Annotated in this window: 109 protein-coding genes and 1 other annotated feature; of the genes, 77 read left to right on the top strand and 32 right to left on the bottom strand. The window is 45.9% G+C overall.

Annotation, left to right across the window (positions count from 1 at the left end):
* Positions 1-2,217 (top strand): DNA translocase FtsK (locus tag MMY95_RS04310; protein ID WP_241277516.1); only part of this gene is annotated, 2,217 nt, incomplete at its 5' end.
* 62 nt (positions 2,218-2,279) lie between these two features.
* Entirely contained in the window at positions 2,280-3,590 is a 1,311-nt protein-coding gene (gene murC / locus MMY95_RS04305; RefSeq protein ID WP_202861350.1) for a UDP-N-acetylmuramate--L-alanine ligase, read from the top strand.
* A gap of 288 nt (positions 3,591-3,878) precedes the next feature.
* Here murC and MMY95_RS04300 read toward each other — a convergent pair whose 3' ends face one another.
* From MMY95_RS04300 to MMY95_RS04290, 3 genes are read right to left on the bottom strand one after another with little or no spacing between them, the layout of a single operon-like run.
* Complete coding sequence (locus MMY95_RS04300; RefSeq protein WP_003640260.1) at positions 3,879-4,043, bottom strand: FeoB-associated Cys-rich membrane protein; 165 nt, start codon at positions 4,041-4,043, stop codon at positions 3,879-3,881.
* A gap of 16 nt (positions 4,044-4,059) precedes the next feature.
* The gene (gene feoB / locus MMY95_RS04295) at positions 4,060-6,048 is read right to left on the bottom strand and encodes a ferrous iron transport protein B (RefSeq protein ID WP_104795667.1); all 1,989 of its coding nucleotides are present in this window, start codon (positions 6,046-6,048) and stop codon (positions 4,060-4,062) included.
* Between the two features lies 1 nt (position 6,049).
* Positions 6,050-6,274, bottom strand: coding sequence for a FeoA family protein (locus tag MMY95_RS04290; protein ID WP_003640262.1), 225 nt, complete (start codon positions 6,272-6,274; stop codon positions 6,050-6,052).
* A 255-nt stretch (positions 6,275-6,529) separates the two neighbouring features.
* Between MMY95_RS04290 and sufC the strand changes: the two genes are divergently transcribed.
* The 6 genes from sufC to MMY95_RS04260 are packed head-to-tail and all read left to right on the top strand — an operon-like array spanning position 6,530 to position 12,807.
* A complete protein-coding gene (gene sufC / locus MMY95_RS04285; protein ID WP_003640263.1) occupies positions 6,530-7,327 on the top strand; it encodes a Fe-S cluster assembly ATPase SufC in 798 nt (265 codons plus the stop codon).
* Positions 7,328-7,339: 12 nt separating this feature from the next.
* On the top strand, positions 7,340-8,641 hold the full coding sequence (gene sufD / locus MMY95_RS04280) for a Fe-S cluster assembly protein SufD (RefSeq protein WP_241277515.1): 1,302 nt from the start codon (positions 7,340-7,342) through the stop codon (positions 8,639-8,641).
* Positions 8,625-9,863: a cysteine desulfurase gene (locus tag MMY95_RS04275; RefSeq protein WP_053267641.1), complete on the top strand. Its 1,239-nt coding sequence runs from the start codon at positions 8,625-8,627 to the stop codon at positions 9,861-9,863. The genes sufD and MMY95_RS04275 overlap by 17 nt, the downstream gene beginning before the upstream one ends.
* The gene (gene sufU / locus MMY95_RS04270; RefSeq protein ID WP_003640266.1) at positions 9,850-10,317 is read left to right on the top strand and encodes a Fe-S cluster assembly sulfur transfer protein SufU; all 468 of its coding nucleotides are present in this window, start codon (positions 9,850-9,852) and stop codon (positions 10,315-10,317) included. The genes MMY95_RS04275 and sufU overlap by 14 nt, the downstream gene beginning before the upstream one ends.
* Positions 10,314-11,720: a Fe-S cluster assembly protein SufB gene (sufB, locus tag MMY95_RS04265; protein ID WP_003640267.1), complete on the top strand. Its 1,407-nt coding sequence runs from the start codon at positions 10,314-10,316 to the stop codon at positions 11,718-11,720. The genes sufU and sufB overlap by 4 nt, the downstream gene beginning before the upstream one ends.
* 16 nt (positions 11,721-11,736) lie before the next feature.
* Positions 11,737-12,807 (top strand): ABC transporter substrate-binding protein, encoded by a 1,071-nt coding sequence (locus MMY95_RS04260; RefSeq protein WP_104795670.1) that lies wholly within the window; start codon positions 11,737-11,739, stop codon positions 12,805-12,807.
* A 116-nt stretch (positions 12,808-12,923) separates the two neighbouring features.
* Here MMY95_RS04260 and MMY95_RS04255 read toward each other — a convergent pair whose 3' ends face one another.
* From MMY95_RS04255 to MMY95_RS04245, 3 genes are read right to left on the bottom strand one after another with little or no spacing between them, the layout of a single operon-like run.
* Complete coding sequence (locus MMY95_RS04255; protein WP_015825473.1) at positions 12,924-13,694, bottom strand: ABC transporter ATP-binding protein; 771 nt, start codon at positions 13,692-13,694, stop codon at positions 12,924-12,926.
* Positions 13,691-14,692 carry an iron ABC transporter permease gene (locus MMY95_RS04250; protein WP_015825474.1) on the bottom strand — a complete coding sequence of 334 codons (1,002 nt, stop codon included), beginning with the start codon at positions 14,690-14,692 and terminating at the stop codon, positions 13,691-13,693. The genes MMY95_RS04255 and MMY95_RS04250 overlap by 4 nt, the downstream gene beginning before the upstream one ends.
* 3 nt (positions 14,693-14,695) lie before the next feature.
* The gene (locus tag MMY95_RS04245; RefSeq protein ID WP_053267643.1) at positions 14,696-15,151 is read right to left on the bottom strand and encodes a flavodoxin; all 456 of its coding nucleotides are present in this window, start codon (positions 15,149-15,151) and stop codon (positions 14,696-14,698) included.
* Between the two features lie 398 nt (positions 15,152-15,549).
* Between MMY95_RS04245 and MMY95_RS04240 the strand changes: the two genes are divergently transcribed.
* From MMY95_RS04240 to MMY95_RS04215, 6 genes are all read left to right on the top strand, one after another.
* Positions 15,550-15,951: a molybdenum cofactor biosynthesis protein MoaE gene (locus tag MMY95_RS04240; RefSeq protein WP_241277514.1), complete on the top strand. Its 402-nt coding sequence runs from the start codon at positions 15,550-15,552 to the stop codon at positions 15,949-15,951.
* Between the two features lie 2 nt (positions 15,952-15,953).
* A complete protein-coding gene (locus tag MMY95_RS04235; protein ID WP_011101425.1) occupies positions 15,954-16,199 on the top strand; it encodes a MoaD/ThiS family protein in 246 nt (81 codons plus the stop codon).
* 43 nt (positions 16,200-16,242) lie between these two features.
* Complete coding sequence (moaA, locus tag MMY95_RS04230) at positions 16,243-17,241, top strand: GTP 3',8-cyclase MoaA (protein ID WP_011101426.1); 999 nt, start codon at positions 16,243-16,245, stop codon at positions 17,239-17,241.
* Between the two features lie 4 nt (positions 17,242-17,245).
* Positions 17,246-18,436 carry a NarK/NasA family nitrate transporter gene (locus MMY95_RS04225; RefSeq protein WP_021355909.1) on the top strand — a complete coding sequence of 397 codons (1,191 nt, stop codon included), beginning with the start codon at positions 17,246-17,248 and terminating at the stop codon, positions 18,434-18,436.
* Between the two features lie 103 nt (positions 18,437-18,539).
* On the top strand, positions 18,540-18,878 hold the full coding sequence (locus tag MMY95_RS04220) for a metal-sulfur cluster assembly factor (protein ID WP_011101428.1): 339 nt from the start codon (positions 18,540-18,542) through the stop codon (positions 18,876-18,878).
* A 29-nt stretch (positions 18,879-18,907) separates the two neighbouring features.
* The gene (locus tag MMY95_RS04215) at positions 18,908-19,786 is read left to right on the top strand and encodes a helix-turn-helix transcriptional regulator (RefSeq protein ID WP_053267644.1); all 879 of its coding nucleotides are present in this window, start codon (positions 18,908-18,910) and stop codon (positions 19,784-19,786) included.
* A 200-nt stretch (positions 19,787-19,986) separates the two neighbouring features.
* Here the strand turns inward: MMY95_RS04215 and MMY95_RS04210 are convergent, their stop codons facing one another.
* From MMY95_RS04210 to MMY95_RS04150, 13 genes are all read right to left on the bottom strand, one after another.
* Positions 19,987-20,886, bottom strand: a complete 900-nt coding sequence (locus MMY95_RS04210; protein ID WP_053267645.1) for a hypothetical protein — start codon at positions 20,884-20,886, stop codon at positions 19,987-19,989.
* A 14-nt stretch (positions 20,887-20,900) separates the two neighbouring features.
* Entirely contained in the window at positions 20,901-21,881 is a 981-nt protein-coding gene (locus MMY95_RS04205) for a hypothetical protein (protein WP_011101431.1), read from the bottom strand.
* Between the two features lie 9 nt (positions 21,882-21,890).
* Positions 21,891-22,199, bottom strand: a complete 309-nt coding sequence (locus MMY95_RS04200) for a hypothetical protein (protein WP_011101432.1) — start codon at positions 22,197-22,199, stop codon at positions 21,891-21,893.
* Between the two features lie 317 nt (positions 22,200-22,516).
* The gene (locus tag MMY95_RS04195; protein WP_011101433.1) at positions 22,517-23,170 is read right to left on the bottom strand and encodes a response regulator transcription factor; all 654 of its coding nucleotides are present in this window, start codon (positions 23,168-23,170) and stop codon (positions 22,517-22,519) included.
* Between the two features lie 32 nt (positions 23,171-23,202).
* The gene (locus MMY95_RS04190; protein ID WP_053267647.1) at positions 23,203-24,234 is read right to left on the bottom strand and encodes a sensor histidine kinase; all 1,032 of its coding nucleotides are present in this window, start codon (positions 24,232-24,234) and stop codon (positions 23,203-23,205) included.
* A 23-nt stretch (positions 24,235-24,257) separates the two neighbouring features.
* Positions 24,258-24,695 carry a GAF domain-containing protein gene (locus MMY95_RS04185; RefSeq protein ID WP_011101435.1) on the bottom strand — a complete coding sequence of 146 codons (438 nt, stop codon included), beginning with the start codon at positions 24,693-24,695 and terminating at the stop codon, positions 24,258-24,260.
* Positions 24,696-24,787: 92 nt separating this feature from the next.
* The gene (locus tag MMY95_RS04180; protein WP_011101436.1) at positions 24,788-25,048 is read right to left on the bottom strand and encodes a hypothetical protein; all 261 of its coding nucleotides are present in this window, start codon (positions 25,046-25,048) and stop codon (positions 24,788-24,790) included.
* A complete protein-coding gene (locus MMY95_RS04175; RefSeq protein ID WP_236719444.1) occupies positions 25,038-25,652 on the bottom strand; it encodes a molybdenum cofactor guanylyltransferase in 615 nt (204 codons plus the stop codon). Before MMY95_RS04175 ends, MMY95_RS04180 begins: the two co-directional genes overlap by 11 nt.
* Positions 25,624-26,115 carry a cyclic pyranopterin monophosphate synthase MoaC gene (moaC, locus tag MMY95_RS04170; protein ID WP_011101438.1) on the bottom strand — a complete coding sequence of 164 codons (492 nt, stop codon included), beginning with the start codon at positions 26,113-26,115 and terminating at the stop codon, positions 25,624-25,626. The genes MMY95_RS04175 and moaC overlap by 29 nt, the downstream gene beginning before the upstream one ends.
* Positions 26,108-26,605 carry a molybdopterin-guanine dinucleotide biosynthesis protein B gene (mobB, locus tag MMY95_RS04165; protein WP_011101439.1) on the bottom strand — a complete coding sequence of 166 codons (498 nt, stop codon included), beginning with the start codon at positions 26,603-26,605 and terminating at the stop codon, positions 26,108-26,110. The genes moaC and mobB overlap by 8 nt, the downstream gene beginning before the upstream one ends.
* Positions 26,584-27,798 (bottom strand): molybdopterin molybdotransferase MoeA, encoded by a 1,215-nt coding sequence (locus MMY95_RS04160; RefSeq protein ID WP_053267649.1) that lies wholly within the window; start codon positions 27,796-27,798, stop codon positions 26,584-26,586. The genes mobB and MMY95_RS04160 overlap by 22 nt, the downstream gene beginning before the upstream one ends.
* Positions 27,799-27,818: 20 nt before the next feature.
* Complete coding sequence (locus tag MMY95_RS04155; protein WP_011101441.1) at positions 27,819-28,286, bottom strand: MogA/MoaB family molybdenum cofactor biosynthesis protein; 468 nt, start codon at positions 28,284-28,286, stop codon at positions 27,819-27,821.
* Entirely contained in the window at positions 28,283-29,335 is a 1,053-nt protein-coding gene (locus MMY95_RS04150; protein WP_238352299.1) for a HesA/MoeB/ThiF family protein, read from the bottom strand. Before MMY95_RS04150 ends, MMY95_RS04155 begins: the two co-directional genes overlap by 4 nt.
* 219 nt (positions 29,336-29,554) lie before the next feature.
* On the opposite strand from MMY95_RS04150, the gene MMY95_RS04145 reads away from it, so the two are divergent.
* From MMY95_RS04145 to MMY95_RS04050, 20 genes are all read left to right on the top strand, one after another.
* The gene (locus tag MMY95_RS04145) at positions 29,555-33,226 is read left to right on the top strand and encodes a nitrate reductase subunit alpha (RefSeq protein WP_241277513.1); all 3,672 of its coding nucleotides are present in this window, start codon (positions 29,555-29,557) and stop codon (positions 33,224-33,226) included.
* A complete protein-coding gene (gene narH / locus MMY95_RS04140) occupies positions 33,216-34,775 on the top strand; it encodes a nitrate reductase subunit beta (RefSeq protein ID WP_027822355.1) in 1,560 nt (519 codons plus the stop codon). Before MMY95_RS04145 ends, narH begins: the two co-directional genes overlap by 11 nt.
* Positions 34,768-35,340, top strand: coding sequence for a nitrate reductase molybdenum cofactor assembly chaperone (gene narJ / locus MMY95_RS04135; RefSeq protein ID WP_015825482.1), 573 nt, complete (start codon positions 34,768-34,770; stop codon positions 35,338-35,340). The genes narH and narJ overlap by 8 nt, the downstream gene beginning before the upstream one ends.
* Complete coding sequence (gene narI, locus MMY95_RS04130) at positions 35,337-36,026, top strand: respiratory nitrate reductase subunit gamma (RefSeq protein WP_021356451.1); 690 nt, start codon at positions 35,337-35,339, stop codon at positions 36,024-36,026. The genes narJ and narI overlap by 4 nt, the downstream gene beginning before the upstream one ends.
* A 266-nt stretch (positions 36,027-36,292) precedes the next feature.
* On the top strand, positions 36,293-37,258 hold the full coding sequence (locus MMY95_RS04125) for a hypothetical protein (RefSeq protein ID WP_027822356.1): 966 nt from the start codon (positions 36,293-36,295) through the stop codon (positions 37,256-37,258).
* 14 nt (positions 37,259-37,272) lie between these two features.
* On the top strand, positions 37,273-37,683 hold the full coding sequence (locus tag MMY95_RS04120) for a hypothetical protein (protein WP_187345450.1): 411 nt from the start codon (positions 37,273-37,275) through the stop codon (positions 37,681-37,683).
* Positions 37,684-37,874: 191 nt separating this feature from the next.
* On the top strand, positions 37,875-38,444 hold the full coding sequence (locus MMY95_RS04115) for a DUF2975 domain-containing protein (RefSeq protein ID WP_241277512.1): 570 nt from the start codon (positions 37,875-37,877) through the stop codon (positions 38,442-38,444).
* A 17-nt stretch (positions 38,445-38,461) separates the two neighbouring features.
* On the top strand, positions 38,462-38,668 hold the full coding sequence (locus tag MMY95_RS04110) for a helix-turn-helix transcriptional regulator (RefSeq protein ID WP_011101450.1): 207 nt from the start codon (positions 38,462-38,464) through the stop codon (positions 38,666-38,668).
* Between the two features lie 255 nt (positions 38,669-38,923).
* Positions 38,924-39,640, top strand: coding sequence for a Bax inhibitor-1/YccA family protein (locus MMY95_RS04105; RefSeq protein ID WP_003640270.1), 717 nt, complete (start codon positions 38,924-38,926; stop codon positions 39,638-39,640).
* 262 nt (positions 39,641-39,902) lie between these two features.
* Entirely contained in the window at positions 39,903-42,551 is a 2,649-nt protein-coding gene (gene polA, locus MMY95_RS04100; RefSeq protein ID WP_241277511.1) for a DNA polymerase I, read from the top strand.
* Between the two features lie 11 nt (positions 42,552-42,562).
* Positions 42,563-43,387 (top strand): bifunctional DNA-formamidopyrimidine glycosylase/DNA-(apurinic or apyrimidinic site) lyase, encoded by an 825-nt coding sequence (mutM, locus tag MMY95_RS04095; protein WP_003640272.1) that lies wholly within the window; start codon positions 42,563-42,565, stop codon positions 43,385-43,387.
* Between the two features lie 9 nt (positions 43,388-43,396).
* The gene (coaE, locus tag MMY95_RS04090; protein WP_011101452.1) at positions 43,397-43,990 is read left to right on the top strand and encodes a dephospho-CoA kinase; all 594 of its coding nucleotides are present in this window, start codon (positions 43,397-43,399) and stop codon (positions 43,988-43,990) included.
* A 41-nt stretch (positions 43,991-44,031) separates the two neighbouring features.
* Positions 44,032-44,547, top strand: a complete 516-nt coding sequence (gene nrdR, locus MMY95_RS04085; protein WP_003640274.1) for a transcriptional regulator NrdR — start codon at positions 44,032-44,034, stop codon at positions 44,545-44,547.
* A gap of 21 nt (positions 44,548-44,568) precedes the next feature.
* Positions 44,569-45,972, top strand: a complete 1,404-nt coding sequence (locus MMY95_RS04080) for a DnaD domain protein (RefSeq protein ID WP_003644285.1) — start codon at positions 44,569-44,571, stop codon at positions 45,970-45,972.
* A gap of 3 nt (positions 45,973-45,975) precedes the next feature.
* Positions 45,976-46,911, top strand: coding sequence for a primosomal protein DnaI (gene dnaI / locus MMY95_RS04075; RefSeq protein WP_003644286.1), 936 nt, complete (start codon positions 45,976-45,978; stop codon positions 46,909-46,911).
* A 332-nt stretch (positions 46,912-47,243) separates the two neighbouring features.
* Positions 47,244-49,208, top strand: coding sequence for a threonine--tRNA ligase (gene thrS / locus MMY95_RS04070; protein WP_033608604.1), 1,965 nt, complete (start codon positions 47,244-47,246; stop codon positions 49,206-49,208).
* Positions 49,209-49,282: 74 nt separating this feature from the next.
* Positions 49,283-49,406 (top strand) — a sequence feature (ribosomal protein L20 leader region).
* A gap of 44 nt (positions 49,407-49,450) precedes the next feature.
* On the top strand, positions 49,451-49,951 hold the full coding sequence (gene infC / locus MMY95_RS04065; RefSeq protein ID WP_003640278.1) for a translation initiation factor IF-3: 501 nt from the start codon (positions 49,451-49,453) through the stop codon (positions 49,949-49,951).
* A gap of 21 nt (positions 49,952-49,972) precedes the next feature.
* A complete protein-coding gene (gene rpmI, locus MMY95_RS04060) occupies positions 49,973-50,167 on the top strand; it encodes a 50S ribosomal protein L35 (RefSeq protein WP_003638526.1) in 195 nt (64 codons plus the stop codon).
* Between the two features lie 36 nt (positions 50,168-50,203).
* Entirely contained in the window at positions 50,204-50,560 is a 357-nt protein-coding gene (rplT, locus tag MMY95_RS04055) for a 50S ribosomal protein L20 (protein WP_003640279.1), read from the top strand.
* Between the two features lie 330 nt (positions 50,561-50,890).
* Complete coding sequence (locus tag MMY95_RS04050) at positions 50,891-51,115, top strand: hypothetical protein (RefSeq protein ID WP_238352300.1); 225 nt, start codon at positions 50,891-50,893, stop codon at positions 51,113-51,115.
* Between the two features lie 171 nt (positions 51,116-51,286).
* Here MMY95_RS04050 and MMY95_RS04045 read toward each other — a convergent pair whose 3' ends face one another.
* Together MMY95_RS04045 and MMY95_RS04040 are read right to left on the bottom strand one after the other, a co-directional pair.
* Entirely contained in the window at positions 51,287-52,549 is a 1,263-nt protein-coding gene (locus MMY95_RS04045; RefSeq protein WP_053267656.1) for a replication-associated recombination protein A, read from the bottom strand.
* A 409-nt stretch (positions 52,550-52,958) separates the two neighbouring features.
* Complete coding sequence (locus MMY95_RS04040; RefSeq protein ID WP_053267657.1) at positions 52,959-53,990, bottom strand: zinc-binding alcohol dehydrogenase family protein; 1,032 nt, start codon at positions 53,988-53,990, stop codon at positions 52,959-52,961.
* Between the two features lie 164 nt (positions 53,991-54,154).
* Between MMY95_RS04040 and MMY95_RS04035 the strand changes: the two genes are divergently transcribed.
* Both MMY95_RS04035 and MMY95_RS04030 read left to right on the top strand, forming a co-directional pair.
* Positions 54,155-54,502 (top strand): helix-turn-helix domain-containing protein, encoded by a 348-nt coding sequence (locus tag MMY95_RS04035; protein WP_003644291.1) that lies wholly within the window; start codon positions 54,155-54,157, stop codon positions 54,500-54,502.
* 375 nt (positions 54,503-54,877) lie between these two features.
* Positions 54,878-55,624 carry an amino acid racemase gene (locus MMY95_RS04030; RefSeq protein ID WP_003640284.1) on the top strand — a complete coding sequence of 249 codons (747 nt, stop codon included), beginning with the start codon at positions 54,878-54,880 and terminating at the stop codon, positions 55,622-55,624.
* Positions 55,625-55,848: 224 nt separating this feature from the next.
* On the opposite strand, the gene MMY95_RS04025 is transcribed toward MMY95_RS04030, so the two are convergent.
* Both MMY95_RS04025 and MMY95_RS04020 read right to left on the bottom strand, forming a co-directional pair.
* Complete coding sequence (locus MMY95_RS04025) at positions 55,849-57,162, bottom strand: glycosyltransferase family 2 protein (RefSeq protein ID WP_241277510.1); 1,314 nt, start codon at positions 57,160-57,162, stop codon at positions 55,849-55,851.
* A 3-nt stretch (positions 57,163-57,165) separates the two neighbouring features.
* Positions 57,166-57,648, bottom strand: a complete 483-nt coding sequence (locus MMY95_RS04020; protein WP_003645189.1) for a hypothetical protein — start codon at positions 57,646-57,648, stop codon at positions 57,166-57,168.
* Between the two features lie 692 nt (positions 57,649-58,340).
* On the opposite strand from MMY95_RS04020, the gene MMY95_RS04015 reads away from it, so the two are divergent.
* The 11 genes from MMY95_RS04015 to MMY95_RS03965 all read left to right on the top strand — a co-directional run bounded on the left by MMY95_RS04015 (position 58,341) and on the right by MMY95_RS03965 (position 65,701).
* Complete coding sequence (locus tag MMY95_RS04015) at positions 58,341-58,871, top strand: YqeG family HAD IIIA-type phosphatase (RefSeq protein ID WP_003640287.1); 531 nt, start codon at positions 58,341-58,343, stop codon at positions 58,869-58,871.
* On the top strand, positions 58,868-60,004 hold the full coding sequence (gene yqeH, locus MMY95_RS04010; protein WP_003640288.1) for a ribosome biogenesis GTPase YqeH: 1,137 nt from the start codon (positions 58,868-58,870) through the stop codon (positions 60,002-60,004). Before MMY95_RS04015 ends, yqeH begins: the two co-directional genes overlap by 4 nt.
* A gap of 70 nt (positions 60,005-60,074) precedes the next feature.
* Positions 60,075-60,389, top strand: coding sequence for a ribosome assembly RNA-binding protein YhbY (yhbY, locus tag MMY95_RS04005; RefSeq protein ID WP_003640289.1), 315 nt, complete (start codon positions 60,075-60,077; stop codon positions 60,387-60,389).
* Positions 60,390-60,401: 12 nt separating this feature from the next.
* Complete coding sequence (locus MMY95_RS04000; protein ID WP_003640290.1) at positions 60,402-61,037, top strand: nicotinate-nucleotide adenylyltransferase; 636 nt, start codon at positions 60,402-60,404, stop codon at positions 61,035-61,037.
* Complete coding sequence (gene yqeK / locus MMY95_RS03995; protein ID WP_003640291.1) at positions 61,021-61,638, top strand: bis(5'-nucleosyl)-tetraphosphatase (symmetrical) YqeK; 618 nt, start codon at positions 61,021-61,023, stop codon at positions 61,636-61,638. Before MMY95_RS04000 ends, yqeK begins: the two co-directional genes overlap by 17 nt.
* Positions 61,639-61,655: 17 nt before the next feature.
* Entirely contained in the window at positions 61,656-62,012 is a 357-nt protein-coding gene (rsfS, locus tag MMY95_RS03990; RefSeq protein ID WP_003645187.1) for a ribosome silencing factor, read from the top strand.
* Entirely contained in the window at positions 62,009-62,743 is a 735-nt protein-coding gene (locus MMY95_RS03985; RefSeq protein WP_003645186.1) for a class I SAM-dependent methyltransferase, read from the top strand. The genes rsfS and MMY95_RS03985 overlap by 4 nt, the downstream gene beginning before the upstream one ends.
* 14 nt (positions 62,744-62,757) lie before the next feature.
* Positions 62,758-63,909 carry a nucleotidyltransferase gene (locus MMY95_RS03980; protein ID WP_015380248.1) on the top strand — a complete coding sequence of 384 codons (1,152 nt, stop codon included), beginning with the start codon at positions 62,758-62,760 and terminating at the stop codon, positions 63,907-63,909.
* 124 nt (positions 63,910-64,033) lie between these two features.
* On the top strand, positions 64,034-64,588 hold the full coding sequence (locus MMY95_RS03975) for a YceD family protein (RefSeq protein ID WP_053267659.1): 555 nt from the start codon (positions 64,034-64,036) through the stop codon (positions 64,586-64,588).
* A gap of 59 nt (positions 64,589-64,647) precedes the next feature.
* Positions 64,648-64,827: a 50S ribosomal protein L32 gene (gene rpmF, locus MMY95_RS03970; protein WP_003638547.1), complete on the top strand. Its 180-nt coding sequence runs from the start codon at positions 64,648-64,650 to the stop codon at positions 64,825-64,827.
* Positions 64,828-65,116: 289 nt separating this feature from the next.
* Complete coding sequence (locus tag MMY95_RS03965) at positions 65,117-65,701, top strand: PepSY domain-containing protein (RefSeq protein WP_053267660.1); 585 nt, start codon at positions 65,117-65,119, stop codon at positions 65,699-65,701.
* A gap of 114 nt (positions 65,702-65,815) precedes the next feature.
* On the opposite strand, the gene MMY95_RS03960 is transcribed toward MMY95_RS03965, so the two are convergent.
* Positions 65,816-66,778 (bottom strand): cation transporter, encoded by a 963-nt coding sequence (locus MMY95_RS03960; RefSeq protein WP_053267661.1) that lies wholly within the window; start codon positions 66,776-66,778, stop codon positions 65,816-65,818.
* 394 nt (positions 66,779-67,172) lie between these two features.
* Between MMY95_RS03960 and gndA the strand changes: the two genes are divergently transcribed.
* The 5 genes from gndA (at position 67,173) to MMY95_RS03935 (ending at position 73,986) form a co-directional block, all read left to right on the top strand.
* Positions 67,173-68,609 carry an NADP-dependent phosphogluconate dehydrogenase gene (gene gndA, locus MMY95_RS03955; protein ID WP_003645183.1) on the top strand — a complete coding sequence of 479 codons (1,437 nt, stop codon included), beginning with the start codon at positions 67,173-67,175 and terminating at the stop codon, positions 68,607-68,609.
* A gap of 168 nt (positions 68,610-68,777) precedes the next feature.
* Positions 68,778-70,127 carry a replication-associated recombination protein A gene (locus tag MMY95_RS03950; RefSeq protein WP_003640299.1) on the top strand — a complete coding sequence of 450 codons (1,350 nt, stop codon included), beginning with the start codon at positions 68,778-68,780 and terminating at the stop codon, positions 70,125-70,127.
* 190 nt (positions 70,128-70,317) lie between these two features.
* On the top strand, positions 70,318-71,004 hold the full coding sequence (locus MMY95_RS03945; protein ID WP_003638551.1) for a response regulator transcription factor: 687 nt from the start codon (positions 70,318-70,320) through the stop codon (positions 71,002-71,004).
* Positions 71,004-72,647 carry a HAMP domain-containing histidine kinase gene (locus tag MMY95_RS03940; protein ID WP_104795681.1) on the top strand — a complete coding sequence of 548 codons (1,644 nt, stop codon included), beginning with the start codon at positions 71,004-71,006 and terminating at the stop codon, positions 72,645-72,647. The genes MMY95_RS03945 and MMY95_RS03940 overlap by 1 nt, the downstream gene beginning before the upstream one ends.
* A 370-nt stretch (positions 72,648-73,017) precedes the next feature.
* Positions 73,018-73,986 (top strand): UbiA family prenyltransferase, encoded by a 969-nt coding sequence (locus MMY95_RS03935; RefSeq protein ID WP_003640302.1) that lies wholly within the window; start codon positions 73,018-73,020, stop codon positions 73,984-73,986.
* A gap of 134 nt (positions 73,987-74,120) precedes the next feature.
* On the opposite strand, the gene MMY95_RS03930 is transcribed toward MMY95_RS03935, so the two are convergent.
* Entirely contained in the window at positions 74,121-77,306 is a 3,186-nt protein-coding gene (locus tag MMY95_RS03930; RefSeq protein ID WP_104795682.1) for an SMC family ATPase, read from the bottom strand.
* A gap of 2 nt (positions 77,307-77,308) precedes the next feature.
* On the bottom strand, positions 77,309-78,490 hold the full coding sequence (locus tag MMY95_RS03925; RefSeq protein ID WP_104795683.1) for an exonuclease SbcCD subunit D: 1,182 nt from the start codon (positions 78,488-78,490) through the stop codon (positions 77,309-77,311).
* 363 nt (positions 78,491-78,853) lie between these two features.
* Between MMY95_RS03925 and MMY95_RS03920 the strand changes: the two genes are divergently transcribed.
* Positions 78,854-79,432, top strand: coding sequence for an SdpI family protein (locus MMY95_RS03920; RefSeq protein ID WP_015380257.1), 579 nt, complete (start codon positions 78,854-78,856; stop codon positions 79,430-79,432).
* 146 nt (positions 79,433-79,578) lie between these two features.
* On the opposite strand, the gene yidC is transcribed toward MMY95_RS03920, so the two are convergent.
* Together yidC and MMY95_RS03910 are read right to left on the bottom strand one after the other, a co-directional pair.
* Complete coding sequence (yidC, locus tag MMY95_RS03915) at positions 79,579-80,502, bottom strand: membrane protein insertase YidC (RefSeq protein ID WP_003640306.1); 924 nt, start codon at positions 80,500-80,502, stop codon at positions 79,579-79,581.
* 63 nt (positions 80,503-80,565) lie between these two features.
* Positions 80,566-80,838, bottom strand: a complete 273-nt coding sequence (locus tag MMY95_RS03910; RefSeq protein ID WP_003638559.1) for an acylphosphatase — start codon at positions 80,836-80,838, stop codon at positions 80,566-80,568.
* 247 nt (positions 80,839-81,085) lie between these two features.
* Here MMY95_RS03910 and MMY95_RS03905 point away from each other — a divergent pair, with 247 nt between their 5' ends.
* The 8 genes from MMY95_RS03905 to greA all read left to right on the top strand — a co-directional run bounded on the left by MMY95_RS03905 (position 81,086) and on the right by greA (position 89,238).
* Positions 81,086-81,853: an RNA methyltransferase gene (locus tag MMY95_RS03905; protein WP_003640308.1), complete on the top strand. Its 768-nt coding sequence runs from the start codon at positions 81,086-81,088 to the stop codon at positions 81,851-81,853.
* Between the two features lie 100 nt (positions 81,854-81,953).
* Positions 81,954-82,463, top strand: a complete 510-nt coding sequence (locus tag MMY95_RS03900) for an HD domain-containing protein (protein WP_003640309.1) — start codon at positions 81,954-81,956, stop codon at positions 82,461-82,463.
* A 22-nt stretch (positions 82,464-82,485) separates the two neighbouring features.
* The gene (locus MMY95_RS03895) at positions 82,486-82,845 is read left to right on the top strand and encodes a helix-turn-helix domain-containing protein (RefSeq protein WP_003638562.1); all 360 of its coding nucleotides are present in this window, start codon (positions 82,486-82,488) and stop codon (positions 82,843-82,845) included.
* A 327-nt stretch (positions 82,846-83,172) separates the two neighbouring features.
* Positions 83,173-84,219, top strand: coding sequence for a phenylalanine--tRNA ligase subunit alpha (locus tag MMY95_RS03890; protein ID WP_003644299.1), 1,047 nt, complete (start codon positions 83,173-83,175; stop codon positions 84,217-84,219).
* A gap of 8 nt (positions 84,220-84,227) precedes the next feature.
* A complete protein-coding gene (gene pheT / locus MMY95_RS03885) occupies positions 84,228-86,645 on the top strand; it encodes a phenylalanine--tRNA ligase subunit beta (protein ID WP_003645176.1) in 2,418 nt (805 codons plus the stop codon).
* A gap of 146 nt (positions 86,646-86,791) precedes the next feature.
* Complete coding sequence (gene mltG, locus MMY95_RS03880; RefSeq protein WP_003640312.1) at positions 86,792-87,997, top strand: endolytic transglycosylase MltG; 1,206 nt, start codon at positions 86,792-86,794, stop codon at positions 87,995-87,997.
* An 18-nt stretch (positions 87,998-88,015) separates the two neighbouring features.
* The gene (gene udk / locus MMY95_RS03875; protein ID WP_003640313.1) at positions 88,016-88,645 is read left to right on the top strand and encodes a uridine kinase; all 630 of its coding nucleotides are present in this window, start codon (positions 88,016-88,018) and stop codon (positions 88,643-88,645) included.
* Between the two features lie 110 nt (positions 88,646-88,755).
* A complete protein-coding gene (gene greA, locus MMY95_RS03870) occupies positions 88,756-89,238 on the top strand; it encodes a transcription elongation factor GreA (protein ID WP_003640314.1) in 483 nt (160 codons plus the stop codon).
* A gap of 1,063 nt (positions 89,239-90,301) precedes the next feature.
* Here the strand turns inward: greA and MMY95_RS03865 are convergent.
* Entirely contained in the window at positions 90,302-91,024 is a 723-nt protein-coding gene (locus MMY95_RS03865; protein WP_053267664.1) for a hypothetical protein, read from the bottom strand.
* On the bottom strand, positions 91,025-91,480 hold the full coding sequence (locus MMY95_RS03860; protein WP_015380261.1) for a LytTR family DNA-binding domain-containing protein: 456 nt from the start codon (positions 91,478-91,480) through the stop codon (positions 91,025-91,027).
* 184 nt (positions 91,481-91,664) lie between these two features.
* Between MMY95_RS03860 and MMY95_RS03855 the strand changes: the two genes are divergently transcribed.
* The gene (locus MMY95_RS03855) at positions 91,665-91,967 is read left to right on the top strand and encodes a hypothetical protein (RefSeq protein WP_003644301.1); all 303 of its coding nucleotides are present in this window, start codon (positions 91,665-91,667) and stop codon (positions 91,965-91,967) included.
* A gap of 116 nt (positions 91,968-92,083) precedes the next feature.
* Here the strand turns inward: MMY95_RS03855 and MMY95_RS03850 are convergent, their stop codons facing one another.
* Positions 92,084-94,729: a YfhO family protein gene (locus tag MMY95_RS03850; protein WP_104795686.1), complete on the bottom strand. Its 2,646-nt coding sequence runs from the start codon at positions 94,727-94,729 to the stop codon at positions 92,084-92,086.
* Between the two features lie 199 nt (positions 94,730-94,928).
* On the opposite strand from MMY95_RS03850, the gene MMY95_RS03845 reads away from it, so the two are divergent.
* The 8 genes from MMY95_RS03845 to MMY95_RS03810 all read left to right on the top strand — a co-directional run bounded on the left by MMY95_RS03845 (position 94,929) and on the right by MMY95_RS03810 (position 101,391).
* Entirely contained in the window at positions 94,929-96,965 is a 2,037-nt protein-coding gene (locus MMY95_RS03845) for a penicillin-binding protein 2 (RefSeq protein ID WP_003640321.1), read from the top strand.
* A 125-nt stretch (positions 96,966-97,090) separates the two neighbouring features.
* Entirely contained in the window at positions 97,091-97,240 is a 150-nt protein-coding gene (gene rpmG, locus MMY95_RS03840; RefSeq protein ID WP_003638573.1) for a 50S ribosomal protein L33, read from the top strand.
* A gap of 147 nt (positions 97,241-97,387) precedes the next feature.
* On the top strand, positions 97,388-97,954 hold the full coding sequence (locus MMY95_RS03835; protein WP_003645173.1) for a 5-formyltetrahydrofolate cyclo-ligase: 567 nt from the start codon (positions 97,388-97,390) through the stop codon (positions 97,952-97,954).
* A complete protein-coding gene (locus MMY95_RS03830) occupies positions 97,941-98,624 on the top strand; it encodes a rhomboid family intramembrane serine protease (protein WP_003645172.1) in 684 nt (227 codons plus the stop codon). The genes MMY95_RS03835 and MMY95_RS03830 overlap by 14 nt, the downstream gene beginning before the upstream one ends.
* 18 nt (positions 98,625-98,642) lie before the next feature.
* The gene (locus MMY95_RS03825) at positions 98,643-98,864 is read left to right on the top strand and encodes a YqgQ family protein (RefSeq protein ID WP_003644303.1); all 222 of its coding nucleotides are present in this window, start codon (positions 98,643-98,645) and stop codon (positions 98,862-98,864) included.
* 17 nt (positions 98,865-98,881) lie between these two features.
* Positions 98,882-99,844, top strand: coding sequence for an ROK family glucokinase (locus MMY95_RS03820; protein WP_003644304.1), 963 nt, complete (start codon positions 98,882-98,884; stop codon positions 99,842-99,844).
* Between the two features lie 270 nt (positions 99,845-100,114).
* Positions 100,115-100,750 (top strand): Type 1 glutamine amidotransferase-like domain-containing protein, encoded by a 636-nt coding sequence (locus tag MMY95_RS03815; protein WP_003640326.1) that lies wholly within the window; start codon positions 100,115-100,117, stop codon positions 100,748-100,750.
* Between the two features lie 227 nt (positions 100,751-100,977).
* On the top strand, positions 100,978-101,391 hold the full coding sequence (locus tag MMY95_RS03810) for a rhodanese-like domain-containing protein (protein ID WP_003640328.1): 414 nt from the start codon (positions 100,978-100,980) through the stop codon (positions 101,389-101,391).
* A 49-nt stretch (positions 101,392-101,440) separates the two neighbouring features.
* On the opposite strand, the gene MMY95_RS03805 is transcribed toward MMY95_RS03810, so the two are convergent.
* On the bottom strand, positions 101,441-101,617 hold the full coding sequence (locus tag MMY95_RS03805; RefSeq protein ID WP_003640329.1) for a DUF3042 family protein: 177 nt from the start codon (positions 101,615-101,617) through the stop codon (positions 101,441-101,443).
* A gap of 99 nt (positions 101,618-101,716) precedes the next feature.
* Here MMY95_RS03805 and MMY95_RS03800 point away from each other — a divergent pair, with 99 nt between their 5' ends.
* From MMY95_RS03800 to MMY95_RS03770, 7 genes are all read left to right on the top strand, one after another.
* A complete protein-coding gene (locus MMY95_RS03800) occupies positions 101,717-102,451 on the top strand; it encodes a glycerophosphodiester phosphodiesterase (protein ID WP_003640330.1) in 735 nt (244 codons plus the stop codon).
* Positions 102,452-102,455: 4 nt separating this feature from the next.
* Positions 102,456-103,391: a tRNA (adenosine(37)-N6)-dimethylallyltransferase MiaA gene (miaA, locus tag MMY95_RS03795; RefSeq protein ID WP_003640331.1), complete on the top strand. Its 936-nt coding sequence runs from the start codon at positions 102,456-102,458 to the stop codon at positions 103,389-103,391.
* A gap of 111 nt (positions 103,392-103,502) precedes the next feature.
* Positions 103,503-103,883, top strand: a complete 381-nt coding sequence (locus MMY95_RS03790) for a MerR family transcriptional regulator (protein ID WP_003644308.1) — start codon at positions 103,503-103,505, stop codon at positions 103,881-103,883.
* A gap of 43 nt (positions 103,884-103,926) precedes the next feature.
* Positions 103,927-105,273 (top strand): type I glutamate--ammonia ligase, encoded by a 1,347-nt coding sequence (gene glnA, locus MMY95_RS03785; protein ID WP_003640333.1) that lies wholly within the window; start codon positions 103,927-103,929, stop codon positions 105,271-105,273.
* A 134-nt stretch (positions 105,274-105,407) separates the two neighbouring features.
* Complete coding sequence (locus MMY95_RS03780) at positions 105,408-106,343, top strand: hypothetical protein (protein WP_053267666.1); 936 nt, start codon at positions 105,408-105,410, stop codon at positions 106,341-106,343.
* Positions 106,333-107,289 (top strand): hypothetical protein, encoded by a 957-nt coding sequence (locus MMY95_RS03775; RefSeq protein WP_053267667.1) that lies wholly within the window; start codon positions 106,333-106,335, stop codon positions 107,287-107,289. The genes MMY95_RS03780 and MMY95_RS03775 overlap by 11 nt, the downstream gene beginning before the upstream one ends.
* Positions 107,290-107,305: 16 nt before the next feature.
* Positions 107,306-107,845: a dUTP diphosphatase gene (locus tag MMY95_RS03770; protein WP_003645168.1), complete on the top strand. Its 540-nt coding sequence runs from the start codon at positions 107,306-107,308 to the stop codon at positions 107,843-107,845.
* Positions 107,846-107,916: the final 71 nt, after the last annotated feature.

Genomic DNA, 107,916 nt, shown 5'->3' with positions numbered 1-107,916 from the left:
AGTTTAGCATCGTCGGCAGCCGCCATAAATGCGCCTAGCGCGGTAAGTTCGGCAATATCGGTAGGCCCCACGGAAGTATTTGAGCCCACTGACCCAAGCTTAGCAGCGTCGGCGGCCGCCATAAATGCGCCTAGCGCGGTAAGCTCGGCAGTATCGGCAGGCCCCACGGAAGTATTTGAGCCCACTGACCCAAGTTTAGCAGCGTCGGCGGCCGCCATAAATGCGCCTAGCGCGGTAAGTTTGGCAGTATCGGCAGGGCCGACAGAAGTGTTTGAACCAACTGATCCCGCGCTTGCTGAATCTGCTGCAACTGTTAATGCGGCTGCTGATCATGATAAAATAGAATCTGCTGCGACTAGTGCGACACCCAAGTCAGCACATGGGCTAGGACTATCCTTAGGGGATATTATGACCGCTGAGCACGATGCCCAGGCGGACTTAGCGTTATTTAAGGATCAGCCAACAACGGCGGCTTCTGCAGCACCACAGTCAAGTACTGCGCAGACTCGTTCACACGTTAACGAAGAACCTTATCAACCGGTTGGCATGCGGCCAACTAGCACAAGTCCTGCTGTGACGTCGGCAACGGCCACGCCAGTCAGCGTTGTGGCATCATCCACGGTCCCTTCACAAGAAAGTGGGGAAGCGACTAGTGTGACTATGGCACCGTCACAGGCGGCTACTTCTGCAGTTACAACTAGTCCCGCTTTGTCAGAGACATCTGCAGTGGCTTCACAACCTGAGTTAGTTCATAGTGGCGGTTCAGCGGCCCCCGTCCTTGAGGATAAAGAATTAGCGGCTTATCATTTGCCACCGCTGAATCTGTTGAAAGCACCGATCGTGGCCAATGAATCTGAGATGGATGATTGGATCGAGCAGAAGGCCAGTGCGTTAGATGAATCTCTGGACGCATTTGGTGTCAATGCCAACGTTGTCGATTGGACGATTGGACCAACCGTGACTCAGTTCCAAGTAAAACCTGCTCGTGGCGTCAAGGTCAGCAAGATTACCAACTTAAATGATGATTTGAAATTGGCCTTGGCTGCAAAAGATATTCGAATTGAAGCGCCGATCCCTGGCCGTAATACGATTGGGATTGAAATTCCAAATGCGAAATCGCGGCCGGTGATGCTGTCTGAAGTTTTAGATTCTGACAAATTCCGCGACAGTAAGTCACCATTGACGGTCGCACTCGGTGTCGATTTATTCGGGCAACCACAAGTCACTGACCTGCGGAAGATGCCGCACGGTTTGATTGCGGGGGCTACGGGTTCTGGAAAATCAGTCTTCATCAATAGTATCTTGGTTTCGATTCTGTACAAAGCGAACCCACAACAAGTTAAATTGTTGTTAATTGATCCGAAGGCCGTAGAACTAGCACCATACAACGAGATTCCACATTTATTAGCACCCGTGATTTCAGAACCCAAAGCCGCTTCGGCAGCGCTGAAATGGGTCGTTGATGAAATGGACAACCGGTATGATAAACTTGCCGCTGGTGGTGCCCGGAACATTGAGCAATTCAACAAACTGGCCGACGAACATGACGAGCCGGCTCTAAAAATGCCGTATATCGTGATTGTAATCGACGAATTAGCTGATTTGATGATGGTTGCTTCTAGTGAGGTCCAGGATTACATTGCCCGAATCACCCAGAAAGCCCGTGCGGCAGGGATTCATTTATTAGTTGCGACTCAGCGGCCAAGTGTTGATGTGGTCACTGGTTTGATCAAGAATAATATCCCAACGCGGGTGGCCTTCATGGTTGCCAGCCAGATCGATTCGCGGACGATTCTGGACGCGAGTGGGGCGGAACGTCTGTTGGGACGCGGTGATATGTTGTATCTTGGCAACGGTCAACCCGCACCGATTCGGTTGCAGGGGACGTTCGTGGACAGTGAGATCGACAGTATCACTCAGTTTGTCCGTGATCAGGCAGCACCGCACTATGAATTTCAACCAGACAGCCTAGTGAAGCACGAGGAAGCAGCACGCAATGAAGATGACTTGATGCCTGAAGCATTGGCTTACATTGCTGATGAAGATACCATGTCGACATCGAAGTTGCAACGAAACTTCTCGATTGGCTATAATCGGGCGGCCAATATTATTGATGATTTGGAAAGTCGCGGCTACGTTTCAGCAGCTAAGGGTTCCAAACCACGAGATGTTTATTTCACAGCGGCAGATTTAACTAAATTACAAGCCAATTCATAATTAAAAATAAAGCGATTCACCTCATGATTGATGAATTGTGAATATGGGAGATTATTAGCATAATGGATAAAGCAACGGTTTATTATTTTGTTGGGATCAAGGGCTCTGGGATGAGCTCACTAGCCTTGATTTTACATGACAAGGGTTACCAAGTTGAAGGCTCAGATATTGAACAATATACGTTTACGCAAAAAGGTCTAGCTGCAGCTGGCATTAAGATGCTACCGTTTTCCGAAGATAACATTCGCGAAGGCCTCACAGTGATTGCGGGGAACTCATTTACTGATGACCATCCTGAAATCAAAAAGGCGCGTGAAATGGGGTTGCCCGTTTATCGCTATCATGAATTTCTTGGAAAATTAATGGAAGGCTTCACGAGTATTGGTGTGGCCGGGACTCACGGGAAGACGTCGACAACTGGTTTGTTGTCCCACGTTTTGAGTCATATCGCTCCCACCAGTTACTTGATTGGTGATGGGACCGGTAAAGGCACCCCTAACGCGCGTTTCTTCGTTTTTGAAGCGGATGAATATCGGCGGCACTTCGTTGCTTACCATCCCGATTATGCCATCATGACGAACGTTGACTTTGACCATCCTGATTACTACAAGGATTTAGCTGACGTTCAATCCGCTTTCCAACAATTTGGCAATCAAGTGAAGAAGGGCATCTTTGCTTGGGGTGACGATGAAAGTTTACGACACCTCGATGTTGATACCCCAATTTACTATTACGGGACGAATGACCGTGACGACTTTCAAGCGGTTAATATCAAACGAACGACTAAGGGGTCTTCATTTGAAGTGAAGTATCACGATGAATCGTTAGGGGAATTTGAAATCCCATTGTTTGGTGAACACAATGTCTTAAACAGCACGGCTGTCATTGCGGTTTCTTACTTTGAAAAGGTGAACTTTGACGAAATTCGGCGGGAACTCCTCGACTTTAGTGGAGTTAAACGACGTTTCTCAGAACATCAAGTTGGCGATATGGTCATGATCGACGACTACGCACATCATCCATCAGAAATTAAAGCAACATTGGATGCTGCACGCCAAAAGTATCCGGATAAGGAAATCTTGGCCGTATTCCAACCACATACGTTCTCACGGACGAAAGCATTGATGGATGGCTTTGCAGCCAGCTTAAGCAAGGCAGATCACGTCTTTTTGACCAATATCTTCAGTTCTGCCCGTGAAAAATCTGGTGATGTTTCCTCCAAAGACTTAGCTACTAAGTTACCCAATGGTGGTGAAATTATCACGACCGATGACATGTCTGCTTTAACGGCTTACCACAATGCCGTCGCTGTCTTTATGGGTGCTGGTGACATTCAAAAGTACGAAAAAATTTATGAAGACCAAATGAAATAATTTTTAAAAAAGCGGCCCCAGCAGGGCCGCTTTTTTAGTCTGTCTTTAAATTGATTTAGCGTAAACCGGCGTTAGCATCCAAGATGAAACCCTATGAGAGATGTTAGATTATTGCTAGACAACAGTTGTGCGACCTATTTTGACCTTACAAGTTTTAATGGAACTTATGCAGTCGATAAATAAAGCACCAATGAGGATAATTCACTAGAATCTCCGTCATTGGTGTTTTATTAGTGTGTATGATTTCTAGGGATTAAACACGTGGTTAGTGAGGCAGGTGCAGTAGTCTTAGTTTTGTTGCTTCTGGGCTTTGTTTAACATTTTCTTAGCTTCACAATCATAGTCGCAGGCCGCACATTTGCCCTTTTTAGCACGTTTGACCACGCGATAAATCTGATAGCCAGCAGCCCCAATAATTAGTGCGATAATTAAGAAATTAACGAATAATGCCATGTGAATCAAACTCCTTTCAGATAAATAATTGACCAACTTGGTAAATGACGAAGGCCAAGGTGTAAGCAATGACCAAACTCGAGCAGACGGCGTAAACAGCCCACTTGGTCGATCCAGTCTCGGACTTGATGGTCCCAATCGTGGCGAAGCACGGGACATATAGCAAGATGAAGACGAGCATCGCGTATGCGGATAACGGTGTGAAAAAGCGCCCCATCATGGCAATCAAGCCGGCCTGATTTGCGCTGTGGAACATTACCATCATACTAGAGCTGATGACTTCTTTGGCTAGAATCCCAGTAAAGAGGGCTGAGATAACTTGCCAAGCAGTCACACCGAGTGGCGCGAACAGCGGTAATAGTGTTTTGCCAAGTGTCGCGGCAAAGCTGTTGTCGATGTCGCTGACTAAGCCGCTAGTGCCGAATGAGGAAAGTAACCAAATCAAGACCGTACCGGCAAAAATGATAGTACCTGCCTTTTTGATGAACCCTTTACCCTTATCCCAGGTGCCACGCCAAATAATGTCAGCCCGGGGAATATGATACTGTGGTAACTCAACGATGAAGACGGAACTATCATCGACGTTGAAAATCAGTTGATAAAATTTAGCCATACCGAGGGCGACCGCAATGCCAAGAAAGTAAATCGACAAGACAATTAGGGCCTGATTTTTCGGGAAAAAAGCGGCCACAAATAGGCTGTAGATTGGCAGACGGGCGGAGCAACTCATAAATGGGGAAATCAGCGTTGTAATTAAGCGTTCTTTAGGTTGTTCAATTGTCCGGGCGGCCATAATACCAGTGACGTTGCATCCAAATCCAATAATTAGGGGGATAAATGCCTTCCCGTTGAGTCCAATCATCTGCATCAAGCGGTCCGTAACTAGTGCTGCTCGTGCCATGTAACCTGAATCTTCCAAGATTGAAATACAGGCAAACAAGACAAAAATTTGGGGAATAAAGACGAGCACGCCACCGACCCCTGCAATTAGGCCGTTAACAATCAGTGAGCGCAAGACCGGGATGGCTCCAGCCATGGTCAACCAGTGACTCACGGTGGTGGATAGTGGTCCGGAGACGAAGTTATCTAACAAATCTGACAGGGGCGTGCCGACCCAATCAAAGGATAATTTGAACATCAAGTAGAAGATTCCCACGAAGACGGGTAGCCCTAAGAACGGATTGGTGACCCACTTGTCGATTTTAGCAGTCATCTCGACGTGGCTGGTGCTTGCCAAGTTTTGACTAGCGCTGGCTAAGGTTTGCTCAATAAAATCTAGTCGGGTTTGGAAGATCTGCTCGTCGAATTTTTGAGCGTCGTAATAAGCGACTTGACTAGTGAGTGGTGTCAATCCCATGTGTTTCGCGTAGGCTCGAATTGGCTTATTTTGATTAATAAATTGAATCGTCAGCCACCGTGCGAAGTCTGCTGTCAAATCAAATTTTTTGATGAGCTGTTGGCTAGCCTGACGAATGGCTTGCTCAATCATGAAAGGATAGTTGAGTTTGAGCGGTGTCGCGGCCGGATGGGGACCTGCCAATAAGTCTTCGCGTAGTTGATGCAGCCCTTCTTTATTGCGGGCGTTAGTCGCTTTGATCTGACAACCAAGTTGTTCAGCTAGCGTGTCAAAATCATAATAATGGCCCGTCCGTTTGAGGTCATCAATCATGTTGAGTGCGATAATCACCGGTGCGCCAAATTCCAACACTTCGATCGACAGTAGTAAGTTACGCTTGAGCTGACTCGCGTTGGTCACGTTCAGAATTAGATCAGGGTGGTTATGTAGCAGATAGTTGGTGACGACTGCTTCATCTTTGGTGATTGGATTAAGTGAATAGACTCCGGGTAAATCGACCATTTCAACTTCAGAGTACCGAATCCGGCCCATCTTCTTCTCAACGGTCACGCCGGTCCAGTTACCGACGTACGCGTATTTATCCGTCAGTTCATTGAATAGCGTGGTCTTACCAGTATTGGGATTTCCGAGCAATGCAACCGTCGTCATCTTAATGGCCTCCAATCAACGTTTGAAATACGGTGTACCGAATCCCAATCCGTTGTTGATCAATCTGAACAATTACTGGTCCGTGAAACGGATAGTAGCGGACAACGGCCAGCGGACTGCCGACATGTAGCCCTAAGCTGTGCAATCGTTGAACGGTCTGATTATCCAAACCTGTGAATTGTTGAATATGTAATTGTGATGTATTAGTAACGGATTGACTTAGCATAAGGCTCAGTCCTTTCTGAATATTCCAATAGTGAATAATTCATCAAAAATATTATACCTACATCATAGCATGAAAGGGCTTTTATTAATATGGGGAAAAGCCTTATTTTCTTTTGAAATGAAAACGGTTATACTCTAAGTATAGAATACAAAAAGGCCGATGTTACGCTATTTTTGTTGAAGCCGTTGACTAATCATTATATACGGAAGGAATAACGGCTTGGGTAATAAATTCAATTGTTGGAGGATGATTTAAATGGCAACCTTGGAAGTTAAAGATTTACACGTTGAAGTGACGGATGATGAGCAAAAAAAGTCTCGTGAGATTTTAAAAGGCGTCAATTTATCTATGAAAACTGGTGAAATTCATGCCATTATGGGACCAAATGGGACTGGTAAGTCCACTTTATCACAAACTATTATGGGCCAACCGGCTTATCACGTTACTCAGGGTGATATCTTGTTGAACGGCGAAAGTATCGTAAACATGCCAGTTGATGAACGTGCACGTAAGGGACTCTTCCTCGGCATGCAGTATCCAGCTGAAATTCAAGGGGTCACCAACGCTGAATTTTTACGGGCAGCAATGAACGCACGTCGACCAGCTGATGATCAAATCTCAGTGATGGCCTTTCTTAAAGAACTCGACAAGAACTTGGCACTACTTAATATGAGCGAATCCATGACGGAACGTTACCTAAACGAAGGTTTCTCCGGTGGTGAAAAGAAGCGTAACGAAATTTTGCAATTATTGATGATCAAGCCATCATTCGCCTTATTAGACGAAATTGATTCCGGGCTTGATATCGATGCGTTACAAGTGGTTTCTAAGGGTGTTAATTCGATGCGGGGCGATAATTTCGGCTCATTGATTATCACGCATTATCAACGGCTGTTAAACTACATTGTGCCCGATGTCGTTCACGTGATGATGGGTGGTCGAATCGTGAAGACTGGTAACGCCGACTTAGCAAAGACCCTTGAAAAAGAAGGTTATGCTGGTTTACGTGACGATTTGAACATTGATGTCAAACTTGTTGATGACGAAGATTAGGGGGTGGCAGTAATGGAAGCAACTGCTGATTATGAAACTATCAAAACAACGCTAGCTGCGGCTGCTAACGAACATGGTGAACCGCACTGGCTCGTTGAACGCCGTTTAGCGGCTTTAGATGCGATGCAAGGCCTAGCGGTTCCCAAAGCTGATCGCTTTAGTATTCGCGACTGGCCACTGACGCCCACCGACCAACCACTAAAGTTCAGTCGTTCGGATCGAACTTTAGCAACTGATGTAACGGCCGAAGCTGGTCATATCCAAATCGTACAAGTTGGGCAGACAACGGTGACCGTCAATTTGCCTGATGAACTAGATGATCAGGGTGTCATTTTGACCGATATGTTCACGGCTTTTCGCGAACATCCACAGCTAACTGAAAAACATTTTATGGGCAAAGTCGTCAAAACTGACGAGGACCGGTTGACCAGCTACCATACCGCGTTTTTGAACGCCGGGGTCTTCCTATATGTTCCTAAAGGGGTTACTGTCAAAGAACCAATTGAGATCACCACGATTCAGGATAGTACCCGAGTGCAACCGTTAATTAGTCACGTCTTGATTGTGGCTGAACAAGACAGTCATTTCGCAGTAACTCAGCACCTGACAACGAAGGATGACGTCGATAATATCGCCAACTGTGTTGTAGAAATTTTGGCACGGGCTGACAGTGAAGTGCATTTTTCAGCGTTCGATGAACTCGGGGCCAACACGACTGCTTATTTGAATCGGCGGGCCGCGATCAGTCGGGGAGCCAAAGTCGATTGGGCTATCGGGATGATGAATAACGGTAACACTTTCGGGGACTTTGACTCGGAACTGATCGGTGAGGGCGCCAAATCCGATGCCAAGGTCATCACAGTGACGACCAAGGCCCAGGATGTCTGTGTTAATACGCGGGTCACTAACCGTGGTAAGAAGACTGACGGCAATATCGTACAACGTGGGGTCATTATGGAAAAGTCTAACCTGATTTTTAACGGAATCGGTCACATTATTCACGGGGCCTCCGGTGCACATGCTGAACAGGAAAATCGGGTTTTGATGATGTCTGATGATGCCCATGGTGACGCGAACCCGATTCTATTGATCGATGAAAATGACGTGTTAGCTGGACATGCAGCAAGTGTTGGTCAAATTGATCAAAATCAAATGTACTATTTGATGAGTCGCGGGATTGATAAACCACAGGCCCAACGGTTGGTTATTCGGGGCTTCTTAAGTACCGTGATTGGTGCGATCCCATCGAAGACTGTCCGGACTCGCTTAACGAACACGATTGAAAGGAAGCTTGAAGATGGCATCCAATTTTGAGTCGTTACGGTCAGATTTTCCCATTCTAAACCAACAAGTGAATGATGAACGACTTGTCTACCTGGATAATGCGGCGACTGCGCAGCGCCCCAACCAAGTCGTGGATGCGCTCGTTCACTTTTATCAACACGATAATGCCAATGTTCATCGCGGTGTGCACACCTTAGCAGAGCGGGCCACTAGTCAATACGAAGCTGCGCGCGCCAAGGTGCAACGGTTCATCAATGCTGCAAAAACGGATGAAATCGTCTTCACCAAAGGGACGACGGATAGTCTCAATCTGATTGCCAGTACTTATGGCGAAGCCAATATTCAAGCGGGTGATGAGATCGTCATTTCCATTATGGAGCACCATAGTAATTTAATTCCGTGGCAACAGTTAGCATTGCGTAAGCACGCCACCTTGAAATATATTGAGTTAACGGCGACTGGTGAATTGGACATGGCCGATGCTGCCAACAAGATTACGGATCGAACAAAAATCGTTTCAGTGACCCATGCTAGTAATGTATTGGGAACGGTCAATCCAATCAAGGCGTTAGCACGATTGGCGCATCAACACGGTGCCCTGATGATTGCGGATGGGGCGCAAGCAGCCCCTCATATGCCGGTCGATGTCCAGGCACTCGATGTTGATTTTTACGCATTTTCGGGGCATAAAATGCTGGGACCAACCGGCATTGGCGTTCTATATGGTCGTGAGAATTTATTAGCTACGATGCCACCGTATCAATTTGGTGGTGAGATGATTGGCTTTGTTCACCGTGATGACAGTACCTGGGCGGAACTACCGTGGAAGTTTGAAGCGGGCACTCAGAACATTGCCGGTGCGATCGGCTTGGGCGCGGCGGTTGATTATTTGACGCAACTCGGTATGGATCAAGTTCAGCAACACGAACAGCAATTAGTCAATTACTTATTGCCTAAGTTGATTGCAATGCCTGGTGTCACGGTCTACGGTCCCCAAGATCCCCAACATCATACGGGCGTCATCGCCTTTAATATCGACGGTTTGCACCCGCACGACGCGGCTACCGCGTTGGATATGGAAGGTGTCGCCGTTCGCGCGGGTCATCACTGTGCACAACCCCTGATGGCAGCGCTCGGCTTAGTAGCAACTGCACGGGCTAGTTTTTACATTTACAATACACAAGCGGACGCTGATCAATTATTAACGTCACTCCAAGCAACAAAGGAGTTTTTCGAACATGGGACTGTCTAAATTAAGTGGCTTATATCGCGAAGTGATTTTAGATCATGGTGATCATCCGCATCATAAAAATGCGTTGCCAAACGCAACACATGCCATTACGTTGAAAAATCCAACTTGTGGCGACGTCATCAATTTGGCTATTCAATTGGATGCGCATGATCAAATCGAAGATATTGGATTTACGGGTGAGGGCTGTACCATCAGTCAAGCATCGGCCAGTATGATGACGGATGCGGTGATGGGTAAGTCGAAAGAACAGGCATTGGCAATGGCTAAGACATTTTCGGATATGGCGATTGGCAAGCAACACCCGCAGGCCGATATGGATGCCTTAGAAGACGCCGCAATTTTATCGAATATTATGCAATTTCCGGCACGAATCAAATGTGCCACGCTAGCTTGGTGGGCTTTGCAACGGGCATTGCTTGCTGAAAATGGCAATGAGGAGGAATCAGAAGTATGAGTGAAGTACCTGACGTGGTCAAAAATGACCGTGATTATGAATATGGATTTCATGACGATGTCAAACCAGCATATTCAACTGGGCGAGGATTAACGGAAGCCACGGTGCGCGAAATTTCCGCGGCAAAACATGAGCCACAATGGATGTTGGATTATCGGTTAAATGCCTATCATGAGTATTTAAAGATGCCGATGCCTAAGTTTGGCCCGGATCTCACGAAACTCGACTTGAAGGACATGCTGTATTATCAGAAGATGACCGATAAAAAGTTCCGTGACTGGAAAGAAGTCCCAGCTGACTTGAAGCGGACGTTCGACCGGTTAGGTGTGCCTGAAGCTGAACGGAAATACTTAGCCGGTTCATCGGCGCAGTATGAATCTGAAGTCGTTTATCACAATATGCGTAAAGATTTTGAAAAGTTAGGTATTATTTTTACCGATACCGATACGGCGCTTCACGATTATCCAGAACTGTTCAAGAAGTGGTTTGGGAAACTCGTCAAACCAACCGATAACAAGTTTGCGGCTTTAAACGCGGCGGTCTGGTCAGGTGGGTCCTTCATTTATGTGCCTAAGGGTGTCCAGACGAAGACGCCAATTCAGTCATATTTCCGGTTAAATGCTGAAAACTCGGGTCAGTTTGAGCGGACTTTGATTATCGTGGAAGATGGTGCCAGTGTCGACTATGTCGAAGGGTGTACGGCCCCTAATTATTCTTCAGATAGTTTGCACGCGGCCGTTGTTGAAGTCAATGTTGAGCCCAACGCTTACTGCCGTTATACAACGATTCAAAACTGGTCTGACAATGTTTATAGCCTGGAAACTAAGCGAGCTGCAGCGGCCGAAAATGCCACGATGGAATGGGTCGATGGGAATTTAGGTTCGAAGGTTACGATGAAGTACCCAAGCGTTTATTTGAATGGGGAAGGTGCCCGCGGGACCATGTTATCGATCGCGGTTGCCAGCAATGGCATCCACCAAGATTCTGGTGCTCGGATGATTCATAATGCTAAGAATACCTCCAGTTCGATTGTTTCGAAGTCCATCGCTAAGACTGGTGGTGCGACTGATTACCGTGGAACCGTGCGTTTTGCCAAGCATTCAGACGGTTCCAAAGCGCATGTTGAGTGTGATACGATCATCATGGATGACCAGTCGTCTTCCAACACGATTCCGTATAATGAAATCGACAGTGCTAACGTCGCGATGGAACACGAAGCTAAGGTGTCCAAAATATCAGAAGAACAGCTCTACTACTTGATGAGCCGAGGAATTTCAGAAGCTAAGGCAACCGAAATGATTATCATGGGATTCGTAGAACCATTTACGAAGCAATTACCGATGGAATATGCTGTTGAATTAAACCGGTTAATCAGCTTTGAGATGGAAGGTTCAATCGGGTAGTAAGGGGTCAAGTGAGATGAAAAAGACACGACGCATCTTATTAGGATTAGCGCTCATCATCGGGTTAAGCGTTGGGGCCGGTTGCCGTTCGACTGCTAGTAAGTCTAAAACGGCCAATGCGTCCCAGTCGGCGACGACTAGGACGGTAACAGATATGGCTGGCACTAAGGTCAAAATACCGACAAAAGTGACGCGGGTTGCTGATCTCTGGCACGCTAATAATCAGGTCGTCTTGTTATTAGGCGGCCAGAAAAAGTTGGTGGCTACCACGCAGATGATCAAGCAGTCACCGTGGTTCAAGACGATTGATCCCGGAATCAGCAGAGTAACTGCGCCGTTTGCGGGTGATGACCTTCAGACAGAAGAATTGTTGAAAGCCAAGCCGGACGTTGTGATTGCAGCGGATACTGCTCAGGTCAAACAGGCGCGGAAAGCGAAGATCCCAACCATTAATGCAATGTATCAGACTTTTGCAGGCTTACGGCAATCCGTGAACTTAACTGCTCAAGTCTTGGGTGGTACAGCACCAAAGATTGCAAAAGCTTATCAAAAAACGCTGACAACCAACCTTAATGACGTTAAGAACCGGCTCAAAGATGCGACGTTCAAGCCTAAAGTGCTGCATTTCGTGAACGCCACGAATTTAAATCAAGTGGACGGTACTGGGACGATCGTGAACGAGTGGATCAAAGCAGCCGGTGGTCAAAACGCTTTGAAGCAAAAGGGCAATATGATCTCGGTCACGACCGAAACATTGGCTAAGTCCGATCCTGATGTCATTATTGTTGGGAGCGCAACGACGGCTGAAGCCAGAGCGGCATTGAAGAAGAACGCCGTCTTGAGCAAATTGACCGCTGTCAAAAAGAATCGGGTGTACGGTAACCCTCAGGGAACGTTCCCCTGGGATCGCTACAGTGCTGAGGAAGCTTTACAGGTGTTGTGGGCAGCTAAAAAATTACACCCGGATCAGTTCCAAGATTTGAATATGGTCGCGAAAACCAAAGCTTTCTATCAGCAGTTTTATCATTATCAGTTAAGTACGGCGCAAGCTAACCGGTTATTGAATGGTGCCTCGTCGCCTAAATAACTGCTGGTTAAACTGGTCAGCGTGCACGTTTAAAAAGCTAGTCGAGAAATTATTATTAATTTCTCGACTAGCTTTTTTGGTGTGGACGCTGATGCTGCCATGGTTTGTGATGACGGCTAAAACTCGCAAATCGTGCGGCCCAGTTCTGGGACGTATAGTAGTCGGAGTTTTGTTTGGTAAGTGGCTCGTAAGCGTGGTTCGGTCAGCAGCTCGATGCCACCGTAATCGAAGTGTCCGCTGGCACCGAATAACCCGACTCGCTGTTTTAAAATTAGTGCGTGGTTTGGGTTATGCGTGGTTAAAATGACCGCAATATTCTGGCCTGCGAGTTGTTGGACGAGGCTTAAAAGTTGCTGTTGACGGCCAAAATCAAGGGCCGCAGTTGGCTCATCTAAAATAATCAATTCGGGTTCTTGCATCAAGGCACGCGCAATTGTGACCAGTTGGGCTTGGCCGCCACTTAACGTGTTGATGGTGCGCGCCGTTAATTCACTGAGCTGCAACGTTTTCAGAATGCGGTCTGCCAGGGCAACATCGGTCGCACCCGGGGACTGAGCAAAGTTTAAGTAGGGGGTGCGTCCGGTCAATAAGTAGTCACGGACGCTCAAACTAGTCGTTGTTGGAATCGTCTGGGGCACGTAAGCGATGATCCGCGCCCGTTGTTTGGGCGTTAGTGTAGCTAATGGTTGGCCGTTCAAAGTGAGTGTCCCGGCTGTCGGTGTGAGTAATCCTAACAGACACTTTAACAGTGTCGATTTGCCGATACCGTTGGGGCCAAGCAAAGTCAATATTTCGCCGTGGTGCAACTGTAACTGTAAATCGGTAAAGAGGTCGGTCTGTTGTGGATAGTGAAAAGCCAAATGTTCAGCTGATAAAAGTGCGGTCATAGTGCCACCTTCTTTGATAACAGAATTGCAATAAAAATCGGTGTGCCGATGAAGCCCGTCAGAATGCTTAATGGAATTTCACCAGCGGATAAGGTACGCGCGAGAGTGTCCACAACTAGTAGAAAGATTGCGCCGATTAGACCGGACAGGGGTAGCGACCACTTGGTGTTTTCGCCTATAATAATCCGCGCCATATGGGGGACAATCAAACCAATCCAACCGATAGTGCCACTCAAGCACACGGCGCTAGCAGTCAACATCGTGGCACTAAGAATTACTAGACCGCGTTCCAAGCGGACGTTAATTCCTTGGGCAAAAGCCACTTGGTTGCCCAGGGCTAAGACGGTTAAGCGCCAGCGCATAATTAGTAAGATTACCATGCCAACGATGAGCAACGGCAAAACGGCCCCGAGACTATTGAGGTTTACTTTTGCTAAGCTACCAAGCTGCCAGTAAACGATGTCTTGTAATTGTGACTCCGGGTCAGCTAAGTATTTCAGTAGGCCTAGAATTGCCTGCATCAACCCACTGATGACGATACCAGCTAAGACTAAGGCTAGTGTGCTCGATTGATGGATCAGACGGGGAATCCCGACACTTAATAAGACGGCGATTAGTCCGAGAGCGAACGCTAAAATCTGTGTGCCAACGGTGTGCCAACCTAACAGAATCGCTAATGCTGCGCCAACCGCCGCCCCATTTGAAACACCCAGCAGATCAGGCGAAACTAAGGGATTTTGAAAAATACTCTGATAGGCAGTCCCCGAGATAGCGAGAGCGGCCCCAATTGCGGCCGCGGCCAAGATTCGTGGTAAGCGCAGACTGAAAACGATATTATGAATGACCGGACTAACGGATGCCTGACCGGTGAGTGTGGCGATAAGCTCGCTGAGGCTTAATTGGTAACGGCCTAGAGAAAGTGCCACTAGCATTAACCCAATCAACGCAAGGGTCGTCAGTAATAAAATGCCATAACCGCGCCGACGTGTTTTAATCATTGGCTAGACCCCCAGTTGTGTAGCCGTTTTAATCAGGCTAGTCGTGAAGTCGTCGAGCCGTTGTTCGTCGGCGTCTTCGGGATGAAGATCGATAAACAGGGGTTGGACGCCCCGCGTAGCACCAGTTGTTTCAAGCTGGTGGTCAAATTCGACCACGGCCTTGCAATAATCCTCAGCGTACCAACGATCGCCTGATCCTGCGACACCAAAAACAGTTCCGCTGAGATTGACATCTTGGAGATCATCAAAGAAGTCGAGGCCTTCTTCCGGTAAGTCGCCCTCGCCATATGTATAAGGTACGATTACGATTAAATCGGCTACGGGCAGGTCAAAGGCGTCCACCTGACCAATCTCAGTAAAATTAGTATCAACGTGGTGCTCACGAAGCTGATTTTGAATAATTTCTGCAATCTCTTCATTATTACCAGTTAACGAAGCATAAATAATTTCAGCTTTCATGTAAATAACACTCCTTTATTTTTATGACGTTATGATGGTTGGTGGGCCGCGGTGGCCATAGATTTAAGCTGAACCCCACGCCTTAATGCCATATTGTTGAAACGTGTCTGGGTCATATTGAGACTTGCGGTTAGCTACACTATGATACTAAGCTAACGCCCAGTCTCGACCCGTCTAAACCTCACACGCTTGTCACACAACTAGAACTTTTCTCATCACGACAAAGCTAACGAACGTTTGCCCAACTTAGCGCGTGTAATCGACAACTCAATAACTGTTAACTATATGATAACATTCTCACGAATTGACCATTATTAGGGATTTGACTAATTAAATTTAAAAGCAGGCTCTGACATAATAGAAGGGTAGGACGAATCGGTCAAAAGGAGGGGTGCGCCATGGCGATGATCAAATTGTCTGCGACGCCATTGGATGTGAATGCGTTGTATCAAGTATTGAAGGCACCGGAATATGGCGGCATTGTCACGTTTGTAGGCACTGTTCGCCAGTGGACGGGCCCAATCGAAACGCAATCAATCGATTATTCGGCGTATGCGGAGATGGCCATCAGTCAACTTAACAAATTAGCAGCGCCCATTGAAGCTAAAGGCGCCCGCGTGGTGATCGTGCACCAAATTGGGCATCTGGATCTGATGGATGAAGCGGTCTTTGTTGGTGTCGCGGCAGCGCACCGTGCTGAGGCCTTCGAATGGTGCCAATACTTAATTGATACACTGAAAAAGGAAGTCCCGATTTGGAAGAAAGAATTTGATACCGACAAGGTTCGTTGGGGGGATTAAAGATGGAACTAACGATTAAGTTGTTTGCAATGCTAGCGGAACAAATCGGGCCAACGGTCACGGTGACCGTATCAACGCCGGCGACCGCGGCCATGGTCAAGCCAGCTTTGAGCCAACGAACGCCAGCGCTTAAAGCTGTAATCAATAATGCGCGGATCGCGGTTAATCAAGAATTCATCGCTGATGACCGGCAAGTTTTACAATCGACTGATGAGATTGCACTAATTCCGCCGGTCAGTGGGGGTTAAATAGCGGCGTTAGATCTAATGATGAAGGAGGAGCGCGAATAGTATGGAAAAATTATATGACAGTTATGATCGCTTGCATGATTACGTGCGGTTATCGATTACGGATCGTTGTAATTTGCGGTGTGTATATTGTATGCCGAAAGAGGGGCTACCGTTTTTCCCAACGGATCGGGTCCTGTCACAGGATGAAATTGTCCAATTGATCGAGAATTTTGCGGCCATGGGAGTGTCTAAGGTCCGAATCACTGGTGGCGAACCACTGCTACGGACCGATGTGGTCGAAATTGTTCGGCGTATCAAGGCGGTCGACGGGATTAACGATGTTTCAATCACAACTAATGGGCTATTTTTGGCGAAATTAGCTAAGCCACTGAAAGAAGCCGGATTGGACCGGTTGAATATTAGTCTGGATACGTTTAAAGCGGATCGGTACAAAAAAATTACGCGGGGCGGTAATATTCAACAGGTTTTAGATGGAATCGCCGTGGCTAGTAAGTTACATTTCAAAAAGATCAAGTTGAACATTGTTTTGATCAAGGGGCAAAATGATGACGAAGTCCTAGATTTCTTACATTACACCAAGGACCACGATGTTAATGCGCGCTTCATTGAGTTTATGCCGATTGGGAATTCATTAAAGACCTGGCAAAAAGAATACGTGGGTTTAAAAAACGTCTTTGATACTTGTAAAGACAACGGCTTAGCCTACCATCCAATCGTTTTGCGTGGTAACGGACCGTCTGATAATTATCAAATTGAAGGTTATGAGGGAAGTTTCGGTCTTATTCATCCAATCAGTTCTAAGTTTTGTGAAAACTGTAATCGATTACGAATTACTGCTGACGGGTACGTCAAAGCATGCTTGTATTGGAACGAAGAAATCGATATCCGGTCGGCCATTGGTGATCCGGTGGCATTCCGCAAACTTATTCAAAAGGCGTTAGATAATAAGCCGCTCAATCATGAAATGGCCATGTCCGAAACTGACCGCATCATTGATAAAGCCCCAACGTGGCGGCATATGAGTCAGATTGGAGGATAAGAAAATGACTGTTGAAGATGCTCAAACAAGTACGCGTTGGCGGGCCTATTTAGCGTTAGGCTTGGCAACGGTGGCGATGATCGTTTGCTTTATGTCATGGTCAAACTTTGCACCATTAGCGGGAGAGCTCGCAATCAAGTTTCACTTGAGTGTGTCGCAACGGACGCTGCTACTAGCAACGCCAGTACTACTCGGGTCAATCATGCGAATTCCAGTCGGAATTTTGAGTGATCGGTATGGTGGTAAAAAGGTTTATCTGATCCTGATGGCCTTCATTTTGATCCCACTGTTGATGATTACGAAGGTACACACGTACGGTATGTTGTTAGTCGCAGCGTTACTCGTTGGGATGGCCGGAACGTCTTTTGCTGTCGGGGTTTCGTATGCCTCAGTCTGGTTTCCGCCTGAAAAGCAAGGACTAGCATTAGGAATCGTCAGCATGGGGAACATGGGGAATGCGGTCGCTGCGTTGACGTTGCCATCCATATCGACCTCGTATGGGTTTAACATGGTTTACTATTTCCTGATGGTATTAACGGTCATTTTGGCTGTCCTGTTCGCCATCTTTTGTCGCGAAATGCCGGTTGATAAGACGAAAACTGTGACGGGCGCATTGGCTGTCGCAAAGGAAAGTAGTACTTGGTACTTGTCATTATTTTATTTTCTAACGTTTGGTCTGTTTGTCTCATTCACTAATTTGACACCATTGTTCTTGGAAGATATTTTCCGTGTGCCACAAGTAACAGCAGGCTTATACGCTGCCTTATTTGCTGGCCTTTGTACCGTTGTTCGACCAATTGGGGGAGCGGCGGCCGATAAGTGGCGACCGATGCAGATGTTACAGTGGATCTTTATCGGCATTACCGTCTTTGCCGTGATTATTACGTTGACCTTTAGCAACCAGTCGCTGTTTATCTTTGGTATTGTTGGTGCCGGATTGATTGCCGGCTTCGGTAACGGGGTCATCTTTAAGATGGTGCCGTATGTATCACAAGGAAATACTGGTGCGGTCACCGGTTTTGTCGGCGCTTTGGGTGGCCTGGGCGGTTTCTTCCCACCACTATTAGTGGGGTGGATTCATACTTGGACGGGAAGTTATCGGCTTGGTATCGTGCTCTTAGCCCTCACGGGATTAGTTTGTTGGTATGCCCTTTGGCGCCGGTTTATTCATGGTGACGTCCACATTGTTAAATAATTGTAATCGATTACAATTTAACGTTAATTATTAGTGATTGGCATAAAATGCCTTATAAAAATGGTATAATTAAACGAATAATAGTTAGAAGGAGTGTGGCAGAATGGCAGATGGAATTGGTGAAGGCGCCGAATTTTCACCCATTGAAGATGCAGTGATGAAGTCGTTGGAGGATGTCATTGACCCCGAGTTGGGTATTGATATGGTTAATCTTGGGTTAATCTATGATATCCATGTCGATGACGATGGCAACTGTGTTGTCACAATGACGTTGACAACCATGGGCTGCCCACTGGGTAACTTGTTAGCTGATCAGATTAATCGGGCAGTGACTAGTGTCGACGGGGTCACTGGATGCGAAATTGATTTAGTTTGGGAACCAGCCTGGGACATGAGCAAAATGAGCCGCTTTGCTAAGGTAGCGCTCGGCATTCATGGTTAACCAGTAATTCGGTAAGGGGTTGCGCGCGAATGGATATTAAAAAGTTTGTGGCTCGTCGTAAAGCCCTACAAATTTCACAAATTAAATTATCGGCCGGTATTTGTACCCAGGCCACGCTCAGCAAGTTCGAACGGCGCGGTCGCGTGCCATCGCTGGCTATCTTAGAACAGTTATGTGCCCGCCTGGGGTTGACTGTTGATGAGCTAAACGAGGACCAAGCGAGTTCGGTGACCCAAATGCGGCAAGAATTGGACCATATTGAACGTCAGCTGATGATGGAGGATTATCAAGTGGTGCTGCAAGCTTTGAATCGGATTGCAGTCAGCGAAATTGCGGCGGTTCCGTTACGGATGCAATATTATTATTTGAGTGGGCTACTGAAATCATTGATCAATGGTGCCGTGAGTGATGTTTGCTTTGACTTCGATCAAATCTTAGATGATTTGGACCAGGCGCATGAAACGGTATTTACCCCGCTGGCCTATGTCGGCTTGGGGGTCATGTATAGTCGATTGTCAGAATTGGCGAAGGCCCAATTTTACTTTGAAAAGGTCCATCAAGCAGTCAAGCAGGCTTTGGTCAATGGTGATGACCAGGACTATTTACGGCTACTGACGATGATTTTTTATACGGCTGAATACGAAGCGACTCGCGAAGATTTTACCACTAGCAACGGGCTAATCAATGATGGTGTCTCACTTTGTTCAGAGCAGCATGTCACCTACTATTTACCACGACTGAAATATTTGGCGACGGCTAATGCCATTCAACAGTGCCAACCTGACGAGCAGATTCAACAACTTTTAAGTGAAACAGTTGCGTTTGCACGGATCAACCACAATCAAGTTGTGGAGGTCAAGGCTGCGGCCCTGCGGCGACGTTATTTGCAAGCACGCAAGCATGCCTAGGCCGATATAGTTGAACCACCATCATCTCGTTAACATGAATTTGAATATTTTTAAACGACCATTTCTCAGTAGAATGAGGGATGGTCGTTTTGGTGTCATAATTCACCTATGCGCGGCATCCATAATGACAGTGGCGTCAAAAAAGTGTCGCTGTATTGAGCGACACTTTGGAATGGTACAATCCAATTGTGATGATGGAATTAATGCGGTTGTGCCGTAGCGGCGGCTAGACGGGTAAGTGCCTGTTCGACACGCTTTTGTAAGTCAGTTGGTAGCTGTTGACTGTCTAAGCGCGCTTGGTCGACTAATTCATTAGCCATCGTTAATGCGGGTGCAACCCCAATCATCAAGACCCGTTGCTGGGTTGCGACAAATTGGTCGGCCGTTGGTTTATGGGCTTGATGGAAGAAATCATAAAAATAGCCCGGATCGTTTTCGAAACCGAACAGGAGTGGCAGTGGATAGTTTCCCATCAAGAGGCGTTCACGAAAATCCGCAATCTGTCGGGTCACCTGGACGTCAGTCAGAATGGTGAGTACGATGCCGACTGATTCCCCAATTGCGCGTGCAAGGCCACAGATAGCCGGGTCAAGGCCAGCCAAGCTAGTAGCTAAGTAGCCACTCAGACTGGTTAATTTGGCTGGCCGATCCTTCGTATCCTTCAGAAAATCCGCAATCCGCTCTCGTTGATTAAAGTTCAACCGGAGTCGATTGAGATTCGCTAACGGTAATGATTGTGCCGCTGTTAAGAGTTCGTGTCGATTGGCAGGCGGCAGCATGGTCGTGTGACTGACCGTCCGAATAAATTGTTGGAGTAAGTACTGACTAGCGTATGCGTGCGCTTTACTCAGAGCTAAATCATTAATCGTGGGTGTGGGCGCAAAACTTGGCGTATCTAAAGTTGAGACCATCGCTAGTGCTTCGACAAGCGGTGTCATCGTCGCGGGCCGCCCCGGAATTCCAAAGAGTGTATACACGGCCTGTCGCTGGTGACGTGCGACCGGGTCCGCTGAATCGAGTAGTGCACGGACGGGCGCCGGAATCTGTTTAATGAATTGTTGAAAGTCGTCTTCTAGGGCGACGTCGTAATCAAGTAACATCCTTATCGCTCCCGTTAGTTTTGAAATTGGTCAACTTCACGTGCCAGTTGTTCAGCAATCGGCACAAAAATGTCGCTGAAGTATTTGTCCATATCAAGTTTAGTGGTTGCATCTTCAACAGCTGCTTGTGCACGTTGGTAGGCATCATTACGCATGTTGATAATTAATAACTTCTTTTGATGATGGAGATGCCTGGTGAGTTTTTTACCGTTTGCAATATCGCGATATTTCTCAATAAAATAGTAAAGCGTCTCGTAAAATGTATTGTCGAGCACCCAAAATAACGTGTTGCGGGAGACTTTATCGTTCATGACCTGAGCGAATAAATCGTCACCTAACAATTCATTCTTGACGAATGCGGCTGACGACAGAACGATTGCTTGAATTTCGTGCATATCGGCCATAAAGGTGCTGAAGTGGGTGAGATCAGTATCCTTTAAGTCGAAGCCAAGTTTGGCTTTGCGTGTCGGCGCATCCATCAGTTTGAAGTTGTCTTGATACTCGCGTTGAATATCAGCGCTGTCACTAATCAGGTCGCGTTCGATCCCAACCAGTAGTGTTTGATTGGCTTGAAGATCAGCTTTAACGACGGTCCAAATAGCCGCAAAATGAGTGTTGAAGTTATCAAACAAGTTTTGGGTGGTGCCGACGATCTGTTTTTGGATTTGCCCTTTTTCGGTGTGGGGCGCAAATTGAACGACTAGTGGAATGGCATCATCATCGGTGGTGAGTCCGGCTTGTTCGCGGCGTTTTGTTTCGTATGCTTTTAATTCATCGAGGCTCAATAGTCCGAGCGGCATGACGTTGATTTCTCCGTTGGTCGTCATGATTTGTAGTGAGAAGGGTGTATCAGCATGTTGATTCATTGTGAATGATTTCAACGTTTCGCTGAGTTTACTCCGAGTACCGAGTTCGTCTTCGGGGTCCGCATAGAAGCCGGACGTGTAAATTGCGATATTATCATACTTCGCGTTTAACTTTTCTTGGATATCCATGGGAGCCTCCTATGCTTGTGGTCTGGTAGGTGCGTTGGCATCATCAGTTGCCACAGTATCATCGACAGTCGTAAGGGCTTGCAATTTGTCAGTGCCGGCGTCTGTCAAGGTTGCTTTCGTGAGGTCGATGCTTGCGAGCGTGTGACTATAATTATCATCGAGTTGTGCGTCATTTAGGTAACCGCGTTCAACTGCCACTGATACCGTCTGATACAACATGGAATTCGGATTGACCTGTCTTCCTTGGTGAAACCGATGGGTCGCAACATCGCGTAAAATTCCTAATAGTTCTTCATCTTGACTAACATTATGTGCCATTGTGTCAAACTCCTTCCAAGTGCTTTTATCATTAGTTTACCGGAAGAGTAGGGTGCTGGGTATTGGGGAAATGACTATATTACGAGATGTTGATAAATGCTCCGGCTAGCCGAATCGGTGGTGGCAAAAGGTTGGTGTGGTGGACACAAAAAAACGAATCGGGCGGCCGCCGCGATTCGTTAATAGGCCGTGGTAGTTTAAGTCGCTACCAGCTGGGAGATGTGAGCTTGCGCTAAGGTTACGTTTAATTAGCCTATTACAGTCTTCAGTGCTGAGTTTCGATAGCTCCAGTTGCGGGAAACTGTCAATACGGTATCCTAGAAGTCAATCAGGTGGTGGTGGATGGCGTACCGGATTAAATCAGCGCGATTATTTAACGCTAGTTTGCGCATGATGTTGGCTTTGTGGGCTTCGACTGTTTTAGTTGAAATGAATAGCTTAGCTGCGATTTCTTTGTTGGAGTAGCCGAGTGCCACTAAAGGGAAGACTTCCCGTTCGCGTTTTGAAAGACCGTTATATCCGGTGAGGTTGGTGTCAACGCCATTTGAATTGATCTGTTGAACGTCGGATTTAGTTATCACGATGTTGGTGTCGACGTATTCTTCGCCGTTCGCGACTGTTTTCAAGGCTTTCAATAATTCATCGTCAGAAGAACTCTTCATAATGTATGACATGGCACCATTATGTAGCGCTTTATTGATATATTCTTGTTCTTCATGCATTGAAAGAATCAGGATACGAACATCTGGAAAGTGTTCGTGGATTCGCTGAGTTGTTATGAGACCGCTTTCGCCAGGAGGCATACTTAAATCCATGACAAGAATATCTACGTCACCCTGTTCAACGCGCAAGTAGGTTGACGTTCCGTCTGCAGCTTCATCAATGACCTCAAAATTGGGTTGTTGGTTAATTAAGTATGCTAACCCTGAGCGAACAACCGCGTGATCATCCGCAATTAAGACGTGATACATCGTAAACAACTCCTCTAATTATAATATCTAAGTTAAGGTGTTAACGTCATCGGAAACTTGGCAGTAACACTGGTGCCGGCCCCGGGCTGTGAATGGAGCGTAAAAGTACCATTAAGTGCTTTGACCCGTTCATTCATATTTAACAGGCCTAGTGAGTGACCATTGAAGGTAGCTTGATCTGGAACGTTAAAACCCTGACCGTCATCGATGATCTCCAAAGTAATGTAATGACTATGTGCAACTAGTAAGAGATTGATTTCGTTGGCGTGGGCGTGCTTGAGCGCGTTATTAATTGATTCTTGACCGATGCGATAGAGCACGTTTTGCACGTCTGTGGCAAGTTGTGTTGGTTCGTCGTTACCGGTTACCGTAATCGTTACACCGGAATTGGCTTGCAAACGTTTAGCCAAAGCCCGTAACGCAGCTAGCAAACCAAAATTATCAAGTACTGAGGGGCGAATGTCGAGTGCCATGCCCTTAACTTCGGTTAACGTGTCCTCTAATTGGGTTTCAATCACGTGAGTCAACGCACTGATTTCATCAGGATTGGCATGTTCAGCGTTGATTCGGCGAACACCCATGATGGCAGAATAAATACCTTGAGCGATACTGTCATGAAGATCGGCAGAGATTTTTTTGCGTTCTTCTTCATGGGCTCGGTTAACATAGGCGTTTAACTGGCGCTGCTGGGCAAGTTGATCCATACGCTTAATGGTGCCGCGATTTTTGAGTGTTAACGAGAAGATACGTTCGTCAGTGTTGATGACGTGATAGATTAAAAAGTAAGTGAGCGGGTGTGGTTTATCCTTAGCCAGTGTAATCGGAATTGAAATTTCCGGCATTAAGTTACGAATGACGCAGTCAAAACAATCGTCAGTTGTATTGAATTTTTGCTGGACCGCATTGTCCGCGATTTGAACCAAATAATTAGCATCAAAGTTGAGTTCGGCTTGTAAATCACGTGCTAATTGATTACTGATGACTAACTGATCGTCCTTAAAAATCAACACCGCATCGGTTGCTTCTGAAAAATATTGTTGAATCCAGTGATTTGATTCTAGCAAAAAGTCGGCCTCCCTTCGCCGAATTAAAAAGTGGCCAGATAATGGGAGAGCCGACTGATGGTTTGGTCGGATACAGTTTGCGTTGAACGATAACCGGCGAGCAAAACTCCGGTGACGAGCCGAAATTCGGTTGTCACAATCGGAATTGCTGCTGCACTAGTTAAACATTCTGCTTGAGCAATTGGCGTATACAGAACATCAGTATAGGTCGCATTTTGCAACGCATTATTCCAAAAAGGTTTGCCAGTTCGTACCACTAGCCCGGCAATGCCGATGCCACTACGCAAAATAATCTTTCGAAATTGCTCACCCCGATTACCGGCAACGTATTGCCAGGTGATTTGATGGGGAGCTTGGTTGGCTTGTAACGCCACGCCGACAAAGTCAAAATCGCTAGTTTGGTAGAGCTGATCAACTAAATGTTGGTAGTTACGTTGATTGGCATTTTCAGCTAAGGTCACTTTTTATTCCTCCTTTATCATACCATGATTGTAACGGTCTGAGGCCAATTTACACATTTTAATTTTACAGTGTCATATATAATTAGAATATTCTATGATTCACGATATTGGTCTGCCACGTCGAGTTTGAAGTTGGAATTTACGAATTGATGGTAATGTTCATAGTCTTGACGGACTGCCCGAATCTGCATATCAAGTTTATCTAGTTTATCATCTTTTTCAAGTGAGCGCATTTCTTCATTGACTGAACTAACTTCGTTTTCCAGCATTGTTTGCCGGAGTCCGAGGTCAGTCAGTGCAATTTGCAATAATTTCTGGAAATCACGTTCGTTCATTTCTGCTTTACTTAGCATTGGTAAGTGCCTCCATATTGTTTAGATTAGTAAATGCTTGGCTATCTGGAAAAGTCACCGGCAGTCCCTGACATGTCGTCTTGATAAAGTGGCTAACTCGTAAATCGCCTAGCAATAAATGAGCGCGTACCATGTCCTGACTGGCTTGCACATGACTTACCAAGTAATGATCCTGTGTTGGTGTCGTTGCGTAACAATCTGTTTGGGTGACCAAGGTCGTTAAAATGGTGGTAGTGATTAATGGATAATCAACTGCCAATAACAAGTAATCAGTCAGTTCTGGTGAATAATTAGTGGCTGCAAAAATACCGCTGAGGGGACCTTGGCGCTCAAAAGGAACTTGATCGGTCACGACGATAACGTTTGAACTGGTTTGGAACTGCTCGGTCAAGTTAGCCACGTTTTGCTGACTAGCACTGACAATGACTTGCTCACATAGCAGTTGTAACTTGGTGACGGCGAGGCCAACGTTATTGAGCGGCTGGCCGGGTAACTGGACTTGGGCTTTGTCGCGGCCAAAACGCTTCGACTGCCCGCCAGCGAGGACGATTCCCAACATGTTCAGGACTTCTTTCTCAAGATTTCGGGGTACTAGGATAGACAAAGTGACCACTTTTGCCGCCGTCTTTTTCTACGAGGTGAATGTTGTTGATCAGCATGCCGCGGTCGATAGCTTTGCACATATCATAAATCGTGAGCAAGGTCACTTGAACAGCAAGTAAGGCCTCGATTTCAACACCGGTGACATGCTTAGTTTTGACGAGTGCGTCGACGGTGATCGTATCTTGACCGTTGTCAGTAAAATGAATATCAACACCGGTCAGTGGAATCAGGTGACACATTGGAATTAAACTGCTCGTTTGTTTTGCCGCCATGATACCAGCGACTTGAGCGACGGCCAACACGTCGCCTTTTTTGATTTGACCATCGTGAATGCGTTGCAGGGTGGCCGGGTGCATGGTGATCTGACCAGTGGCCGTGGCCACACGGTGGGTGACGGCTTTGTCGGTTACGTCGACCATTTTGGCCCGGTTTTGATCGTTAAAGTGAGTAAGTTGATCAGTCATTAGTTGTCGCAGCTCCTTTAAAGTAAGTTTGTACAAACCAGTTGCAAATTGCCGTCTTCCCGACCAACGTTGCGTCAGGATGGCAAGTCAGACTGGCAAAGACTTGGATATTTGTAAATTGTTGAAAGTCGATCGCGTGATCGTCGGATCGTAACAGCGCTATTTTCGGATAGGGTGCGTGTTTAAAACCCTCCAACAAGATCACGTCCGTACTCGTCGGTAACAGTGCAATCAGCCTGCTGACAGGGACAGGCTGTACGGTTGTTTGATGGCAAAAAATCCCATTGGCGGACTGCAGGATGACCTCCTGAGCACCGGCGTGGCTGAATTGTGCCGTGTCGGTACCGGGCGTATCCATCGTACTCGCGTGAGCGTCGTGTTTGAGGACGCTCACGTGTAAGTGGCGATCAGTCAGCAGTCTGACCAACTCAGTCGTGATGAGTGTCTTGCCACTCTTTTTGTAGCCAATTATTTGAAAGGTAAGAGCCATGTTTCCACCTCGGCATTGAGTTCAATCGGACGATTACTGTGCGGAATTTTAATCAAACACGTGGTTGTTTGTAAATTACTTAAGGCACCTGAGCGGTCGGGACCATTCGGATACGTCGCGTACTGCCCGTGATCTTCTGTAAATGTGGCTCGAAGGATCCGGTCGAAGCCGTTGGTCTTATGGTAAGGTGCTGCCAAACGTGACTGGACCTTTTTGATGCGACTCGGCTGATGGACGAATCGGCGTAAAAGGGGCTCAACGTATAGGTAGAAAGCCGTAAAGCAAGCGCCCGGGTTACCTGACAAGGCCATGACGAGCGTGTTATCCTGAACAAACGCCGTAGTGACACTACCCGGCCGTTGCTTGATTTTATTGAATAAGAGCTCATCGGCTTGCCGCGCAGTATCGCCAATAAAATCGTAGTCACCAACTGAGACACCGCCGTCAGTAATGACGATATCATTTTCAGCAATCGCTTTAGTTAGGGACGCTTGCAATAGCGCGTTGTCGTCAACTAATTGTTCAACGTTGGTGACCACGCCACCATTTTCGCGGACGAGGTACGGGATCTGCACGCCGTTACTATTATAAATTTTGCCTTCTTGGACAGGTTCACCCGGGGCCATCAGTTCGCTACCAGTCGTGATGACGGCGACGCGAGGCTGCCGGTAGACGGTGACTGTCTGGACGCCTAGTGCGGTCAAACCGGCTAGGCCGCCTGGATTAAGTTCGGTGTCCTTTTCAATCAAAACATCGGCAGTTTGATATTCTTCACCAATTTCAGTGATGTTAGAATGCTTTTCGGGAACCACGATGTTGATGCGGTTGTCAGCCAGTTCGCGTGTCTTTTCGAGCATCACGACGACGCCAGCATCGCTTGGAACGTCCGCACCCGTCATGATCCGTACGGCTTCATCTTTGCCAAGGGGTTGATGAAAAGTTGATCCAGCTGGGATATTACCGACGACCTTGAATTCGTGAGGGTAGTCATGGTCGTCTTCGTGACGAATAGCGAACCCATCAACTCCTGAGCGTCGAAAGTGGGGGTACGCGAATGGTGCGGTGACCGTTTCGGCTAGAACCCGGTGATTCGCGTCGGTGACGGGGATTGTTTCCGTTTTCGTTGGTAGCGCAACTTGGTTGATTTTATCCTGGGCTTCGGTAATTGAGATGGGATATCTTCTAGTTAACATAGGCAAATTACTCCTTTGGGTTATTTATGACGTTCAAATAGTAAGTGTTCAAATTCTGGTAAGATCAGACGGTCAAGGGCCGTTTGGCAGGCGTTGGTTGAGCCTGGTAAGCAGTAACAGAGCTGGTTACGATTATTAAAGCCCGCTTCAGCCTTGGATGCCAGGGCGCGGGTGCCGATTTCCGCAAAAGATAGTTCACGGAAGGCTTCCCCAAAACCAGGAATCATGGTTGGCAATAAGGGCGTCAGTGCTGTAATGGTCACATCGCGTTGCGCAATGCCGGTGCCGCCGTTGGTGATAATCAGGTCTGGCCCCAGTTGTTCGAAGGTTAGAAACTGTTGCTGAATATCAACGATATCATCGATAACGACGTGTCGCGCCATTACGGTGACCCCGTGATGTTGTAGCCGTTCGGCAATTAGTTTTCCGGATTTATCAGTGTTTAGATCACGCGTATCACTGACTGTTAAAATACAAGCACGACTCATTTGATAGGGACCTCCAATACGGATTTTAGATGTAATTGTAAGCGGTTAAATGTTGCGGTGGCCGCATTCAGATCGGGAATGTTATACAACATGACTTTGCCATTCTTGAAGATACTGATTGGTCGATCTTCCCACTTGAAACTAATAAAGCTGGCGTAACTTTTAATACTGAACTGGCGGTCAAGCAGCCAGTCAGTAATAGCTGCTAAGTTCGGTTTCTGAGTGAACCGGGCCTGATAAGTCGCGGTGCCACAGAGTACCTGAACGGGATTAGTTATTGGTGCTGTGGTCAAGTCCCAGTTGGTGCGTTGGCACGTTGGACAGTTGGGATTCTTACGCACGTGAAAAGTTTGCTGCGATAGCTGCCAGTTATCGATCGTGGTCAGTTGTTCAAAGTCAACGCTAGTGGGTACGACCAAGTAATGGAGGGCTAGTGAGACTTGTAAGCCAGCTATAATCGGAACGAGGGCGGTATTGACGCCGAGTAAGTCGCAGTCCGTTTGTTGTAGCGCTTCAAGGTTGGGGTAGACGCAGTTTAAGCAGGCGTGCTGCCAGGCACGGATGGGCATCACTGTCCCAAATGTTCCGGCACAACTGGCGAAGATATAGTCGAAGCGTTCAACGAGTGCCGCACGGTTGATCAGAATCCGAGTGCCATAGTTATCCAAACAATCCAAGACTAAGTCGAACGTTAAGGTTTGTAACAGGTCGTCATCTAAGGCGGCGGGGTAGGCCGTAATCTCGACATGGTGATTGATGGCCTGTAAGTGATTTTTAGCTGCATCGACCTTCAAGGCCTGATCGCGAACGTCTGCTTCGGTGAACAAAGCTTGGCGTTGTAAGTTGGTCAGTGATACCGTATCTGGATCGACGAGAATCAAGTGGCCCACGCCGGCACGAACGAGCTGTTCGGCAGCATAACTGCCAAGCGCGCCGACGCCGACGATTAAAATCGTGGCAGCGTTGATCCGGCGTTGACCGTCGTGACCAATCACCGTGACGCGTTCTTGGCGGTCGTAACGATTAAGCATGTGCTCATCTTCTTTCATATTAAATTGGTGTGTTGTGCCTCGCTATTTCGCCTAGTCACTACCAGGTATGGCAGTGAAACATGGGCCAAATGATGCGTGACAAATTAGTCACGTCAACTTAAAAAATATAGGTGTTTCCCTAGTCGAAGTATAACAAAACGCCTGCTACCATAGATATTAGGGAAATGGCTTACTTTTAATTGGAGCCGTTTAATTGTGATAAAGGAGGTCTTATCGGTGAAAAAATCCCGTTTCTTTAAAAATGTCGAAAAGTTCAACGGTACGTTCACTCAGCTGGAAGAAAATAGCCGGCGATGGGAACGCTTGTATCGTGAGCGTTGGTCCCATGACAAAGTCGTTCGTACGACGCACGGGGTCAATTGTACGGGTTCGTGTAGCTGGAACGTGTACGTTAAACAAGGCATTATCACTTGGGAACATCAAGCAACTGATTATCCAGAATGCGGCGCAAACATGCCGGGCTACGAGCCCCGGGGGTGTCCACGGGGGGCGAGCTTTTCGTGGTATGAATACAGCCCAGTGCGGATCAAGTATCCATATATTCGCGGAAAGCTCTGGCAACTGTGGACTGAGGCCAAGCAGACGCATGATAATCCGTTAGCAGCTTGGGCTAGTATTGTCGAGGACCCAGCTAAAACTAAAATTTATAAATCGGCGCGGGGCCATGGTGGCATGGTTCGGGTTCACCGACCAGAGGCACTCGAATTGATTTCAGCCATGTTACTCTATACGATCAAAACATATGGCCCAGACCGGCTGGCCGGCTTTACGCCGATTCCGGCCATGTCGATGATTAGTTATGCTTCGGGTGCCCGCTTTATGTCGCTACTCGGTGGTGAGATGTTGAGCTTTTATGACTGGTATGCGGATTTGCCACCGGCTTCACCACAAATTTGGGGTGAGCAGACCGATGTTCCTGAATCAGCGGACTGGTATAACAGTCAGTATATTATGATGTGGGGCTCCAACGTGCCATTGACGCGGACACCGGATGCGCACTTTATGACTGAAGCGCGGTATCACGGCGCTAAGATTGTCGCGGTCAGTCCGGACTACGCTGAAAATGTCAAGTTTGCGGACAACTGGTTAGCCCCGCATCCGGGCTCAGATGCCGCCTTGGCACAAGGAATGACCCACGTTATTTTGCAAGAGTTTTATCAGAATAAACAGACGCCTGAATTTTTGAACTATGCCAAACAGTATACGGATTTACCATTCATGGTCATCTTGAAGCCGAGTGCGGCTAATTCAAATGATTATACGTCCGGGCGTTTCATGCGGATCTCTGATTTACAAGGTACCGACACGGTCGCCAATGCCGAATGGAAACCGGTCGTCTATGATCGCAATCAAGCTAAGGTCGTGGTTCCCAATGGGACGATCGGTCAGCGTTGGGAAGCCGGTCAGCAGTGGAATTTGACACTCAAAGACGCTGATGGTCAGGCAATTGATCCGCAGTTGAATATTACGGCGGAACAACAAGTCACGATTGACTTTCCAACCTTCGACGCCGACGGAAACGGGGTTCTCAAACGACACGTGCCAGTGCAAACGGTTACTTTTGCGGATGGTAGTAAACAGTTGGTGACGACCGTTTACGAGCTGATGTTGGCCCAGTATGGGATTGATCAAGGCAGCCATGATCAATTGGCTGCCAGTGGTTATGATGATGCTAATAGTCGTTATACACCAGCTTGGCAAGAGACGGTGACGGGTGTTAAAGCTAGTCTAGTCGTTCAAATTGCCCGTGAATTCGCTCAAAATGCGCTGGATACTGGTGGCAAGACAATGGTCATCATGGGCGCCGGTATCAATCATTGGTTCAATTCCGATATGACCTATCGTTCAATTATCAATAACTTGATGTTGTGCGGCTGTGAAGGGGTATCCGGTGGTGGCTGGGCCCACTATGTTGGTCAAGAAAAGTTGCGGCCACAAGAAGGCTGGGGCGCCATTGCATTTGCCAATGACTGGCAAGCTGGCGGTGCCCGCCAACAAAACGGGACCTCGTTTTTCTACTTCGCATCCGATCAGTGGAAATATGATGAATTGGATAATGAAGCGCAGAAGTCACCCGTTAGTGCGTCCAAGCATGCTTATGAACACGCGGCTGATTATAACCAGTTGGCAATTCGACTGGGTTGGCTGCCATCCTATCCACAATTTGATCGTAGTTCGTTAGCCTTTGCTAAGGAATATCAATCGACAGATATCAATGAAATTTCACAACACGTCGTCGATGAACTCAAGAGCGGTCAGTTACACTTTGCTGCTGAGAATCCAGACGCCAACCAGAATCAACCCAAGGGTCTCTTTATTTGGCGTTCGAACCTCTTCACATCGTCTGGTAAGGGGCAAGAATACTTTATGAAACATTTGTTGGGCGCTGAAAATGGCCTGTTAGCGAAGTCTAATAGCCGTTGTCAACCTGAAGAAATGGTTTGGAATGATGATACGGTCACTGGCAAATTAGATTTGGTCATCGATATGGACTTCCGGATGGTGGCGACACCGATGTATTCAGACGTGGTCTTACCAGCTGCAACGTGGTATGAAAAGGCTGACTTATCCTCAACTGATATGCATCCGTTTATCCACCCGTTCAACGCAGCAATTAATCCGATGTGGGAATCCAAGAGTGACTGGCAACAATTTAAGACCCTGGCGAAGACTTTCTCAACGATGGCTAAAAAGTATTATCCAGAACCGCAGTATGATTTAAAGACGCAACCGCTCGGCCACGATTCCAAGGGCGAAATTAGTCAGCCACTGGGTGAAATTCGTGATTGGAAGAAGGGGGAAATCGACGCGATTCCTGGACAGACCATGCCCGCTTTGTCGTTAATCAAACGGGATTACACTCAGGTTTATGACAAGTACATTGCGTTAGGACCGAACGCGCGTGGTAAGGAAGGTGGCCTGGGCTTCAGTTATGATGTCACGACTGAATACGATGAGCTTAAGGATATTTTAGGGGTGTATGATCGCGGTGTGAATGCTGGTTGCCCAAAGTTAGATCAAGATAAACGCGTTGTCGATGCCATCTTGCACATCTCGAGCACGTCCAACGGGCACGTTGCCAAAAAGGCTTGGGCTAACGCGGAAACGGTCACTGGCCGGTCTTTGAGTGATATCAGTGCTGGTCGCACTGAAGAACAAATGTCCTTCAAGAGTATTACGGTTCAACCGGCGGAGGCGATTCCAACGCCAATTTTCACTTCGGCCAAGCATGATGGTGATCGTTACTCGCCATTTACCGTCAATATTGAACGGCTAGTGCCATTTCGGACTTTGACTGGCCGGCAACAGTTCTACCTGGATCATGAAATCTTCCAGGAATACGGGGAAAGTTTGGCCAATTATAAGCCAACACTGCCACCACAAGTTATGGCACCTGGTGATACGGAAATCGCACCGGCCGATAATGAACTGACATTGCGGTACATGACGCCACATGGTAAGTGGAATATCCACACGATGTATTATGACAATCTTGAAATGTTGACGTTATTCCGGGGCGGGCCGAATGTTTGGCTCAGTCCAGTTGACGCTGATAAAGCCGGCATCAAAGATAACGATTGGTTGGAAATCTACAACCGTAACGGGGTCGTGACTGCCCGGGCGGTTGTTTCCCATCGGATGCCAGCGGGGGCCATGTACATGTATCATGCGCAAGACATGGAAATCCAAGAACCGTTGTCAACGATTACAGGTAATCGGGGTGGCTCGCACAATGCGCCAACCCAAATTCATGTGAAACCAACCCAAATGGTCGGTGGTTATGGTCAGTTGAGTTATGGTTTCAATTATTATGGCCCAATCGGTAATCAACGGGACCTGTACGTGAACGTACGGAAGTTAAAGAAGGTGAACTGGAATGAAGATTAAAGCACAAATTGGGATGGTCTTAAACCTTGATAAGTGTATTGGTTGCCATACCTGTTCGGTCACTTGTAAAAATACTTGGACCAATCGTCCTGGGGCAGAATACATGTGGTTTAACAATGTCGAGACCAAACCCGGTGTCGGCTACCCGAAACGCTGGGAAGATGAAGATCACTATAAAGGTGGTTGGGAGTTGAACAGTAAAGGTAAACTTCAACTCCGAGCAGGTAATAAGGTCAATAAGATCGCACTCGGAAAGATTTTTTATCAACCTGATATGCCAGAATTGGACGACTATTATGAACCATGGACGTATGATTACCAAACCTTATTCGGACCTGAAAAGGCCCATCAACCAGTTGCACGCGCGACGTCGCAGATTACTGGATTAAAGATGGATCTCAAGACGGGCCCCAACTGGGATGATGATTTAGCAGGATCACCTGAATATTTCAAAGCGGACCCAAACATGGAAAAGATAGAGACCGATATCAAAGCGAACTTTGAACAGGCCTTCATGATGTACCTCCCACGTCTATGTGAACATTGCTTGAACGCACCATGCGTGGCGTCATGTCCTTCTGGGGCGATGTATAAGCGTGATGAAGACGGTATCGTCTTGGTTGATCAAGAACGGTGCCGCGGCTGGCGTTTTTGTATGACGGGTTGCCCTTATAAGAAGGTCTACTTCAACTGGAAGACCCATAAGGCTGAAAAATGCACGTTCTGTTATCCACGGATCGAAGAAGGTGAACCGACTGTCTGTGCCGAGACTTGTGTCGGTCGGATCCGGTATATCGGCGCCATGTTATATGACGCTGATCGGGTCGAAGAAGCGGCCGAAACGCCTGAGGAAGGCCAATTATACCAAGCACAGTTAGATTTGTTCTTGGACCCCAATGATCCAGACATCATTGAACAAGCGTTGGCGGATGGTATCTCTGAAGAAATGTTGGAAGCTGCTCAGAATTCGCCGATTTACCGGATGGCCGTCGAAGAAAAGATCGCCTTTCCGCTTCATCCTGAATATCGGACGATGCCCATGGTTTGGTACATCCCACCATTGTCACCAGTCATGAATTATTTTGAGGGCCGCGATTCGATCAAGGATCCTGAGATGATTTTCCCAGGAATCGATGAGATGCGCATTCCAGTTGATTATTTGGCTAGTTTACTTACGGGTGGCAACGTCCCGGCAATCAAGGGTGCCCTCTACAAGTTAGCCATGATGCGGCTGTACATGCGGGCTAAGACCGGTGGCAAGGACTTCGACGCGGCTAAATTACAACGCGTTGGCTTGACTGAGAACACGGCGACATCACTTTATCGCTTGCTGGCGATTGCCAAGTACGAAGACCGTTTTGTGATTCCACAAAATCACAAAGAACAAGTGGAAGATGCCCAGAGTGAACAGGGCGGCTTAGGTTATGACGAATGTGCTGGCTGCGCGTTAGCACCACAGCATGGCAGTATGTTCAAGAAAGCCGAAGCTGGTGAATCGACCAATCAAATTTACGCAGAAAGTTTCTACGGGGGGATTTGGCGTGATTAATTTTAAACAATTAACAACGATGCAACCCACGCTAGTCACTTTGTCGCGGTTGATCGACTATCCTGATGAGATGACGTTCGCTACGGCTACCCGTCAGAATATCGTAACGGGCTATCCGGCGACTGTTCAAAAAGCCAAATTGTTGGCGGCATTCGATGAACTAGCCGCCCAACCGTTATTAGCGCAACAGGCCCACTATGCTGGCTTATTTGAGATGAACAAGCGCTACACCCTCTATATGAGTTTTTACAAGATGACGGATTCCCGGGAACGGGGGACCATTTTGGCGAAGCTCAAGATGATGTATGAAATGTTTGGGCTGACGACGGTTAGTAGTGAGTTAGCGGACTTCCTGCCGCTACTGCTGGAATTTCTAGCGTATGGCCACTTTGCGGACGATCCGCGACAACAGGATATCAAGCTGGCTTTTCAAGTTATTGAAGATGGCACCTATACGATGTTACAAAATGCAACGGCCGAATTGGATGATCCATACTTTCGGTTGTTACAAGTCGTACGGGCGGAATTACGGACGTGTGTGGAAACGGGGGTCGCGGCATCATGAAAGATTTCTTTTCCGTAGTACTGTGGGTGATCTACCCGTATGCCATGTTATTATCGTTCTTCGTGGGGACGTTTGTGCGGCTGAAATTTTATCCGGCTAGCGTCACGGCAGTTTCCAGTGAAATGCTGGAGAAGAAAAAACTGATGATTGGGGCCATCACTTTCCACGTTGGGATCATTTTAGCCTTTTTTGGGCATATCTTAGGGATTCTGATTCCGAAAGCTTTTACGGACTTTTTGGGAATTTCAGATGAGATGTACCATATGTTCGGTTCCTTAATGATGGGGACTGGGGCCGGAGTTTTGGCCCTTGCCGGGATGATTATCCTGACGTACCGGCGGTTTACCAATGTACGGGTGTTTGTCACCAGTTCTTGGAGCGATTTAATGGTCAACGTGGCATTGTTGATTACGATCATTTTAGGATTGGCTTCAACACTATCCGGTCCTTTACATCCGGCGTTTGACTACCGGACAACACTCTCAGTGTGGGCGCGCTCATTGTTCTATCTCCAACCAAAGTGGTGGTTGATGGCTACAGTGCCGTGGATTTACAAGACGCATGTTATTTGCGGCTTAGCAATTTTCGGCTTTTTCCCATACACGCGGCTGATTCACGCGATTGCAATTCCTTACCAGTACTTCTATCGGCGTTACATCGTTTATCGGCGGCGGCCACGAGTTTAGTGAATCGTTGCGAACTTTAAGCAAAAATGGTTTTTACGGCACGGATGGGTGCGGTAAAGGCCATTTTTTAGTTGCGCCGATTTGTCCTGGTCAAGCTGCGGGTTGACTGTCGAAATCTTAGGCATGATCAGTGGTAATTTAGAACGTACAGATACAACTCCAAGGGGATATGTGCCAATTCGTTTTGGGGTGTTTCCCTAATAGGATTTGCAGTGGTGGGGTGCTATGCTGAATTTAATGAAGTGAATGGTGAAAGGAGTTTCGTCATGGCTAAGTTTAACTTTACGCTGAACGCTGCGCGGATGGACGCGAGTGGGCACTATGATTTTCAAAATGTGTTTGAATTTCCAGATTTTATTGAAATGCGGCCAACTTTGCGAGCAGCGGTACGCACGGTGGCTCGGGAGGCTTTTGATCAGCTCGTATTGCCGGTGAAGGTGGAACGGATGACGACGTCGCTGGAGGAACAATTAGAGCGTGAGACGCGCAAATATGAGCGGCAAGTCGGTGTTTATGACAATCAAAAGAGTGAGCGCAATCAGCTGGTACGGTTATTCACGCAGGTCTTACAGGTCATCAGCCGAACTGACGAAATCACTGAAGAACTTGAAGACATTATCTATGCCGTCAATCAAACTCGTCTGAGTCTGATTGGGCTACCAGCACTTGAAGGTACTGGCGAACTATACGATGCCGACCGCGATCGTGAACTGATTGCGGGGACGTACTATTATTTTGTGACCCGTCTGTTAGTACGGCCATATTTACGCGATATACAGGGTGACTTGGTTCCAGAGAACGTCACGGCGGCGGGCCGCCACTTAGTCGTCCGGATGACCACGTATGCTTACCGCGATTGGGACGCGTACCTGGTCCATGAATACGATGAACAACATCTGATCAAAAACGAGAAGGGGCTGACGAATACAGCGTATTATGACAAGCTGGAAGCGGTCGAATTAAAGTATGCTGATCATATTTATGCCGAGGTGTTGGCCGACACTTATCAGGAGTTTGTGAAGGTGTTAGTCCCCGATCAGCTAGAACGTTTTGAAATCATGTCGAGTGACTTGCGGCCGTTATTAGCTAAAAATCCGGGGTTGCGCATTCGATTGGCCGCCATTGTCAATCGGCATTTTAAGTTGGACCAGGATGGCTATGAGCACGTGATGGACGCGCCCCTGCAAGAAATCAAACAAAAATACCAATTTTATCGTGAAAACTTTAGTTGAGGAGGCAGTTGCTGATGACTGTAGATGCACAGTTAGGTACCGAGGCGTTTGAAAAAGTGATCTTTATGCTCGACGTCGTCCCGACCAAAGACAATATCCAGGAATTTGCCATGCAAGGTAACTTATACCCAGAACCAATCGATGAGACCGCGTGGGCGTTGCCAGGCTACCTGTCAGATGACTACAATATCTTCTTAGTCTTAGCTCCGAACGTCTTGAATCATTGGACCGTGACGTGCGCGCAAGTGACCATTGAAAACGGGTACGACATCACTGAGATGAGCAACGTTGTCCCGACCGGCACTGGCATGAATGCGGTGGCCCATGCCAGTAAGGCGGGGGCCATCGAACTATTGGCCTATTTTAAGACCTTGGAAGCCAATGGACTAGGACACTTTGATGATGAAGTCTGGCAGTATGTGTAGCGCGAAGGTTGGCAAAAAATTGTAAATTGTGATAGCAAAATAGCGTAGTTGTTCGGTAGTCGTAATGGGCTGATTATTGAACAACTATTTTTTGATATATTTAATAAACAAATAAAAATCGTTGGTAATCAAATATTGATTATCGTTTATCGATATGATATCTTAATGGTAAGAATACGGGGGTGTAAATTATGTCAAGAATGATGAAGATGGGAACGGGAACGTTGAGGGTGATTTTGTGGTTTGCATCAATATTAATTTGGTTTAGCATTTTTGTCCCGATTGAATATCTCGTTAATTATTTTTCGGGCGAAACGACAAATTATATTTTACACAGTGATGACTTTATGATGCCGATTAAGACTCATGTTGCGAGTACGAACGCGATTGCTAGTTTTCCGTCAGGACTTTATACGACGTTAATGATTATTGGTTATATTCTGATGCTAGTTGGCGTATTTATAACTATTCAGGCAGTTTCAGCGATTGTCAGGCATATTCAGAAACAAGACTATTTTTCAACTGAAAATAGTCAACAGATGAATCGAATCGTAAAAGGTCAGATATGGATACTGGGCTCGTCGTTGTTAATGGCTTGTGCAAACCAATTGACGGTTAGTTGGCTATATCGGATTAGTCAATTTGGCCTTGGATGGGACAACTTGCTGAGCGCTTTTGTTGACCTAATTATCTTTGCCTTAATTGCTATGATTTACACTCGCGCCGTTAACATGAAGACTGAGAGTGATTTAACTATTTAAGAGGGAGGGTTGTCGTAATGATCAGGATTACCTTGAATGTCGTCATGGCACAACGTAACATGACGACCAGTGAATTAGCTAAACGAGTCGGCATTACGCCAACCAATATTTCAATTTTAAAGACTGGCAAGGCCAAGGCGATTCGATTCAGTACATTAGAAAAGATTTGTGCCGTCCTGGATTGTCAGCCGGGTGACATTATTAGTTACGTTGCTGATAAGTAGTGGTTGTCAGACATAAGAAATTCTTATCAAATTCACAGGCACAAACTATTTTACCTTCTTTGACTAATTTGATAGACTTAAGTTAAGAAAGTTGAGGTGACTGATTGAGATGGCTAGTCATAGGCAAATGATTGACAAACTAGTGTGGTGTTGTTACTAGCGCAGTCTGCGTTAGTAACGATGCACAAACTCAATTTTTAATCTTAACTCGGAAAAAGTAACGAGTAGTCAATTTTTAGGTGAAAGAGGGATTTTATGAACAATTTTCAAAATGACCCACAACCACGGACCATCAACACACAAGTTGGCCTCCGTAGTTTCCTAACTAAAATGTATGGGTTTATGACAATCGCCGTGTTAGTTTCGGCCTTTACCGTTTACTTAGCGATGACCACGTTCCAAGCACAAATTAATGCCGCCTTTTCACAACACCCATTCATCTTCTTGATGATCTTCATTGTCAGCATGTTTGTGATGATTGGTGGGATTCAAGTCAACGCGACACGCAATCCAGCGATGAGCTTCACCTTACTGATGCTCTTTGCCATCATCTTTGGGGTTGAAATGTCAGTGACCTTGTCCTTATACACGGGTGCCGTTATCACCGGTGCGTTCGTTGCAGCTGGAGCTGTATTTGCGACCATGGCGGTGATTGGGACGACGACTAAGCGTGATATTTCACGTATTGGGACGCACTTGATTGCAGCCTTGATCGGGTTGTTTGTCGCTTCACTGGTCAATATGTTCTTACAAAGTGCCATGATTAGTTACATCTTTTCATACATTGGTGTATTGATCTTCGCCGGCTTATCCATGTGGGACGCTAACCGGATGCGCAACATGTATTTGCAATATGGTGACCAGGTTTCATCGACTGGTTTGGCCGTTACTGGGGCCTTACAATTATACTTGGACTTCGTTAACTTGTTCCTCTACTTCGTCCAAATCTTCGGTGGCTCAAGCCGCGACTAATCATTAAGATAATTATTAAGGATTATGACCAAGATGTCATAATCCTTTTAATTTACCGAAAATGGGTTATTTCACGGGTTTTCGGTGGACCGAACTCCCGTTTTACTTAATTGTTTGGTACAATTATAAGGGTAAATAATTAGTCGTTCAGCCTGTACTGACAGGCGCTGCGAATCAGACCGCCAATCGAGTGGTATTAATGGTCTGAGTGACGGATTTTCATAAAAATGATGATTTAAATTAAGAGATGGGGAGCAAACTAATGGCAAAAAAATTATTACTGATTGATGGTAACAGTGTGGCATTTCGGGCGTTCTTTGCGTTGCATAGTCAACTGGAACGGTTCGTAAATCCAGACGGCCTGCATACCAACGCCATTTATGGCTTCAATACAATGCTTGACCACATGATCAAGGCAGTCGAACCCACGGATATGTTAGTGGCTTTTGATGCGGGTAAGACCACGTTTCGAACAGCCATGTACGATAATTACAAGGGCGGCCGGGCTAAGACGCCTAGTGAGTTTTCTGAACAAATGCCGTATATCAAACAGCTATTAGACGCGTATGGTATCAAACATTATGAATTAAAAGACTACGAAGCCGATGACATTATTGGCACACTGGCCGGTCAAGCGGATCAAACCGGCTACACCACGACGGTCGTCACTGGTGACCGTGATTTGACGCAGTTGACGACCGAGCATACCACGGTGGCCGTGACCGTTAAAGGTGTTTCTGAAGTGGAACACTATACGCCGGCGCACGTTGAAGAAAAGCTGGGCATCACACCGGCACAAATTATTGACATGAAGGGGTTGACAGGTGATACCTCGGATAACTATCCGGGTGTCACCAAGGTTGGTGAGAAGACCGCCCTTAAATTACTCAAACAGTATGGTACGATGGAAGGCATTTATGAAAACATCGATGCCATGAAGCAGAGCAAGATGAAGGAACATCTGATTGAGGATCGCGAACAAGCGGCGCAGGCTAAGGTGCTAGCAACAATCAAGCGGGATGCGCCGATTGATGTTCAATTGGCTGATTTATCCTATGATGGCCCGGATCTTGACCAGCTGGCCGCGTTTTATCAGAAGATGGACTTTCAATCATTTTTGAAGAAATTACACCTACAGTCGGACGAACCAGCAACGCCCGTTGATTATACCGTCTTGACGAAAGCTAACCTGACGGAATTGCAACAATTTACCGATCACGTGGACTTTTATTTGGAGATGCCAACGCCGAACTACCACACGTCGGCCTTTGCTGGCTTTGCCATCGGAGCGGATGATCACTGGTACATCAGTCGGGATGTGGAATTATTAATGCAACCGACTGTGGCTGATCTCTTGAGTAGCACAACGATTACCAAGGACGTTTTTGATATGAAACGCACGACGGTCGGGCTTAATCGTTTGGGTATTCAGCTAGGTAAAGTCGATTTTGATCTTTTACTCGTTTCATACTTATTAGATACAAATGATAACAGTAACGATTTGGGAAGTTTAGCTGAGCAACACGGGTACACTGACTTACCGAGTGACGAGACCGTTTATGGTAAGGGCGTTAAGCGTGCCATTCCTGAAGATGATGACGTCTTCTTTAGTCATCTCGCCCGGAAATTGGCCGCAATCGCTAGTTTGAAGCCACAGTTATTAAAGGAATTGGCAGCCAATGAGCAGGATCAACTTTACGATGATATCGAAAAACCGATGGCTAATGTCTTAGCTCAGATGGAAATCGCCGGCATTACGGTCGACAGCAGTCGACTTAAAGCCATGGGCAGTCAGTTTACAGAACGGTTGAGTGAAATTGAACAGACGATTTATCAAGAAGTCGGTGAAGAGTTCAATATTAATTCACCTAAGCAACTAGGTCACATCTTGTTTGAAGAAATGAAATTACCCGTAATCAAGAAGACCAAGACAGGGTATTCTACCGCCGTAGACGTTCTAGAAAAGTTAGCACCGGAAGCACCAATCGTCGCTAATATTTTACAATATCGGCAGATCTCGAAGATTCAATCGACCTACGTTGTCGGTTTGTTAGATGCCATTCATTCTGCTGATCAAAAGGTGCATACGCGCTACTTGCAAACGTTGACCCAAACCGGCCGGTTGTCGTCCGTTGATCCAAACTTACAAAACATTCCGGTGCGCTTGGAAGAAGGGCGTAAGATTCGACAAGCCTTTGTTCCTAGTCATGAAGGTTGGCAGATTTTCTCGTCTGATTATTCGCAAATCGAATTACGGGTTCTCGCGCATATTACTGATGATGAAAATATGCAGGCCGCTTTTAAAGCGGGTGATGATATTCATGCCGCAACGGCCATGCGAATCTTTCATTTGAACTCAGCTGAAGAGGTGACGCCAAATATTCGACGGCAAGCCAAGGCGGTTAACTTTGGAATCGTCTATGGAATTAGTGATTACGGCTTGTCACAAAATATCGGCATTACGCGTAAACAGGCTCGCAGCTTTATTGACGCTTACTTCAAAGAATATCCGGGTGTCAAAAAGTATATGGATGAAATTGTCCAAACGGCGAAAAAACAAGGTTATGTGGAAACCATTTCACATCGACGCCGGTACTTGCCAGATATTAATTCCAAGAGCTTCAACCAACGCTCATTCGCTGAACGGACAGCCATGAATACCCCCATCCAAGGGAGTGCGGCTGATATTATCAAGATTGCGATGATTAAGATGCAAGATAAGTTACAGGCTGCGGGTTTGAAAGCAACCATGCTGTTACAAGTTCATGATGAATTGATTTTTGAAGCGCCAAAAGAAGAAATTCCAGTTTTAGAAAAATTAGTGCCAAGCGTGATGGATTCCGCCGTACAGTTAGCCGTACCGTTAAAGGTTGAGAGCCACTACGGTGATACTTGGTACGATGCAAAATAGGGGGAACCACCATGCCTGAATTACCTGAAGTTGAAACTGTTCGTCGCGGCTTAAATCGTCTGGTTAGCGGGGCAACGATTGCTAGTATCGAGGTTTTTTGGCCGAAAATTATTAATAATGATGTCGATAGTTTCAAACAGCGTTTAGCCAACCAAACGATCCAGACCATTGATCGGCGGGGGAAGTATTTATTGTTTCGCTTTAGCAATGGTCTGACGATGGTGTCGCATTTGCGGATGGAAGGCAAGTATAATGTTGTACCGCGTGGTGAAGATCAAGGTAAACACACGCACGTGATCTTCCATCTGACCGATGATCGTGATTTGCTGTACAACGATACGCGTAAGTTCGGGCGAATGACGCTCGTGCCGACCGGTGAAGAAAACACGGTGGCGGGATTGCGGACAATTGGCCCGGAACCCGTTGCTGAACAGTTAACACTGGCTTATATGACGGCCACTTTTGGCAAGTCGAAAAAGATGATCAAGCCACTATTATTGGATCAAAGTAAGATTGCGGGTATTGGGAACATTTATGCGGACGAAACGCTATGGATGAGTAAGATTCATCCAATGCGGCCTGCTAATTCACTAACTACTGATGAGATTGCAACATTGCGCCAAAACATTATTGATGAAATGGCGATGGCAATTAAAGGTCACGGCACCACTGTTCATTCATTTTCAACGGCATTTGGTGAGGCCGGTCAGTTTCAAAATCACTTACACGTCTATGGTCGTGAAGGGGAACCTTGCGAACGGTGTGGCACGATTATTGAGAAAATCAAAGTGGCACAGCGAGGGACCCATTTTTGCCCGTTAGAACAACGGTTGTAGGTGATCAAGATGACAAAGTTGATTGGATTGACTGGTGGCATTGCCACTGGTAAGTCGACTGTTTCTAAGCTGCTGGCAACTAAGCTACCAATCGTTGATGCGGATAAAATTGCGTGGCAGGTTGAAGGGCCAGGCCAACCGACGACCCAAAAGATTGTGGCGCACTTTGGTCAGCAAGCAGTGCTGGCAGACGGGCGGCTGAATCGGCCATGGCTTGGCCAGTTGGTTTTTAACGATGCTCAAGCTTTACAAGCCTTAACCGCAATTACACGGTTACCGATTCAGTACGCGATGTTCGAAGCGATTGTCGCGGCGAACCAGCAACAGCCCGACGCAATTATTTTAGATGTGCCGTTGTTATTTGAAAGTGGCTGGCAACATGTTTGTGATCAAGTGTTGGTTGTGACGGCATCACCCGCCGTAGTATTGCAGCGGTTGATGGCGCGTAACCACTTATCGCAACAGGCGGCTCAGGCACGAATTGACAGCCAAATGCCACTTGCACAGAAGGTCGCAAGGGCTGACGTTGTCATTGATAACGGGGCCAACATTGATAAAACTAAAGCAGCCGTGTTAAAATGGCTGAAAACTATTACTAAATAAAGAAAAACTGATTGTTAGTTGTTACAAGGGGTGAGAAGTCTATGCAATGTCCACATTGTCATCATAATGGCTCCCGCGTGGTTGACAGTCGACCAACTGATGATGGTCGCGTGATTCGACGGCGCCGGGAATGCGAAAACTGTGGGTTCCGGTTCACAACATTTGAACGGGTCGAAGCCACGCCATTATTAGTCATTAAGAAAAATGGTGCCCGCGAAGAATTCAATCGTGAAAAAGTCTTGCGCGGAATTATTCGCTCGGCCGAGAAACGACCCGTTAGCATGGAAACCATGACGGGCGTCGTTGATGATGTTGAAAATAAGGTCCGGTCACTGGGCGAAAATGAAATTTCAAGCCAAGTTATCGGCGAGTATGTCATGGAGCAATTGGCAGATATTGACGAAATTTCGTACATTCGTTTTGCCAGTGTTTACCGGCAATTCAAGGATATGCACGTCTTCTTGAATGAACTCCAAGATATGATGGAGCGTGATAAGGTCAAACTGGCAAAACCGTCAGCGAAGACGACCCACGCACCTAAACGAAAAAAAGATTAGTGAAAAAGAATGGTGAACAACATGCCAAATGATGAACCCTTAACACCCAAAACTGGGTTAGTGGTCCCGCAAGCACCAGCGCTCAGTGCGGCGCAACAAGCTGTATTGGCGGAATTATACTTGCCACTGATGGGGCCATTGGCATATAGCTTGTACGCGGCGTTACGTAGCTTACAGAGTAGCGAGAATGAGCTGAGCAATCGACGCAGTCACGCGGAACTGCTGGGCATCCTAAATGTGGACTTGCCGACGGTGTTAGCGGCTCGGCGTAAACTTGAAGCAACTGGCTTGTTGCGCAGCTATTATCAACAAGATGAATTGGGTGCCATGTACATTTATCAATTACAAGCACCATTACTGGCGTTACAATTCTTTGCGGATGATCTATTGAGTGTCCTATTGTTAGATACGGTCGGTGAGTTACGTTATCAACAACTTGCTGGCGATTTTGCAGCACAGCCGATTGACTTGACGGCTGCCAAAGACGTGACGGCAAATATCTTAGATGTGTTTCACGTTGATAGTCAAAAAGTTACGACGCCACCTCTTTCAGTGCAAAAGGTGCGCGCCCAATTGGCGGCCAATGAACCGGCCGAGGATCACTCGCCCGTGCTCAGTGACGATGACTTTGACTGGCAACTGTTGGGGCAAATTTTAAAGCAGAACTATGTTGATCTCAAACAGGTTGCGAGTTCACGGCAACTGATCATTACGGAAAGTCGGGTCTACGGCATCAGTGAGATTGAGATGGCTAAGTTAATCAGTGAAGTGGCTAGTTTAACAACGGGTCAGTTTGATGAAAATCAATTGAAATTATTGATTGCGCGGCGCTATGAACGGCCCGCAGTTTCGAGTCAGCAGGTCGCTACGGAAGCAACGGTTGCAACGACGACCACTAAGGATAACAAGGCTTCAGCACAGCTCTCAACGGCTGAGCAGCAACTCGTGACGTATGCTAAGCAGACAGCGCCGTATGACTTTTTATCAGCTTTGAAGCAGGAGAAACATGGTTTTGTGACGAGCGGTGAGAACCGACTAGTTCATGATTTAATTGGTCGGGGGGTATTACCCAATGCCGTCATCAACATGGTGATCTACTACTTATTGCAAAATCGGGAGTTAGCTGCCCTTAATCGTAATTTGCTAGAAACAGTCGCCAATGATTGGCAACAACACGGCATTACGACGCCGGAAGCGGCTTTGATGTATTTGAAGCAACGTAAACAGCCGAAATCAACACCAACACGGCGCAAGAACAATCGACCGACGCGTAAGGAGATTATGCCAAAGTGGGCCCAACAACAGCAACAGACTGAGAGTGGTAAGCAACCAGCTCAGACCGGTAAACAAATTACTGCTGCCCAACGCAAACAGCTTGCTGATCGACTAGCAAAGCTTGAGACAAATTCGGAAAAGGAGGACTAAAACATGGAGAATATCTCAGAAACACTCCGGACGTTAATGAATCGGAAAAACTTGAATCATCGGTATGAGGCGTTAATGACAGCTGTGTACCAAGATCCAGATGTTCGCCAGTTTTTAGCTGCTCATCAAAACGAATTATCTTCGGATGCGCTAGAACGTTCAGCGGCTAAATTATATGAATTTTGTGAAGAGAAACGTAAAATTGCGCGGCACGAGCCAACTCAAGCACCTGGGTATCAGCCGACATTAGTGATGAGTAATCACTTGATTGACATTGCTTATCAGCCAACACCACAAATGCAAGAACAGCAAGCTGCTCACGCATTGCAACAGCGGGTTCGATCAATCAGCATGCCGAAAAATATTCAGACGGCGGACTTAAAGACGTATGATCAAGATGGTGACCGGGCGACAGCATTAATGGCAGCACTTGATTTTATTGATGCCTATACACAAGCGCCCAAGCGTTTTCACCGGGGCTTATATCTCTACGGCTCATTTGGTGTCGGTAAAACTTATTTACTCGGTGGGATGGCGAACGCGTTGGCAGCTAAGGGTTTCAATACGACCTTGATTCATTTTCCGAGTTTTGCGGTCGAGATGAAGCGCTCAATTAGTAACAATACGTCGGCGGATAAGGTCGATGCGATTAAACGGGCACCGATTCTCATGATTGATGATATCGGTGCGGATGCTTCGTCGACTTGGATTCGGGACGATGTGCTCGGGGTTATTCTGGAGTATCGAATGCAGGAGGAACTGCCAACTTGTTTCTCGTCTAATTTTTCGATGCAAGAATTGCAAGATGGTTATTTGACGCTCTCACAAAAGGGTGATGAAGAACCAGTCAAAGCGCAGCGAATCATGCAACGGGTACGTTACCTTGCGAGTGAGATTGAGATGGTCGGTCGTAATCGACGACTCAATCCCGATGCTTAAAATCAAGAGTTGACTTTTAGTTTAAAAGTGGTTTAATGAAAACAGATGCAAAAGACACGCTTTGTTTACCATGGATTGCAGAGACCAAGACCTTGTTCTGGAAGTCTTGGACCGGGTTTACGAAGATACCACTTTTGTGAACATGCTCAATTGAGCCGGAACGCTTCCGTTATTAGCGCTAATGAGTCAGTGTCTTTGATGACACTGAAAAATCGGGTGGAACCACGTCAATGACGTCCCTAATGCTAGTTCAGTCTGGCATTAGGGACTTTTTTGTCGTCCCGGCGCGGTGTTTTGGTGAGTGGGTAAATTTTAAGGAGAGTGTCAAGTATATGGCAAGTATTAATGTTAAGTTCCCAGATGGTGCTGAAAAGCAATTTGATGCCGGCGTAACGACGGAAGAAATTGCAAAGTCAATTAGTCCTTCATTGGCTAAACGGTCGGTTGCTGGTAAGTTCAACGATCAGATCGTGGACTATCGCCAACCACTGACAACCGATGGTAGTATCGAAATTATCGCTGCTGATAGTGAAGACGGCCTCAATGTTTTACGGCAAACGGCTGCCCAAGTATTAGCTAACGCGGTTAAACAATTATTCCCTAACATTCATTTTGGGAGTGGTGAAGGGAATGCCAACGGTTTCTTCTTTGATACCGACAATCCTGACGAAGACGGTAAACAAGTCAGTGAAGATGATTTGGAAGCCATCAGTGATAAGATGGCTGCAATTATCAAACAAGATTTACCAATCGAACGCGAAGTCTTATCAAAGGCTGACGCTTTAGCTTTAGTTGGTGACAACCCTTACCAACAAGACTTAGTTAACGAACGTGCCGCCGCCAACAATGATCAAGTCGTTGTTTACAAGCAAGGGGACTTCGTTGATTTATCTGACGGTGCCCAATTAGCTTCAACGGGGAAAGTCAAGGTCTTCAAGTTATTATCCGTTGCCGGTGCATACTGGCAAGGTAAGTCCAGCAATCCAATGTTACAACGGATTTACGGGACGGCCTTCTTAAAGCAAAAAGACTTAGATGCTGACCTCAAGCGGCGTCAAGAAGCCCGCGAACGTGATCACCGGGTCATTGGTAACGAATTAGACTTATTCTTCGTTGATCCTAAGGTCGGGAATGGCTTGCCTTACTGGATGCCAAATGGTGCAACGATTCGTCGCCAAATCGAACGTTACATTATCGACAAGGAAGTTGCAAATGGCTACCAACATGTATACACGCCAGTTTTAGCTAACTTGGACGTTTACAAGCAATCTGGTCACTGGGACCACTACCGTGAGGACATGTTCCCACCAATGGACATGGGTGACGGCGAACAATTGGAATTACGGCCGATGAACTGCCCATCACATATCCAGATTTACAACCATCACATTCGCTCATACCGTGAATTACCATTGCGGATCGCTGAACTCGGCATGATGCACCGTTACGAAAAGTCTGGCGCCTTAACTGGATTATCACGGGTTCGTGAAATGACTTTGAACGATGGTCATACCTTCGTTGCGTTGGATCAAATTGAAGAAGAATTCAAAAAAATCTTGAGTTTGATGGTTGAAGTATACGAAGACTTTGACATTTCTGATTACCGGTTCCGTTTGAGCTACCGTGATCCTGAAAACAAGGAAAAGTACTTCGATGATGACGCTATGTGGGAACGCAGTCAAAAGATGTTGAAGTCCGCTATGGATGATATGGGCTTGGATTACTTCGAAGCTGAAGGTGAAGCTGCTTTCTATGGTCCTAAGTTGGATGTTCAAACTAAGACGGCCCTTGGTGGTGAAGAAACCTTATCAACTATCCAATTGGACTTCTTGTTACCAGAACGCTTTGACTTGAAGTACGTTGGTGCTGATGGTGAAGAACATCGTCCAGTTATGATTCACCGTGGTCTTGTTTCAACGATGGAACGGTTCGTCGCTTACTTAACTGAAATTTACAAGGGTGCTTTCCCAACCTGGTTAGCACCTAAGCAAGTAACAATCATCCCAGTTAACAATGGTGCGCACGGTGCCTACGCTGAAACCGTTCGTCGTCGTTTGGCAGCTGAAGGTGTTCGGGTAAGTATCGATGACCGTAACGAAAAGATGGGTTACAAGATTCGCGAATCACAAACGAAGAAGGTTCCATACTTGTTAGTTGTCGGTGACCAAGAAGTTGCTAACGGGAGTGTTTCAGTTCGGAAGTACGGTGAAGAACGGACTGAATCCGAAGCCGTTGACATGTTCATTGGTGCCATCACGCAAGAAATCAAGCATTACAGTCGTGGTGCAAGCAAATAATTAACAGCCAATGGCATCAATATTGATTGATGGGTTGACAAGGGCCGTGGTTCTTGTTAATATATTGGAGTTGAGAAAAAAAGCAGAAGCACCCGCTTCTCGCCTTGGTGACCAGAGTCATCGGGCAGATGAACGATGAATTGATTCCCATTAACGGGGTTGAGCGGGCGTACTATGCGCCCGCTCTTTTTGTGAATTTCTCTAAAATATTTCGGAGGTGAATTACCATAGCTAAGGATTCAATGGTTAATGACGGCATCCGTGCTCGCGAAGTACGTTTGATCGCCAGCGATGGTGAACAATTAGGTGTCAAGTCACGACAAGAAGCAATGCAGATTGCTGAAGACGCTAGTTTAGATCTAGTATTGGTTGCGCCGAAAGCAAAACCACCCGTGGCCAGAATTATGGATTATGGGAAGTACCGTTTCGAGCAACAAAAGAAGGATCGGGAAGCCCGTAAGAAGCAAAAAGTGGTCAGCATCAAAGAGGTCCGCTTGAGCCCAGCTATCGACACCAATGACTTTAACACGAAGCTGAAACATGCTGAAAAGTTCTTGTCAAAAGGTGACAAGGTTCGCGTCTCCATCCGGTTTAAGGGCCGCGCTATTACCCATAAGGATATTGGTCGCCAAGTCTTAAATCGAATGATTGAAGCTACTAAGGAATTTTCTACGGTCGAAGCCTATCCTAAGATGGATGGACGGAGTATGTTCCTAGTACTAGCACCAAAAACAGATAAGTAATTTCTAGGAGGATTATTGATTATGCCAAAACAAAAGACAAACCGCGCTGCTGCAAAGCGTTTCAAGGTAACTGCTAAGGGTAAGATTAAGAGCGCCAACGCTTTTACTAGTCATCGTTTCCATGGTAAGACTAAGAAACAACGTCGCCAATTACGTGGTACGGCTATTATCGAAAAGCCAATGGTCAAGACATACCACAAGTTATTACAAAAATAATTCACAACGTTTTAGTTAAATCTAGGAGGAAATAACATGGCTCGAGTAAAAGGTGGAACTGTAACACGTAAACGTCGCAAACGGATTTTAAAATTAGCTAAAGGTTACCGTGGTGCTAAGCACATCCAATTTAAGGTTGCTAAGGACCAAGTAATGAAGTCATACCTATACGCCTTCCGCGATCGTCGCCGGCGTAAGAGTGACTTCCGTCGTCTTTGGATTGCCCGGATTAACGCGGCAGCCCGGATCAACGACATCAGCTACAGTCAATTAATGCACGGTTTAAAGTTAGCTAACGTTGACGTTAACCGTAAGATGTTAGCTGATTTAGCTGTTAACGATGCTGATGCTTTCAAGGCATTGGTTGACACTGCTAAAAAGGCACTTGCTTAATTTAAAACTTAATTAGGGCTTGCTCTAATGTTTGAACGACCGTCATCCTGTATGGGTGGCGGCCGTTTTTTTTGACGCTTGATTAAGGGAACACGATTCCTGGACAAGATGGTTCGGTGTGTTGACGTCCTTACTGAATCTTGAGATTGATTTGACACATTATTGTGATATAGTAACGATGTAATCGCTTACATATGTGTTGATTAATTATTTGGCTGGGAGCTTTGGAGAAGGGGTGTCATCATGGTAACAGTTTTACCTAAAGCAGTTAAGGTCTGGATGGGCGCCAACATCTTGCAGATTGAGTTTGATAATGGGGAGTTTTGATACATGCGTACACATTTCATTGATGACTATGTTTCTGCGTGGTCACCAAAAAAGGGTAAGGGGAAGCGGCGCAATTTGTGGTTAATGCCATCTTGGGAATGGTTGGGTGCTAATGCTCGGATTGAACCGGATGGCACTGTCGTGTTGTTCGAAAAGGATGTTTATACGGCCCAAGAACTTTGGCATAATAGTGTGACGCGAATTGACTTGGTCTCTGGCGTGCACTGATTCATAAAAGATGATGCCAAATAAAAATGGACTTGGTCATTTGACTGAGTCCATTTTTTGATGCCGCTTGGAGTATACGTGGATAACGGCCTAAGTGAGCCATTTAGTGCGCGACTCTGATTTATGAAAATCGAGTGTGATTTCTGATTGGTTAAGCCAGTCTGCCATTGTCTATTCGTGATAATCTTCGTTATAAATAAAGCGATGCAGTTTTAGGTATTGTGCACCGAGTTTGCGTTCATTTTCATTATCTTTAGGGTAATAATAACGACGACCAGCCAATCCTTTAGGCATGTAGTTTTGTTGGGCAATCTGATGTGGCATTTGGAATGGATTATCGATCAGACCACCACCTGTAATTTCCTCGGAGTGTTTGTAGTGCATATCGCGCAATCCACGGGGCATGGGGTGCTGACTTGGATTTTGTGTGTCCTGGTCTAGTTTTTCCCAAGATTGGTCAAACGAACCAGACTTGGGTGAAATGCACATCAGCATGGTGGCAAACATTAGTGGATATTTTGCTTTGGGCATGCCAATCTTTTCGGCTTGATTGGCAGCGACCACAATTTGTGTGACCTGTTCCGGGTTAGCTAAGCCGATATAAGTGTATGGAATTTCACGTAGCCGGCGGACCACTGAGGGTAAGTCATCATTTTTTAACAAAATGGTTAAGTAGTAGAGCGCCGCGTCAGTATCTGAGCCAGCCATCGAATCCGAATAAGCCGACAGATAGTCATAATGCTTAGTTGCCTTCCGGTCGTAGCTAAAATGCTGTTGCTGGGCAAAGTGTTGTACCGCAGCAACAGTGATTTGCTTCTGGTCAATAGCGTGGAGCGTTTCCAAGATATTTAACGCAATTCGCAGATCCCCTTCGGCCGAAATAGCGATCAGGTTGAGGGCTTTAACATCCACCTGATCGTCGGTTAGGTTGTAAATGTCGGTTACCGCACGGCGTAAAGCAATCTCGATATCTGTATCGCTCAGTGGTTGAAACTCAAAAATTTGACAGCGCGAACGAATGGCCGGAACGATTGACATAATCGGATTTTCGGTCGTTGAGCCAATTAGCATCACGTGCCCATTCTCTAAGTAGGGCAACAAAAAATCCTGCAATGTTTTAGTCATTCGGTGAATTTCGTCAATTAATAGAACAAACGATTGCTCTGGGTATTGTGCGATGGCTTTCGTCAGCTGTGCCTTATTTTCGGTCGAAGCATTAAAAGCCACGAATGGATAATCGTCTTGACTCGCAATAATCTGCGCCAAACTAGTTTTGCCAGTTCCCGGCGGCCCCCACAGAATGAGGGGAATATTAACATGTTGATCAATAATCTGGCGTAATGGCTGGCCTGCCTTCAACAGATCCTGTTGCCCGACCATCTGTTCCAGTGATTGCGGGCGCATTTGATCAGCCAGTGGTGTTTTAAATGCCAATTTCAAAGTCCTTTCTGATTAAGTGTTTTAGTCAAATTGATGCTATCATCATAGCACTAATATTTTGGAAACTGAAAAAGAAAGTTTGGCAGGTTAGCGGGGAACGATGCTGAAATGAGTGAGTCTGATACCATAGGTTTGACGTTGGCTCGAGTGATGGGTTGAAGGCGTATTGATTTAAGTTTTCATGTTTGTTGATGAATGAGAAAGGCGATATTGTTTCGTAGATGGTATTGAGTCAGCTTGGGGAGATTAATAGCTTGGAATTACCCCCCCGTGTATACGGAAAACAGATTAAACGAATCCCGGGGAGTGCAACATCAGTTGTAAGCACTAAAAGACAGAAAAGGACAGCGTATTTGGCGAGTTAAAGTTGATCATTATCGCGCGAGCCGTAATACCCGTCAACTCATTTCCATCCTTCAATAACTACCTTGCCAATCATATGATGTTGCTCGATAAGTTGATGGGCCTGCCGCAAGTTAAGCGCGTTGATTGGCCGTAGTGTCTGCGATAGCGTGCTTTGAAGCAAGCCACGGTCAAGTAAATCCGCAATGGTTTCTAAGATATCGTGCTGACTAATCATGTCGGCCGTGTGGTAGTAGGATTTTGAGTACATCCATTCCCAAGCAAATGTCCCGCGTTTCTTGGTTAGTTTTTTAAGGTCGATTGGACGCCGATTTTCGGTAATTGATGCGATGTGGCCACCGGGTTTAATGAGCGTACATATCTCATTCCAGTGACTGTCAAGATCGCTTAATCCGAGGATGTAATCGACATCTTTAATACATAAAGCATGTACTTCACTAACCAAATCATGATGATGATCGACGACTAAATCGGCGCCGTGTTGCTGCGTCCAAGCGATACTTTCAGGTCGTGAAGCACTACTAATAACTGTGAGCCCCGCTAATTTTGCTAACTGAGTAGCAATTGAACCGACACCACCAGCGCCATTGATGATGAGAATGGTTTGATTGCATTTTTCGGAATTAGGTTTAGCTGGGTCAAAAGGAATGTGAAGTTGTTCAAATAATGCCTCGTATGCGGTCAGCGAAGTAAGTGGCATGGCCGCACGGGCAGCGGTTGTTAATGTCGCGGGGGCGTGACCGACAAGGCGTTCATCAACCAGGTGATAAGCACTGTCGCAGCCGGGACGTCTAAATGAGCCAGCATAAAAGACGTGGTCGCCGGGTTGAAACAGGGTGACAGCTTCTCCAACAGCGGTCACAATACCAGTGGCGTCCCAACCGAGGATCTTGGGTCGCATGAGGTGCTCATGCCCCGTTTTACGAACGCTAACGTCAACAGGATTGACAGCGACGGCTTGAACTTGAACAAGTAAGTCATGACCTTGAGCGCTAGGTTTTGAAATCGTCACGTCTCGTAGACTAGCAGGATCTTCAATAGGTAAGTGGTCGGTAAAACCAATTGCATGCATTATTAATCAAACCCCTTTCATGACATTACTATAGGTTACCAGTGAGGAATAAACAAGACGTGAATTATTTGCCACATAGGGACATATTTGTCACGCCTATTAGTCCGGTCTGACGGCAAAGTTGTGCTACAATCAAGACACTTAATTAAGGTAGGGGAAGTTAGATGCAGCGACAAGTATACGATTGTACGCCGGGTTGTCCGGTTGAAAGTACCTTGCAAGTTATTGCCGGCAAGTGGAAGAGCGTGATTTTGTATCATTTATTTACGGCAGGAACATGCCGGTTCAGCATTTTGCAAAAACGACTGCCGGGTTGTTCGCGGCGGATGCTAGCTCGCCAGTTACAAGAATTGGTTCAAGACGGGGTGATTGCAAAACGAGTTTATCCGGTCGTGCCACCGAAAACGGAGTATTGGATCACGCCATTTGGTCAGACCTTGAAACCGGTGATTATGGCTATGGAGACGTGGGGCCGACAGTATAATTCAGTGAATGGAAAACCTCGTCAATAGGAATGTGAGAACGGGCATAGTGTGAGTTTCAAGGAATTGTTGTCGGTTTTGTTAGGGGCGATTGTGCTTGGTGCCTTGCTCGCATTAATAGTGACTGTTTAACTAGGCTAGTAAAGAATTGATGTGATTCTTTACTAGCCTAGTTGTTTTCTAATCTAATAAAACGGGAGTCTGACGTAAAAAGTACACCGATAGATCACTGTTTGGCAGCATTTCTTGAATAATCATGGGTTTGCAGTAAGCAATGATACCGTATTAAGTCTGAGATAGGTTGTGGATTAGTTGCTTGTTAGGAGGTGCATGTTAGATAATTATTAACAACTTAATGAAGTGCAGCATGGCCGTAAATCTCGTTCGCTAAATGGGGGTGCCATTATGAAAAATTGCTTTGGAATCATTGGTGGGATGGGAACAATGGCGACGGAGGACTTTGTGCATACCGTGAACCGGCTGACCGTTACCCATCGTGACCAGGATTATTTAAACTACGTCATTTTAAATGATGCTGAGATACCAGATCGCACCGCATATATTTTGGATCATAACTGTGCCAACCCGTTACCATCATTGGAAGCGGATGTGCAGCTACTTAATCAATTAGGGGTCATGTTTATTGTGATGACGTGTAACACAGCACATTACTTCATTCCCGCATTGACGGCGCTTTCTAACGTGCCAATTTTGAATATGCCGGCCTTAGCGGTAACAGCAGCCTGTCGATCACAGCAACCGCGACCGTTACGAATCGGTATTTTAGCGACAACGGGAACACTAGAGTCGCAACTTTATCAACAACTTATTCGGTCTAATGGACATATTCCTGTGATACCCAATAAGCAGCAGCAAGCTCAAGTGATGACCTTAATTTATGACGACATCAAGCAACGTGATTTTGTAGATCGGGTCAAATTTCATGGCTTAATTGATCAATTATTGAATGCTGCTGATTGTGACGCCGTCATTCTCGGCTGCACCGAATTGTCGGTGGCTCAGGATGCTGCGCCATATGATTCTGAACGAATTATTGACGCACAGTATGAACTAGCTCGAGCAACCGTCCAACGCGCACAGGCAACTAAGCCAGCGTTGATACTTCGTCGGCGGCCATCGATTAGGCGGTAGGAGGGTGCAGGTAACTGGATAAAAATGATTTTTGATCTATTTAGTACGTGTGATTGTAGCTGTTATAACACCACTTTCGTATACATGAAGAATAGTAAAATTGTAAGCGCTCAAATCGTTGCTAACTAGCCTATTCTCGCACATACAAGGTTGGGTCCGTCTCCACACAGTCCCGCACAACAAAAAAGCGAGCCTTCAATTGAAGGCTCGCTTTGTGTTCTCGATTATTCAGTGTGGTGCTTCCGAACTGGGCTGACCCAGGTGCCGCTGCCGTAACCCAGGATGGTTTTAACGGCTGGAATCAGCGTAGTGACCAGAGCGAGGGCGTTAACCTGCCAGTAAATCAGCATGTAGAGTGGCATGAAAATCAGATATTTAAACTTGCGGCCACGGTCGTCAACGATCAATGCGGACAATAGCTGCAAGACGCCGGCGAACATTTCGAAGGTCACGAAGATGAAGGCCATGCAGAACATATGATAGACGCGCTCGTAATTGCCAGTAAAGAAGAAGGTGACGAGCGAGATCAGGAAGATCAGTGTTGAGACAAAGAAGAATAGGGACCAGATGATGCTCAGTGTTTGATCAGTAATAAAAGCCCATTGCTTCAAATACTTACCGGGATGACTGACAACCCGTTTAAAGTTGGTCAACAGCACTTCGGTACCACCTTTGGCCCAACGTTTGCGTTGATGATAAAGGGCGTCTAGATTCTCGGGGACGTTCATATAGAATAGAATGTCTGGCGAGAAAACGGTCGTCCAACCATTCAACTGGTGATCCCAAGCAATACTGATATCTTCGGTCGCGCGATCTTGCCGGAATAAGCCGACGTCAATCAGAGCGTCACGACGGTACATTGTATTGGCACCACTATAGGCATACATGTTACCTAAAGCACTGACTTGGCTCCGCTTGATAACACCAACGATACTTGAAAATTCTACGGTTTGCGACTTAGCGATGATCGTGCTTCGGTTCTGAACGTCCATGTTGGCCATGACCGCTGCCGTATTGGCGTGTTCTTCGCCCATGAAGTAACTCATATATTTCCACAGTGCATCGGGTTCTGGAATGGAATCAGCGTCATTACTTAAAATGAATTCACCACGGGCAAAGCCGACACCGACGTTGAACGCGTGGGCCTTACCCTGATTTTTCTTGATTGTTACCACGCGTAGGTTGTCGTACACGCTCTGGAGACGTTCTAAAATAGCTGGGGTCTCATCAGTCGAACCATCGTCTGTGACCAGCACTTCATATTTTTCATAATTTAAATTGTTCATTAAATAGTTGATTGTGTGTTCAATCATGACTTCCTCGTTATGTGCTGGAATCATGATTGTGATAAAGGGTTGTTCTGCAGGTGTTAGTTGTTTAAATTCAATATCGTCTTTGTGACGATGACGGTAAATCAGCTGGTAGCAGAGTACACCGATAAACCAGGCAAATGCACCGAGAATTGGGTAGGAGACTAATAGTAATAGAACAAAGTTCCAGATACTTTCAAAGGGCTTAAGTGTTTGCATTATTTCCATTGGCTAGTCCTCATACAATCTGTGGATTTCGTTAACATCGAGATTTTGTTCGGGGTCAACCGTGTAGTGCTTGACGTGTTGCCGGAAAGTGGCCTGCCCGAATCGTTGGGTATAAAAGTTATTTAGTTGCCGCTTCCGAATATCTAACTGGTCTTCGTTGTATTGCCGTTCTTTACTGATATGCTGCTTGACCCGGTGATTATTGTGAATCGTGGAGACAATGACCACAATGGCGATTAAGATAAACGCAATAATAAAGAACCGGTCAAAAAAGTAGAACAGCGTCTTACCTTCTTCGTATTTCCAGGCGTGAATGAACTGGGGATTATTCGCAAGTAACGTTGACGAGATAGTCCAGTAGACAGGTACGGCAACGCAGATCCAAGTAATAATTGCGACTAGGGTTTGCCAAAGTTTCGTCCACCAGTGCCCCTTGGAAAAATATTTATCGGTAACGTATTGTTTCATAACATCTTTTTTCTCCATAAACGAACCTCCGAGATGACATATTGTTTAGTGATCGTGCGGATCATATAGTTTATATCATTACTGATATTGTCAGTTTATCGACATAGAACAATACCAGGGTGCCTAACATTAACTGCGATGAACAGTTTTAGAACAATCTGAACATTTAACCATGTCAATAAGTTTACATGAGGATTGCATTGATGTGCAATCAATATACATATCAGTATCATGATATAAGTAAAAGCCACGTATCTTTAATTAATATACACTTAATGGGATACTTTGTTAATCTAATTTGACAAAACGGTCAGTGCGCCGATTGAATGTCAGATTGTGGTTTAGCCATTGCAAATAAACTGGCGAGAAAAGGGCAACCGGCAAAACAGCCCTGAATTTACTGGCGACTTTTAGTGCTATTTTCAATGTCTTACTCGGGCCCCAACCTATCAAATAAATGCGGGTGCGATCAACTTAGTCAAATTTGATCCAGGTGGTGTCATCAAGTTACGACAACTTGGAAGGATTTTCGTTGCTTATTTTCAAAAAACAAATTATTATATAATGATGACTAAAATTTAGCACAATTGCCTAGTGAAATCCGGCTCCAGACCTGATTTAGTCCGGTATTTCACCAATAGTATGATAAAATGGGCTAGTGGGGTTATGCCAATAACCAAAAAATCCAGCGAGAAGCGAAGGGGATAACGATGATTAAGCAATTTAAACCAACTTGGATGATACCAGCAATCTACAATGTGACACCGGCGCAGTTACGAGCGCAGGGCATTAAGGCGGTATTTACCGACCTTGATAACACGTTGATCGCATGGGACAATCCGGATGGCACCCCGGAACTGAAAAAGTGGCTGCACGCGTTACAAGACGCGGGCATTCCGTTAGTGGTGGTGTCGAACAATTCCGAAGCGCGAATTGCTAAGGCGCTGCAAAGCCTGGAACTGCCATTTGTTTCGCGGTCACTGAAACCACTACCGCTGGGGATCAGTAAGGCGCGTCATGACCTGGGCTTACACAAAAATGAAGTGGTCATGGTTGGCGATCAGTATATCACCGACATGTGGGCGGCCCATCTTGCGGGCGTGCCCAGTATCTTAGTACAGCCAATCGTGAAGACGGACGCGTGGAATACCCGGATAAACCGTTTCTTTGAACGATTTATCAAATTACGATTAGCACATGTTTATCCAGAAATGCATTTTCAGGAGGACCTTAATAAGTGAGTGAAACATCAGAAGAAACTTTATACTGTATTGGGTGTGGTGCGGCGATTCAAACGACCGATCCTAAGGCGGCCGGCTACACACCGAACAGTGCGTTACAAAAATCATTAGCTAGTGACGCACAGGATTTATACTGTCAACGTTGTTTTCGGCTTCGGCACTATAACGAAATCGTGCCGGTTGGCTTAACGGATGATGATTTTCGTCATTTGTTAGCCACGATTAGAGATGCGAACGCACTGGTTGTGTACGTTGTCGACATTTTTGATTTGAATGGAAGCATCATTCCTGGTCTCCAGCGCTTTGTTGGGGATAATCCCGTTTTGTTAGTCGGTAATAAGGAAGACGTGTTGCCACGTCAGTTACGCCGGACGAAATTGCGGGAATGGATGAATCAACAAGTTCGTGCACAGGGAATCAAACCGGTCGACGTTGCGTTAACGAGTGCCAAGAAGGGGCATTCCATTGATGAGCTCTTGGCGATGATTGAAAAATATCGTCGTGGCCGCGATGTTTATGTCGTAGGGGTCACGAACGTTGGTAAGTCAACGTTGATCAATCGGATTATTGCCAACAATACTGGTTTGAAGGACTTGATCACGACATCCCGGTTCCCAGGGACCACGTTAGACAAGATTGAAATTCCGTTGGATGATGGTCATATGATGGTTGATACACCCGGAATTATTCATCCTGAACAGATGGCCCACGTGTTATCAGGCGATGACCTGAAGTTAGTCTCACCACAACGCGAGATTCGCCCAAAGGGTTTCCAATTAGGCAACGGTCAAACTTTGTTCTTAGGTGGGGTGGCACGGTTAGATATTGTTGATACGTTAAAAGCAACTGGGACGGTCTACGTTGATAATAACTTGACCTTGCACCGAACCCGGACCGAGAATGCGGACAACTTTTATACCAAGCATGTGGGTGAACTGATTACCCCCCCAACTGGCGATGCTGTCGCTGACTTTCCACCACTAGTTCGCCACGAATTCAAAGTGACGGAAATCAGTGATATTGTCTTTGAAGGCCTCGGATGGGTCACGGTGGCTGCGGATACGCGTGTAGCAGCCTGGGCACCAAAGGGTGTTGCAGTCTTGACGCGCCCAGCTATGATCAACAAGCGTTGATGAGTTGTGGTCGGAGTAGAATCTGATTCGCGATTATCAAACAGAAAATTATAGGAGTAAATCAAACTTAATGGAAAACTTACGTGGAAAACAAAAACACTATTTACGTGGTGAAGCCCACCACATGCGGCCACTATTTGCTGTCGGGAAAAACGGCTTGACTGACGAATGGTTGACCCAATTAACGGGTGCGCTGGATAAGCGAGAATTAATTAAAGTCAACATTTTACAAAATGCTGATGTGACAACGGCTGAAGTTAAAGCTGCAATTGAACAGAAAACCGCGATTACGGTCGTTCAAACAATTGGCCGGGTGTTAGTCTTATACTTGCCAGCTAGTCATGAAGAAGACCAGCACTATTCATTGGAAGTTGCTAAGTTATAGGAGGAATGACGGGTGCAGACGGTTAATCAAACAGCGACAAAAGTTCTGACGGAAACGGTGACGGCAATTCCGCATCGCCGTGTTGGTATTTTAGGTGGCACGTTTAACCCACCGCATTTGGGACATTTGATCATGGCCCAGCAAGTTGGTGATCAACTGGGTTTGGATGAAGTTCGCTTTATGCCGGACGCTCAACCACCGCATGTCGACGAAAAGAAGACGATTGCGGTGGAAGATCGTGCGAATATGGTCCAAGAAGCCATTGTTGATAATCCACTATTTCGGTTGGAGACGGCGGAAATCGAGCGGGGTGGCAAAAGCTATACTTACGAAACGATGAAGTTTTTGAAAGCTAAGCATCCGGACACGCAGTACTATTTCATCATTGGCGGCGACATGGTCGATTATTTGCATACTTGGTATCACATTGACGAGCTAGTTAAATTAGTCACCTTTGTTGGTATCAAACGAACCGGGTACCCAACGACGAGTCAATATCCGGTTATTTGGGTCGACGCACCGTTGATCGATATTAGTTCCACTCAGATTCGTCAAAAAATCAGCCATGGGCATTCGGTCCGTTATCTGGTTCCAGAAGCCGTGGCCGCTTATATTAAGGAGCATCATTTGTATGAGCAAAACGATTGAGTATACTGAAGCGATTGTTCCATATCGTCACGAGGAGCTAATGGCAAAAGTTGCCGCCCAGTTGACTGACAAACGCTATCAACACTGCTTACGGGTCGAGGAGACTGCGCGGCAGTTAGCTGCTGACAACGGTGTTGATGTCGAGTTAGCTGGAATTGCGGGGTTATTACACGACTACGCCAAGCAACGCGATGATCAAACATTTATTCAGCTCATTAAGACGCATGGCATGGACCCCAACCTGGTTTCGTATGGGAACGGGGTCTGGCATGGCTATGTTGGCGCTGAACTGATCAAAGATGAGTTGCACATCTACAATGAGCCAATTTTGAATGCGGTGCGGTTACACACGGTCGGTGCGCCTTATATGACTAAACTGGACCAAATCATCTTCATGGCCGATTTTATTGAACCAGCCCGGGACTTCCCCGGTGTTGAAGCGGCTCGTGAAGCGACGGCCAAGTCGTTGGCTGACGGTGTTCGTTTCCAGATTCAACATACACTAGATTATCTGATTCAGAAGGGTGCGCCAGTCTACCCACAAACGTTAGCAACCTATAACGCGTGGGTCGGCGGTGTGGCCCCTCAATTTGCCAATTAAATTTAAGGGAGAGTTTTATGGATAGCAAGGAACTTTTACAATTAACTGTTGAGGCCGCTGACGATAAGCGTGCCGACGATATCGTGGCCTTAGACGTCGCGGAAGTCAGTTTGATGGCGGACTATTTTGTCATCTTATCCGCGGATTCCAAGCGCCAAGTTCAAGCGATTGCTGATAATATCGTGGACTTTGTGCGCAAGGCCGGTTCGGACGTTAAGAGCGTCGAAGGTCGGACTGCGGGCGAATGGGTCTTGATCGATGCCGGTGACGTCATCGTGCACGTCTTCCAAAAGGATGCGCGGGCACACTATAATTTGGAAAAATTATGGTCTGATGCGCCCATCGTCGACGTTGCACAATGGGTAAACGCATGATTTATCAGACGTTTGCCGAACTTTATGACGAACTTTTTGATCCAGCCATGTACCAGCAATGGCTGGATTTTGTCCGTCGTGAGTATCCTAACCAAGATGGTCAGTTGCTCGAATTAGCTTGTGGGACGGGACGCTTAGGGGTGTTGTTAGCCCAAGCCGGCTATCAGGTCACCGGTTTAGATTTGTCGGAGAACATGTTAGCACTGGCACAGCGCCATGCGGACGAGGCAGCCGTGACCTTACCGCTATTACAAGGGGATATGCTCGATTTATCTGAAATTGGGACCTTTGATGCGGTTACCTGTTTTGCTGATTCGTTCTGCTATTTGCCCGATATTACGACAGTCCAACGTGCATTTGAACAAGTGGCTCAACATTTGACAGCGGCCGGCGAATTTTTATTCGACGTCATTACACCTTATCAGACGGATGAGGTCTATCCTGGTTATATGTACAATTATCGCGATGAGGATCGGGCTTTTATGTGGACAAGCTATGCCGGTGAACAGCCGCACAGTGCTGAGCACGATTTAACGTTCTTTATTTATAATGATGATAAGCAGGCCTTCGACGAGGTCAGTGAATTACATCAAGAACAAACTTATGTGTTGGCTGATTATCAACAAGCTCTGCAGGCAGCCGGTTTTAATCATGTCACGGTCAGCGCCGATTTTGGCCGCCAACAACCGGATGATCAGACCACGCGGTGGTTCTTCAAGTGTCGTAAGTAGTAGGAGGAACAAGAATGCAAGCAGTCGGGTTAATAACTGAATACAATCCGTTGCATAATGGGCATCGCTACCATTTGCGGCAAGCACAACAGTTGACCAATGCCGACTGTGTTGTTGTTGTGATGAGTGGTGATTGGCTGCAACGCGGTGAACCGGCCATTTTAGACAAGTGGACACGTGCGAAGCTGGCTTTGGAAAATGGGGCGGATCTAGTAATTGAACTGCCCGTGTTTTTTGCGACCCAACCTGCCCATTTATTTGCACGGGGTGGTATTGAACTACTCAGTGCACTGGACTGTACGAGTGTTGTTTTTGGTGCGGAACATCCTGAGCTGGACTTTCAACGGTTGGCCACGGCAATTGCGGCGCGGCAGGGCAGCTTTACCCACTATAATGCGACTTTTGCCACTCAGTTTAACGCGGCCTTGCAAGCTGCCACGGGCGTGACGTTGACGGCAGCCAATGATATGCTGAGCTTCTGTTATTACGCTGCCAATCAGGCCCTGGCACATCCGATGCAGTTACTGCCGATCAAACGCCGCCAAGCGGATCACGCGACGACGACAATTGCGGCCGATAGTCGCTACGCCAGTGGGACAGCGGTGCGCCAAGCGGCACTTGCACAGGATTGGGCGGCGCTGAAACCAGTTGTCCCGGCCGACACGTTCACGGCACTGACTACGCAACGACTGCAGCGCTGGAGCGACTTTTGGCCATTTTTACAGTATCAATTGCTGACCGTCGACGTTGCCCGTAGTGGACAGTATGATCAGATGGCGGAAGGCTTGGAATACCGGATGCAGGCGATGGCCCAACACGCCACGACTTTTGATGACTTTATTCATCAGGTCAAGTCAAAACGCTATACGTATACACGATTGCAGCGGGTGGCGACAGCCGCACTACTACAACTTACTCAGGCAGAAGTCCAGAAGGCACAGGCACATAATTATCTGCGCGTCTTAGGCTTCACACCTAAGGGGCAGGCTTATTTGCATCAAGTGAAGAAACAGCTCCCGTTGCCGCTGTATACGAAAATCAATCAAGACTTACGCCAGCATGCTCTGAATCTCGATTATCGGGCGGGGCGCGTCTATCAATTAATTAATGGGCAATCGCAAGATTTATATCGACAACCATGGCGGTTACCGGTAACAATTGGTTGACCGCGGCGGGCTTTCTTGATATGGTTAGGTCTAATGACGGGCATTTTGGACTGTCAAGGAAAAAACATTGACAAAGGATTTTTACACAGGTATAATTTATCACGTTGCATTAGGAGGTTTTTAAATGAAATGGTCACTTTCACAGCTTAAAACATACCGTGAAACGCCACTTCAGTTTGATGAAGCATTGGATTTAAAACACTCCTTGATGAGCCGTTATCCAGAAATTATCGATGTTAAGTCAGTTCACGCAACTGGGTTAGCGAGTTATGATAAGGATAATGTGTTAATCACGGCGAAGATTGACGCAATGTTAACATTGCCGTCTAGTCGCTCGCTGACGCCAGTGGATGTCCCATTGGCTTTTCAAATGACGGAATATTATGTTCCTCAGGGAACCGATCTGAGTCGTTTTGACGAAGAAACTGATACGGTAATTATTTTACCTGAAGATGATATTTTAGATTTTGATGTCGCTGTGGAGGATAATATTTTAATTCACATCCCCATGCAGATTCTTTCTGAAGCTGAACAAGACGGCGCCCCAATGCCAACTGGTAAGGGCTGGGAAGTTCTCTCCGAGGACGACCAAGCGTTGCAAGCTGCAGAACTTAAAACTGTTGATCCGCGTTTAGCTAAGTTAAAAAACCTGTTCCCTGATCAGGAAGGCAAGGATTAAGTTAGCTAGGCGTATCAAAACACACATTATGTGAATTCACTTGAAGGAGGTGTAGGTTGATGGCTGTACCAGCAAGAAGAACATCTAAGATGCGTAAACGCAACCGTCGTGGTCATATTAAATTGGCTACACCAAATTTGGCACCATGCCCAAATTGTGGCGAATTACGTGTATCACACCGTGTTTGCCCAAGTTGTGGATACTACAACGGCAAGCAAGTCGTAAAAGTAAACAACTAATTGTTAGTTGGTGAAAAGTTGCATTGCGGCCATGGCGCATGGAACTTTTCGTTACCATAATACGATCAAAAAGCCCGCTTAGGTGGGCTTTTTTTGTTGTCTTCAATTAAGTTTGAGTCGAGACCAGCACTTCTTGAAATAAGGTTTGACTGAGCTGCCAGCGCGGTCAAGCGAGTGGCTTTGCATATTGATTGCGATGAGGCGTCTCCCTTCCGTATACTAAGACTATCAAATATGGGTACGGCTTCATAATAAGTGTTACTGACGCAGCGACAAGGGGGTTATGGAGATGATGAGCAAAAAATATGGGATCGGGTTAGCACTACTCACCGTGGTTCTGTTAGCTGGATGTGGCACCCAACAGTCGACGCAAAATAAGGAGACAAGCCAATCAACTAGCAGCCAAAGTAATTCGACCAAAAGTGTGACAGCCAAAACGAAAGTGTCATTAGCCGCAGCCATCAAAAAGTTTCAGCAACAATATCCGGACGCCAGTGTGACGAGTATTGAGTTAGAAGACCAACTCGGTCGACCGGTTTACACGCTGGAAGGCGTTGGCGGCACCCAGGAACATGAATTACAACTCAATGGGCGAACCGGGAAGGTCATCAGTAAGCAGTCTGAGATGCTGGATCAAGATGATCAAGCTGACGCTGAGGGTGACCGGCTGAATCTTAACAAGGTAATCAGTCCTAGTAAAGCGGTGGCGATTGCCATCCATGATCGTAACGGTGGCTATGCTAGCGAACTCAAGCTCGATAAGGACAATGGCACCACTTACTGGGAGGTTCAGGTACATCAAGGAAAGCAGCAAGTCGATATTAAGATTGATGCCTATGAAGGTCATATTTTGGAAACTGAGCACGACGATTAGTACCACGTGGTTGCTGGTGAAAAGGGGCGGTAAGTAGCTTCATTTTGTCAGCAACTAGTCTTGAAATGGTCAGCCGGCTAAACGTATCGCCTATTTTGTAAATCACTGATTTGATCAATAGCTAGTCGTAATCATCACGTCCGTTTCCATCACACCGAATTCTTGCCACATGATTTGATTGATGGTTTCAATCAGACGTGTGATTTCAATCGCCGTCATCCGAGGTGGCACAACGATCGTGGCTCGCAGCATGATGAGATTACCATCATAATGAGCCTTGAGAAAAATGACTTTGCGGACACTAGTTAAATCAGCAATTCGCCGTTGATAGCGATCTTCAAGGTAAGGATCGAAATAGTCAACTAGGTTCAGACTACTTTCTCGAAAAATTTTGGTGCCAGTATTGAGGATGTATAGCCCTAAGCCGATACTAATCAGGTTATCGAACCACTGAAGGTGGAGCTTGACCGTGACAAGGATCGTAAGAACGGTAGTCAGACTGGTCAACGCGTCCGTGAAGGTATCACGGCTCGCTGCGGTCAGGGCAGCATTGTTAAGTTTGCGACTCCAATAATGATTGAAGGCCCATAAAACCAGTAGCACCACGAAGGAAAACCCGGCGGCCAAGCCGGCGATACTGCTGAGGTTTTTGAAGGGGGTACGGGTGGCGAATGTCATTACGCCTTTGATAATAATGTCGATTCCAATGGCAGCCATGATGGTGCCGGCTAGTAAATTAAAAATCGTCTCAAAACGAAAGCGGGATTGCTGGATTCGGGGTCCTAATTGCTGCTGCTCCGCGGGTGCGATGGGTGCGCCAAATAAATCGTCATCGTGCGTGCGACTGGCGATGAATAGACCAGTCATGAGTAGCCCGGTCGAAAAAATTCCAGATAAATTATTAAAGGCATCCGCACGTAGGGCCTGTGAGTGGCCCCAGCGTGCCCCTAGAAGCTCGATAATAAATAAGCCCAAATAAACGGCCACGTTGCCCCAGAGATGGTGACGGGCCGTTTTAAGCGAAATAACAACGGGTCGTTCAATTTGATGCCAATCTGGCAGTCGTTGGATAGACATGATTAGGGGCCTCCTTACTTATCTTGAATTGGACTGCTGGTCAGGATTAGTGGTGCTAGGGTGTCTCTCTGGTAAAAGTGGCCACCAGCGGGCATGTACGAATAAAAAAAGTGCGGAACGTCATAATAACAATGAGGACACTAGCCTAAACACCACGAACCGATCTATGAAGGTTATCCGTTTATTTTACTGTAAGCCTAGCACGGTGTTTTTAACTTTGTCAGTTGGTGCTGTTTGAAAGGCAAGTAACCTTTTTGGATGGTTCTATGAAAATTAATTTCTTCCCGCGATAAATTATATGAAATTAATTTTAAAATTTGCGGTCATTTACTTTATTAACAGCGTGTTTTTTGGTACGATAGTTGCGTATTAAAAATTGGGAGGCAATAAACTAATGAGTAATGAAAAACCACAAATTGGTGTCATTGGGATGGCCGTCATGGGTAAGAACCTGGCGTTGAACATCGAAAGCCGCGGCTACAAGGTTGCGATTTTTAATCGGACTGGTGCCAAAACTGAAAAGGTCGTTAAGGACCATGCTGACAAGCAATTAGTACCAAGTTATAAGATCGAAGACTTCGTGGCTTCACTTGAAACGCCACGACGGATTATCATGATGGTTAAGGCTGGTAAGCCAACCGATGCCGTTATCGATGAATTATTACCACTATTAGATAAAGGCGACGTCTTGATTGATGGTGGGAACACCAACTTTAATGACACGATGGCGCGTAACGCCCGCTTAGATAAATCCGGAATCAACTTTATTGGTATGGGTGTTTCCGGTGGTGAATTAGGTGCCTTACAAGGCCCTTCATTGATGCCTGGTGGTCAAAAGGAAGCTTATGATTTAGTTGCCCCAATCTTGGAAAAGATTTCTGCTAAAGCGCCTCAAGACGGTGCACCATGTGTGACTTACATCGGCCCGAACGGTGCTGGTCACTACGTTAAGATGGTCCACAACGGGATTGAATACGGTGATGAAGAGTTAATCGATGAATCATACAATATCATGCGCAACGTCGCGGGCTTGTCCGTTGATGAAATGTCCGATATTTTTACGGACTGGAACAAAGGCGAATTGAGCAGTTACTTGATCGAAATCACCGCTGACATTTTGTCACGTAAGGATGATTTAGGTGCGGATAAGACTAAGCCAATCGTTGACATGATCTTAGACCGTGGGAACAACAAAGGAACTGGTAAGTGGAGTTCCGAAGATGCCTTGAACGTTCAAGTGCCACAATCCGTTATTACGGAAGCGGTCTATGCGCGTTACATCTCAATGATGAAGAACGAACGGGTTGCCGCTTCTAAGAAATTAGCTGGCCCAACCGCTGACGTTGACTTGCCAGCCAAGGAAGAATTGGTTGAGAAGATTCGTCAAGCCCTCTACTTCAGCAAGATTATGAGTTATGCGCAAGGCTTCGAACAACTTCGTTTCGCTTCTGAACATTATGGTTGGGACTTGAAGTTCGGTGAACTTGCCCAAATCTGGCGTGCTGGTTGTATCATCCGGGCCCAATTCTTACAAAACATCACGGATGCTTTTGATAAGAAGCCTGATTTAAATAACTTATTGATGGACGACTACTTTGCCGACATCGCCGCCAAGTATCAACAATCAACACGTGAAGTGCTTAGCTTAGCGATCCAAGCTGGTGTACCGGTACCATCATTTAGTGCGGCATTGTCATACTACGACTCATACCGGGCCGAAGTGCTACCTGCTAACTTGTTGCAAGCGCAACGGGACTACTTTGGTGCGCATACGTATGAACGGACTGACCGTGAAGGGTTATACCATTACAGTTGGTACGAAGAACAATAAAATCATTTTGAATGAACTAAACTGTGGCTAATGACGTTACGCGTGATTAGGCGCAGTTTTTTTGTGCTGTGGGTGGCTGTGCGGTAATGATCGTTGGTTTGAGTGGATTAGAACGTACGTTTGCGTTAAAATTGAGAGTAATGAATAAACGCGAAAGTGGGGGTCGCCATGCGACAAGAATCATTATTTAACCCGGATAAATCTAGTAGTAGTCCGTTGGCTTACCGGGTCCGGCCAGTGACGCTGGCGGATTTCAAGGGCCAAGAGCATCTACTTGGCCCGGGTAAACTATTACGACAATTAATCGCAGAAGATCAGTTACCATCCCTGATTTTTTGGGGACCACCGGGAGTCGGCAAGACCACGCTAGCCGAAATTATTGCGCAACAGACCCAGTCGCACTTTATTACGTTTAGCGCGGTGACGAGTGGCATTAAAGAAATTCGGCAAATCATGGATGAAGCGGAGGCTAATCGAGATTTTGGTGAAAAGACCATTGTTTTTATTGATGAAATTCACCGGTTTAATAAAGCCCAACAAGATGCCTTTTTGCCATATGTTGAGCGCGGCAGTATCACGTTAATTGGTGCGACGACGGAAAATCCCTCATTTGAAATTAACGCGGCCCTATTATCACGGTGCAAAGTATTGGTCTTAAAGGCATTGACGCCTGACGCATTAGAAGCTGTCTTACAGGGCGCTTTGCAGAATCCGAAGGGGTTTCCGGATCTTGAGATTACGATGCAGCCTGATACACTACGGTTGATCGCAGAATTTGCTAATGGTGATGCTCGTATGGCGCTCAATACGTTAGAAATGGCTGTTTTGAACGGTGACCGCGATGGCAAGCACGTTACGATTACTACGGCCGGGTTATCGCAACTGATCAATACTAAGTCGTTGCGCTACGATAAGCATGGCGAGGAGCATTATAATATTATCTCCGCGTTACATAAATCAATGCGTAATAGTGATGTTGACGCGGCGATTTACTGGTTGATGCGGATGCTAGCCGGCGGTGAAGATCCGCTGTATATCGCTCGGCGTTTGATTCGGTTTGCGAGTGAGGACATTGGGCTAGCTGACCGGCAGGCATTGCCACTGACGGTAGCAGTCTTTCAGGCGTGCCAGTTGATCGGTATGCCTGAGTGTGACGTGAATTTGACGGAAGCAGTGACTTATTTAGCCTTAGCACCGAAGTCCAATGCATTATACGCGGCTAAATCGGCAGCGCAAGCAGATATCAAAGCGACGGGTAATTTACCGGTCCCCTTACAGATTCGCAACGCACCGACAAAATTAATGAAAGATTTAGGTTATGGTTCTGATTACAAATATGCCCATGATACAGCGGCCAAATTAACCACGATGACGACGATGCCACCTGAGTTAAAACAGCACCGGTACTATGAGCCGACTAGCCAGGGACAGGAGAAAGCCTGGCAACAGCGCCTAGCTGCTATTCGCCAGTGGCACCAGCAACATCCGCAAACCGAACCGTCAGATGATGAGACATAAAGATTGCAATTTAATGAGAATTCACTAAAATTAGATTTGGGTGAGGAGCAGACCCTGGTTGGGGTGTAGGAAATTCAGCGTTTTCATGTTAAAATAACATGTTGTACTAGCTTAATGCAGGTTAGTGGTGATAAATCACTGATTCGTACGGTTTTTAGATAAGTTGAATATTAGGAGTGACTAAAAGTAAATGAGTCGAATATTAATTATTGAGGATGAAAAAAACCTCGCACGCTTCGTTGAATTAGAATTAAAACACGAAGGCTATGATATTCAAGTCGAATATAACGGCCGTAAAGGGTTAGACGCAGCGTTAGCTGAAGATTTTGATGCCATCCTATTAGACCTGATGTTACCGGAACTGAACGGTTTGGAAGTCTGCCGGCGGGTTCGTGAAGTCAAGAACACGCCGATTATTATGATGACGGCCCGTGACTCCGTGATTGATCGAGTTTCCGGCCTGGATCATGGGGCAGATGATTACATTGTTAAGCCATTTGCTATCGAAGAATTACTTGCCCGCTTACGAGCACTATTGCGGCGAATCGATTTGGAAAGTGAACAACAAAGCACTAAACAAACGACCGTCACTTATAAAGACTTGACGATTGAAAAGGAAAACTTAGTCGTTAAACGCGGCGACGAAGTCATCAACTTGACGAAGCGTGAATATGAACTGTTATTAACTTTAATGGAAAATATTAACGTTGTCCTCGCTCGTGATGTCTTACTAAACAAAGTATGGGGTTACGAATCAGAAGTTGAAACGAATGTCGTCGACGTTTATATCCGTTACTTACGGAACAAGATTGACCGACCAGGAGAAAAGAGTTACATCCAAACTGTTCGTGGGACTGGATACGTGATTCGTTCTTAATGACTGACGCTGATACGAATCAAGTGACGTCTAAACCACGGCGCCGTTGGTCATTAAAATGGAAATGGGCGCTCGGGACCGCAATTGGGTCCGCGCTCATTTTTATTTGTTTTTCATTATTGGTCTATAAGAGTTTCACGAACCTCTTATTGCGCCAAGAACAACGGAACGTGGCTAGTGCTGTTACAACGGTGCAACAATCGTTACGAACGGAGTCGAAGGGACTGACCATTAAATCGGTGGCCGCTAAATTGCAACCCGAAGCGAGCGTTGAACCGGCAACTACCATGAGTGAACGTAAGCATGGTGTGCTGCAAAGTAAAATCTTTTCAGATTCTGATTTAACAGCCTTATCCCGTACAAACTTAGCTGTGACGGTTTATGATCCACACGGGAACACACTCTATCTATCCCGCAAGGATGCACATGAGTTCTCTAAGAATAAGACGCGTCAGGTGGTGGTGATTGGCCGAGGAAGTGATGCTGAATTAGTTGGGCGGGCGCCCATTTATGCGGCTAGCAATCACCGTTTGATTGGTTACACCCAGGTCACCGATAATTTGGCGGAATACCATTCAACGACTCAGAATTTGATCTGGATCTTTATTGTGATGACAATGATCACTATTTTTGGTGCCACGCTACTGGGCTATTTCTTAGCTGCGTTTCTATTACGGCCAATGCGTAAAATCAAACAGACGATTAATGCGGTCAATGATGATCCGCAAACTGACTCGCGAGTGCCCGATCTTAAACGCAATGATGAATTGTCGGATTTAGCAGTCGTATTCAATGATATGCTTGATCAGATGCAACGCTATATTAGTCAACAGCAGCAATTTGTTGAAGACGTTTCCCATGAATTACGGACCCCGGTGGCAATTATCCAGGGCCATATGGAGTTGCTGAATCGATGGGGCAAGGATGATCCGCAAGTGTTGTCGGAATCATTGGCGGCTAGTTTGTCAGAAACCAAGCGAATGCAGAGCTTAGTTCAAGAAATGTTGGACTTATCGCGTGCTGAACAATTGGAAATCAATTTTAGCCATGAGACGTCGGACGTTCAGAAGTTAGTGACGCAAGCATTTAACGATTTTACGATGATTCATCCCGACTTTCATTTTACGTTTGATGATGATGTTAAAAAGCCGGTGTATGCTCAGATTTACCGTAATCACCTCGAGCAAATTCTGATTATTTTATTGGATAATGCGGTCAAGTACTCGACACGACGTAAAGAAATCCATTTATCATTATCCACGGATTATCGCTACATTGAAGTCGCCGTCCAAGACTTTGGTGAGGGTATTTCTAAGGACAATCTCGATCGGGTTTTCAACCGTTTCTATCGGGTTGATAAGGCGCGTAGCCGTGATAAGGGTGGTAACGGGTTAGGATTATCCATTGCGCAACGGTTAGTTGAAGGTTACCATGGTCATATTAGTGTTGAATCTGTGGTGGGCCAAGGCTCGATCTTTCGGTTCCAGTTACCGATTCTACGGGACGCGAAGCTCTTAGCTAAGGCCGAGGCTGAAACGAATGATGTTGAAAAGATTGCCAAGTCGGAACTGCCAGCCGGAATCCGACCAGCTACTCGTGATGAAGATGAAGCGCCCTTGGATGATCATGAGCACGACCACTAGGTAATCGAATCATTGATGAATTTAAAACGCACATTCAAGTTAATTTAACTTGAATGTGCGTTTTCAGTATGGATAATTGCGCTGTAATGAATTTTAAAGCCGCGGCCTATGGGATCATATCGTGATTTTGAGGGAGGCCTGGATCAATATTGAGCATCGACTGACAGTCCGATAGGGCGCAGTAAGATGCTGATTAAACGACGAATAGGTTGTACACCAGCAGGCTGGGTTTAATCCTGATTCAAATTGATCCGACTCGAAATATATTTAAGCTGACCGATATTTGTTGGTATGTTCATCATGAAACCATTTTCACAAGTAACCTTTTTTGGTATAGTGGAAGAGTAGTTAATTTAATCAGGGGGCGAAGTTGTTGACGAACGAACCAACTTATCGGCCAATGACGTTCAAAATTTTTTTGGAATTCATTCGGCTAAATGCCAAGGCAGCTAGTGTGGTGCCGTATTTTATTGGTATTTTATTTTCAATCTATTATTTTCATGCGTTTAATTGGATCAATTCGTTAATTTACTTAGTTGCACAAGTAGCGATTGCATTGTTTGTGACGGGGTTTAATAACGTGCAGGATTACTACTTGGCTAAGGATTTACATTATCGGGATACTTATAACATTGTTGGCCGTGAGCACCTATCACCACGACGATCATTGAATTTGATGCTAGCGATGTTAGCAACTGCAATTATTTTAGGATTAGTGCTAGTCGTCAGAACAAACCTATTGTTACTGTTCATGGGCGCTGCAGCGATTGGTGTGGCTATCTTCTATACCTATGGCCCGGTGCCGTTTTCGCGCTTCCCGTTGGGTGAATTACTGTCAGGATGTGTCGAAGGATTTGGCGTTTTCTTTCTGAGTGTTTATATGAACGTCGCGACCCCCGTACTGGCGGGCTTTAAGTTTGCTTGGCCGCAGTTTGCGATTGTGGGGAACTTAGAGAACATATTGGTCATGATTTTAGTGGGGCTACCAGGGATTTTCTTGGTTGCGAATATCATGTTAGCTGATAATATTTCAGATTTACAACAGGATATTCGCAATGAACGTTATACGGTTCCGTACTATATTGGTCATCGTTGGTCACTACGGGTCTACGATACGCTAGCGCTGTTAGGTTATTTGCCAGTGCTGATGAGTGTTGTTTTACAAATACTACCGATTTATCAGCTGGCAGTGTTGCTCGTTTTACCAAAAATTTTGAAGAATATTCGGGCCTTTAACGCGGTGCAAGTGAAAGAAACCACCTTTAATACGGCACCACAAAATTTGATGATGTTTCAAGGCATGCAATTACTTGGACTGATCCTGGGTATTTTCTTTTAATCCGGTCTGATTAATTGGGATGGTTCACAAAAACAGCGGCCGTCATCCAGCATAATTGCTGAATGACGGCCGCCGTTTTTTGTGTCGCTGTTTTTTGGACCTTGTTAGTCATGTACTGCGGTTGTTTTCGGCGGCTATTTACTGATCAACCGCACGGTACTGCGGCCATCCCCCATCTTTTTGATGAGAACTTGTTGGCCAATCGTTCGTTTCATTGATTCAATGTGACTGATAACACCGACCATTCGGTTTTCACCAATTGTTTCGAGTGCCTGCATCGCTTTTTCCAAAGTTTCATCATCCAGGGAGCCGAAGCCTTCGTCGACAAATAGTGCGTCGATTTGGACGCCATTAGCCGAAGATTGAATGACCTCACTGAGCGAGAGTGCAATCGACAGAGCAGCAATGAAGGTTTCACCACCGGACAACGTGTTAGATGAACGCGAGTTGCCGGTCTCATTATCGTAAACATTGATATCGAGGCCGTGGTCACTGCGGTTATCACTCGCTTCGGCAGCTAGTTCAAATGTGTAGCGGTTATTGGAAAGCAGATTGATAAAGTGATCATTGGCGTAGTTTAAGACGCGTTGCAAGTAGTTTTGGACAACGTAGGTCTCTAACTTGAGCTTGTGATCGTTGCCATCTTTACCAGTCATGATATTATACAGGCTTGTAATTTCGGCGAACCGCTTTGCAAATGTGCCTTGCTGGTGCATGATTTGTTGGACTTTTTCGAGACAACTTTGCGCGTCGGTTAAGGCTTGTTCCGCCACGGTTTGGGATTGCAGTGCTCGATCCTTATGAGCTTGCAGGTCGGCCAGCTGAGCTTGGATACCCGTAATATTCGGTCGTTCAACGTTCGTTAAGGCGGTTTGCAGTTGCTTGATTTCGGTTGTCAGACGCTCCTTGTCTTGCCGATAGGTGGCAATTTGGACTTGCAGGGCGGTCAGTCGACCATTGGCGAGTTCTTCTAACCAATTTTCAAGTACGGTTTGGTCATGAGTCGGTGCTTCTGGAGCAGCTAGGGCCTGTGCGATTGTTTGCTCAAGTTGCGTGCGCGTGGCCTGTGTTGTCTTCAACCGGTCGTTTAAATCATCGAGCTTAGTTTGATGTTTTGATAAAGTAAGTTGACTGGTTTGAACGGTGGCTTGGGCGGCCTCTAGGCGTTGTTGGTAGGTCGCGACGATCTGATTGAGATGCGCTTTTTCGGCCAGCAGGTCAGCGCTTGTGACTTGTAAGTCCGTACCAATGGCTGCCTGAGCTACCGTCAAATCGGCTGTTTTATTGCGCAATAAGGCCCGTTGTTCGCCTAACTGTAACTCCGTTTGTTGGGCCTGTTTTTGTTGTGCTTCCAGTTCAGCAGTATATTTCTCAATAGCTTGAACCACTCGTTGGGCTGCCTCAAGCTTCTTCGTAATTGTGGCGAGTTGCTCAGCGAAAAAAGCCCTGACTGCGGTCAAATCGTAGGGTGACTTGAGTGCTAGTCCGTTGGTTTCAATCAACTGTTGGTAAGTTGAAGTTAGTTGCGTTTGGGCGGTGGTTACTTGCTGCGTAGCCTGGTCAACTTCTTTTTCAGCCTGTTCGACACGTTGTTGAGTTGCTTCCACTTGCTTGTTGGCTGCCGCCAGCGCGTTTTGAGCGTCGTCAACGGCTTGCATGGATTGTCGTAAGTCAGCTTCATTTGCAACGATGGTTGTGACCGGCATCTGTGAATGATCGGTTGATCCACAGACCACGCAGGGCTGGCCGTCAACGAGTTCTTGTTGTAGTTGGGCAATCATTAAGCTTTGGCGTTGACCACGTTGTTGTTCAAATTGGACTTGCGCATTGTGCTGATTCTGTTCATCGCGGGCAAGCTGCGCCCGTAAATCAGTCAGTTGCTTGGTGACGCGCTGCTGTTCTTGTTGCGCACCTCGCCATTGACTATCAAGTGGTGTCAGGGTGTCGACGAACTGTTCTCGTTGTTTAATCAGCAAATCTTTAGTGGCGTGTAAGTCATCAATAGATGGCAAGTTCGCTTGTTGGGTGGTGATTTTGGCTGTTAATGCCTTTATTACGGTTTGGTGCTGTTCAAAAGTCGCCTTCAGATCAGCGACACTCGGCTTGAGCTTTGCGAGCTGTGCGATGAGACTTTCAACGCGTTGCGCTTGTGGAATCAACGTGGCCAATTGTTCCAAGCGCTGCTGGTGCTGATGGTTAGCTTCACTTTGGTCATGTAATTGTTGAACTGCAGCTTGCGCTTGGCGATAGTCGTCCTGCGCTTGTTGCACGTTATCCATAGCTGCTTGCTGGTCAAGCGTCAATTGCTTTTGGTCACGTGTTTGTTGAGTGAGGGATTGCATGGTGGCTTGTAGGGGCTGGGCCCAAGTTAACGCGTGCAACTGTTGCTTGGCTATGGTAATTGCCGGTGTTTGTTCTTCAACTTTAGTTTGATAATCAGCTTGCGCCTGTGTGAGCCGGTCAAATTGTTGTTGGCGATCGCGTGCTTGCTGGTAGGTCGTTTCGGCCGCTTTAACAGACCGATTGATTTTACTAGTCGTTTGCTGTGCTTGGTCAAAAACACTTTGACGCGTCGTAACAAATGCTCGTAGTAGTGGAATTTTTTGATCGTCCGGAACTGCTTGAAGTTGAGCCTGTTCCGCATCATTCCAAGTTGCTGAGGCTAGTGCGACCCGCAAATCGGCGACAAACTGATCACCAGTCTTGCTGGCGGTTTGATACTCCGCTTTAAGTTCCGCAGTAAAGTCTGAATAAAGTTGCGTTCCAAAAATCTTTTTAAGGATTTTTTCCTTGTCAGTCGTTTTTGACTTTAAGAATTCCGAGAAGTCATTTTGGGGGAGTAGAATGATTTTTTTAAATTGATCAGCAGTCAAATTCAAGATGGTCGTGATCTCGGGACCAACGTCGGCCGGCTTGGTTGCAATGCTCTCAATCTCCACGCCACCAACGTGATCAACGACAGCTAATTTGGCCGTACTATTCTTTTTCGTCAGTCCAGATCCTTTTTTCTTAGCTAAGTATTGTTCAGGGGAGCGCGCAATCTTATAGAGTTGATTGCCTTGCTCAAAGTAGAAGGTGACGTTTGTCGGTTGGTCAGCGGGGGCGAACTGACTGCGCATCTCTTTGGCTGCCCGACCATCCGTCCCATCATTCGTCGTACTGCCAAAGAGGGCAAAAGTCATGGCATCGAAAATAGTTGATTTACCGGCCCCAGTATCACCACTAATCAGAAAAATCGGGGTACTTTCTAGCTTGCTAAAATCAATAATTGAATGTTCGTGGGGGCCAAAATAGTTCATGGCTAAATAAACGGGTTTCACGGCTAATCCTCTTTTCTTAAGTTGACGAAAATCTGGTCAACGAGTTGTTGTTGTGTCGTTGAGAGCTGGTTACCAGTAATCGCGTGGAAAAATTGCCCAACAATTGCATCAGGACTCAGTTCGTTCATGTTTTTGGGGCCACTAATGGCGGTGGCTTGGTGGTTCGATTCGTAGTCCAGTTCGACAATGGTGCCGTAGATTTGTTCGAGTTGCGCCCGGACGTTCAGATGCTTACTACGGTCGAATTCCTGGACGGTGATCGCAAACCAAGCCTGCTTTAACGGCTGTTGCTGATAAAAGTTGGGATCAAGTAACGTTTCCCAAGGCGCACGCAACGTAACCAAGTCAGTTTGCGGCTGAATTGGTTTGAATTCATGGGTGATCGCAGTGGGTGTGATTGTCACAATTTCAACACCTTTGCCATGGAACTTAGGGTTGGCTTCCTTGACGTTAAATTTGACGGGGCTACCGGCATAACGAATTCGATCTTTGTCGGGTGAGGCTAACCGAGTGTGAATGTGGCCCAGCATCACGTAGTCGAAGTCTGCGAATAAATCGGTGGTCAGCGTCGCCAAACCGCCCACTTTGGAAGTTGTTTCACTTGTTAATTCCAAGTCGTCATCTGCTTTGGGTGTAACGGTAAAATGAGTAATCAACAAGTGCCGTTTTTCAGGATCAAAGGTGGTAACGAGGTCACTAACCACGCGTTGCATCGCATCGTGAATGGTGTGAATCGCCTTGACTTGTTTTTCGGGCAAACCTTGTTGCTGATAGTAGACCCGCGCGTCAATGGGGTCAAAAAACGGTAACATAAAGATTTGTACCGTTGGGGTCTCGATGGGCGTGAAGGCCTCGGCTAGTAACGTATTGATATGAAAATTATTATAGGCTAGCCATTCACGACCGTAGTTGAGACGTTTGGCGCCATCATGGTTGCCAGCAATGGCATAGATTGGTAGGTGATGCTCGATATTAATAGCCTGCAGCATGTGGTCGAGTGAAGTGACCGCATCGGTACTCGGAACGGCCCGGTCGTAGATGTCCCCAGCAATCACGATACCATCAACTTTTTCAGCCAATGCAATCGTTAGAATTTGCTTGAACGCTGCTTCCTGTTCATCTAACAAAGAATAACCGTTAAGCGTCCGGCCGATGTGCCAATCCGCTGTATGTAGTAACTTCATGGGAGTTCCTCCTTGAGTTTGAATTGTTAATTTCCATTATCGCATATTTACATAAAATTTCAGGTCTCGAAGTGTCGTCTGCCCAAAGTAGATTAATTTTGACGAAATACGTTTGATTTAGTTTGGAATGTTGGCGGACAAACTTGAAAGTGGGCAAGTTCTACCCCTTATTATGCAATTCAGCTATAATTGCGCTTAACTAGTTGAGCAATTATTGATTGCAACATACGGGTGAGTAATTTGCTGGTCATCCTTGCTTTCAGCGATTGCGTGTTTTAGTCACGCATAACGTAGGACTCGGTATTGGAATAATTATGGCGCTGCAACCTTATCTGGCTAGCAGTTTAGAATGGGGGCTTACTCATGATTCCAGAAAAATGGCAACAGACGCTTGGGGTTAAATTGCTTATCATGGTAAATTTAATCAATTTGGTCATCTTAGTAGTGATTAAACTGGCCAGTGGTGGGCCCATGTGGCAAATTCGTAATGCACCGTTGGCCGTGGTTGGTGGGTTATTTTTAATTGGGATTAGTTTAATTTTGATCTGTAAACAGAATTCCAACTGGCGCAAGGGAACGTATCTCGGTGCTGATATTAACTTGACCGTTTTATTTTATTTGTTACTTATTGATTTCAACCGGATTTCCACGATTGGCTTTGCGCTGATCGCGATAATCATCTCGATTGTCGCATTACCGATGGCATATACTTCTCGTAATCGCTTGGTTGGAATCCGGATTCCGTGGACCTATTTGTCAGAAGAAAACTGGCATCGGACTAATGTGCTAGCAGGCAGATTATTTGGAATCTCAGGACCGCTGTTAGTAGCGATGGGAAAGATGTCAACAGACTCATTTCTCAATGTCTTTGTTACGATTATCGTGTTGGTCGTGATTTTGACCGTGGGTTATTCCTACCAGCTAAGTAAGAAATTGATCTGATCGGCCTGGCAGCGTTAATTGGCATCTCGTGGTAATGTTTGCGAAATCAGTTAAGGGGACGGCTGCGTGCCGGTTAGGTGCAACGTAAAAAGCACCGCCATGAGAATTTTCATGACGGTGCTTTAGTGTTGATTAAGCTTCAGTGGTTATTTACGGTGTCGTTGTTGTTTACCGGCATTCCGACCACGCCCCGCATTATTTTGCGGACGAGGATGACTAGGCTTGGATTCAGTTGCATTAATCGGCTTTGGTTGCGTCGGTGTTGGTGTTTTGATGGGGTGCTTTTTGAGTTCTGCTTCAACTTCGCGCCGAATACGTGGCCGGAAGAAGTTGATGATCAGTGTTTGCAAGCAGGCAAACAAACCACCAACGAAGAAGTAAAGTCCTAAACCTGCGGGAGCGGACATGGAAACAAATAAAATCATGACCGGACTCATAATGAGCATGAGACGCATCGTCTTCTTCTGTTCTTCAGGTAAACCAATCATGGATAGGTAACCCTGTGCCAAGTAGGATAAAAAGGCTAAAATGGCTAGAATCAGACTGGATTTCCCAAGGGAGATCCCCATAAAGGTCGCCTTAGATAATTCAGGCGAATAGCGAATAGCGTAGTACAAGGCGGAGAAAATTGGCAGTTGAATCAGTAGTGGTAAACAGCCAATACCACCAGTCATGCTAATACCGTTGTCACGGTAAAGTTGCATGAGCTCATTACTGATTGCGGCTTTTTCTTCCTGAGTCGTCGCTGCTTTTTGCCGTGCCTGGATTTTTTCCATCTGTGGCCGAACCGCGGACATTTTTTCTTGTTGGTAGGTTGATTTACGTTGTTGATTAATCATCATTGGCAGTAAAACGAGTCGCACAATGACCGTCAAGCCGATGATTGCCCAACCGTAGTTGTTACCGAATAGTTGTGACAACCATTCCATCACGTTTTGCCCTGGCTTTGCAAGGTACTCGTAAACAAACCCGTATGGTTTACCAGCTTTGGTCGTTTGCACACAACCGCTTAGAAACAGTGCTAACGTTCCTAAGGTGATGGTGAGCGTAAGGCCTTTTTTTGATTTCACTAGTTAATAATCCCCTTTGTTAAAGTCATATAATGATGATGATACTAAAGATGTCGGGGGAATTCAATTGGTTATCCGAAAATCGTGATAGTTTTGTGGTTCAACTTCATGCACTTCGAGGTGCTTGACCTTGCCAAAATCGGTTGGCGACTGCCGAACAACGTCGATAAAGACTTGCACTCGTTGATCTTCACCCTCGGCTTCAATAAAGACTGAGCCGTCCATCAGGTTACGAACGATTCCGTTCACGCCGCATTTGTCAGCGGCAACTTTAGTGGCCCAACGGAAGCCCACCCCCTGGACCCGGCCGGTTGCTTTTAATGTTACTGCACGCATTGTGTCACTTCCTTACTTAACTTGTTCAGCTAGTCTAACCTGTGACTAGCATCTTGATTGTACTGATTGCTGATTGTATTGTGTTAGCATAATTAGTACAATCTGTATTACTTATATAATAGCATGGAAATGTTTAACGGGCGATATGCTATACTTGGGATAAAACGGACACTTTCGAATGATACAGGGTGCCCCGAATTGACAAGACCGGCTGATGTTTCAACCGATTAATTAAAGGAAGTTGACGATGGAAAAAATTAATTCATTACAAAATGCGCACGTCAAGGCGTGGAAAAAGCTCCAAACAAAGAAGGGACGCAAACAACAGGGACAATACTTGCTAGATGGTTGGCATTTAGTCAACGAAGCAGTTAAAGCACACGTCGCGATTCAGACCTTGCTCATTACTGCCAAGCAATTGGCGACCGAACCGGACTTGACTCATTTTCCAGCGGTCATTGAAATCTCTGATGAAGTCGCCAAACATATCAGTGCGACGGTGACGCCGCAGGGGGTGTTTGCGCTGGCGACCCTGCCTGCTGCAATTGAAGATCTATCACAATTAGATTTAACGCGGCCTTGGTTACTGCTCGATAATGTTCAAGATCCCGGAAATATTGGAACCATGGTACGGACTGCGGATGCTGCGGGTTTTGCCGGCGTCGCTTTCGGTACCGGGACGGTGGACATCCATCAACCCAAAGTTGAACGAGCTATGCAGGGGAGTCAGTTTCATTTACAACTGATTAGTACTGATCTCGACAAGTTGGTTGACCAATTGCAGGCGCAGGGTTCACCAGTCTACGGTTCAGAGTTAAATCCACAGGCAGCCCGGTATTTAGATATTGACGCGCCGGCTAGTTTTGGCTTGATCATGGGAAACGAAGGTAATGGAATGAGTCGGGAATTATTGGCACGGACAGACCAAAACTTATACATTCCCATCAAGGGGCAAGCAGAATCGTTAAATGTAGCCGTGGCTGCTGGCGTTTTAATGTTCGGTTTATATCGCTAACTTACAATTAGTAAGAAAATGCTAAAATCCAGGTAAAATACTTTCAAAATGACTGGCTTTTTAGTAGAATAGCCGTAGATATTAGCAAAGGGAGCTTTAGATGAAAACTAATAATGCGTGGCAACAAGATTCTGAATACGTGGCGATCGTCGAAGATTTATTAGCACAGCCGGCCGTTCAGCGGCTTGCTGAGTTTACACAGCACCACCATTCAAATCGATTGGATCATTCGATTGCAGTTTCATATGATAGTTATGTTTTAGCGAAGAAATGGCATCTAAATACGACGGCAGTGGCGCGTGGTGGATTATTGCATGATTTGTTTTATTATGACTGGCGTGAAACCAAGTTTGATCTCGGCTCGCACGCATTTATTCATCCGCGGGTAGCGTTACGTAACGCTGAAAAGTTAACGAAATTAACGCCGATGGAAAAAGATATCATTTTGAAGCATATGTTTGGTGCAACTTTAGCTGTGCCTAAATATCGTGAAAGTTTGCTCGTCTCTTTAGTTGATGATTATGAAGCAGAACATGAATTTTTTGGACCATTACGTATGAAAGTGGCCAAACAACTAGATCGGTTCCGAGGCAAGGTCTCCGCCGGTTAATTCAATAATTGGGGGTCATTGCATGTCAGAAATGCTAGCTGACACGGTAACAGAATCCAACGTGGATTTCGAACTGTGTCCAAAATTTGAAAAGACGTTCTCAATTCTAGGGAAAAAGTGGAACGGTTTAATTATCGATGTTTTACTGGAAGACGGTCCCCAACGCTTTAAGAATCTGGCACGCCGGATTCCTAAGTGCAGTGATCGGGTGCTGGTCGTTCGTCTCAAGGAATTGGAAGAAAACGGCATTGTGAGTCGGGTAACCCATTGTGACTCTGCCCTGATTGAGTATCGCTTGACTACGAAGGGGCAAGATTTACGACAGGTCATGGATACGGTCCATAACTGGTCTGATAAGTGGTTCAGCCCGGCCGAATCCTAATACGGGGTTGACGTGCAGGGCACTTTGCCATAAACTGACAATGTAGATAAAAGCCTTGACGAGAGATAGTAGTTAGTTACGGCGTCGTAGGGACGGGTGTCACCGATTGAAAGCACCCTGGCGACCAAGATTGACGAATTCACTCTCTGAGCTGAAATTGGGCGTTTGTGTAAACAAATAATTTTCCGGTATCCCGACCGTTATGACGGGTAGTGAGTGTGCATAGTGACTACTATGCAAACAAGGGTGGTACCGCGATGACCTCGTCCCTTTTCAGGGATGGGGTCTTTTTTTGTCCGCAACGCAACTAAAAATTGGAGGCAGCATATGAGTTTACAAGATCGATTAACCGAATTACGCGATCAAGGCTTGGCCGATATTAAATCCGCCGATGTTTTGAAAAAGGTTAACCAAGTCAAAGTTGATTTACTTGGTAAAAAGGGTCCGATTACAGAAGTATTGCGCGGAATGCGCGACTTAAGCCCGGAAGAACGGCCAAAGGTGGGCGCTTATGCCAACGAAGTTCGTGACCGGATTCAGGCTGCGATTGATGAACGCCGTGAAGAACTGGAACAAGCGGCCGTTAATGAGCAATTGGCTGCCGAAAAACTGGATGTGACGTTACCGGGTCGGGAAGTTCCACAAGGCCAGCCTCACGTGATTACCCAGATTATTACTGAATTGGAAGATCTATTTATGGGAATGGGCTATCAAATTGTTGATGGTGATGAAGTTGAAGAAGATTACTACAACTTTGAACGGTTGAACTTACCGAAGGACCATCCCGCTCGTGACATGCAAGACACGTTCTATATTACCAAAGACGTGCTACTACGCACGCAGACGTCTGCTGATCAGCCGCGGTCACTTGAAAATCACGATTTCTCTAAAGGACCGCTGAAGGTCTTGTCACCTGGCCGCGTTTATCGGCGTGATACGGATGATGCAACCCATTCACATCAATTTCATCAAATTGAAGGGTTAGTCGTGGACAAGCATATTACGATGGCTGATTTGAAGGGCACCTTAATTCTGGTTGCCAAGACTTTGTTTGGCGATCAATTCGATGTTCGGCTACGGCCAAGCTTCTTTCCATTCACGGAACCATCCGTAGAAGCTGATGTAACTTGCTTTAATTGCAATGGCAAGGGCTGTGCAATCTGTAAGCAAACGGGTTGGATCGAAGTACTGGGTGCCGGCATGGTTCACCCCCACGTGTTAGAAATGTCTGGCATTGATCCAGAAGAATATGGTGGTTTTGCCTTTGGGTTAGGACCAGACCGCTTTGCAATGTTGAAATACGGTGTTGACGATATCCGCAACTTCTACTTGAATGACGTGCGGTTCTTGTCACAGTTCTATAAGAAAGGTTAGGCGTCCACATGAGAATTTCTACGACATGGTTACGCGATTATTTGAAGCTGGACATTCCGGCCGATGAATTAGCAGAAAAGATTGAACGGACGGCCGTTGAAGTTGACGGTGTTATTCGTCCCAGTGAAGGATTGAAAAAAGTTGTAGTGGGGCACGTCTTAACGTGTGAGCCACATCCAGATTCTGATCATCTCCACGTTTGTCAAGTGGACGTAGGCGAATCAGAACCCTTGCAAATCGTTTGTGGGGCACCTAACGTTGCGGCTGGCGAAAAGGTGATCGTGGCGTTACCCAATTCATGGATTGGTGGTCACACTAAGATCAAGAAGAGTAAGATGCGGGGAGTTCCATCAAATGGGATGCTGTGCGCCTTAGACGAACTTGGTTTTGATGAAAAGTTAGTTCCAAAAGAAGTTGCGGATGGTATTTTCATTCTGCCTGACGATGCCACGCCAGGTGATCCGGTCTTTTCATACCTAGGGATGGATGATGAAATTATTGACATGTCCGTTACCCCTAACCGTGGTGACATGCTTAGTATGAATGGTACGGCGCATGAACTTGCTGCCATTTACGACCAACAACCAACGATGCCGAAAGTTGATTTGCATGAAGATGCTACGACGGTGGCTGCGGATGATCTACATGTGGCTGTCGCTGCCGACGAACATGATGTCCCAATGTACAAAATGCGTCTAATTAAAAACGTTACGATTAAGCCAAGTCCGTTATGGCTCCAAATTCGAATTTGGAATGCTGGTATGCGGCCAATCAATAACGTCGTTGACGCAACGAACTACATTTTGATGCAATATGGACAACCGCTACATGCTTTTGACTTTGATCAATTGAATGACGGTCAAATTAACGTCCGGTTGGCGAAAGCTGGCGAGCATTTAACGACGTTAGATGGTGAAGATCGCGAATTACTAGCGAGTGATCTGTTGATTTGTAGTGGCGATCAACCAATTTGTTTGGCTGGGACGATGGGTGGCCTAGCGACCGAAGTCACTGATCAGACTACGACCATTGCGTTGGAAGGTGCGGTTTTTGATGCAGTTAAGATTCGTAAAACTGCCCATAATCATGACTTACACAGCGAAGCTTCAATGCGCTACGAACGGGGCATTGACCACGGCATGACCGCAACGGCCTTAGACGCTGCCGCAGCCATGATTGCAGAACTTGGTGATGGTCAAGTTGCTAGTGGTATGGTCATCGGTCGTGATGAGGATGTGCAACCAACGACAGTAACCATTGACTTAGCACGGATCAACCACGTCTTAGGAACTGAGTTGTCATTGGACACGGTCAGTGATATTTTTAAACGATTGGACTTTCCAACGGTCGTTGCTAATGAAACGTTCACGGTTACGGTGCCATCACGGCGTTGGGATATCCATATTCCGGCTGACCTTATCGAAGAAATCGCCCGGCTATACGGTTATGATAACTTACCAGCGACCCTACCAACGGGCCAACCAACAATCGGTAAGCTTAATGAGACCCAACAGGTGATTCGTGACTCACGTAAGTTAATGGAAAGTGCTGGTCTCACGCAAGCCATCAGTTACTCATTGACCACGGAGACTAAGTCGAAGGCCTTTGCGCTTCATGCTAGTGACGTCACTAAATTAGACTTTCCAATGAGTTCAGAACGGACCACGCTACGCTTGAGTCTAGTTTCTGGTTTGCTGGATGATTTAGCTTATAACAATGCTCGTAAGGAACACAATGTGGCATTGTATGAAGAAGGACGGGTCTTTTACAGTCAACCTGAACAAGTCCGGCCGAAGGAAATTGAACACATTGCCGGAGCTATTACGGGTTCCATGGTTCCCAAGAGCTGGGGCGTTGCCGAACAACCCGTTGATTTCTTCCAGATTAAGGGTATCGTGGCTGGTTATCTGAAGAGTCTGGCGTTGCAAGATGCCGTTAGTTACGTTGCCACGGCCGAACATCCAGAGATGCATCCTGGTCGGACAGCTGATATTTACGTTGGTGACCAGTTAGTCGGTTTCGTCGGTGAAGTTCATCCAACGACTGCCAAAGCCTACAAGATTCGGGAAACTTATGTCTTTGAACTGGATTTAACGGCGTTGATTGCCTTACCAAAAGCGCGTCAACAGTATCAACCGATCTCCAAGTTCCCAAGTATCACCCGGGACGTGGCGATGTTGATTGATGACGATGTGACCAACGCAACCGTGGTTGCCTTGATCAACAAGAAGGGCGGCGCGCATTTACGGCACGTTCAACTCTTTGATGTTTATAATGGGAGTCACGTGCCAGCGGGTAAAAAGTCGCTAGCTTATACGTTAACGTATCAAGACCAAAACGCAACGTTAGTCGATGATGATGTTACGACAGCATTTGAAAAAGTACTGACAGCCTTAACGGATGAATTAGGTGCTGAAATTCGTTAGTTTGTTGATAGTCTTGTTAAACGCCGAATGATTTGAAGTCATTCGGCGTTTAATGTGTGTCCAAGATCCTAAAAAACCATAAAACTAATGGCGAACTAGTGCAAACTGGGCAACAGTTTTGTATAATTGATAAGATTAATCAATAAATGGAGGGGCGAGTCTTGAATAACAACCAGGATAACCAAGATCAGAAGGATCAAAACGATTCACAAGATCGTGGGGTAAATGAACCTAATCGTTCAGAACAAAAACAGCGGAAATCATTTTCGAAACACGTTATTGGTGGCGTTGTTGGTATTTTAGTCGTACTTTTAATTATTGTGGGGGTATTGGGTTATCGATATTTTGATAATGCGACGCAACCATATGACAGTAGCGACAATCGCGTCGTTCAAGTTGATATCCCGTACGGTGCTAATGGTAAGAAAATTGCCGATATTTTACAGCGCGAAAAGGTGATCAAGAGTGGTTTTGTCTTTGAATACTGGACGAAAGCACACAACTTATCAAACTTTCACGCGGGCTACTATCAGTTGAAGCCTTCGATGTCACTTGCTCAAATCGCGAAGGCCTTGAATAAAGGTGGTTCATCGGAACCGGTTCAGAGTTCTAGTGGTAAAGTCCTAATCGTTGAAGGTAGTCAGATTAAGACGATTGCGAAGACGGTTCAAAAACAAACTGATTTCACGTCGGCAGAATTTCTAGCCTTAATGAAGGATCAAACATTCATCAAATCATTGGCCAAGAAGTATCCACAATTGTTGAATTCAGCGATGAGTGCTAAGCAAGTTCGCTATCGTTTAGAAGGCTATTTGTTCCCGGCAACTTATGTTGTTGGTAAGAAAACAACTTTGAAACAATTAGTAACGCAGATGGTTTCGAAGACTAATGATGAGCTTGAACCATACTACGCGCAAATTAAGAAGTCGAAGATGTCCGTGCAAGAAGTAATGACCTTAGCGTCCTTAGTTGAACGTGAAGGCAGTACGACGAAAGATCGGCGGTTGATTGCTGGCGTCTTCTTGAATCGGTTAGATGCTAAGTGGCGCTTGGATTCTGATATTTCAGTGTTCTATGCGATCAATTCTAACAAGTCAACGTTAACGAATAAAGATTTGCAGACTGATTCACCGTATAACTTACGGTTGAACTTAGGCTACGGCCCCGGACCGTTCAACAGTCCTAGTTTAACATCGATCAAGGCAGTCTTAGATCCTGCACAACGGAGCAAGGGTTACATGTATTTCGTAGCAGATTTGAAGACTGGTGATGTCTATTATGCAAAGGATGCTGCGGGTCACGCGGCAAACATCAAGAAGGTTTCGAAGCACAACGAAGCCGCTGAAAAATAAGAATGAGGCGTAACTTAAATGACTGAAAATAAACATCGCCGACCAGTAGTCATCGGGGTAACTGGTGGTTCCGGTAGTGGTAAAACTACGGTCAGCAATGCAATTTACAACCAATTATCTGGTCAATCATTGTTGATCTTACAACAGGATTCCTATTACAATGATCAAAGTGAAATGACAATGGCTGAGCGCCATGCCGTTAATTACGACCACCCACTGGCTTTCGATACAGATTTGATGATTAAGCAAATCAAGCAGTTGCTGGCCTATCAACCGATTGAAAAGCCGGTCTATGATTACGAGCAGTATACGCGTAGCGACAAGACCATTCATCAAGAACCGCGGGATGTGATCATTGTCGAAGGGGTATTGATCCTAGATGATCAGCGTTTACGCGACCTGATGGATATTAAGGTGTTCGTCGATACCGACGATGATATTCGAATCATTCGGCGCATTCAGCGTGATATCAAAGAGCGGGGCCGGACACTAGACTCTGTGATTGGTCAATATTTGGCGACGGTCAAACCAATGTATCATCAGTTTGTGGAACCAACGAAACGTTATGCCGATCTAATTGTGCCAGAAGGTGGCGAAAATGAAGTTGCCATTGATTTATTGACAACTAAAGTTCGTTCAATTTTATAAAAAATAACGTCTTAACCAGCGCTATTTTAGATTTAAGAGTTTACTTTTAAAATCTGAAATGGTAGGCTGGTTTTTGATAACTATATTGCGTATTTGAGGAGTGAAACACATTGGCTGAAGATAAGACATATCCAATGACAGAAGAAGGCAAGGTCAAGCTGGAAAAAGAGCTTGAAGACCTTCGAATTAATCAACGTCCAGAAATTATTAATCGTATTAAGATCGCACGTAGCTACGGTGATTTATCAGAAAACTCTGAGTATGAATCAGCAAAGAATGAACAAAGCTTGCTAGAAAACCGGATTAAGACGGTTGAACACATGCTTCAATATGCTGAAATCATCGATAGTGACAAGATTGACGAAACGGAAGTCTCCGTTGGTAAAATCGTGACGTTCAAAGAATTACCTGATGAAGAACCAGAAAGCTACACCATTGTTGGTGCTGCCGAAGCTGATCCAATGGTTGGCAAGATTTCTAATGATTCCCCGATCGCCAAGGGCTTGATTGGGCATCACGTTGATGAAGAAGTTGCCATCAACATTCCAGCCGGTACCATGACGGTTAAGATTTTGAAGGTTGAAAACGCGTAATTTTACGCTTAAGACTGTTTTGAGGTAGCGGATACCTTGAAACAGTCTTTTTTGGTGGTTTAGAAGCGCGATTACTGATTACCAGCCACTATTTAACGAACTGTTACTGAACAAGCACGTTTGCGTGTGAGTTCGGGATTCAAGCAAAACACCGCTTATCTGCACAAAGCAGGTAAACGGGTGAGTAAATTGGACGTGTTACATTTTTTTAGCATTTACTATGATTAAAACATGCCAGTTGTGTAGGTTCGAAAACAGCCAGCTTAGACCCGCTGGAAACAGCTCGAACTCGCGTAGACTTTTGTTGTGGGTTCGTCCTACGCCGACCTCCAGGCATTTCTGCCAATTGCCGGAACGTGGTGGGCACAGATTTGAGCCGAAACACCACGTCTCAAATACTGGCCTTTCACTAACCAAGCAAAGGACGCTTGCTAAGTGAAATTTCACCACTGGGCATTGTCAGAAACGCCTTCTAGTCGGGATAGTATTCGAATGGCAGACGGTGAGGTACCCAACTTTTGATAAATTGGTCATTGCTTTTCAAAAACGGTAATTTTGTCAATCAACTGTTAGACTGAGAGTGATATTGTACTTAAGGTTCCAGTATTAAAATAGTCGACGACCAATTGCACCAAGTTAAGTGGCCGTTTATCAGCCATTCGAGCGGGTTTCCGAAATGTGCTCGGTACCACTGAAGCCTGTGCGTGCTACGCCAACGGACTAATGCCAAAACCGCATTAATCCGATGGCTAGGCAATGCTCGGCTTCAACCCGTGACCCCTCACAGGCTTGAGACCGGAGGGGCTGGGTGACAATGCTCAGTAGCCAAATTATTCTTAGCTGGAAGTGGGTTGCTTCCGGCTTAGAATAAGAGTCGTATTTGAGATGACGCGGGTTATGCGTTAGCTCAAATCGACTTCGGCTGCGTTCCAGCAATTGGCACCCAGCCCCGGAGGTCGGAATAGGACGCGCAAGTGCTGATGAACAGTAATCCAACCAACTGGCATGTTTTAATCATGATTCATGACAGATTGATCAGGATATGGCCGACAGCAAAGTAGGATTAGATATAGATAATTCGTAATTCACCAAGCGAGACGCTGCCGGTTAGTATGACACCCGGGCCAGCAGTGGTCGGTGTACCTGTCGATGAGATGTGGCCCATTGAGTTGCTGAGATTTTCCTGTAGCTGCCAAGTTTGAGGGAGGTATAACTCAAGGCTACCTAATGAAACGTCGACATTGATGGTTGCTCGGCCTTCTTTGATGTCAGCGTCATCGAAGTAGATTTTGGCACCAGCCATTGATACGTTCAGATCCGCAGAACGAAAATTTTCGCTGTGAACGTAGCGGATACTGTTGCCTAGTGAGAGATCTAAATTAACATGGTCATCGTTGATTGTGCTCGTTGATTCATGGACGTCATCGTGGTTATGATGATTGTAATGAGCATGATCATGGTTGTGATAGCGATAATGATATTGATAACGGGGATGAATCAAAAGACCCAAACCAATGCTGAGTAATACGGCAGCCCCTAAAATTGTCCATGGTACGAGCTTAGTGATTCCAAGTGGTTGCGCATAGATCATGGCTAAGAATGCGATAGCGAAGACGACGCCCGGCATATTCAAGTAACGAAGGCTACTAATTAAAGCCGCAACTAGAATCAATGTTAACAAGAGACTCCAGATGCTGACGTGGAGCGTGAAGAGACTGAGTTGACTAACGATAAGAACGACGGCGCTGACAATTAAGAAGACGGGCCAAAACCAATTTTTGTGCATTTATAACAGTCCTTTCTGTTCAAGACTTATTTTGAGTTGGCGATAGTAGCGTCTTGAAGCGTACAGTTGTTTAGGTGAGTGGTGAAACGCAATCAAGTTCCCGGTCAATGTCTTGGTCAAGGAATAGACTTGTTTGGTATTGACAATGGCAGATTTGGAGACGCGAAGAAAGTAAGCAGGTAAGCCTGTGCCCACAGCGGTCAGCGACTTGGGAACACGATAAACATTATCCAGCGTATGGGCGGCGACCTGGTGACCAGTTGCTTCGATGAATAGGATCGAAGTAAGCGGTAACTGTACGAGTTGACCACGTTGTGAAACGGTTAACGTAGCGGCCTCAATTGAAAGATTTTTGAGAGCAGCAGTGAGGGCGGCCGTTTCGGGGTAGTCGACTGGAACATGCAGTGTGACGGTTGGAATTGAGGTGCCGGGATCCGTTTCAATGTTCACTTGCATGGGTTTCACCTCCTTAAGTAGTTTAAGTACACCACAAAACAATGACGCTGTAAATAAAGACTCCCTTAGCGGTCATTTCAGGAACGCAACTGGTCATTGGCTTGCTCATCGACTGTCAATGTTGCGTTTTATGGGCAAAAAGGGCACAATTACTGTAAACGATTTCAATGATGAGGTGTTAGTAATGAAAATAACAATTACAGATTTGGCCAGTAAGTGGTTTCATGATGACATGGGTGTAACCACTGGTAATGGGGTGCGCTTTTACGGCAAAACTTATGGCAAGACAGCAGTTCACAGTGGCTTCTCAATCGGAATCATGCGTGATGACGAACCCCATCAACCGATTGCCATGGTTGAAAAGGATGGTGTCAATTACTATGTCAACGACCGTGATGAATGGTTCTTTAAGGGCTATGATCTCACAGTTGATTATGATGAACAAAATGACGGCCCGAAGTATGACTACACGCCCAATAACGAGTAGTTCTGGTGAGTGCTTGCCAATAGCGATTAATATTTGGACAAAAAATCAGCGTTGCCTGAATTAACAATTCAGGTAACGCTGATTTTTGCTGACCACATCTTTGACTGTGAACTGGGCTAGGCGTGGTGGCGTCGACGCCGGACGATAAACCAACCAGCCGTTGCGAGTGCACTAATCCCAGTAATCAGACTACCAGTGATTAAGAATGGCGGTCGATACGTCAAGGTGACCGTATGCTTGCCCTTACTTAATGGGACAGCAACAAAGGTATTAATCACTTTCTTAGTTGCGACGGATTTTCCATCAACAGTGGCATGCCAACCCTTGGAGTAAGGAATGGTCGTCATCAAAACTTGGTGACGATGCTTGATGTTGATTGTACCAGTAATCTTACGACTTGAGTGGGCCGTGATGTTCCAAGGGGATTGCTGGAGTTTCTGCGCCGACTTCTTGAATTGGGTATTATCCAACTTGTAGAGGGTGAAGTTTTGTAACCAGAGAGAAGTCTTCTTCATCTGAATCCCGAATGTCACGGTCTTGCCCTTGCTATTCGATGCAACGTTAACAGCGATCGTGTGCCGGTAAGTTGGGTACTGCTTGAGTTCCTTACCGTTAATGTAGTAACTCGCATTCGAAGTAGTTAGGTTTTGCCCGAGCGTGATGTAGTAGGAATCATTGGTTGTCGGCGTGAACTTAAAGTAAACCGATCCCGTTTTCGCTAAATTTTGTTTGTTCAAGACGGCGCCAGTTAACGTCGTGACCTTCTTAACGTTTTGGAAGACCACTTCGTTAAAGTTTTCGGCACTGATCAAGCCGCTGGTTGAACGATTTGCTAAGGTTTGGTAAATCAACTCTTGCCGGGCAATCGGATCGCCAGTTGTTTTGGAGACTTTCAAGCTAGTAATCTTGTCAGACGCTGCGAAACCAAGACCCAGGGCGTATGGATTTTTGTAGGTCGTGACTTTGTTAGTGCTGAGCTTTGCCGATTTTTGGTAATTCGTCAGATCTTTCTTGGTACTGGTGACCGGAATGTAGCTACGATAGTTCGCGTTATCAGTCTGGGATGTCGGTACTGTTTTATCCATAAAGTACTGCATGTCCAGTAACGAATCGGTAATCATGGTCCCGTTGGTGTAGGCGACCACACCGTCCCCATCCGGCTGACCAATTGAACCGAAAAAGTTAGGGATAATACTTTCGAAGGTCGAACTGAAATGATCAGCACCGTTATAGGCCGCCTGCATCGGATCGTCTTTAGTTCGTGTAAACGTCTTACCAATTCGATAAAAACGATTGTTGCTAGCTTTAATTTTGTTAACGGCATTGTCAAGGACTTGCGTGTATTTACCAAACTCACTTTGTGACACGTAGGAAATATTATTTAATGAAGCGACCACGTTGATCGACATATCAGTCGCAACTAAAATTAACGCGACGATTTGATAAATGAGACGTCGTTCCTTAGGCAACGTTAAGAAAATCAATGTAATTGCTGCCAAGCCAATTGTAATTAAGAGATTAGCTTGGGTGACGTAGGTGACTTTCTTAATGTTCAAGTAAATGGTTGTAAACAAACCGACCAGCAATGCGAGCATCGTTAGCGCTTGCCACAGTTTGATCGTTATTTTGTCTGTCAGTGCTTGGGCACCAATCCAGACGACCCAGAAACAAAAGACAAAGGAGAAGCGGTAAGGGTACCAAACTGGAAATTGGCCCGCATGCCACAATAAATCAAGTGGTTCGTAACAAAATGATAAGATAAGCGTCGCGGTTACAATCAAGGCGCTCAACTTCACGGACCATTTGAACTGGCGCCGTAAGAAAAAGAGCACAAAGGCGAGAACTGCTAACCATGCCACGTAAAAGTTTGGTTGACCGGATGGCATCTGATCGAAGTTGAAAGTACCGGTGACGAACTTAGCTAACATCTTCCAGGGCGCGTATTCAAGTTTCCAATGAACCTTGGTCACATTATATTGAGCCTTACTTTGAGTGAGCGCCCAGAAAGTTGGTAATAGCAACCATGCGGAGAATGCGACACCTAGCAGACCACCCCAAGCAAATTTGAGGGCGTGAGTTGCTAAGGTCTTCACGTTTTGCCAATACTTAGTTGCACCATACAACCAGTATAAACAACTGAATAAAATGACCATGTAGCCCATATAATAGTTGTCAATTAGCATGACGGCCAGCCAGCCAGCGAAGTAACGGACTTTACCAGTTGTAAACAAGCGTTCCAGTCCCAAAATGACCAATGGTAAAATGGCGACCGTGTCTAACCAGATCATGTTGAGCTGATTGGCGACCATCCAGCCCATCAGTGCGTATGCGGTACTGAAAGTTGGCACCAACCAACCCTTTTGCGTCTGCGTTTTAGTTAGTAGCCAGGCGAAGGATAGCCCTGCGAAACCATACTTTAGTACAGTGACGATAAAAATGCCGGTAGTGATTGATTGACCAGGGAATAGTAAGTAGATTAAATTAAAGGGACTCATTAAGTAATAAGCCCAGACCCCAACCATCTCGCCACCAATCGTTTTGGAGAAGGAATAGAAGAAAGCACTCGGATCGTGCAGTAGGGTATGCCGGAAATAGGAAAACAAGTCAACGTATTGTTGGCCTAAATCGACCGTTAACAGACTGCTTGATCCAAAGGGAGCCATGTGCCGATAAATAAAATAACCGGTCATGATCAGTAAAGGTAACCAAAAGCTGATCCATAATGGCCATGTGCGCTTGTCAAAAAAACGACGGAGTTTCAAAAATTGCCACCTCAATCTCTAATAATTCACAGCCAAACAGAAAAATAATCAAAAAAACATTAAAATCCGTAATAACGGCTGAAATTTTTATGTCTATCGTTTAGAATAACATAAGTATGGTATTTATCTAGGATTGCTAGTATCATCTGGTAAATTTTTGCGAAATGTTTACCAAATTAAGAATGGGAGCGCCTGAGAATTGAAATTGTTTAAGAAAATTACGATAAATCGTGATCCCAACAAGTCGCATATTCCATTTCGGCTGAACTTCTTGTTTTTCATCGTCTTCTTGTTATTTGCTGCGTTGATTGCGCAGTTAGCTTACTTACAAGTTGACTACGGACAGAAGTTCCGAAGTACAGTGAATTCAGCCAATAATACGACGGCAACGGGAAACGTTCAACGGGGATCGATTTATGATTCAACCGGTCGGGTCTTAGTGGGAAACAAATCCCACCAAGCGATTCAATACACGAAGGGGCTGTCAGTTGCGTCGACTAAGATGTACGAAGTGGCGAATAAGTTAGGTGAGTACTTAACCATTCCAACGGATACATTAACGGATCGGAACTTGGCTGATTATTACTTAGCGGGGGCGGCTAATTTAAAGTCGGTTGCTAAGAAGGTTAAAACGTCTAGCGACGATGATGTTTTGTACGCACGGGAAGTCGCCTATGCGGAAAAACATATCATTAATAATTTAACGTCTACGCAAAAGAATGCGGCGGCGATTTATTATAAGATGAGTTCGGCGTACTCGCTGTCAACGGTCAATATCAAATCGACTGGTGTGACGAGTACGGAGCTTGCTGAAATCGGTGAGCACCAATCCGAAATGCCAGGAGTTAAGGTCGGAACGAGTTGGACTCGGAGTTATCCTAATGGGACTGACTTGAGTAGTGTGCTCGGGACAGTTACGACCGAAAAGCAAGGGTTACCGAGTGATAGCATTAAAACCTTGCTGGCAGAAGGCTATTCTCGTGATGATTCGGTTGGTCAAAGCCAATTGGAAAAGCAGTACGAAAATGTCCTTCGTGGAACCAAGTCACAGACTGAGGTCAAGACGCAGGATGGGGTCATTCAAAAGGAGATTAAGAAGTACGGTGGCCAGAAGGGTGACAACGTTCAGCTGACGATTAATTCGAAGTTCCAGAAAAAGGTTCAAAGTATCATTATGTCTGAAGCCAAAACGGTGGGGAGTAGTAATGCCTACTCGCCAGGAGCCTATGCTGTTGTAATGAACCCTAGCACTGGTGCCATTTATGCGTTAGCAGGTGCCAGCCGGAATCTATCCACTGGTAAAGTGACTGAAAATGCGTTGGGAACCATCAACCAATCCTTCGTTATGGGGTCGGTCGTTAAGGGTGCCACGGTCATGGGTGCCTTGCAAGATGGTGTGATTACACCCACGAATAGTACTTTGACCGATACGCCGATCAAGTTAGCCGGAACGGCCACCAAGTCGTCATGGTTTAACAAGAATGGTGGAACTAGTCTGAGCCTTAACGCTTCGACTGCCATGGAAGTTTCTTCTAACTCCTATATGATGCAATTAGCCATGAAGGAAGGTAACTTCAGCTATGCGTCTGGGAAAGCCTTGACGATGTCTAATTCGGTCTTCTCTAAACTTCGTGGTTATTTTAACGAGTTTGGCTTAGGTGTTAAGACCGGGATCGACTTGCCGGGTGAAGCCTCAGGTTACCAAGGTTCTTCGGCACAGAAGGATATTGGTAAAGCGTTAGACTTGTCCTACGGGAACTACGATGCTTACACGACTATTCAGCTGGCGCAATACATTGCGACAATGGCAAATGGTGGGCAACGCATTGCACCACACATCGTTTCCGCTATTACTGGGACTAAATCTAACGGGTCCCAAGGGGCTGTTAAGACTAATGTTAAGCCACGTGTCCTGAATACCATTGACGTCCCATCCTCATACTTTGATGTCGTACACCAAGGGTATTGGGATGTGGTCCATGGGAGTATGACGCAGCGGACGGGGAGTGCACTAGCTAGTTTATCACCAGCGGTTGCAGCTAAGTCTGGGACTGCCGAGACATTCCACGGAACGACATCTACTGAAACGTTAAGTTTGGTGACTTATGCGCCTTATAAGAACCCTAAAGTAGTGATAGCGGTTGCCTTTCCAGGAATTACTGCTACTAGTGGTGATTATAATATGGTCGTTGCTAAGCAAATTTATGCAGCGTTCTGGAAGTATTATAACAAGTAAAAAATCAGCTTTTTTCGTACCAGTATCTTAATTGATACTGGTATTTTTCAATCATTAATGGTATAGTAGTTCAAGTTAAGGGTTCCGGCCCTGTAATATGCGAATGAGTTTGGAGGGTCAACAACATGCGGGTACACATTACACTTGAATGTACAGAATGCCATGAACGCAACTACTTATCTTCAAAGAACCGCCGGAACAATCCGGACCGGGTTGAATTTAAGAAGTATTGTCCACGGGAACACAAAGTGACATTACATCGTGAAACAAAATAACAACGGGGACTCCTGTTGTTTTTTCTGTAACATTGTCATCAGACAATGGGCTTCTCATTTGTTGGCAACTGCCAAATTGATTTTTCAATTTGACATGTTAATGAATGAGATTTTTTTATACCAATTTTATTTTCGGGGGTGCCGTACGTGGAGAAAAAAGCATTTCGTAAGCAACAGCTTGGGCGATTAAGCCAAATGACGCCGGCTGACCGGCAACGGCAAAACCAGGCGTTACAGACCCAATTATTTGCAAGCCCAACATGGCAAACTGCCCAGGTCATTGCCATGACAATTAGTAGTGACATCGAAGTAGCAACGCGCCCACTTATTGAACAAGCTTGGGCGGAGGGCAAAATGGTGGTTATTCCAAAAACGCTGCCGCATCGTCAAATGGCTTTTTATCCTTACCAAGCGACTGATCGACTTGAGCGAACGACTTTTGGAATTCCAGAGCCCGTCACGGGTGAACCAGTCGCCAAGCAACAGATCGATCTGATCTTAGTTCCTGGTCTTGGGTACAGCCGTGACCGGCACGCCCGGATTGGATTTGGTGGTGGCTACTACGATCGTTACCTCGCTGATTATCCGGGTAAGAAGTTGACACTGGCTTATGACGAGATGGCTTTTGAACACGCTGAATGGCCGGTTGATCAATATGACGTCTTGTTAGACGAACTCTTGGTAGCAGGGGATGAACAACATGATGAGAATTAAACGCTGGTGGCAAACTGAACCGGCTATCACGCAGGTGCTACTTGGAATTACTGTGGCAGTCTTCTTAGTCGAGTGGCTGATGGGTGACGGCGCCATGCTGATTTTTAATTCACTAGGTGCTAAGAACAATCAAGCAATTGCGGCCGGCCAGTGGTGGCGATTGGTGACGCCGATGTTTTTACATATGGGACTTACCCATATTGCACTGAATGGTGTCGTTATTTATTTTATGGGCATGCAAATTGAAGCAATGTATGGTCATTGGCGGATGCTGGCAATTTATATTTTGGGTGGCATTAGTGGTAACATTATGAGTTTCGCGTTATCCAATAATCAGTCAGTAGGGGCCAGTACGGCGTGTTTCGCACTCTTTGGTGCCTTTTTGACGATTGGGGAATCGTTCTGGGAAAATCCAGTGATTCGCCAGCTCACGAACCAATTTTTACTACTAACCGTTTTGAATTTAGTATTCGATATGTTCTCGAATGGCATTGATATCTGGGGACATGTCGGGGGTCTAGTTGGTGGCTTTTTGTTAGGCTATCTGCTGGGTGTACCACGAATTGGCAAGATTGCGCCGCTGAAACGAATTGTGGCAACGGTTATTCTAGTCATTGGCTGGTTAGCTTTACTAAAAATGGGTTTTACAAATGCTAATTTAACTGTATAATTAATCGAGGATATGCACATGAAAACACTTTACGACGTCCAACAATTACTTAAAAAATTTGGCGTGTACGTGTACGTAGGCAAGCGAATTTGGGATATTGAGTTAATGGCCATTGAGATCGATCATCTCTATCAAGCTGGTGTCATTGACCCGAAGATGTATGCCCGCGTCAAGCTCGTATTGAGCCATGAGCACCGGATAGAAGCAGAACGCGCCCGTGAAGACGCGGCGCATGACTAATGGAGGGATTTAGCAACATGGAGCGTAAGTTAATTGGAGTCGACCTTGGTGGGACGACAACTAAGTTTGCCATTTTAACAGAAAATGGTGATATTCAACAAAAGTGGAGTATTGAAACCACGATTTTAGATGAAGGGGCCCACATTGTGCCTAACATCATCGATTCCATCAACCACCACATTGAGTTATATAAGATGGACCGTTCTCAATTTATCGGAATTGGAATGGGGACTCCCGGGACCGTTGATTTGGATAATGGTACGGTTATCGGTGCCTACAACTTAAACTGGAAGACCTTACAACCAGTTAAGGCTCAAATCGAAAAAGGGACTGGCATCAAATTTACGCTGGATAACGACGCTAACGTTGCTGCACTTGGCGAACGTTGGAAGGGCGCTGGCGAAAACGGTAGTGACGTTGTCTTTGTAACGCTTGGAACTGGTGTTGGCGGTGGGATCATCGCCGATGGCCGTTTACTCCATGGTATTGCTGGTGGTGCCGGTGAAATTGGTCACGTAACGGTTGAACCAAACGGCTACATGTGTACTTGTGGTAAGAAAGGTTGTTTGGAACAATACGCTTCTGCAACTGGTGTCGTTCACGTTGCTCGCGATATGGCAGAAGAATTCTCTGGTGCTTCTAAGTTGAAACAATTATTAGACAACGGTGAAGAAATTAGTTCAAAGATCACTTTCGATTTAGCTAAAGAAGGCGATGTCTTGGCTAAACGCGTTGTTGATCGGGTTTCTTATTACTTAGGCTTGGCATTAGCTAATGTCGGGAACACGATGAACCCATCTTCAATCATTATCGGTGGTGGGGTTTCAGCTGCTGGTGATTTCTTATTAGATCAAGTCATCAGTTACTTTAACCAATTCACATTCCCAACGATTCGCGACACGACTGCTTTGAAGTTAGCGGTCTTAGGTAACGACGCTGGTGTTATCGGAGCAGGTTCATTGGCCCAACGGTTTATTTAAGTTAAAATCAATCGTCAAGAAGCTTGGAAGTAATGTCCGAGCTTCTTTTTTATACTAAGCTCCAAAAACTGTGCTGATTAGGTTGTGGTTAAAAACTGAGCGCCAATTGCCGATGCTGATTTGGGCTCATGTCCTCAGACTATGCGTGATTTTAGTTTCATGTCGGTATGTTGTTACAACGGCGTATGAACTGTTACGCAACTTGGTACAAGGGATACGGATCGATTAGCGTGAATTGAATTAGATGACAGAATTGATTGGAGAAGTAGGATGGTAAAGTTATTATTGTCTTCACGGGCGTTTAGCACTGTGGCCGTAACGGACGCCTTTTTCACTTTAGTGGCGCCGGTGGCTAAGAACAGTGCGAGAATTGTGATTATTGTCAATTCGGTCAGCACGGGTAAAAATCACCCCCAAATGGTGGCACTACAACAAACGGTTCAGCAGCTTGGATATGCGCACGTGCAGCTCCTAGATGTATTGACGGATGATTTGGCCGCATTGAATACGGCAACGGTCATTATTTTGAATGGTGGCTACGAGTTTTTACTGTTGAAGAATCTGCGTGAAACGCACGTGCTGGAACGACTGAGGACTCTCGCGCTGGCGGGCAAGCCAATCTACGGTATTAGCGCCGGGGCCATCTTGTTAGGCCCGGATTTAGACCTGTACGCCTATTTATACCCGGAGGACAACACCGAGCAACTGGCAAGCACAACAGCCATCAATGCGACGACGATCCGTATTTATCCGCATTATGATGTTCATTGTGAAGTAAAGCCGCAATTGCCGCAGTTGATCACCGACTGGGAACATAAGACGGGCGTTACGGTCAAACGGTTGACTAACAATCAGGGATTACTGGTGCATGGTAGTCAGATTAAGATGATCGATTCGGATTCATAAATGTGATACCGCGATGCTTGGTTTTGAATTAACAGCGTGGTTAAATGCGGGTCTCAGGCCCCCGACCGTTTTAATGGATGCCTTTAAACTGTGGGTGAGTACGGCCATAAAGCAATCAGTGGGACTTCAGGATTAGTCAGCAGTTTAATCGCGGCTTTTCCTGCTTACCCCTAGTAAAAGTAAGCGGTTTTGTGTAAAATAGATAAGTAGAAATTAGGAGGGATAACGTGGTTTTAGGTGCATTGAGCGGCATGGCGTATGTTAACATCGTGTTAGTTATCATAATCGCGGCCTACTTTATTTATGAGTTGTATAGTTACATTCGACGGCGTCAGGTGTCCACGATGTTGGACGAAGAAGCGTTTCAGGCGGGAATGCGTAAGGCGCAAGTGATTGATTTGCGTGAAAAGAAAGAGTTTGACGCTGGTCATATTCTGGGGGCTCGGAATATTCCGTTCAACAGTTTGAAAGTTCGGATGAACGAACTTCGCAAGGATATGCCAATCTACGTTTACGATCAAACCCATACGTTAAGTACACGGGCCGTCGTCACATTAGCTAAGAATGGTTATTCACAGCTATACATTTTAAAACCCGGTTACGCACGTTGGGAAGGTAAGACGAAAAAAGCGAAGTATTAAAAAATGGCGGCTAGAACAACAACTTGTTCGGCCACCATTTTTTATTTAATTAACCGTTGTGAGCTGAGCGGCTCTTGCGCATCGCCTTTTTCCGGTTTTCTTCGAATTTGTTTTCTTGGTCTTCGATTGGATCAACAACTTGCTTCTTAAATGATAAGACGGAGCCAATTACGGCACCAGCAGTTGCGACGACCCCAAACAAGAAGCCACGGGTAAATGATTTCATTAGTAAAACCTCCTAGCAATTGTTAGTTTTATTATGCTTGTTTTATGCGGAGATAGCAATCAATTCAATCTAATTTTTAAAAAAGTGGGGTGAAACGCAATGCTTACTCAAATTATTGCTCATCGTGGTAGCAAGGGGACCAGGCCGGAAAATACGTTACCAGCGTTTATTGCGGCTATCGAGGATGGTGCGGATGGCATTGAGACTGACGTACACTTGTCGCGAGACGGGCAACTGATTATTATGCATGATGAGCTCGTCGACCGCACGACTAACGGAACGGGTCGGATTGTGGATCACACGTTGGCCGAGTTAAAGCAATTGGACGCTGGTGTTAAGTATGCATCAGCCTATGCGGGAACGCGTATTCCGACTTTAGATGAAGTGGTTCAATTATTGATTCAATACAACTTTACTGGTATTTTTAATCTGGAAATCAAAACTAATAAGATTCATTATGAGGGGATCGAAGACTTGGTAGCGGATTATTTTAACCATCATCAAGTTCCGTTTACGCTAATTTATTCGAGCTTCTACGGAAAGTCGATCGAACGGTTGCATATTTTACAGCCCGAGGTCGAATCGGATAGCCTGTTCAAGACTAAGGTTCAAACTGCGAAGCGGCTTCATGCGCAACACATTGTTCTCGGTTATCATCCGGATATTCGTTGGGTGCGAGTTCACTGGCTCTTATTGCCAAAAGTGCAGTTGCGGCCATGGACGGTCAACACGGAACGCGATATGCGGTTCTGTTATCGTCATCGGTTTGCGGGACTGATTACCGACTACCCTGGATTAGCACGAAGAATTCGTAAGCAGGTACAAGGAGGTTAAACGAGTGACAACAGTAACTAAACATAAAGTATTACTAATCGCGGGACCAACAGCAGTCGGTAAGACGGCATTATCGCTAGCGCTGGCTAAACAGCTGAATGGTGAAATCATTTCAGGAGACTCAATGCAGGTCTATCGTCACTTGGATATTGGTACGGCTAAAATAATGCCGGAAGAGCAGGCGGGCATTCCCCACCATCTAATCGATATCAAAAATATTGATCAGCGTTTTACAGTCGCTGAATTTGTCAGTCGGACGACGGCGTTGATCATTGATATTAGTGCTCGGGGTAAACTGCCTATTATTGTGGGTGGAACTGGCTTTTACTTGCAGTCCTTGTTGGCGGGCTATCAGTTTGGACCAGCGGATAATGAACCTGATATGGCGTATCGTCAAGCTTGGTTTGATCGTGCCGCTGTCGAAGGTTCGGATGTGGCGTGGATGGCGTTGAAACAGCGTGATCCGCAGGCGGCCACCGCAATTGCGCCCGCTAACTTGGTACGGGTCGTACGGGCGTTGGAGTACGTGCATACAACTGGTCAGCTTTTTTCTGAGCAGGCGGATACGCACGGTGACACACTGGATGCTTATACCTTATGTCTGACCGCGGAGCGAGCGCTGCTGTATACTCGGATCAATCAACGTGTCGATCAAATGGTAGCGGCCGGATTGGAACAAGAGGCGCGGTGGCTATTTGACCAAGGTGGCGCCATGTTACCGGCTGGTAAGGGGATCGGGTATCACGAATGGTTCCCTTACTTTAATGGGGAGCAGACGCGTGACGAATCAATTGCTAAGATCAAACAGGACTCACGTCGTTATGCGAAGCGTCAGTTGACTTGGTTCCGTAACAAGATGTCGGTCGACTGGATCAATCTATTGGAACACCCTGAATTACGGGCCTCGATTGACCAACGGCTAGCTAGTTGGTTAAGCTAAATTATAAATTGGTATACCTATGATAAAACGTGTGATATTTTCTAACATGAATGATTGACATTCGATGATAACATTGCTAATATTAAGTCTGTATTAAAGAGGAGGGTCGTTATGAAGGAAAAGGAACTCCGTCGCTCGTTGGCCGTCTTGCCAATTGGTACGGTTATGAAGCTGACCAATTTGTCTGCGCGGCAAATTCGCTACTATGAAGAGCAAGAATTGATTACGCCGGAACGAAATGCCGGTAATCGGCGAATGTTTTCGTTGAATGATGTTGATCGTTTGCTTGAAATCAAGGATTACTTAGCAGATGGCATCAATATGGCTGGAATCAAAGAAATATATGCGCTCCAAAAACAGCGAGCTGAGCAGAAGCAAGCTGACTTGGCTAAGCCGCTAACTGATCGCGATGTGCGCCGAATCCTTCATGATGAATTCCTGAATCTCGGAGGCTTGCAGTCCGACAAGGGCCCCAATTATCCGGCACACTAAGATGTTTGCATTCGTTAGTCAATCAATTTAAGGAGCGATTTTCATGGCAAAACAGTCCTACTCAAAAGACGATATCCGCCGCATCGTCAAAGAAGAAAACGTTAATTTTTTACGGTTAATGTTTACTGATCTATTCGGCACAATTAAGAACGTTGAAGTTCCAGTTTCACAACTCGACAAACTCTTGGATAACAAGTTGATGTTTGACGGTTCATCCATCGATGGGTTTGTTCGGATCGAAGAAAGTGACATGTACCTGTATCCTGACTTATCAACTTGGTTGATCATGCCTTGGAACACGGAACATGGTAAAATTGCACGGATTATCTGTGAAGTTTACACGTCTGACCGTAAGCCGTTCGAAGGGGATCCACGGAACAACTTAATTCGTGTCTTAAACGATATGCGCGAAGCAGGTTATACGTCATTTAACTGTGGGACTGAGCCTGAATTCTTCTTATTCAAGATGAATGAAAAGGGTGAACCAACGACCGAATTGAATGATAAGGGAAGTTACTTCGACTTATCACCAATGGACTTGGGTGAAAATTGCCGCCGGGACATTGCACTTGAACTTGAACGACTTGGTTTTAACGTTGAAGCCAGCCATCATGAAGTTGCACCTGGTCAACATGAAATTGACTTTAAGTACGCGGATGCTTTATCTGCAGCCGATCATATCCAAACGTTCAAATTGGTCGTTAAGACCATCGCACGGAAATACAATTTGTGGGCAACCTTTATGCCTAAGCCGTTAAACGGTGTCAATGGTTCTGGGATGCATGTGAACATGTCCTTGTTCCATGATCAAGGCAATGCTTTTTATGATGCTAATGATAAGAATGGCTTAGAATTATCATCAGACGCTTATCACTTCTTAGGTGGTTTGATGAAGCATGCCCGGTCATACACTGCTGTCACTAACCCGACAGTCAACTCATACAAACGCTTGGTTCCTGGATATGAAGCGCCCGTTTACGTGGCCTGGTCAGCATCTAACCGGTCACCAATGATTCGGATTCCAAGTGCACGGGGCTTGTCAACGCGCCTTGAATTACGGAGTGTGGACGCTTCAACTAACCCATATTTGGCCTTTGCAGCGGTTCTTGAAGCTGGCTTGGACGGAATCAAGAACGGTATTGAACCACCAAAGAGTGTTGATCGTAATATCTATGTTATGGATGAAGATGAACGGGCTGCAGCTGGTATCGCTGACTTACCGTCAACGTTACACAATGCGCTGAAAGAGTTCCAGACAGATCCGACGATGAAGAAGGCGTTAGGGCCACATATTTATCAGAGTTTCTTGGAAGCTAAACGGCTTGAATGGGCTTCATACCGTCAACAAGTTAGTGAATGGGAACGTGATCAGTACATGGAATTGTACTAAACCATTAATTGAGATAAAAATACGACGGTTAGGGCACCTTAAATGGCGAACTAGCCGTTTTTGTTATAAAATTGGTAAATTAGTGGTGTTAACCTTTATTAATGCACTAATTTTCGGTAACATTAGGAACAGCAATGCAATTCAGCAAGTTTTCAATTATTATTGATTGCAAGGAGATTATTATGGAAAAACAAAATCAGCCTGATCTTGAAAAACAAGATCAACCTACGCGCGCGCTTACGAAGCGACTTCAACAAAAGTTAGACTATGTAACTACGGTGCGCCAAGCAATTACGGCTGGTGACGACCGGTTGATCTACGAATTGATCGATGGTGACCACTATCACCAAGCCTTACTTAACGAGGAACCGGATCCAACCCGTAACGCCCAAGTGGATTTAATTACGGATGTCTATCCGGCAATCAGTCACTACTTGAGTACCAAGTTAATTGATTATTTGGCTCATGAGTACCCATTCTTTTATTATGAAGAAACCCAACTCGGCGAATTTCAGATTTACTTTGGTAACTGGTGGGATCGGCGCCGGTTTGGTAAATTGAACGTTTTGAAAGTCGCCTTTGAATTTAGTTCGGAAGAATACAATAAATTACAAAAGACGTTTGAACTGGCTCCCGCGCACAAACGTTTCAATACAGATCGTATTCAGCAGATCTCAGCTGGTAGCGATCAGCTACAGAAACTGATTGACGCGCAATCAGACCGTGATGCGCAAAAAGAAGAATTGCGGCAGCAACTAAAGGAAAATGGGCAACGTAACTCACTATTTGATTCTGGTCGGATCAAAGAAGAACGGCAGCAAATTATTGACCAGTTAACTAAGTTGGCCGATGAAGACGAACAAGCTAATAATGCCCATGCAACCATGAAGGATAACGAAGCTAAGATTTTAACGCTTTCTAAGGAAGATACGATTTTAGCTTATGAGAAACAAGCGATTGAAAACGCCTTTAAGAGTTTTGAGAATTTTAATGAGCGTAACCGTAGTCTTTATGTTGACTACTTGACCACGCTGATTGGGAAGGCGCAGGTAGCGGCTGATGTCGAATAATACGGACAAGCAGATGGACACGGCAACACTGAGCACTCACGGTAAGCTGAGTACGTTCAATGAGGGCTTAAAAAAAGGACTCGCTAATGGTGAAAAATTTACGGCCTTGATGGACCAACTGATTGATACAACTGACGGGGAGACACTGTTAGCAGCGGCACAACAGCTAGCAGACTTTAAACTGGATACGGCTTACGTGACGTTTCCCCATCAATATCAGAATGCCGATTATTATTTGATCTTCATGAGTCGGTTATTGGGCATGCATGGTGATGAACAAGCGGTGCTGAATTCTCAACGGCATACTGAAGCGCTGTATCACGTTTACGGGGCGCTAACGGATGATTACACCTTCTTGTATCAAGTGGTGAACAACGGCAACGGTGGTGCATATTATCGTGAACAAACAACTGGCGAAAACTTGTTTTATATTCATTTAGAACGGCGCTTGTTACGGTTTAATAGTTCGGCGTTTACGAATTTATTTATTAATAAATTATTGTTGAAGGGGACTGGGGTTGACCAAATTAATACGGTTCTCGCAACGCTAATTAAATTTGGACATTGCTTACAAGATGATTTTGGCTTTAACGTCGACTTTAATATTTTGGACGTTGCTAACGCGGCTAAATATGAACTTCGGTCGGCTAATTTAGATCGGGCAATCGTTGACAAATTGTTTGTCAGTGCGGCTAAGAATGAGCACATGTTGCGTAATTCACAGCAAGGACATGGTGCCCAAATTGAACTGCGGGCTGGTTTGACAGTTGATATCTTTGATGCAGCTGAAGCTGGCGGTAGTCAACAATGGGTCCTGACTGTTCATGATCCTGATCAAGCAGTTTCGTGGTTTGACGTGTTGTTACACTTTGGGTTCATGCGTGATTGGTACTTAGAAAATATCGATTCGCTAGAAATAAAAGCGGATCCATTAGTATTTGCTTAAGTAACGGGGGTATTAGATGCTAGAACTAACAACGTTATTACAACAGTCGATTCGTTTAGACCGCGATATTACGGCCCGTCAACAGATTCATTGGCGGCCACAAGAACGGTTGCAAAATGCGATGGTCTCACTGGACGTCGAATTGGCAGAAATGGCTAATACGTCGGAATGGTTCAAAGTTTGGAAGATTCATCGTGGCAAAGCGGATCCTGATAAGACACACCGCGCAACGCTGCTGAACGAATACGTAGATGCGATGGACTTCTTCTTCCTTGTCTCAGCGATTCAACAGTGGACGCATTTGATTCCAGTAACGCCTGAGCAATTGACTACGATTGCGGCTAAGCCGGCGACTGATTTGAATAAACAGTACTTGGCGATCAAGCACCTCCTCTATGATGCTTACTTTAACCATCGTCAGGAGAGCTACCAGCACGCTTGGCACGTTTTCTTGAAGATTGGGCTAGTTGATTTTGGTTTTACTCAGGACGAGATACAGACGGCGTTTACGGCCAAAAATCATGTCAATGAGCAACGACAAGCAAATAACTATTAAAAAAATAACCTAATTGTGACCTATACCCCCAAAGTTAAAGTAAAAGCTTTAGCTTTGGAGGTATTTTTTAT

This window comes from Lactiplantibacillus sp. ME-2 (assembly GCF_022549155.1).
Classification (GTDB): Bacteria; Bacillota; Bacilli; order Lactobacillales; family Lactobacillaceae; genus Lactiplantibacillus; species Lactiplantibacillus plantarum.
Note: the sequence above shows the minus strand (reverse complement) of the source record. Positions and strands in the feature narration are given on the sequence as shown.

Bases quoted from the DNA above. Each gene is read 5' to 3' on its own strand.
- murC (WP_202861350.1), top strand. From the start codon at position 2,280: ATGGATAAAGCAACGGTTTATTATTTTGTTGGGATCAAGGGCTCTGGG.
- MMY95_RS04300 (WP_003640260.1), bottom strand. From the start codon at position 4,043: ATGGCATTATTCGTTAATTTCTTAATTATCGCACTAATTATTGGGGCT.
- feoB (WP_104795667.1), bottom strand. From the start codon at position 6,048: ATGACGACGGTTGCATTGCTCGGAAATCCCAATACTGGTAAGACCACG.
- MMY95_RS04290 (WP_003640262.1), bottom strand. From the start codon at position 6,274: ATGCTAAGTCAATCCGTTACTAATACATCACAATTACATATTCAACAA.
- sufC (WP_003640263.1), top strand. From the start codon at position 6,530: ATGGCAACCTTGGAAGTTAAAGATTTACACGTTGAAGTGACGGATGAT.
- sufD (WP_241277515.1), top strand. From the start codon at position 7,340: ATGGAAGCAACTGCTGATTATGAAACTATCAAAACAACGCTAGCTGCG.
- MMY95_RS04275 (WP_053267641.1), top strand. From the start codon at position 8,625: ATGGCATCCAATTTTGAGTCGTTACGGTCAGATTTTCCCATTCTAAAC.
- sufU (WP_003640266.1), top strand. From the start codon at position 9,850: ATGGGACTGTCTAAATTAAGTGGCTTATATCGCGAAGTGATTTTAGAT.
- sufB (WP_003640267.1), top strand. From the start codon at position 10,314: ATGAGTGAAGTACCTGACGTGGTCAAAAATGACCGTGATTATGAATAT.
- MMY95_RS04260 (WP_104795670.1), top strand. From the start codon at position 11,737: ATGAAAAAGACACGACGCATCTTATTAGGATTAGCGCTCATCATCGGG.
- MMY95_RS04255 (WP_015825473.1), bottom strand. From the start codon at position 13,694: ATGACCGCACTTTTATCAGCTGAACATTTGGCTTTTCACTATCCACAA.
- MMY95_RS04250 (WP_015825474.1), bottom strand. From the start codon at position 14,692: ATGATTAAAACACGTCGGCGCGGTTATGGCATTTTATTACTGACGACC.
- MMY95_RS04245 (WP_053267643.1), bottom strand. From the start codon at position 15,151: ATGAAAGCTGAAATTATTTATGCTTCGTTAACTGGTAATAATGAAGAG.
- MMY95_RS04240 (WP_241277514.1), top strand. From the start codon at position 15,550: ATGGCGATGATCAAATTGTCTGCGACGCCATTGGATGTGAATGCGTTG.
- MMY95_RS04235 (WP_011101425.1), top strand. From the start codon at position 15,954: ATGGAACTAACGATTAAGTTGTTTGCAATGCTAGCGGAACAAATCGGG.
- moaA (WP_011101426.1), top strand. From the start codon at position 16,243: ATGGAAAAATTATATGACAGTTATGATCGCTTGCATGATTACGTGCGG.
- MMY95_RS04225 (WP_021355909.1), top strand. From the start codon at position 17,246: ATGACTGTTGAAGATGCTCAAACAAGTACGCGTTGGCGGGCCTATTTA.
- MMY95_RS04220 (WP_011101428.1), top strand. From the start codon at position 18,540: ATGGCAGATGGAATTGGTGAAGGCGCCGAATTTTCACCCATTGAAGAT.
- MMY95_RS04215 (WP_053267644.1), top strand. From the start codon at position 18,908: ATGGATATTAAAAAGTTTGTGGCTCGTCGTAAAGCCCTACAAATTTCA.
- MMY95_RS04210 (WP_053267645.1), bottom strand. From the start codon at position 20,886: ATGTTACTTGATTACGACGTCGCCCTAGAAGACGACTTTCAACAATTC.
- MMY95_RS04205 (WP_011101431.1), bottom strand. From the start codon at position 21,881: ATGGATATCCAAGAAAAGTTAAACGCGAAGTATGATAATATCGCAATT.
- MMY95_RS04200 (WP_011101432.1), bottom strand. From the start codon at position 22,199: ATGGCACATAATGTTAGTCAAGATGAAGAACTATTAGGAATTTTACGC.
- MMY95_RS04195 (WP_011101433.1), bottom strand. From the start codon at position 23,170: ATGTATCACGTCTTAATTGCGGATGATCACGCGGTTGTTCGCTCAGGG.
- MMY95_RS04180 (WP_011101436.1), bottom strand. From the start codon at position 25,048: ATGCTAAGTAAAGCAGAAATGAACGAACGTGATTTCCAGAAATTATTG.
- moaC (WP_011101438.1), bottom strand. From the start codon at position 26,115: ATGACTGATCAACTTACTCACTTTAACGATCAAAACCGGGCCAAAATG.
- mobB (WP_011101439.1), bottom strand. From the start codon at position 26,605: ATGGCTCTTACCTTTCAAATAATTGGCTACAAAAAGAGTGGCAAGACA.
- MMY95_RS04160 (WP_053267649.1), bottom strand. From the start codon at position 27,798: ATGTTAACTAGAAGATATCCCATCTCAATTACCGAAGCCCAGGATAAA.
- MMY95_RS04155 (WP_011101441.1), bottom strand. From the start codon at position 28,286: ATGAGTCGTGCTTGTATTTTAACAGTCAGTGATACGCGTGATCTAAAC.
- MMY95_RS04150 (WP_238352299.1), bottom strand. From the start codon at position 29,335: ATGAAAGAAGATGAGCACATGCTTAATCGTTACGACCGCCAAGAACGC.
- narH (WP_027822355.1), top strand. From the start codon at position 33,216: ATGAAGATTAAAGCACAAATTGGGATGGTCTTAAACCTTGATAAGTGT.
- narI (WP_021356451.1), top strand. From the start codon at position 35,337: ATGAAAGATTTCTTTTCCGTAGTACTGTGGGTGATCTACCCGTATGCC.
- MMY95_RS04125 (WP_027822356.1), top strand. From the start codon at position 36,293: ATGGCTAAGTTTAACTTTACGCTGAACGCTGCGCGGATGGACGCGAGT.
- MMY95_RS04120 (WP_187345450.1), top strand. From the start codon at position 37,273: ATGACTGTAGATGCACAGTTAGGTACCGAGGCGTTTGAAAAAGTGATC.
- MMY95_RS04115 (WP_241277512.1), top strand. From the start codon at position 37,875: ATGTCAAGAATGATGAAGATGGGAACGGGAACGTTGAGGGTGATTTTG.
- MMY95_RS04110 (WP_011101450.1), top strand. From the start codon at position 38,462: ATGATCAGGATTACCTTGAATGTCGTCATGGCACAACGTAACATGACG.
- MMY95_RS04105 (WP_003640270.1), top strand. From the start codon at position 38,924: ATGAACAATTTTCAAAATGACCCACAACCACGGACCATCAACACACAA.
- polA (WP_241277511.1), top strand. From the start codon at position 39,903: ATGGCAAAAAAATTATTACTGATTGATGGTAACAGTGTGGCATTTCGG.
- mutM (WP_003640272.1), top strand. From the start codon at position 42,563: ATGCCTGAATTACCTGAAGTTGAAACTGTTCGTCGCGGCTTAAATCGT.
- coaE (WP_011101452.1), top strand. From the start codon at position 43,397: ATGACAAAGTTGATTGGATTGACTGGTGGCATTGCCACTGGTAAGTCG.
- nrdR (WP_003640274.1), top strand. From the start codon at position 44,032: ATGCAATGTCCACATTGTCATCATAATGGCTCCCGCGTGGTTGACAGT.
- MMY95_RS04080 (WP_003644285.1), top strand. From the start codon at position 44,569: ATGCCAAATGATGAACCCTTAACACCCAAAACTGGGTTAGTGGTCCCG.
- dnaI (WP_003644286.1), top strand. From the start codon at position 45,976: ATGGAGAATATCTCAGAAACACTCCGGACGTTAATGAATCGGAAAAAC.
- thrS (WP_033608604.1), top strand. From the start codon at position 47,244: ATGGCAAGTATTAATGTTAAGTTCCCAGATGGTGCTGAAAAGCAATTT.
- infC (WP_003640278.1), top strand. From the start codon at position 49,451: ATGGTTAATGACGGCATCCGTGCTCGCGAAGTACGTTTGATCGCCAGC.
- rpmI (WP_003638526.1), top strand. From the start codon at position 49,973: ATGCCAAAACAAAAGACAAACCGCGCTGCTGCAAAGCGTTTCAAGGTA.
- rplT (WP_003640279.1), top strand. From the start codon at position 50,204: ATGGCTCGAGTAAAAGGTGGAACTGTAACACGTAAACGTCGCAAACGG.
- MMY95_RS04050 (WP_238352300.1), top strand. From the start codon at position 50,891: ATGCGTACACATTTCATTGATGACTATGTTTCTGCGTGGTCACCAAAA.
- MMY95_RS04040 (WP_053267657.1), bottom strand. From the start codon at position 53,990: ATGCATGCAATTGGTTTTACCGACCACTTACCTATTGAAGATCCTGCT.
- MMY95_RS04035 (WP_003644291.1), top strand. From the start codon at position 54,155: ATGCAGCGACAAGTATACGATTGTACGCCGGGTTGTCCGGTTGAAAGT.
- MMY95_RS04030 (WP_003640284.1), top strand. From the start codon at position 54,878: ATGAAAAATTGCTTTGGAATCATTGGTGGGATGGGAACAATGGCGACG.
- MMY95_RS04025 (WP_241277510.1), bottom strand. From the start codon at position 57,162: ATGGAAATAATGCAAACACTTAAGCCCTTTGAAAGTATCTGGAACTTT.
- MMY95_RS04020 (WP_003645189.1), bottom strand. From the start codon at position 57,648: ATGGAGAAAAAAGATGTTATGAAACAATACGTTACCGATAAATATTTT.
- MMY95_RS04015 (WP_003640287.1), top strand. From the start codon at position 58,341: ATGATTAAGCAATTTAAACCAACTTGGATGATACCAGCAATCTACAAT.
- yhbY (WP_003640289.1), top strand. From the start codon at position 60,075: ATGGAAAACTTACGTGGAAAACAAAAACACTATTTACGTGGTGAAGCC.
- yqeK (WP_003640291.1), top strand. From the start codon at position 61,021: ATGAGCAAAACGATTGAGTATACTGAAGCGATTGTTCCATATCGTCAC.
- rsfS (WP_003645187.1), top strand. From the start codon at position 61,656: ATGGATAGCAAGGAACTTTTACAATTAACTGTTGAGGCCGCTGACGAT.
- MMY95_RS03985 (WP_003645186.1), top strand. From the start codon at position 62,009: ATGATTTATCAGACGTTTGCCGAACTTTATGACGAACTTTTTGATCCA.
- MMY95_RS03980 (WP_015380248.1), top strand. From the start codon at position 62,758: ATGCAAGCAGTCGGGTTAATAACTGAATACAATCCGTTGCATAATGGG.
- MMY95_RS03975 (WP_053267659.1), top strand. From the start codon at position 64,034: ATGAAATGGTCACTTTCACAGCTTAAAACATACCGTGAAACGCCACTT.
- rpmF (WP_003638547.1), top strand. From the start codon at position 64,648: ATGGCTGTACCAGCAAGAAGAACATCTAAGATGCGTAAACGCAACCGT.
- MMY95_RS03965 (WP_053267660.1), top strand. From the start codon at position 65,117: ATGATGAGCAAAAAATATGGGATCGGGTTAGCACTACTCACCGTGGTT.
- MMY95_RS03960 (WP_053267661.1), bottom strand. From the start codon at position 66,778: ATGTCTATCCAACGACTGCCAGATTGGCATCAAATTGAACGACCCGTT.
- gndA (WP_003645183.1), top strand. From the start codon at position 67,173: ATGAGTAATGAAAAACCACAAATTGGTGTCATTGGGATGGCCGTCATG.
- MMY95_RS03950 (WP_003640299.1), top strand. From the start codon at position 68,778: ATGCGACAAGAATCATTATTTAACCCGGATAAATCTAGTAGTAGTCCG.
- MMY95_RS03945 (WP_003638551.1), top strand. From the start codon at position 70,318: ATGAGTCGAATATTAATTATTGAGGATGAAAAAAACCTCGCACGCTTC.
- MMY95_RS03940 (WP_104795681.1), top strand. From the start codon at position 71,004: ATGACTGACGCTGATACGAATCAAGTGACGTCTAAACCACGGCGCCGT.
- MMY95_RS03925 (WP_104795683.1), bottom strand. From the start codon at position 78,490: ATGAAGTTACTACATACAGCGGATTGGCACATCGGCCGGACGCTTAAC.
- MMY95_RS03920 (WP_015380257.1), top strand. From the start codon at position 78,854: ATGATTCCAGAAAAATGGCAACAGACGCTTGGGGTTAAATTGCTTATC.
- MMY95_RS03910 (WP_003638559.1), bottom strand. From the start codon at position 80,838: ATGCGTGCAGTAACATTAAAAGCAACCGGCCGGGTCCAGGGGGTGGGC.
- MMY95_RS03905 (WP_003640308.1), top strand. From the start codon at position 81,086: ATGGAAAAAATTAATTCATTACAAAATGCGCACGTCAAGGCGTGGAAA.
- MMY95_RS03900 (WP_003640309.1), top strand. From the start codon at position 81,954: ATGAAAACTAATAATGCGTGGCAACAAGATTCTGAATACGTGGCGATC.
- MMY95_RS03895 (WP_003638562.1), top strand. From the start codon at position 82,486: ATGTCAGAAATGCTAGCTGACACGGTAACAGAATCCAACGTGGATTTC.
- MMY95_RS03890 (WP_003644299.1), top strand. From the start codon at position 83,173: ATGAGTTTACAAGATCGATTAACCGAATTACGCGATCAAGGCTTGGCC.
- pheT (WP_003645176.1), top strand. From the start codon at position 84,228: ATGAGAATTTCTACGACATGGTTACGCGATTATTTGAAGCTGGACATT.
- mltG (WP_003640312.1), top strand. From the start codon at position 86,792: ATGGAGGGGCGAGTCTTGAATAACAACCAGGATAACCAAGATCAGAAG.
- udk (WP_003640313.1), top strand. From the start codon at position 88,016: ATGACTGAAAATAAACATCGCCGACCAGTAGTCATCGGGGTAACTGGT.
- MMY95_RS03865 (WP_053267664.1), bottom strand. From the start codon at position 91,024: ATGCACAAAAATTGGTTTTGGCCCGTCTTCTTAATTGTCAGCGCCGTC.
- MMY95_RS03860 (WP_015380261.1), bottom strand. From the start codon at position 91,480: ATGCAAGTGAACATTGAAACGGATCCCGGCACCTCAATTCCAACCGTC.
- MMY95_RS03855 (WP_003644301.1), top strand. From the start codon at position 91,665: ATGAAAATAACAATTACAGATTTGGCCAGTAAGTGGTTTCATGATGAC.
- rpmG (WP_003638573.1), top strand. From the start codon at position 97,091: ATGCGGGTACACATTACACTTGAATGTACAGAATGCCATGAACGCAAC.
- MMY95_RS03830 (WP_003645172.1), top strand. From the start codon at position 97,941: ATGATGAGAATTAAACGCTGGTGGCAAACTGAACCGGCTATCACGCAG.
- MMY95_RS03825 (WP_003644303.1), top strand. From the start codon at position 98,643: ATGAAAACACTTTACGACGTCCAACAATTACTTAAAAAATTTGGCGTG.
- MMY95_RS03820 (WP_003644304.1), top strand. From the start codon at position 98,882: ATGGAGCGTAAGTTAATTGGAGTCGACCTTGGTGGGACGACAACTAAG.
- MMY95_RS03815 (WP_003640326.1), top strand. From the start codon at position 100,115: ATGGTAAAGTTATTATTGTCTTCACGGGCGTTTAGCACTGTGGCCGTA.
- MMY95_RS03805 (WP_003640329.1), bottom strand. From the start codon at position 101,617: ATGAAATCATTTACCCGTGGCTTCTTGTTTGGGGTCGTCGCAACTGCT.
- MMY95_RS03800 (WP_003640330.1), top strand. From the start codon at position 101,717: ATGCTTACTCAAATTATTGCTCATCGTGGTAGCAAGGGGACCAGGCCG.
- MMY95_RS03790 (WP_003644308.1), top strand. From the start codon at position 103,503: ATGAAGGAAAAGGAACTCCGTCGCTCGTTGGCCGTCTTGCCAATTGGT.
- glnA (WP_003640333.1), top strand. From the start codon at position 103,927: ATGGCAAAACAGTCCTACTCAAAAGACGATATCCGCCGCATCGTCAAA.
- MMY95_RS03780 (WP_053267666.1), top strand. From the start codon at position 105,408: ATGCAATTCAGCAAGTTTTCAATTATTATTGATTGCAAGGAGATTATT.
- MMY95_RS03775 (WP_053267667.1), top strand. From the start codon at position 106,333: ATGTCGAATAATACGGACAAGCAGATGGACACGGCAACACTGAGCACT.
- MMY95_RS03770 (WP_003645168.1), top strand. From the start codon at position 107,306: ATGCTAGAACTAACAACGTTATTACAACAGTCGATTCGTTTAGACCGC.